The following is a 112,936-nucleotide window of genomic DNA, read 5'->3' as shown; positions in this document are numbered from 1 at the left end:
CCCGGCGCCGTTCACCGTGTCAGGGCTGCTGCTCAATGAGCCTGCCCAGGGGAACAAGGGACCAGGTCCCCCGCTTTTATCAGCGGCGGTTGTCGCCGTCGGTGTCGATGTGTTCCTTGCGGACTTCCTCGTTCACCGTGACGTCGTCGCGGACGGTTTCCTTGTCCAGCCGGACGCGCTCCACGGGGACGGCTTCCTTCTCCACCACCGGGCGCTCCTCGTGGAGGACCACTTCGTGCTCTTCTTCGCTGATGGCAGGGCCGTCGAGGGCGGCACCCCGGTTGGCGTCCGTGATGGGCTCACGCTCGATCCGGACCTCTTCGCGCTCCACCGGGATGGTCTTGGTGACGTTCTCGGTGGTGACGTACTTCCGCAGCCGTGCCCGGCCCGTGGCTTCACGTTCCGTGCCCACGTGCAGCTGTTCCTCGGACCGCGTCATGGCGTCGTCCGTTGTGGGGCCCGAGGTGTCGTGGCCAACGGCTCCGCGGGACTCGGTATCGCGCTCGGAGCGGATGCCTGCCGTGGGGGTGCCTGCGTTCAGGTCGGCATCGCCCTGCAGGTCGGCGTCGGTCCTGGTTCCGGAGCTGGCAACGTCGGAAGCCGAGTAACCGGAGGTTGCCTCGGTGTAGGTCCGTGCACCGTTGCGGTCGTAGTAGGTGTAGAGCCGGTCCTCTTCCTCGGGGCTGAGGTGGCCGTCGGCGTCCACGCGGGGAGCATCCTTGACGTGTTCCTTGCTGTAGGGAACCACCAGGTCCTCACCCTGTTCGTGTGCGCCCTCAACCGGCACGAAGGACTCGGACGTGCCGAAAAGGCCCGTCTTCACAGTGACCCATGTGGGCTCACCCGTGTCGTCATCTGCGTACAGCTGGCCGAGCGATCCGATTTTCGAACCGTCGGAACCGACGACGTTGCCGCCCTTAGTGAGCAGGTTTTCAAGGTTTTCCCTGTTAAGCATGACGTCTCCTTGGATTGTCGTTGCACTGGGTCTGCCAGCAGTGGATATCCCGGACCGGGGCAATCTCCCGACGTCTGGCTTCCGGCCCCGGCTGCTTGAGGCTCTGCGCTGACTGCCCCACTACCGTAAGCATGCTTAGCATCAAATGCCAAGCCTACTTAGTAATTTTTTTAGGACCCGGGTGTATCTGTTCACCCGTCCTTCTCCTCCGGGTCATGCTTTCTCCCCCGTCATTTCAAGGGAGGAGCCCACGGTTGAGGGGTGAGGATCGCAATCGTCGCCGAATCATTTTTGCCGTTGATGAACGGTGTCACGCACTCAATTTTGCGGGTCCTGGACCATCTGCAGGAGCGGGGTGACGATGTCCTGGTCATCGCCCCGTCCGCCCATGACGGTGGGGCAGCCAGCCATGTCAATGGTGCTGAGGTGCACAGGCTTCCGGCGGTTCCGCTGGCCGGCTACACGAATGTCAGGGTGGCGTTGGGTGGTGTGTACCGGGTCAAGCGAATCCTTGCCGAGTACGCGCCTGACGTTGTGCATCTTGCCTCTCCCTTCGTGCTGGGATGGCGTGCGGCACAGGCTGCGAGCCAGTTGGGGATTCCCACTGTGGCCGTGTACCAGACAGAGGTCCCCGGCTACGCCGCGCGCTACGGCGTCCCCTTCCTCGAGAACTGGGCCTGGGCCAGGGTGGAGCACATCCACCTGCTGGCCACGCGCACCCTGGCGCCCTCCACGTTCGCGCTGAACCAGTTGCGCGGGCGGGGCATCCCGCGGGTGCGGATGTGGCGCCGTGGTGTGGATACCGCGCGGTTCTCGCCCGAAAAGCGCGACGACGGCTGGCGGGCTTCGGTGGCCCCCAACGGTGAACGGATCATCGGGTACGTGGGCAGGCTTGCCGCGGAAAAGCAGGTGGAAGACCTCGCGGCCCTCGCCGGCATGTCCAATACACGGCTGGTGATTGTAGGGGACGGACCCCAGCGCAACGCTCTTGAAGCGGCACTGCCCGACGCACTGTTCACCGGCTTCCTGGGCGGTGAGGAACTGGCCCGGGCGGTGGCATCCTTCGACCTGTTCGTCCATCCGGGCGAGTTTGAGACCTTCTGCCAGACCATCCAGGAGGCCATGGCATCGGGCGTGCCGGTGGTGGCCACGGGCCGGGGCGGCCCGCTGGACCTGGTGGAAAATTCCCGGACAGGGTGGCTCTATGAACCGGGTGACCTCTCAGGCATGCGCGCCCGGGTGCAGGACCTGGTGGGCGATGACGCCAAGCGCCGGGCCTTTGCCACAGCCGCACACGCCTCAGTGCAGGACAGGACCTGGCCGGCCCTGTGCTCAGAACTGATCCACCACTACGAAGAGGCCATCGCTGCCGTTCCAATGGCGGCAAGCTCGATCAACTCCAAGGGAGCCAACTGGTGAAGATATCTGTGATCGGCTGCGGCTACCTGGGCGCGGTCCACGCGGCAACACTGGCATCCATGGGCCACACTGTGGTGGGCATCGACGTGGATCCCGGCAAAGTGCGCCAGCTGGCGCAGGGCAGCGCGCCGTTCCACGAGCCCGGGCTGGACGAACTCCTCGAGGACGGCCGCACCACCGGGAGGCTGCGGTTCTCCACCGACCCGGCGGACGCCAAGGATGCACAGGTGCACTTCCTCTGCGTGGGGACGCCGCAGGAAAAGACGTCCGACGCCGCCGACCTCACCTTCCTGGTCTCCGCAACGGAAGCACTGCTGCCGCACCTGGCCGCGGGCGCCGTCGTCGTGGGCAAATCCACTGTCCCCGTTGGCACGGTGGGCCTGCTGGGCGCCATCCTGGCGCCGCGGCCGGACGTGCTGCTCGGGTGGAACCCGGAATTCCTGCGGCAGGGCACGGCCGTGAAGGACTCGTTGGTGCCGGACCGGCTGGTGTACGGCGTCGAGGGCGGCCGGTCCGGCGCCTTCAATCCCGCCACCGGTAGCCCGATGGGGGTGACGGCTGTACTGGATGCCGTCTACGAACCGCTGCTGGCCGCCGGAATCCCCCGCCTGGTGTGCAGTTCCGCCACGGCCGAACTCATCAAGTCCGCCGCCAACGCGTACCTGGCCACCAAAGTCAGCTTCATCAACGCGGTGGCGGAACTGTGCGATGCCGTCGGCGCGGACGTGGGCGAACTCAGCGCAGCTATGGGGCTGGACCCCAGGATCGGGGGCCGGTACCTGCATGCCGGCCTGGGCTTCGGCGGTGGCTGCCTGCCCAAGGACATCCGCAGCTTCCGCACACAGGCGGCAACGCTGGGCGTATCCGCCGTGGAGGAGTGGATGCGCCTGGTGGACAACGTGAACCTTGGCCAGCGGGAGCGGACGGTCAGGCTCGCGGCGGAGCTGTGCGGCGGAGCGTTATCTGGCCGCTCAGTCACCGTCCTGGGCGCCTCCTTCAAGCCCGACACCGATGACATCCGCGACTCCCCCGCCCTGGACGTGGCGGACCGGCTGGCCGCTGCCGGGGCCCACGTGACGGTCACGGACCCCAAAGCGGTGAACCTTGCATGGCGGCGCTACCCGCGCCTCCGTTTCGAGGCCTCCACCGAGAAGGCGCTCCAGGACGCCGAGTTGGTGCTGCTGCTCACCGAATGGGACGAATACCGGCGGCTGAGCCCCGCCCTCGCCGGGCAGCTGGTACGACGGCGGGTGGTCCTGGACGCGCGGAACGTGCTGGATGCAGGGGCGTGGCAGGAGGAGGGCTGGATGGTGCGCGGCCTGGGCACCTCCGTTGGAGCCCTGGGCACTGTGGCCACGGGCGCCCTGGGCGCGGGCACTGTGGGCACCGGTACGTTGAACTCCGCGCCCGGGGGACGCTGAGGGCTAGCCCAGGAGCCCCAACTCCGCGAAGGCCAGCGCCACACCGTTGCCGGCAGGCGGCGCGGTGACCCTGTCCGCCACTGCCAGAACGGCCGGGTGGCCGCCCTCCACGGCAATGCCCACGCCCGCGTATTCCAGCATTTCGATGTCGTTGGCGCTGTCGCCGATGGCAACGATGTCCGCTCGGTCCAACCTGAGCCGGGCCTGCACTACCTGGATGCCTACGGCCTTGTGCGTGCCGGCCATGAAGATCTCCCCCGCCCGCTCGCCCAGTGCCGATAGGGAGCTGGGAATCAGCCCCACTTCCGGGCCAAAGGTTTCCAGCAGGCGGGTCAGCGGGACCGGTGAGTCGAAGCACGAAATTTTGGCGTAGGACGTGGCCCGGAGATCGTCGCTGTACCGCATCGGGCCCAGGATGTCCTCAAGTGGATCCACGTCGGTACTGAGGACCCCGTCGTGCTGTGGACGTCCGGCGAAGATGGGGCCGAGCACCTCCCGCAGCCGCCGGTCCACTCCCGTGCGGCCGTGCAGGGCCTCTGGAGCTTCCAGGATGTACGCGGCGTTGTGGGAGTCCAGAATTTCCACAATGCGCGCGGCGAGATCCGGCTCGAACCGCGCGTCCTTGAGGACTTCACCGTTGACCTCCACCCTGGCGCCGGCACCAGTGATGGTGCCGTCAAAGCCGGCATCCAGGATGTGGCCCGGGACCATCGACAAGGGGCGCCCGGTGCAGACAAAGACCAGATGGCCCAGTTTCCGCGCCGCCCGCACGGCGTCCACATGCGCTTCCGGCGCGAGACCGTGGTCTGCATAGGTGCCGTCGATGTCGAGGAAAATGGCACGGGGCCTGGCGGTGGGGCTGGACATGCCTGCGCTCCTTGGTCTGTTGCGGGACTTGCCATCTTATCGGCGGCTACAGAGCAGGCAGCACGTCCCACCATCGCCGGACGGCAACGGAAATGTGCGTCTCATGGGCCTCGGCGGCAGGCCCGGGGAGTGCAGGAGCAGGACCTGCACGGGCGTCTCCGCAGGTAAGGTGCGCATTTCCGCCGGAAACTGACAGCCATCCTGTGATATTCAAAGCCTTGCAGAATAGTAAGCCTGCTGATTGAATGTTCACACCGGAAATGGGGGCCCGGCACAATTCACTGACAAGGAGTGGCAACATGGGCATTATCGGTTTTCTCATTTTGGGCCTGATTGCTGGAGCCATTGCAAAGGCCATCCTGCCGGGCCGCCAAGGTGGCGGCTGGCTTGTGACCATGGTTCTGGGCGTTGTCGGGGCCATCCTGGGCGGCTGGATCGGCTCGCTGATCTTTGGCGGCGGCCTGGCGGAATTCTTCGACATCAGGACCTGGCTGCTGGCCATTCTCGGCTCGATCATCGTGCTGCTGATCTACGGCGCCGTCACCAACCGCAGCGGCCGCCGGGCGTAGCCGCTTCACCAGAATCCATTAGAAAAGAAGCGCCGGACTCCTAAAGGGAGTCCGGCGCGTCTCACGTCCCCCGCCGGGCCGGGTGCAGAACCAATTTTGCGCAGCGCCAATTTGCAGTCCCGCTTTCACGCCTCATTTCCGCCTTGGCCTTTATGATGGCGAAGGGGTGGTGTAATGGCCGGTTTTCCAAACCGTGGCAACAATGTGGCATTACAAACTTTCGGCGTGGTCATGGACGCGAGTCCGGACGCGCTGCTGGCTTTGAGCGCGGACGGCACTGTCCTGGCGGCCAACGTTGCGGCAGCAAGGCTGTTTGGCCTTCAGCAGGAATCCTTCACGGGCCTGGACCACCGGATGCTTTTCGCGGCCGGCTCCCGGGACCAGGTTGCCCACCTTTTGCACCAGATCCTCACACAGCCAGGGGAACAAGCACCGCCCAGGGAAATCGCCGGGCTGCGCGGAGACGGGACAGAATTTCCCCTGGAACTGGCCGCGGCACTCCTTCCCGGACAGGAAACGACTGCCGCCGATGCCAACCCAGGCGGGGCAGATGCCGGACGGGCGCAGTGCACACGACTCCTGCTGTCAGCACGCGGAACAGCACACCGCAAAGCAGCGGATGCAAACCTGCGCGATGCGATGTCGCTGCTGACCGCCACCCTTGAGTCAACCGCCGACGGCATCCTGGTTATGGGCATCGACGGGCGGGTGGCCGGCTTCAACGAGCAGTTCCTGTCCATGTGGAGCCTTCCGCCGGAAATTATGGAAGCGGACAGCGAGGCGCCTGCGCTGCGGCTGGTCATGGAGCAGGTGGCAGATCCCGTGCCGTTCACCGCGCGGCTGGGCGAACTCCAGGACAATCCGGCCGCTGAGAGCCACGACGTGGTGGAACTGCGTGACGGGCGTACCTTCGAACGCTATTCCCGCCCTCAGCGGGTGGGCGAAAAGATCGTGGGCCGGGTGTGGAGCTTCCGCGATGTGACGCCTCGCCGGAAAGCGCAGGAGCAGGCACACCGGGCCATGATGGACCTCGCAGTCCAGGCCGAGAAGCTCCGGGCCATGGCGTTCCAGGATCCGCTGACGGGGCTCGCGAACAGGGCTGTGTTCAACGACGCCCTGGCCGAGGCGCTGCAGGAACCCCGGTTGAAAACAGTGGATGTCCTGCTCCTTGACCTGGACGATTTCAAGGAAGTCAATGACATCCTTGGCCACCAGGCCGGCGACGACATGCTTATCGAAGTGGCCCGCCGGCTCCGCGGCTGCGTCCCCACAGCGGATGTGGTGGCCAGGCTGGGCGGCGACGAATTCGTGGTGCTCCTGACCGCCTGTCCCGATGCGGATGCGATCGCCGCCTGCATCGTGCGCTGCCTGCATGTCCCCGTTACGATCGGCGGCACCGTCCTCCGGCCCAGCCTCAGTTTGGGGATCGCCTCGCTGGGGCAGGACAGCGTGGGGCCCTCTGAACTGCTGCGGCACGCCGACATTGCCATGTACGCGGCCAAAGCTGCAGGCAAGAACCGGTTCCTGCGCTTCCATCCGGACATGATGCAGGCGCTGGTGCAGCGCACGCACATGGAGAGCGGGCTGCAGCTCGCCGTGCCGCGCGGCGAGATCACTGTGGACTTCCAGCCGATCGTTTCCCCTCGCATGGGGCAGGTGGTCCAGCTGGAGGCCCTGGCCAGGTGGGACCGCGGCGGCGAGCGGGTGCCGCCGTCGATCTTCATTCCACTGGCCGAGCGCGCCGGGCTGATCGGGGAGATCGGGGCCGAAGTGATGGCAACCGGCATGGTGCAACTGGCACGGTGGCTCAGCGAAGATCCCTCGCGCTCCCTTGCCGGCAACGTATCAGGCGTCCAGTTGCAGGAACAGGACTTCGCCGAAACTGTGCTGCGGCTGGCGGAGGCGAGCGGCGTGGCGCCGTACCAGCTGGTCATGGAAGTCACCGAGAGTGTCTTTTTCGACGCCGACTGCAACCTGATCCAGCAGCTGAGCACCCTGCGGGACGCCGGCGCCCGGGTGGCGCTGGACGATTTCGGCACCGGCTATTCCTCCCTGGGCCGGCTGCAGGACCTGCCCGTGGACACGGTCAAGATCGACAAGACGTTCGTGTCCATGGTCCGGACGGGCAACGAACGGCTGCCCATCCTCAGCTCCATGATCAACATGGCGCACAGCCTGGGCTTGACCGTCACCGCCGAAGGAATAGAGACGCCGGTGCAGGCTGACTACCTGACGGCGCTGGAATGCGATTCGCTGCAGGGCTACCTGTTTTCCCTACCGGAACCGGGCGAACGGCTGGGCCAGGCGCTCCATCATGCCGAAGAGGCCCTCAACGCCCTGAAGGGGCGGTAAAGCAGGACTGCTCCGGGGACTGCTGGGGAGTTAGGCTGCTTCCTTGCGGCCGGGCCGCCGCTTGGTGGGCGCAGGTGCGGAAGCCTTGGGCTGTGCCGGTTCAACGGGTTCGGGAGCACCGGAAGTGACAGGGTCCGATGGCAGCGCGTCGTCAAGGTGGTCCGCGGCAGGTTCGGTGCTGCCTGCCGCATAAGCCACGGGCACCGTGGCGGCGGCGCGGTTCCGGCGCCAGCGGCGGATGAGGTCGGCGGCGGCGAACAGCCCCGCGAGAGGGGTCAGCACGGCGGACGCGTAGACGAAGAGCATCCAGGTCAGCGTGGTCAGCGGCGGCTGGTTGTTGTTGAGCAGGGACAGTCCGCCAAGCAGACCGACGATCCAGAACAGCAGGACCGCTGTCAGTACGGCACCGGCGGGGAAATACTGGTTGGTCACGACTTTTTTCAGGGTTTCCATGCACTTCCTCCTGCCTGGCCGGGGGGATCGGCAAAAGCCGCTCAAAAACAAGTATGGGGCCCAGCCGGCGCGAAACCGGGTAAGACGACACGGCGAGTGATGAACCTAACGCAGCCACCCGCCGTCGTGCTGATCCCTGGTCCGAAAAGGCGGGCCGGAACCCCTTCCCCGGGACGAAACCGCCGAATACCGTAATGCCTGTCAACTCAATTTTTGGAGGCTTCATGCGCAATGTCACTGCCGGCCTGTTCCACTCAGTGGACGGTGTGGTGTCCGAACCGTTCAAGTTCCAGTTCGACAGCTTCGATGACGAGCTGGGCGAAGGATTGACCCGGATGATGAACAACGTGGACACCGTGGTGCTGGGCCGCGTCAGCTACCAGGAGTGGGCCGAGTACTGGCCGAACGCCTCAGTGGACCAGGACTTTGCGGCGTTCATCAACCCCGTGGAGAAGTTCGTTGCGTCGCGCACCCTAACGGAACCGCTGGAGTGGCAGAACTCCCGGCTGATGGATGCTCCGCTTGAGGAGTTCGTGGCTGGTTTGAAGGAGCGCGACGGCGGGGAAATCGCCGTGTGCGGAAGCATCTCCGTGGTGCGGCAGCTGCTGTTCGCCGGGCTGTTGGACTCGCTGCAGCTAATGACCCACCCGGTCATCGCCGGCAGCGGCCGCCGGCTTTTCGAGGACGGCGACCCGCTCACCCGCCTGGTGCTGCAGGACCAGAAGACCACCAGCAAGGGCAACGTGCTCAGCACCTACGGCGTACGCGGCGACTAGCCGGGCAGGCCTAGGCGGCCAGCGGCGACCCGAACAGTTCCTCGGCGAGCCGGGCCAGGTGCTCCGGGATGTCCGCTTCCGCCCCGTGTTCACCACGGCCAAGGAAGACGGCGGTGCCGCGGATGCCGTCAAGGTCCAGGCCGCATTCATGCATCAATTGCCCGGCGCGGAAGTTGACCGGCAGGAGCATGGTGACGCTTTCGGCGTTCAGGTAAACGTGCCAGTCGCCGCGGATCACCGACTCCAGCGGCCCGCCCACCAGGGCTTCCAGGGCCTGCAGGTCCGCTGCCACCTGCTCGATGCGCATGGGTTCTGAATTGCCGGCCGGTACTACAAGTGCTGTGTAAGTTCTGTTGTCCATCGTTCTGTCTCCAATGGGTTTAACACTTGACGGGACGGCGGTGTTCCCGGACGGTCCGGCACCCCTCAGTAAGGTACGACGACGGCGCTCCCCCGGCACCGTCGTCGTACCTTCACCGTGGGGCGCGTAAAATGGACCAGTCATGCACTGTTCCTACTTTGATGCCGGTACCTGCCGCTCCTGCACCCAGATGGGCAGGCCCTACGGCGAACAGCTGGCCGGCAAGCAGCTGCACTGCCAAACCCTGCTCTCCGACCACACCGGACTTGAATGGCTCCCGCCCGTCGCCAGCCAGGAGTCAGGCTTCCGCAACAAGGCCAAGATGGTGATCGGCGGGACCGCGCAGAACCCCACCATCGGGATCCTGGACGCCGACGGGCACGGCGTGGACCTGCGCAAATGCGGCGTCTGCTCCCCCGGCCTGCGGGCCGTGTTCCCGGTCCTTGCCGGCTTCATCCGCCGGCTGCGCCTCACCCCTTATGACGTTCCGAAGCGCACCGGCGAGCTCAAGCACGTCATCCTCACCGAATCCCCGGACGGCGGGGTCATGCTCCGGCTGGTGCTGCGCTCCGAACAGGTGGTGCCACGGATCCGGAAGCACCTCCCGGAGCTGCTGGAAGCCCTGCCACAGGTGAAGGTGGTCTCGGTCAATCTGCTCCCCGAGCACAAGGCAGTCCTGGAGGGCGAACGCGAAATCCTGCTGACGGAGCAGTCCACCCTGAACATGCGGGTCAACGACATCAACCTGCATCTCCGCCCGCAAAGCTTCTTCCAGACCAACACGGAGATGGCCGGAGCGCTGTACCGGCAGGGGCGTGAATGGGTCAACGAACTGGCACCAGCCTCGGTATGGGACCTCTACTGCGGCGTGGGCGGTTTCGCCCTGCACAGCGCCGCTCCGTCCCGTACGGTCACCGGGATTGAGGCCAGCAGCGAGGCGATAGTTTCCGCCCGGCTCAGCAGCGGTGAAGCCGGGCTGGAGGGAATGGAGTTCCAGGCCGGTGATGCCACCGCGTTCGCCCTCGCGGCGGAGCAGTCGCCGGAGCTGGTGATCGTGAACCCGCCCCGGCGCGGCATCGGCAAGGAGCTGTGCGGCTGGCTGGAATCATCGGACGTGCAGCACGTGGTGTACTCCAGCTGCAACGCCCAGTCCCTGGCCCGCGACCTGGCCGCCCTCCCTTCCTTTACCGCCCGGAGGGCCCGGGTGCTGGACATGTTCCCGCAGACCAAGCACTACGAGGTGATGGTGCTGCTGGAACGGACAGCTTAGGCAGCGTCAGGGTCACCGGCCGGCTCAGGGGCGGACGCGTTCGACGGCGCTGGCTTCCCGCCCGGCGGCACGGAGCCCGGCCGCCACCCCTTCAGCGTCGGCGGCCGAGCGGTTTTGGCTCAGTTTCTCCTTCGCGTCGATCCGGGTAATAACCAGCTCCACGCCCACAATGGCCCGCAGCTGCCCGGCGATGTACTTCTCAGGGGCATCGTCCACAGCCCACGGATCCTCCCGCCCGCCCTCGTGCAGCCCGGTCAGGTGCCGGACGTGCCGTCCCAGCCAGGCGGCGTCGTCATGGACCACCAGTTCGCCGTACACGTGCGCGGTGCTGTAGTTCCAGGTGGGCACCACCCGGCCGTGCCCGGCCTTCGAGGCGTACCAGGACGGCGAGATGTAGTCGTCCGCCCCCTGGATGATGGCGAGCGCCTCGCCCACTGGCGCGAGGGACCATTGCGGGTTGTTCCGCGCCATGTGGGCCTGCAGCGCCCCGCACTTCCCTACCGCGGGGTTGAAGACAACGGGCAGCAGCGTTGCGAGCAGGCCCTGGTCCGTCATGGTCACCAGGTTGGCTGCGCCGGGACTTGCCAGGAGGTTCTGGACGGTTTGCGGGCTTGCGGCAAAGTGGGCAGGAATGTACACGTCTAAGTCCTTTCGGTGGTCAGGAGATCGGTTTGAGCCGGACGCGGACGGCTGCGGCCGCGCAGAGGATGACGGCAAGGGCGCCGATGACAGTGGTCCAGGTAAGGGCCTCGCCCAGCAGGAGGGCCGCCCAGCAGATGCTCATCACGGGCTGGAGCAGCTGGATCTGGCTCACCTGCGCCATGGGGCCGATGGCCAGTCCGCGGTACCACGCGAAGAAGCCCAGGAACATGCTCACCACGGCCAGATAGCCGAAGGCGGCCCACTGCACGGGAGTGGCCGATGGCGGCTGGTCCAGGGCCGAGACCACGGCCAGCACGATCATGGCCGGCGCGGCGAGGACCAGCGCCCACGCGATGGTCTGCCATGATCCCAGTTCGCGGGCCAGCAAGCCGCCTTCCGCATACCCCAGCGCCGCACAGGCCACGGCGCCGAGCAGCAGGAGATCGGCCCAGTGCAGGTGCCCCACACCGCCGGACTGCAGGAACGCGAAGGACACCGCTGCCAGCGAGCCGAGCAGCATCACCGCCCAGAAGGCCGGTCGCGGTCGCTCACCGGTGCGCAGAATGGCCGCCGTTGCAGTGGCGGCCGGCAAGAGGGCGATGACCACCGCCCCGTGACCCGCAGGGACGGCGGTAAGTGCATAGGAGGTGAGCAGCGGGAAGCCGACGACGACGCCCGCGGCCACGAGCGCGAGGCGCAGCCAGGTGCGGGGTTGCGGCAGCCGTTGGCGGGTGATGGCCAGGGCTGCGGCGGCGAGGATTGCGGCCACCACGGCACGGCCGGAACCGATGAACAGCGGCGGGATTCCGGCGACCGCTACCCGTGTGAAGGGAATGGTGAAGGAGAAGGCCGCAACACCCAGGAGGCCCCACCAGATTCCGGGGGCTCTGCGGACTGCAGCGGAACTGTTGAGTCCACCGCTGTCGAGCGGCAGTACCACTGGGTCATTCAGGGCAGTAGCGCTACTATGTTCTTTCATGAATAACGATAGCAGCTCGCGGATCGTTGCGGCACTCCGTGGCTGGATCTCGAACGCCGCCCCGGGAGCCCGGCTGCCGTCCACGCGGCAACTGGTGGCCGAGTACCAGGTCAGCCCCGTAACGGTGCAAAAGGCGCTCCAAGCGCTGACCACGCAGGGGCTGATCGACAGTCGGCCGGGGGTGGGAACGTTCGTCCGGGCCGTGCGCACCGCAAGGCCGTCGGACTATGGCTGGCAAACCGCTGCGCTGCGGCCGCCGTCGGCCCCGCTGCCGTCGTCGTCAAGCACCATGCGCAACGTTCCCGGCGACGCCATCTGGTTCCACTCCGGCTACCCGGACCGCGAACTGCTGCCGGAACGGCTGGTCCGCTCCGCCCTGGCCCGGGCCGCGCGCGGCGACGCTGCCCTGTCCAGGCCTCCTGCCGCCGGCATGCCCGAACTGCAGCAATGGTTCGCCCAGGAACTGGGATCGGCAACCCCGGTGGGCATCACTCCCCCGACACCGAATGACGTCATTGTGCTGCCGGGAAGCCAAAGCGGGCTCAGTTCCATCTTCCGCGCGCTGGTGGGTGCCGGCCAGCCGCTGCTCATCGAGTCACCGTCCTACTGGGGTGCCATCCTGGCTGCGGCCCAGACCGGGGTGCGGCTGGTTCCGGTGCCCAGCGGACCGGAGGGGCCGGACCCGGCGGACGTGGAGCGCGCCTTTGCCGAGACCGGAGCGCGGGCCTTCTACGTGCAGCCCAACTATTCGAATCCCGCCGGTACCCAGTGGTCCCGGGGCCGTGGCGACGAGGTGCTGGAGGTGGCACGCCGGCACGGCGCGTTCCTGGTGGAGGACGACTGGGCGCACGACTTCGGCATTACCTCGGACCCGATGCCGCTGGCCATCAGGGATGATGCCGGCCATGTGGTGTACATCCGGTCCCTGACCAAGAGCGTTTCCCCGGCCATCCGCGTTGCTGCGGTGATCGCGCGCGGACCGGCCCGGGAACGGATCCTGGGCCACCGGGCCGCAGAGTCAATGTACGTGAGCGGGTTGCTGCAGGCGGCGGCGTTGGATGTGGTGACCCAGCCCGGCTGGCAAACACACCTGCGCAGCCTCCGCCAGCAGCTCCAGTCGCGCCGGGACCTGCTGGCCACCAGCCTCCGCGAGCACGTGCCGCAGGCCCACATCGACAACCTGCCCAAGGGTGGGCTCAATCTGTGGGTGCGCCTGCCGGACGGCACGGATCTTCCCCGGCTGGTGCGGGACTGCGACGACGCGGGGGTGATTATCGCCGCCGGCACTGAGTGGTTCCCTGCCGAACCGGCGGGAGCCTTCATCCGGCTCAACTACTCTGGCCCGAACCCTGGCGCCTACCCGGAGGGAGCCCGGATCATCGGCGAGGCACTGGCACGGCAGGGCTGAGTTGGTGCGTTTCGGCCCGGTGCATCCATGGCCGGTGCATCCATGGCGGAAGGGACTACTGTCTTTGGTAAAGGTACCCGGGGGAAGGCGTGCGGCTCCAGCCTGTCTTAGGAAGACAGCGGCCAACACATGCGGCAGCCCCGCTACCGGGAACAGCAAAGGTGACTGACGATGGACAACTCCCAACCGCTGGCCAGTGAGCTGGCCAGATTAACTGGGCAGGCGGCCGGCGGCTTTCTCACTGAGGAGAATGCCTCCGTGCCTGAGTGCATGGGCCGAACAGCGCGCCATCATCATCCAGGACACCAGGCAGGAGACCCGCTGGCCCAAATGGATAGCAGCCATCGCGGACCTCCCGCTGCGGTCGGTCCTCAGCGTCCCGCTGACGACAGAGGGAAGGCGCATCGGCGCCATCAAGGTGTATTCGCCGTCGCCGCTGGTGTTCGACGACCATTCGGTTTTCCTGATCGAACGGCTCGCAAACCCGGCCGCCGTCCTGCTCGGAAATGTGCGTGACCGTGAAGCAACGCAGCGGCTGGGTTTGCAGCTCGGCGAGGCCCTGGCGAACAGGGACATGATCTCCCAAGCACAGGGAATCCTGATCGAACGGATGCACCTGGGCTCCCGCGCAGCCCTGGACGTGATGCTGGCTTCGTCCCGCGAAGAGGGCAAGCCGTTGCAGGAGGTAGCACGCGGCATCGTTAACGGGCTGGCCGACGGGTAGGAGCCTTTTGTGGACGAATTCGCTCAGCCCCTGGAACAGGCGCAGGCGACGCGGGAAGCAATGGAAGAAGCCGGGATTACGCTCAGTGCCGTGTGGATGCGCTACTTCAGCTTCACCGGTGCCGCCGGTGAGTACGAGATTGACGCCTACCTGAATGGTTCACTCGAACTGCCGACCCACGAACGGGACCTCGTGTCACACGCGGTCAACGAGCTCATCAAAGAGCTCCCTCCGCGGCGGATGGACCCCTACAGCCCCAACGGCAAGAGCCGCGGGTCTGTCCCGAACCCGAGGCATGACGGGGCGCGCGGCGGGTCGCAGGACGGCAAGTGACCTTGACGTCCCTCCCTAGGGTTCCCCAAGGAATAAATCAAGATTTGCGCTTAACCCGTTCTCCCCCGGCGGACGAGGCTACGCTGGCCGTGCCAACGCATCCAGCACACGCATTTGGGGGACAACTATGCCCGGCTTCCACAACTTTTCCCTGCCATATTCCCGCCGTCACCCACACCGATTCGTAGCCGGCTCCTCGCTGCGGAAGGTCCCCAACAAGGCGCTGGGCGCCGGGGCTGCTGCCGCCGTCGTGCTTCTCCTGGCTGGCTGCGGCGCACCCCAGGCCTCGCTGACCTCCGCTGCCGGGCCGGCCAGCGACGCTGCCTCCGCAACTCCCACGGCAACACCCACCCATACCCCCGTTGCCAATACACCGTGCACGGCTGTCAATGCCCAGCAGGTCAGTGCAAGCACCAGCTATGTGTGCACAAGGGACGAGACCGGCGTGCTCGTGTGGCTTGAGGCCGAGGAGTCGAAGCGCATCACCGACAAAATCGCCGCTGCGGAGGCGGCGAAGAAGGCCGCAGCGGAGAAGGCCGCGGCAGACAAAGCGGCCGCCGACAAAGCTGCCGCTGATAAAGCCGCGGCGGACAAGGCCGCTGCCGACGCCGCAGCTGCAGCAGCCCAGCAGGCCGCCGAGGCGAAGGCGGCCCAGGAGACGGCAGCAAAGGCAGCCGCGGAGGCGGCTGCGAAGGCCGCCACCCCTCCGGCTCCCGTGGCACCAGCCGTTCCGGGGACCAATCCGGGCTGCGACCCGAACTATTCAGGTTGCGTCCCCATTGCCTCGGACGTGGACTGCGCCGGCGGAGGCGGCAACGGACCAGCCTACGTCCGCGGTCCGGTCCAGGTCATCGGCCAGGATATCTACGGGCTGGACAGGGACCACGACGGTGTGGGCTGCGAATAAAAGCCTGCTCAGGCGAACGCCTTGACCAGTTCCTCGCTCTTCTCCCACAGCCCGCGCGCCAGCACGGCGTCGTACGCCTGGGGGTTGGCCTTGGCCAGGGCACGCTTGGCGTAGTAGGCGCCGGAGATCCAGTCGGTTCCGGCGGTGCCGTTGATGAGCCACAGCATCGTGTCGGCACCCTGGTCAGGGCTGAGCATGAAGCGGTTCAGGAGCGTGGTGTACACGTGCCGGAAGGGGCTTGAAGACTCCGCCGCGAAGTTGGTGCGGACCACGCCGGGGTGGAACGCCGCCGTCGTTATCCCCTCTTCGTGGAAGCGGCGGTGCAGCTCGGAGGTGAACAGGATGTTGGCCAGCTTGCCGGTGCCGTAGGCCCGGTTGGTGCTGTAGCCGTGTTCGGCCGTGAGGTCGAAGAGGTCCAGCTTACCGAAGTTGTTGGCGGCGCTGGAGGTGTTGATCACCTTCGCGTTGCTGGCAGTGAGCGTGTCCATGAGGAGGCTGGTGAGCAGGAACGGCGCCAGGTGGTTGACCTGGAACGTGGACTCGTTGCCGTCCACGGTGAGGGTCCGCTTGCCCATGATGCCGCCGGCGTTGTTGGCCAGGACGTCGATGCGCGGGTAGTTGGCCTTCAGCTTCTCCGCGAGGTCGCGCACCTGTGCGAGGTCGGAAAAGTCGGCCAGGTAATGGTCCGCGCCGATGTCTCCGGCCAGGGCCCGGGTCTTCTCTGCGGAACGGCCCACGACGACCACTTGTTCCCCTGCCTTGGCCAGCGTCCGTGCGGCTGCCGCTCCGATGCCGTCGCTGGCGCCGGTGATCACGATGGTGCGAGGAGTCAAGGGGTGTCCTTTGGTCGGCGTGCGGCGCACCGGCGTGGCGCACCAACGGGCATAACGACGGCGGGGCGGCCGGTGTTCCCACCAGCCGCCCCGCCGTCGCTTTGCTTTGTCGGGGTCAGCCCGCCGCGCCGGCCACCAGGAAGATGACTGCGGCAACCGCGAAGCCCATCACGCCGATCAGGGTTTCCATCACGGTCCAGGTCTTCAGGGTGGTCTTGACGTCCATGCCGAAGAAGCGGCCCACCAGCCAGAAGCCGGAGTCGTTGACGTGGGACACCACCACGGAGCCGGCGGCCACGGCGATGACCATGGCGGCGACCTGCATTCCGTTCAGGCCACCGGCAGCAACCGCCGGGGCAATCAGGCCGGCAGTGGTGGTCAGTGCGACGGTTGCCGAGCCCTGGGCGATGCGCAGGATGGCGGAGATCAGGAAGCCGGCCAGGATCAGCGGGATGCCCACGTTGCCCAGCACGTCCGCCAGGGCCTTGCCGATGCCCGAGGTGCGCAGGACGCCGCCGAACATGCCGCCGGCGCCGGTGATCAGGATGACGGAGCAGACCGGGCCCAAAGAGGATTCGAGCAGCTTCTCCATGCTGGCGGTGTCGCGTCCGCGGCGCGTGCCCAGCACCACCAGCGCAGCGAGCACTGCGATCAGCAGCGCCACCGGGGTCTCGCCAAGGGTCCGCAGGACCTGGAACCACTGTTGCTTCTTGACGGACTCGTCCAGGACACCGGAGGAAGCAAGGGTGTTCAGGCCGGTGTTGAGGAAGATCAGCACCAGCGGCAGGAGCAGCAGGCCGATGATGGTGCGGAACTTCGGCGGGTGGGCCTCGGCCTCGGCACTGGCGTGGCCCAGGATCTCAGGGACCGGAAGGACCAGCTTCCTGCCGGTGTACAGGCCGTAGAGATAGGCGGTGACGTACCAGGTGGGGATGGCGGTGATGAGGCCGGCGATGAGGACCAGGCCGATGTTGGCGTCGAAGAAGGCAGCGGCGGAGACCGGGCCCGGATGCGGCGGCAGGAAGATGTGCATCACCGAGAAGGCGCCGGCGGCGGGCAGGCCGTACCGCAGCACTCCCCCGCCCAGGCGGTGGGCGACGGCGAAGACCACGGGCAGCATGACCACCAGGCCGGCGTCGAAGAAGATGGGGAAGCCGAAGATCAGCGAGGCCAGGCCCAGTGCGAACGGTGCACGCTTTTCGCCGAAGACGCCAATAAGGTAATCCGCCAGGACCTTGGCACCGCCGCTGGTCTCCACGATCCGGCCGAGCATCGCGCCCAGGCCCACCAGCAGCGCCACCGTCCCCAGGGTGGTGCCGAAGCCGTCCACCAGCACCGGGACCACCTTGTTGGCGGGGATCCCGGTGGCGAAGGCCGTGGCGAGGCTGATGAGGATCAGGGCGATCAGGGCGTGCATCCGCAGCCGGATGATCAGGAACAGCAGCACAAGAATCGCTGCCGCGGCGATGAGCAGCAGCGGACCTGCGCCCAGCGTCTGGGTCCATCCTTCGATGGTCATGGTTCTCCTTTGAAACAGGGTTGGGGATTGGGGGGGGTCAGGACGCCTGGGGCGCCTGGCCGGAAGGGAGATTGAGGGCGTTGACGACGGCGGCGACCAGCTCTTCGGGTGAGCGTGCGATGTCGAGGCGGAGGCTGCCTGACTCGAGCTCTTCCTGGGTGAGCGGCTCAAGGGTGGCCAGCTGGCTGGGCAGGAGCGTGGGCGGCATGAAGTGCCCTTCCCTGCCCTGCATGCGCTGGCTGATCAGGTCGGCACCGCCGTCGAGGTGGAGGAAGACAACGCGGCCTTCGGCCTGGGACAGCAGGTGCCGGTAGCTCCGTTTGAGGGCGGAGCAAGTGAGGACCGTGCTCGTGCCGGCGGCAGCCTGGGCGGACATCCAGTCGCGGATCTCCTGCAGCCAGGGCCAGCGGTCCTCGTCCTGGAGGGGAATGCCCTGCGTCATTTTGGCGATGTTCGATTCCGGGTGGAACTCGTCCGCTTCGGCGCAGGCCCAGCCCAACTGCTGGGACAGCGCTGCCGCCAGGGTGGATTTGCCGGATCCGGCAACGCCCATGACCACAAGATGCGTGGCTGGATACTGCATGTCATACCTCCGGAGAAGACGTCTTTGGCTTTCGAAGAAGCTCGCTGCTGGCCTGCTTTGAACAAGGCCAAGCGATAAGGTATCACCTTTTCTTCCAATAGATAGTATCTATTCGTGTCACAAGTCATACCTTTACTCCTTCGGCGGGTACTCTTGGAGGGCGCAGTGGCGCGTGACGAGAGCGGGGAAGAATGTCGACGGCGACAATCCAGGACGGCGATGGGATGCACGACGGCGGGCCCGTGCCTGCCGCGCAGGGCCGGGTTATCGAGGCAGTCGGTGTGGCCATCGCCTCCGGGGACCTTGCCCCCGGCAGCCGGCTTACCCTTGAGGGGCTGCAGCAGGAGTACGGGATCTCCCGGACTGTTGCACGGGACACGATGAAGGTTCTGGAATCGATAAACCTGGTCTACTCGCGGCGGCGCGTGGGCATCGTGGTGCAGGAGCCGTCGCTGTGGAATGTGTTCGATCCCAAGCTGGTCCGCTGGCGCCTGGCTTCGGACCGGCGGGACCTGCAGTACAGCAGCCTGACCGAGCTGCGCATCGCCGTCGAACCCATCGCCGCCGCCGGAGCGGCGCGCCGGGCCAGCGCGGCCGAGCGCGCCCAGCTGGTATCACTGGCGGCCGACCTCCGCCGGCTGGGTGAAGCTGGCGACCTGCAGTCCTTCCTGGCCGCCGACATCGCCTTCCATCAACTGCTGCTGCGCAGCTGTGGCAACGAGATGTTCCGCGCGCTCGAGGGCATGGTGGCCGAGGTACTGACCAGCCGTACCAAGCAGGGCCTCATGCCGTTCAAGCCACGGAGCGAAGCACTGAAGGCCCACGAGGATGTTGCCGCGGCCGTGGCAGGCGGGGACACTGCGGCGGCGGAACAGGCCATGCACCACATCCTCGACGAGGTCCGCGAGGCGATGGGGCTGCGCTGACGCGCCACTACTCCCTGGCCAAACAAATCCCTGGCTAAACAAAAAATGGCCCGCCCAGGACAACCGCCCGGGCGGGCCGCAGTAATACCAGGCGTCAGTCGACGACTTTCACCTTGCCCACCATGCCCATGTAGTCATGGAGTGCGCAGATGTACTTAAAGGTGCCCTTCGCCTGGAACTTCACGGTGAATTCACCACCGGGCGGGATGATCCCGGAGTTCAGGTCCCCACCCGTGAAATTCGCCGGGGTTCCTGAAGGCGCAAAAACATTCGCCGGTTCAGTGCCAAAGGTCACGGTATGGGGAGCTCCCATTCCTGTATTGGCGAACACGACCGTATCGCCAACGTGCACCGTCACGATGGGCCGAACAAAGCGCATGACCATGGCCACGCCGTCGTCACTGCCTGCCAGCACGCGATGGTTGCTGGCTTGGTCCGCCAGCTCCTGGTCGAGTTCGTGTCCGTCCCGGAGGATGGACCGCGCCTCCGCCCGTGAAGAGCGGTTGTAGTCAGCCTGGCTGTACGGGTACTCCGTGCCCTGTTCACGGACGTGGACGGTCCCCTTCATCACGTCGCCGTGGACCAGGCAGTAGTAGGTGAAGTCGCCTTCACGCGGGAACGCCAAGCTGTAGCTGGTGGCGTCAGGGAAGCCGGGCACGTCCACATTGGCCAGGATGCCGGAGTTGTAGTAGGAATGCCCGTCGTAGCTGTCGCCTCCGCGCTTCAGCAGCTCATTTTCGTCGAACGGGTTAAATGGTTCCAGCGGCTGTCCCGACGCAAGGAATGTCACCGTGTGGATTTCTGCGGCGTTAGCCTCCCATTTGATGGTGTCCCCCTCATTGATGAAGATCTCGGAGGGAAGGAAAGCCATGCCCTGGATCTCCTGGTCATGGGACTCAGAGCCCACCAGGACCTCCCAGGTTCTGTGCCCCCATCCGCTGGCAGACGCCGGGCCTGCGGCAGCCATCGATGCCAGCAGGGCAACGGCGAACGCGACAATAAACGCCAGTTTCTTGAATCTCGGATTGTTTCCCCGAATGTGCTTCATAGCGACGCTCTCTTGAACGGCAATCAGCCAAAGGCCGATGTGCAAGTGCAGCCGATCCAATCCATCGCATGACTGGCCGAACCGGCCACTGATTGTGAAGTGAAGGTGCCGGGTGCCAACGCCGGGGAGCGCGGGCAGCCGGTGCCGGCCGACTTTCGTGCCGGACATGCACCACCCCAACTGGTGCCGCGCAGGTTGGATTTTTCTCCGGACGCCGCGGGCGTGGGTTTGGCACGCTGCAAACGTACGCACTTACAAGATTGCTCCTTCAACTGAATTATGTCGAGAGCGTCGAAAGGGGCACCGCCTTGCCATAAGCGGCCGTCGACCGCACAACCGTTGTTGCCCAGCGCCGCTTATGCGGTCACGGGCCGGTCAGGCAGTACTGGACCGGGCAGAACTGCCACACGTGGGTTAACAAAAAGCAGGGCCTGCCGATGAACGGCAAGCCCTGCTCGGAAACCTAACGGTCCCGGATCCCTAGGAAATTAGAGAGCCTGGATGTTGGTGGCCTGGGGACCCTTGGGGCCCTGCTCGGTGTCGAAGGAAACCTTCTGGTTCTCTTCGAGGGAGCGGAAGCCGGAGGAGTTGATCGCGGAGTAGTGCGCGAACACGTCCTGCGAGGAGTCGTCCGGGGAGATGAAGCCGAAGCCCTTTTCAGCGTTAAACCATTTGACGGTACCAGTAGCCATTTATTTTGTCCTTCGTGAAGGTGGAGGGAAAGTCCCGACTTTCGGGCCCTCCGGCGTGGGGTGTTCAAAAACCGCTACTTCAGAAGAACACGGACTTTCGACCGCGCGTACTGCCTGAACTACCAACTGCATAAACACAACAACAGGTTCAACACTACAGGAATTTGGGCCCATACCTAATCGCTCCCCTGTTCAGGCCCGGATTACGCCTGCTCGCCGCCCTCCAGGGCAGTGCTGTAACGGGTGAACCCCGGACGGAGGCGGACGGAGCGGGCGCCCACCATGGCGATGTCCTCCCACAGCACCAGGAACGATCCGCGGTGCCGCCACCGAAGGATCCGGGCAATGGTGCGCGGCTGGGTGAGGCCGTTGCGTTCGTACCCCAGGAAGGAAGCCGCGCTGTGCGGGCCGACCACCAGCCCCAGCAGCCGCGGTTCGGCCATCAGCTGGTGCGGCGTCCCGTCCAGCACGAACCGGACGTCGGCCACCCGGCCCAGCCGCCCGCCGTCGGCGTCCAGGACGGGCGTGCCCAGCAGGTCACCGAGGATCATGGCGGCCTCCCGGGATGCGCGCGATGATCTTGTCCCGCACCCACCGTTCCACCCAGCTGGCGTCCAGCGGCTCACCCTTGACGCCAAGCCGCACCACCACGCCGACTTCAGCCACGTCCTTCCACGGGATGCGGACCAGGCGGGACGACGGCGGCCTGCCGCCAAAGATGCGCGTCCCCAGCACCGACCCCGTCAGCAGCGCAGTGATGACCGGCGCCGGGGTCCCCGCCGGGATGTCCTCGTCCAAAGCAGGCCCGCTCACCTCGAGGTCATCGACGGTGGTGACCGGGACGCCGTCGTAGTCCAGCACCTGCCGGTCCATGAGGTGCAGCTGGGCATCCAGGATGCGCCCGGCGACCTGGGGGGCGGGAGTCAGCGGGCCGGGAGTGGATGTCATGAGCCGGCTCCTGTGGCGATCATGAGGGGAATGGCGGCAATGGAGGCGACCAGGATAATCACCAGGTAGACCATGCCCAGCGCGTTCACCACCCGCCCGTTCACATGCTCGTGCATGTACTGGGGGTCATTGGCCACGATGAGGATGGGCAGGTACGTCAGGGGCAGGGCAATCGCGGAGAACACCACCGAGTATTCGGTCACCAGCACGGGGTCCACGCCGGTGGCCAGCACGGCCATCCCCACCAGCAGGCACACAATCATGGCCAGGTGGAAGCGGGCGGCCTCGGCCGGGCGGCGGAACTTGCCCCAGGACCAGCCGAAGAACTGCGCCAGTGTGTACCCACTGGAAAGGGTGGTTTCCAGGGCGGCACCGAAGGTTGCCGCGACGATCCCCACCAGGACGAACGCCAGTCCAAGCTTCCCGGCCCCTTCGGCGACGGGCAGGATGACCTGGGACAGCGACGTCACCGAGATGCCGGCCGGAAGGAGGACCACAGTGGCGCACGCGGCGATGGCCACGGACAGCAAACCACCCAGCGGGAACCCCACCAGGACGTTGATCCGCTCCTGCATCAGATCCTTAACCGTCCATCCTTCCTCCACGGCACCGGAGGAGAAGAAAAAGACCTCGTACGGGGTCATGGCCGCACCGAAGAGGGCGATGGCGTAGTAGCTGTACGTCCACACCGTTTCCTGCTGCGGCACGGCCGGCGCCAGCTGCCCGGCAAGGGACGCCCAGTCGGGCTTGAGCAGGAACAGTGCCACCGCGAACACCATCAGGGTCAGCCCCAGCAGGCCTGTGACGTTTTCCATGATGGAGAACCGGACCCGCCAGATCACCAGCCACACCGCCACGGCGGCCACGGGAATCCACAGCAGGTAGTAGACGCTGCTGGCCAGCTGCAGGGCCAGGGCCACGCCGCCGATCTCCGCGGTGACGGTCATCAGGTTGATCAGGAACGACGCCGAGAGATTGGCCAGCCCGGCCCGTGGCCCCAGCCGCTCGCGGATCACCTCGAAGGTGGCCCGGCCTGACACCGCTGCAACCCTGCCGGACATGTTCGCGAACAGGATGATTCCCACGACGCCCACAGCCACCACCCACACCAGGGACAGGCCAAAGCGGGAACCGACGACGGCGTTGGTCACCAGGTCCCCGATGTCCACGAACCCGCCAATGGCGGTCAGGATCCCGAGCGCGACGCCGAGCAGCCGTTTCACTTGTCCCCCACCTTGCCTTCGAGCTGCTTGAGGGCGTCCTGCGCGTCCGCAAGCGCCTTGTCACCGTCGGGGAGGGAGGGGGTGCCGCCGTCGTTTGCTGCCAATGCGGCGCGGGCGGTGGCGAACCCCGCCGCGCACTTGTCCAGCACCTCCAATGCCTGCTTCTGCGTTTCGCGGTCTCCCTGGGTGGCCGGGGAGAGCTTCAGGATTGCGCTCCGGCTGGTCTGGATCTCCTTGAGCTCATCGTCAAGGGTGGTCGATGCTGCTGCGCGGGTCAGTTTGCCGTCCATGTCCTGCCGCAGGGCGATCCCGGCGGTGGCAACGGCGGAGGAGCTGTCCTTCACTGCGCCGGAGACCGTCTGGCTGGTGCCGCCGCTGCAGCCGGCGACGAAAGCGAGGCTGAGGACGGCGAGCGCGGCGAGGGCCAGGAGCCCAGGCTTTTCGCCGCGCCGGACCGGAATGTCTGCGGCCGGGGCCCGGGCCGGCGTGTTCAGCACTCTTGCCTCCAGCCCCCCGGGGACGTCCCGGATCCTAGCCAATCCGCCCTGCGCAGGCAGCCAAAAGATTTAGTTGCCTACGGTCAGGTATAGCACTCGCTGGGGAAGTTTGACCTGCTCAAAGGCCGATCAATTACCGACTGCGCCCTGGCACCGGCCGACCCTATCCCCCGCCGGCAAACAGGCATATCCTGCATCGAGATCCTGCGGAACAGACCCCTGCCACCGGAAGGTGAAGCCATGGAAATGCCCAAGGCAACAGAGGAAGAGAAAGAGCGGTTCCGGCGCGTGGTCCCCGACCACCCGGGCGTGGTGGTGAAGCCGATGTTCGGCAACCTGGGGGCGTTCGTCAACGGCAACATGTTCGCCGGGCTGTTCGGCGCCACCATCGGGGTCAAGCTCTCCCGGGAGGACAAGGAGCTGCTGGAGTCCTCTGAGCGGACCGTGCCGTTCGGCCCTGCGGACCGGCCGATGGGCGGGTACACCGGGCTGCCGGAAGTGTGGAATGAAGAGGGCGACGGCGACGAGACCCGGGCGCGGGCATGGGCTGAGAAGGCACTGGCCTACGTCGCGTCCCTGCCGCCAAAAGAGCCCAAGGAGCCCAGGGGGCGCAAGGTCCTGCCGTGACGCCATTCCGCGTGATCCTGCTACCGGGTGGCATTACCCGCGCAAGGACCTTCTCCTCTTTTTCCGCACCTGCCCCCGGGACTGGACTGGAAGGCAGGGCAGGACCCAGGCTCCTGCCGGAAAAGGAGACAGGACATGACCAGGAACGTTATTCGGAGCACCAGGATCAACGCCCCGGTGGACAGGGTGTTCTCATTTCTCAGTGACCCTACGAACTGGATGAAGGCTTTCCCCGGGGACAGCGACGTCACCCAACTGGACCTCAAACCCGGGGGCGAAGGCACCTCCGCGCGCTGGTCGCCAAGACATGGGGCATTCCCATGCACGTGACCCACCAGTACCGGGAAGTGGTTCCCAACAAGCGCATTGTTTCCGGCACATCGGTAGGGCCCACGCTCACCTTCACGCTGGAGCCGGTGGAGGCCGGGACCGAGTTGACCGTCGAGGAAACCCTGGACATCCCCGCACCCCTGGTCCGGGTACCCGCTCAGGCCCTGTTCGCACGGTGGGCGGAAACGGATATCCAAGGCATGGTTGCCAACGTCAAGAGCCTGGTGGAGGCCGGGATGAAGGCGTCACCCGAAAGCGAAGCGAAGTTTACGCAGAACCTGACATGGTCCGGCTCCGTCACCATCGACGCCCCGCTGCCGCAGGTCTTCGACCTGGTCAGGGATCCCCGCGTCTGGCTGGGCCCGGACGTGCAGATCTCGGAGTTGAAGACCACCCCCGAAGGTGTGGGCACCACCTTTCAGGCCGCGTGGAAAGTCCTGGGGATCCCGCTGAAGACAACGCACGAGTACACCGAGTTCACCCGAAATGAGCGCTTCACCTCCAAGGCGGCCCTTGGCCCGGTGTTCACGGTGGAAGTGGCACCGGCGAACGGCTGGACCAGGCTGAGCATGCGCTCGGACGTCGTACCCCGGAACATGGCAGAGGCCGCGGTTGACGCGCTGGTCATGAAAATCTCCGAGCGCAGCCAGACCGAGCTCCTGGCCAGCATCAAGGCGACAGCGGAGGCACAGGCCCGCTGAGGGCCCGCTCGCGAGAGGGCATGTGAGGGCAATGCCCCACCGGCGAACTGCCGGGAAGTGCCATCTCGCGGCGGTGGTTCGGAGTGCCGGTCCTAAGCTTGGTCCATGGACACCGCCAGCCACGCCCGGCATTCCTTCGGCTCACGGGCCCTGGAGGCGGTGCGGACGCTCACCCCTGGCTACTTCGCCATCACCATGGCCAGCGGCATCATCTCCGTGGGGCTTGAGCTGGAAGGATTCCATGCACTGTCGCTGGCCCTGCTGGTGGTGTGTGCGCTCTCCTACCTGGTGATCCTTGGGCTCAGCCTGCTCCGCCTGGCCAGATTCGCCGCCGACATCCGGGGCGACTTCCTGGATCCCGCCCGGGCCTTCGGTTTCTTCACGTTCATCGCCGGAACCAACGTGCTGGGCACCCGCCTTGGGATGGCCGGGTGGCAAGGCACGACGGCGGCACTCCTGGCGGTTGCGGTGCTCGCCTGGGTGGTGCTCGGCTACGTCGTGCCATGGACGGCAGTGCTGGGCAGGTCCGAGCGGCCGGTGGTCAAGGATGCCAACGGCTCGTGGTTCATCTGGTGCGTTGCCAGCCAGTCCGTGGCAGTAGCTGCGGCCTCGATCGAGCCCCTCGCCGCACCGGACTGGCGCGCCGCCCTGGCACTCGTCGCCGTCGTGGCCTGGTCGGTGGGGCTCATCCTGTATGCCGCAGTGGGAATCTTCGTCTCACTCCGGCTGATGACCTACCCCATCCGGCCGCAGGACCTGCGCCCACAGTACTTCGTTGCCATGGGCGCCATGGCCATCAGCGTCCTGGCGGGGGCCCGGATCGTTGAGATGGCCGGCGCACCGATGGTGGATGCAACCCGCGGGCTGGTGGCCGGAGCCTCCGTGGTGTTCTGGTCCTTCGCCTCATGGCTCTTCCCCGTGCTGCTCGCCGCCGGCTGGTGGCGGCACGTGGTCCACCGGGTGCCGCTGTCCTACGAGCCGGGCCTGTGGAGCGTCATCTTTCCGCTTGGCATGTATGCCGTGGCCGGGATCTACCTTGGCCGCGCCGACGGGCTGCCGCTGGTGGCCGCGATTGGCCGGGCCGAACTGTGGCTGGCGTTTGCGGCGTTCCTGGCCACGCTCGCCGGCATGCTCTGGCACTTGTGGGCGACGCTGCTCGCTCCATCTGGGCCGCGAACTGGCACTTAACGGCAATACCTCCGCCGGGCATTGCCGTTATCTGCCACTTCGCGGGAGGTGAGGGCTAGCCTGCCCGGGGTCCGGGCCCGTGCGTCTTTTGCCGCCCGTCGCGGTGGGCGAGGTAGGCGTACACCACCAGGGCCGCGCCAGCGACGATCATCACGGCCGGGAAGGCGAAGTCCGCCGGGATCAGGAGGGCCGTGGCCTGGAGAACGAAGATCAGTCCCATCACGGTCAGGATCGCGGCCGGGATTAAGGGCCACTTCATCCGTTCCGTGTGGTCGCTGGCCTCATCGATGCGGACGGGGATCAGGGATAGCACCCCAAAGGTGGCCGCCAGGCCCAGGAAGAGGATGGCAGCGGTGGGCGTGCCCTGAAGCTCCGGCGGGAGGGCGACGATGACCGTCAGGGTGAACATGACACCGGACGGGATCAGGGCCCACCAGTTACCCGGCTCCCGCAGGTAGACAGCGGCAAATCCAGCGCCCATGAAGAGGAACAGGAAGGCTGCCCCCCAGGCGCCGCCCGTGAGCTGCGTGGTAGTGATGACTGCCGCCAGGCCCAGGAACACGGACCCGGGGATGGCCGCCCACCAGTTCTCCCGGCGCCGGACATAAAGGGACAGGAACAAAACCCCGACGGCCGCGAAGATCAGCGGCGCCACGAAGGCCGCAGTATCCATGACGCCAAGTCTGTCCAGCAGCAACAGCACGCCCAACGCAATGAGGACGATGCCTGCGGTGATGCTAGCGTTTGCCGATTTCACCCTGTGCCTCCCGGGTCCGGCACGCGGCCGTACGCCGCGCTCTCCTGTTCAGGCTAGGACGGGGGTCCGGACCGGAAACAGGGCCCAAAGCCCCCGCCTCTCCATAGGCTACGCAGGGCCTGGTTCGAGGACAGGACTTTCAGCCCTATAGCCGGCCCCGGGGCGCTTGGCATTCTGTTAAAGGCGCCGTCCGGGTCCTCACATTGCGAGGCCGGAGCGGCATTCCCCATGAACCCAGTGACATTGCGCCGGAGGCACCGTCAAGGATGCCGCCGGCGTGCAGGCGCACCCTGCAGACTGGCTGGATTTTGAAAGGACCGGCATGTCCGCTGATATCCTCACGCTTCGCCCCGCCCAAGTATCGCAGGCGGAAGCGGCGCGCCGAAGGGCGATGCTGCTTCATCCTTCCAACTTCACCCCGACACCGTCAGCCGCGGGTGAAACGGATGAAACAGCGAAAAAAGTCGAAGAGCTTGCGAACCGGTTTGGCTGCCTCCAGAAGGAACTCATGGAGGGCGGAATGCCTGCCGACCAGGCACGGACCGAGGTGGCGCGGTCGGCGGCCCGGGACATTTGGGACGGGTTCGCGTCCCAGCTCCGCCGGCACCGGGCCGCCGGGCAGCAGATGGATGCCAACGTCCTGGCAGTCGCGCTGGCCTCGATCCAGTGCATGACCCAGGCCCTGCCCCGGCATCCGGGTGACCTGGGCTACGCCTTCCGCACGGTCAGCACCGCCCGGCGCCGCCTCCAGTACAACGGCGGGCTGCTGCACCGCCTGCACCCGCACCGCAATCCGGCCTTCCACGACGCCGTCGTCACCCTTCAGTCCCTGGAGCTCTTCCTCACCGGCCCGCAGCAGAAGGCTGCCTGAACGGGCGGGGAGATGACGACCATGGCCACAGCCGATGAGTACAAGGCAGTACACGGCGGTGATGAGCCGCCGGGCTGGCAGGACAGGGATCACGAGCTGGGGGACGGCGGGTGCAATGTCATCTCGAAGGACAAAGGCGGGGTGGTCGGCCGCTGGAGTTCGTGGGAAACTGCCAGCGTGGCGCTGAACCGGCTGCAGGAGCTTGGCGGGCGGTATGAGTACCGGCTGGAAGAGTCCCACCAGTGGGTGAAGGGACCGGACCACAGCACCACGTGTTCGGTTTGCGGCATTACGCGGGATCTTCCCGCTTCGGCCGGCACGGCGCTTGGAATCGAGTGGCCGTGAGTGCCGGATGGCTCACTGACGTTCCTTTCGGAGGGGCGGTTGCGCGAAGAGTGCAGCCGGGGAGGACATCGGTCCTACGAGAGCGTCTTGATGGATACACCAGCAGCACCCCATGAGCATGCCCAGTCCCCTGCGCCAATTCGGGTTTTCATCCTGAATGACCACAGGATGGTCCGGCAGGGACTTGGCGACATGCTCGAACATCTCGGCTTCGAAGTGGTCGGCGACAGCGGATCAGCAGCAGAGGCCATCCGGCTCATCCACATCCTGCAGCCGGACATCGCGGTCCTGGACGACAGGCTTCCGGACGGCACGGGCATTGAGGTTTGCCGTGACCTCCGCTCCGCCGCCCCCGGGGTGAAATGCCTGATCCTCACCAGCTGGGATCAACAGCATGCTGTTCGCGCAACGGTCCTGGCGGGCGCGTCAGGGTATGTCCTCAAGCGGATCGGCGACCACGACGCCCTGGTCAACAGCATCCGCGGCACTGCCGCAGGCACCCCGGTTATCCGGCCGGCTGTCAGGGAACGGGTGGCCGAAAGCCTTTACGCCACGGCATCCGCTCCCTGGCTGACAGGCATGACGGAAACGGAGCGGAACGTACTTGCCCTCATGGCCCGGGGACTGACAAACCGGCAGATCGGGCAGGACTTGATGCTGCCCGATGCCACCGTCGCCGGCCATGTGTCGTCGGTACTCCAGAAGCTGGGTTTCAGGCGGCGCGGCCAGCTGATCCCGGCGCCAATTCCCCGCGCGTGGGATCTCATGCCGCGTGGGATCTAACACACTGACACCTCGCCTCCCGAACGCCATGCCATACGCCGCCGTGGCGCACTGCACGGCCGGCCCTCACCCGGCGGCCGGCGCCGTCCACGTCACGCTGGTGCCCTCTCCGGGTGCGCTGTCGATGACGAAACTGCCGCCCAAACGCTCAGCGCGCCTTTTCATATTGTTCAATCCGCTGACCCGTTCGGGATCCTTGAAGCCGCGGCCGTGGTCGCGCACTGTGAGGACCACTTCATCCTCCTGAGCGGCAAGCAGGATGGAGATGTCCTCCGACCCCGAGTGCCGCACCGCGTTGCTGACACTTTCATGAAGTACGCGCAGGAGCTGTTCTGCAACGTCATCGCCCACAACGTCATCAACCGGCCCCGAGAGCTGGATCCTGGGGAGGAAGCCGGCAGCGTTGGCGGCTTCCTGGACTGCGCGCAGCACCCGGCCGCTGAGGAGTTCCTTGTCTGACTCCCGTGCCTGCAGGGAGTAGATGGTGTCACGAAGCTGGTGGATGCAGTCGTCCAGCTCCGCGGTGATACCGGCGATGCGGCGCTCATGCGCAGCCGGGTCGGAGGTGTAGCGGCGCAGGCCCTGGATGCTCAGCCCTGCTGCAAAGAGCCGTTGGATCACCAGGTCGTGCAGGTCCGCGGCAATGCGTTCCCGGTCAATGAACAACGCATGCTCTTCACGCAGTTGGTTTGCCTTGAGAAGGTCCAGCGTCAGGCCGATGCGTGACGCGAACACCGCGCTTTGTTCAACATCAACATCCGCGTACCGGGCTCCCCCAGGCCCCCTGGCCAGGATCAACACGCTGTCCCGGTGACCGTCACTGTTGCTGCCCAGGGCGGCCACCAGCACCGGCCCGAGCTTCTCTGCCGACGCCGGATCGAACACCTGGAGCGGATCGCCCAAGGCCTTGGACTCACCTGACTCCAGCACTTCGGACAGGACGGCGGCCGCGGGCAGGTCCTGTCCGCCCGGGACTGACTGGGCGCCCACCGAGGTGCGGCACTTGATGGTTCCATCCGGACCGACCGAAGCGATCACCCCCAGCACCGAGGAGGAGGCATTCAGCGCCCGCTCCGCGATCATGTCCAGGTTCTCGGTATCGGACCGCGGCTGGTCCTTGAGTCGGTCGCTGACTTCCATTCCCGCTTCAAGCCACCGCTGGCGGCGCCTGCTGTCATCGAACAGTTTCGCGTTTTGGATGGCCACACCGGCGGCGGCGGCCAGGGCAACAGCCAGGTCTTCGTCCTCCCCGGTGAATTCCTGGCCGCTGTTCTTTTCCGTCAGGTACAGGTTTCCAAAGACCTCGTTCCGCACCCGCACCGGGACGCCCAGGAAGGTGCCCATGGGCGGGTGGTTGGGAGGAAAGCCCACCGCGATGGGATGTTCGCCCAGGTCATGGAGCCGCAGCGGTTTGGGTTCGCGGATCAGCTCGCCAAGCACGCCGTGACCTGTGGGCAGATCGCCGATCACCCGTGCGCCGTCTTCATCAATACCCACCGTGATGAAGTGGCTGAGCTGCTGATCGTCTCCAATGACGCCCAGGGCCCCGTAGCGGGCCCCCACAAGTTCGCATGCAGACTGGACCAAGCGGTCCAGAACTGCTTCCAGGCTCAGGTCCTCGGTCATGGAGACCACCGCGCCGAGCAGGCCCTCGATGTGTTCCTGGGCCCGTACTAAATCATCCGCCCGCTCCACGAATTCCCGCAGGAGTTCCCGGGTACGCCGCCTGATGGGTTCACGCCACATGAAAAACGCTCCAAACTGAACGCATTCACGGCGGACTGCATCACCTTCGAATACATAAAGACGAGCCCCAGCGTCTCTTCCACCATGCTAACAACCCAGAGCCCTGCATGGGCTAAAGATTACGGAGGGGCCACCTCCGCCGGACTCTCCGCCCGGTGGCGGGCGCCCTGAGCGGAGGCACCCTGACGGGAATGCTGAACCGGAACGCCCGCCGGGAGATGTGGTGGGTGGCGCGCCGGCGCTGCACGGGCGGCGGCGGGGCGGGCAGCTGCTGCGCGCCGCGGGAGAAGAACCACTGCTTGGCGAATTCCACCAGCACCAGGTACACCACCACCATGCCCAGCAGGGCCAGGAAGAACGGCACCGGCAACGGGTCGAAGCCAAGAACCCCCGCCAGGGGTGACAGCGGCAGGAACACACCAAGGGCCACCACACCCAGGGACGCGGCGATCAGCCCGTTGGACGGCCGGCTGCGCAGGAACGGAACGCGCCGGGTGCGGATGGCAAAAATGATTAGGGTCTGGGTGGCGATGGATTCGATGAACCAACCGGCCCGGAACTCTCCCGGCGCTGCGTCGAAGACGAACAACATCAGGGCGAACGTGGCGAAGTCGAACAGCGAGCTGATGGGCCCAAAGAGCAGCATGAACCGCCGGATGAACGCGATGTTCCAATGGGAGGGCGCGCGCAGCTGCTCCTTGTCCACGCGGTCGCCGGGGATGGCCAGCTGGCCCGAGTCGTAGAGCAGGTTGTTCAGCAGGATCTGGCCGGGCAGCATGGGCAGGAAACTCAGCACCACGGAGGCCACGGCGGCGCTGAACATGTTGCCGAAGTTACTGGACGTGCCCATCAGCACGTACTTGATGGTGTTGGCGAAGATCCGCCGGCCCTCCATGACGCCGTCCGCCAGGACGCCCAGATCCTTGTCCAGGAGGACGACGTCGGCCGCGTCCTTGGCAACGTCCGTTGCGGTGTCGACGGAAATGCCGATGTCCGCCTTGTGCAGTGCCAGGGCATCGTTGACGCCGTCTCCCATGAAGCCCACCGCGCCGCCGCTTTGCCGCAGGAGGGTGATGATGCGCGCCTTCTGCTCCGGCGAGACGCGGGCGAAGATGGTGGCCGTGCGCGCGGCGGCGGCAAGGTCGGCGTCGGACATCCCCTCCACCTGGGCGCCCGTAAGCGTGCCGCCGGAAATGACGTCCAGGTCCGCGCAAACCTTCTCCGCCACCTTGGCGTTGTCCCCGGTGGCCAGCTTCACTGAGATGCCCAGGGCCTCCAGCCGGTCCAGCGACTGGCGGGCGTTGGCCTTGGGACGGTCCAGAAACACCAGGAAGCCGGCCAGGGTGAGGCCGGTTTCGTCGGCCGGGGTGAGCTTTGCCAGCCCCGCGGCAGGTCGGGTGGCCACCGCCACCACCCGGGCGCCGGCGTCGAACTGTTCATCCAGCATGGCCCGCACGGCCGCCGTCGTGGGGCCGCACAGGGCCAGCACATCCTCCGGCGCGCCCTTGGTCACGAGCTGCGCGGGGCCGTCCGCCTCACGGACCAGCACTGTGGTGCGGCGGCGCTGGTGGTCGAAACCGATCAGGTCCAGGCGCTCGAACCGCCCCGGCTGGAACGCGGCTGCGCCTGGGCTCTCCCACAGCGCCGCGTCCAGCGGGTTCTGGCCCGCGGAGGAAACCCGGGCGCCGGCGTAGTCCGCCTCGGTGGCCAGCAGGCCCAAAGTGAGCAGGCCGGCGTCAGACGTTCCAGCACTGGCGGGAAGCGCGTGCGTGAAGCTGATCTTCCCTTCGGTGAGGGTGCCGGTCTTGTCCGTGACCAGAATGTCCATGTCCCCCAGGTCCTCGATGCACACCAGCCGCTTGACCAGCACCTTCCGCTTTGCCAGCTGGCGGGTGCCGGTGGCCAGGCTGGTGCTGACGACGGCGGGAAGCAGCTGGGGCGTGATGCCCACCGCGATGGCCAGGGAAAACAGCAGCGATTCCAGCAGCGGGCGGTCCAGCAGCAGGTTGGCCACGAAAATCAGCGAGGTCAGGACCACGGCAACCTGCAGCAGGAGGAAGGAGAACCGCTTAAGGCCCAACTGGAACTCGGTCTGCGGCTGCCGTTCACCCAGGCCCAGCGCGATGCGGCCGAACTCCGCGCGGCCGCCGGTGGCAACCACCACGCCACTGCAGCCGCCGGACTGGACCACTGTGCCCATGAACACGCAGGAGGCGAGGTCCGCCAGGGAGGCACCGCCCGGAACCGGTGCGGGGTCCTTGGCCGCCGGCTGGGACTCGCCCGTGAGGATGCTTTCGTCGCAGTGCAGGTTGTTGGTGGTGAGGAGGCGGAGGTCCGCCGGAATAATGGCGCCCAGGGAGAGGTGCACGACGTCGCCCGGCACCAGGGCGGTCACGTCCACTTCCCGGGTGGTTCCGCCGCGCTGGACGGCAGCCTTGTGGGTGACGCGGGAGTGCAGCGCCTCGGAGGCGCGCTCGGCCCGGTATTCGTTGGCGAAGCCCAGCCCCACACTGGCCAGCAGGATTACCCCGATAACGATGGAGTTGGTGGCATCACCCAGAAACAGGGACAGGCCGGCGGTGACGATCAGGAGGATAAGGATGGGGCTGGCGAACTGCCGGCCCAGGACCGCCCAGGCATTGGCGCGGTGCGTACGGACGGCGTTGGGGCCCAGCTGCTCCAACCGGGCGGCCGCTTCCTCCTCGGTGAGGCCGCCCGGCCCGGAGCCCAGGCGTGCCAGCGCCTCTTCCGCGGTCAAGCCCGCGGCCTCGGTGATGGGCAGCTGGAGGGGGCTGCGCTCCCGGACGTTCAGGTCTGTCATGCCGGATCCGCTTTATTCCCGGGCGGCCCGGGGCTGTAGGCCGTTCCCAGGATGTGGGCCAGGGGCGGGTTGAACCGCCCTACAGCGAAGCCGAAGCGCTGGTTGTCGCGGACGCTGAACCCAGCCGCGGTGATAGCGGCGAGGGTGTCCCGGTTGAGGTGGCAGCCGCCCATGAACCGGCCCCACAGCGGGGTCAGCGCATCTTCGGCCCTGGCCAGGAACGGGTGCTCTGAGCGGACGTGCTCGTAGTAGGCCAGCGTCCCGCCGGGCTTCAGGACGCGCTGGATCTCCGCGAGCACGGTGGCCTGGTCCTTGACGCTGCAGAGAACCAGGCTGGCCACCACTGCGTCGGCGCTGCCGGTCTCCGCGGGGATGTGCTCGGCGGCCGCAGCGACCACGGTCACCGGAACGCTGGCGTCGGCTGCCGCCTGCTGCGCCACCCGGCGCAGATAGTCATCAGGTTCCAGGGCCAGGACGTGGGTGACGCTGGAGGGGTAGAGCGGGAAGGACGATCCCGCCCCCGCTCCAATCTCGATCACGGATCCGTGCAGCCCGGCGAGGATGCGGCGGCGGTGCTCCCCTGCCCCGCGGCGGTCCAGGCCGGCCACGGCGCGGGCGAACGCGCGGGCGAACAGCGGGTGTTGCAAGCGTTCCCGCCCGTCGTTGCTCGTCACCCTGCCCCGCCAAGCCCGCCGGAAAAAAACTGCCGTCACTGCTGAAGGCTGCTTGCAGCGACTTCGAATTCCTCCACCGACACAATCTCCGTCCTGTCCGCCTCACTGCTTTCTTCGCGGATCCTCGTGGCGTCCTGCCTGCTGGCCACCATCGCTTCTTCCGTGTCCCACAAGGTGATGGAGAGGGCTTTGTCCGTGCCTGTCCCGTTCAAGTAGTAGACACCTTTGCAACCCGGGATTTGCAGCACCCTGTCCACCACATTCCCCGTGTTGTCGGGCCGCGTTTCCGGTCCGGTCCTGTAAGTGCTGATTCTGGCGAACATGGCGGCTTCCTTCCTGGTTGCTGAATCGGTTTCATTTCAGGCTGAGCACCTCGTCAATCGGCCGGCCGTTGACGTACACCTGGGCGCTGGTGGCTCCGGACGCGGCCATGGCGGTGTACTCGAGCTGCGCCTTGGCCCGCGGGATGTCGCAGACGCCGCCGAGCATGAAGTTCCCGGAGAGCCAGATGCTGATGGTGCTGCCGTTAAGCTCCCCGCCCAGATACGTCAGGTTGGACTGGTACAGCACGTTGATCAGTCCGGACATACCCACATCGCGCTTCTTGTTGGCCAGCAGGGTCTCCACGCTTGGCCGCACCTGATCCGTGAACCTAACCGGGCCCGTGGTGGTGGCCACCAGGCTGTCACCGCAGCCTATCCGTGGGCCTGACACTCCGTTGTCATCCACCGCCACGTAGTAAATCGTCAGAGGGGCGGTTTGTTCGGGCAGGCCGGTGGGTTGGGGTTCCTGGGTGGGTTGGGGCTGGGGAGCAGGCGGCGGACCGGCGGGAGCGGACGACGGCGGCGGGGCAGCCGGGCTGGTGGGCGCGGCTGACGTGCTGGGCGGGGACGTCGGGCTCGCCGTCGTGCTGCCACCCGCCGTCGTGCTTGGACTGGTGCTGGGGCTCGCGCTGCCGGTGGGGCTCGCCGATGGGGCCGCGGAGCTGCTGGTCGGGGACGGGCTGGGCGGGCCAAAGCAGCCTGTGAGGAGCATCAGGCCGCTGAGTCCGAGAACGCCGAGTGCGGTAAGCCTGGGCTTTGTCATGATGCCCCCTTGAATGTGGGCCCCGCGGTTGCGGGACCCACATTCAAGCTACGCCTGAGGGTTACGGGGAAACAGGGACTTAAGTCCGAGCACCGCCGGCTAGGGATGCACCAGCACCTTCACCGCGGTGTCCTTGTGGTTGATCAGGGTGTCAAAGCCCTGCTCCACCAGGTCCTCCAGCGCGATGCGGCCGGTAATGAACGGTTTGAGGTCCACCTTGCCCTCCTGCACCATCTTGATCACGGCCGGGTGGTCGCGGACGTAGGCGATGTGCCGCGCAGGTCGATCTCCTTGAGCACGATCTTCTGCATGTCCACGGTGGCCGGGGCGCCCCAGATGGACACGTTGACCACCACGGCGCCGGGCCGGACGGCATCGAGCATGGTGTCCAGCACCGCGTTCACCCCGGCGCATTCGAACGCGACGTCGGCCCCCGTCCCGCCGGTCAATTCGCGCACCCGCGCCGGAACGTCCTCCTGGCTGGGATCCAGGACGTGGTCGGCCACGCCGCTGGAGGTGGCCTTCTCCTTCCGGGCCTGGGTGAGTTCGCTGATGATGGTGGTCACGCCCATGCCCTTCAGGACGGCAGCGGTCAGCAGCCCGATGGGCCCGGACCCGCCCACCAGGGCAACATCGCCTTCCTTGACGCCGCTCCGGGCCACCGCGTGGTGGGCCACGGACAGCGGCTCGATCAGGGCGGCCTCATCCAGCGGGATGCCCCCAATCGGATGTACCCAGCGCTGGTCCACCACGATCTTTTCACTCAGCCCTCCCCCGCCGCCGGAAAGCCCGATGAACCCCATCTGCCGGCACAGGTGGTAGCTGCCCGCCTGGCACATGTCGCAGTCCCCGTCCACAAAGTAGGGTTCGACGACGACGTTGTCACCCACTGCCAGCCCCTCCACACCTTCGCCGATCCCAGAGACGGTCCCGGAGAACTCGTGCCCCAGGGTCACCGGGGATTCCTCGTGGGACAGCGGGTGCGGATGCCCCGGCGCCGGACAGAAGATGGGCCCCTCCAGGTACTCGTGCAGGTCTGTTCCGCAGATGCCGCACCAGGCGACGTCGATCTTCACTGCCCCCGCCCGCAGCTCCGGCTCCGGGATGTCCTCGATCCGGATGTCCTTGCGGGCGTGGAATCGTGCTGCCTTCATGATGGTCCTCCAATTGGGTTTCGACGGGCACAACCACCGGCTCAGCGGGTGTGGTGGCTGGGCTGCAGTTCGTAGACGGGTGTTTCCAGTCCTTCCATCCGTGCCTTGAGCTGCAGCGCGAGGTAGGCGGAGTAGTGCCGGCTCTGGTGCAGGTTGCCGCCGTGGATCCAGAGGTTGGGCACGTTGGTGGGCTTCCACATATTGCGCAGTTCCCCTTCCCACGGACCAGGGTCTTTTGGCGTGTCTGACCCGTATCCCCAGCACTTGCCCACCTGATCGGCGACTTCGGGCGAGACCAGGTCGGCCAGCCATCCGTTCATGGAACCGTAGCCGGTGGCATAGACAATCAGGTCCGCCTCCAGCTCGGTGCCGTCGTCCATGACCACGGCGTTGCCCGTGATCTTGGCGACCTGCCCGGACTTGAGCTTCACCCGGCCGTCGATGATCAGCTGGGAGGCGCCTACGTCGATGTAGTAGCCGGAGCCCCGCCGCAGGTACTTCACAAACAGGCCGGATCCGTCCACGCCGAAGTCCAGGTCGAACCCTGCTGCTTCCAACTGGGAGTAGAACTCCGCATCCCGCGACGCCATCTCCTGGTACACCGGCACCTGCGCATCGGGGAGGATGCGCATGGGCAGCGAGGCGAACAGCAGGTCCGCCTTCTCCGTGGTGACGCCGGCCGCGAGCGCCCGCTCCGAGTACAGGTCCCCCAGCGCCAGGTCCATGAGGGATTCACTGCGGGCGATGTGGGTGGAGGAGCGCTGGACCATGGTGACGTCGGCGCCGTGCTCCCACAGGTCGGCGCAGATATCGTGGGCCGAATTGTTGGAGCCGATCACCACGGCCTTCTTCCCGGTCCAGTCCCCGCCGCCGGGGTGCTGGGAGGAGTGCCGCTGCTCGCCCAGGAAGGTCTCCGCGCCGTCGAACGTGGGGATGTTCGGGTAACCGGAGACGCCCAGGGCGAAGATGAGCTGCTTGGGCCGGAGCGTCACCGGTTCGCCGTTGCGAAGGACGCTGACCTCCCATTCCTGCGTGCCGTCGTCGTACGCTGCCTTGACGCACTCGGTGCCGGACCAGTAGTTCAGCTCCATGATGCGGGTGTAGTGCTCCAGCCAGTCGCCGATCTTGTCCTTGGCGGCGAAGACGGGCCAGTCATCCGGGAACTTCAGGTAGGGCAGGTGGTCGTACCAGACGGGGTCGTGCAGGTGCAGGGACTTGTAGCGGTTGCGCCAGGAGTCGCCGGGGTTCTGGTTCTTCTCGATGATGATGGTGGGCACCCCCAGCCGCTTCAGCCGGGCAGCAAGCCCAATCCCGCCCTGGCCGCCGCCGATGATTACGCAGTACGGCTGCTCCTCGTAGCCCAGCCGGGCCTCCTGCTCCTCCTTGAGCTCTTTCCAGGATTTGCGCCCGCGGACGATCTGGTGCGCCACGCCCTGCTCGCGCCGAGGGCCCTTCTTCTCCTCGAAGCCCTTGAGCTCCTGCATGGTGGTCAGCAGGGTCCAGCACCTGCCGTTCCGGAGCCGGAGGTGGCCGTAGCCGCGGGCCGCGCCCGTCTCGAACGTGATCCAGGCTTCCACGTTCTCCGCGTCACCCGTGGCGTCCTCTGAGAGCGCCCAGTTGGACGGCTGGACCCGGTATAGCGTGGCCTCGAGCATCCGGCGGATATCCGCCTTGCCTTCCAGGGTTTTCAGGTTCCACGTGAATGCCACGAAGTCCCGCCAGTAGGTGTCGTCCTCGAAGAGTTCCAGCGCGGCGTCCACGTCGCGCCGCTGCAGCGCGTCATCCAGGCCGGATAGCCATGCCTGCGCGGCAGCGGTGGGTGTTTGGGTCATCTCCACTCCTTTGTGCTGTTCCTTGGGCTCCGCCTGCCCTGCGATATGCTGGACCGGGCGTGAGCTGCATCACTAGTGGAACTCGGCGGGGGTAACAGCGGCGTTACACGGATCCGGCAAGGGCGCCGGCTGTGAGGAGGAAACAGTGGACCACGGCCTGAGGTTTTCGGACCCGGCAACGTATGCACGGACGCTGCGCCGCGCGCATGAGCTGGTCATTTCCGGCGTCCCGCGGCCGGAGATTCCCACCAGCCTGGTCGATTCCTGGCACCGGTCCATGGCCTTGGGCATCAGCCCGGACCAGCACAGTCCGCGGCACCTGCATGAGGTGGCCGAGGTGTTGGAGCTGCGCCGGGAGCACCGGCTGCAACAGGTGATGCCCGCGCTGCACGACCTGCTGGCCGATGATTCCCGCACCGGCCGCCACCTCCTGGTGCTCACCGATGCCAGCGGCGAGATCCTCTGGCGTGTGGGCAGCCCAACCGTCCTCCGCCGGGCCGACCACCTGGAATTCCTTGAGGGCGCCGACTGGTCCGAGGCCGGTATCGGCACCAACGCCATCAGCGAGGCCTTGGTCACCGGCGGTCCGGTGCAGCTGTTCTCCGCCGAACACCTGGTCCGGACGCACCACGAGTGGGCCTGCACTGCCGCGCCCATCACGGACCCGGGCACGGGGCGGGTCCTGGGGGTACTGGACGTGTCCGGACCCTTGGACACCCTCAGCGCGGACACGCTGCGGATGGTGCGGTGCGCCGTGCGCGTGGCGGAGGCTTTGCTGGGAACGTCCGACGCCGGCACCTCCTTGGGAACTTCGTCTCCCCAGGGTGCGTCCCGGCGGACGCCGGTCCCTGTTGTCCGGCCGGCTGCCGCCGTCGAGTCGCTGGAACTGCTCGGTGACAAGCCGGCGGCGGTGTTTGACGATGGGAGCCGGACTCCCCTGACGCTGCGCCGGGCGGAGATCCTGGCGCTGCTGGACTCCCGGTCGCACGGCTGGTCAGCGGAGGAGCTGGCCTACGAGCTCTATGGCGACGCCGGAACGCCCCAAGCCATCCGGACCGAAATGTTCCGGGTGCGCTCGATGCTCGGCGGGGCCGTGGAGTCGAACCCCTACCGGCTGGCTCCCGGGCTGGCCGGACGTTCCGATGCGGGGCACGTGCTGCGGCTGCTGCGCGAAGGCCGGGTTGCCGAGGCGCTGGCGCAGTACCGCGCTCCCCTGCTCAGCCGCTCCGTCGCCCTCGCTGTCCAGCTGCTCCGGGACCAGCTGGACATGGCGGTGGGATCTGCGGTGCGGGCCAGCCAGGACGCCGGGCTGGTGGTGCGCTGGCTGTCCACGGACATGGGTTCAGCCGATCCGCTGGCCGTCAAGGCACTGGGCCGGCTGGTGGGCCGCAGCGATCCCCGGTACCTGACGTTCCACGCCCGGGCCGCGTGTTAAGCCCAGTCTTACTGCCGCCCCGGCTTGGTGGCGGCCGCGCTACTTCTTCTTGGTGACCTTGATATCGATGCTCAAGCCGTGGTTCCAACTGATGTGGATCGAAACGCTCGTGGTGCGCGCGATGGCCTGGTCCGTAACCTGCCCTTCGTCCGGCCCCGGCCCCACTTCCACGGCCAGGTCGGTGTGCACTTCCCGGAGGGCGGCCCGCACCAGCTCATTGTTCTGCGTGTGGATGCCTTCGGCGAATTTGGCAGCCGCGGCGGGATTTGCCGCAAGGGATGACATGGCGCTGATCATGGGCAGCAGGATGCGGCGGGCATCCTCGGCTCCGGCCAGTTCCTTCGCCGAAACGTGCGCTGCCCCGGTCGATGCCGCCGGCGTTTGGTGCCCTGCTTCTTCGGATTCCATGGCTTCCTTCCTTTGAACACAGCCTCCGCCACCGTGGCGGATGGTGGGTGCATTCTGGACCCGGCCCCTGCCCGGACTCAACAATCACTTATTGCAGACGGCCGATTCAGCACGACAGTTCTTGTCATGCCATTAACGCGTTGTTCATATCCTCCTCAAAGCCTGTACAGAAGCTGGAAATAGCTTGGGAGCCATGGACACCATCTCCCGTAGAACCCTCATCTCCGCCGGCCTCGGCACCGGCCTGGTCGCCGCACTGCCGGGTGCCGCCGTCGCCGTTTCCACCGCTGACGACGCCGGCCTCCGCGCCGATCCCTTCATGCTCGGCATCGCGTCCGGCGAGCCGTGGCCGGACGGCTTCGTGCTGTGGACCCGCCTGGCCCTGAACCCGGTGGCGGAGGACGGGCTGGGCGGCATGCCGGCCCGGCCCGTGGCCGTGCAGTGGGAGGTGGCCGAGGACCAGGGCATGCGGAAGGTGGTGGCCCGCGGCGTTGAGCAGGCGCGTCCCGAGTCCGCACACTCGGTGCACGTGGAGCTGCGCGGATTGAAGGCGGGCCGCGAGTACTTCTACCGGTTCCGCGCCGGCAAGCACCTCAGCGCGGTGGGCCGCACCCTGACCAGCCCGGCACTCCATGAGACGCCCGCGGCCCTGGCCATGGCGTTCGCCAGCTGCGCGCAGTACGAGCACGGCTACTTCACCGCGTACCGGCGCCTGGCCGAGGACCACCCTGACCTGGTGCTGCATCTGGGCGACTACCTGTACGAATACAAGAAGGACAGCTACGTGATCGGCGGCGGCAACCCGCGCGACCACGAGGGCCCGGAGACCGTCACGCTGGAGACCTACCGGCAGCGGCACGCCCAGTACAAGGCCGACGCCGACCTGCAGGCTGCGCACGCAATGGCACCCTGGGCAGTGGTGTGGGATGACCACGAGGTGGACAACAACTGGGCGGACGACGTCCCGGAGAACCAGGACGCCGGCCAGCTCAACGACAGCGTGGAGCACTTCCGGCAGCGCCGCGCGGCCGCGTTCCAGGCGTACTACGAGAACATGCCGCTGCGACCTTCATCCCTGCCCGCCGGCCCGGACATGAAGATCTACCGGAAGATCCAGTGGGGCCAGCTGGCCAACTTCCACATGATGGATACGCGGCAATACCGGGACGACCAGTTGGCCGGCGACGGCTGGAAGAAGAACGTCACCGAACGGCTCGCGGAGGACCGGACCATCACCGGCACGGAGCAGGAAAAGTGGCTGCTGGATGGCTTCAGGAACTCCACCCAGCGCTGGGACATCCTGGGCCAGCAGGTCTTCTTCGCCGAGCGGGACCGGAACAAGGCGCCGGAGATCGACGACGTCTCCATGGACGGCTGGGACGGCTACGCGGCCTCCCGCCGCCGCATCACCCAGGGCTGGGTGGACGCAAACGTCCGCAACGCCGTCGTGCTCACCGGTGATGTGCACCGCCACTGGGCCAACGACGTCAAGGTGGATTACAAGGACCCGGCCGCCCCAGTGGTCGGCGCGGAGCTGGTCTGCACCTCCATCACCTCCACGGGTGACGGCAGCGGCTCCACCACGGACGCCACCATGGCCTGGAACCCGCACCTGAAGTTCTACAACGACAACCGCGGCTACGTGAACACCCGCATTACCCGCGACGCGATGACGGCCGACTTCCGGGTGCTGGACCACGTCACGACGCCGGGCGCCGCGGTTTCGACCAAGGCCTCCTTCGAGATCCGCGACGGCGTTCCCGGGCTTCAGGCGCGCGCCTGACCTTTCGCGAGTCCCGGCGGGACCTTCGGCACTTTTGGTGCCGGGGGTCCCGTGGCATTTTGGCGGCTATGGCTGGACGGCTACTTTCCAGGCGGGCAGGCCGCGGAACGGGGCGCCAGAGGCGGTGGCAGTTCCTGGCGGTATCGCTCTGCGCCCAGATGATGGCTTATCTCCTGTGGCGCCCGGCCATGCTGCGCTGGGGAACCGAGGGGACGGAAGCGGTGGAGCCCCTGCCCGGCGACAACCTCCAGCCCCGCCCTGCATTCCAGAGCACCCGTGCCATCAGCATCGACGCACCGCCGGAACGCGTGTGGCCCTGGATCGTGCAGATGGGAATTTACCGGGCGGGGTTCTACACGCATGACCGGGTTGAGCGGGCCCTGTTCCACGCCCGGTACGTCGAGGGGAAGCATTCGGCGACGCGGATCCACCCGGAGCTGCAGGACCTTAAAGTGGGCGACAAGGTCCCGTACGGCGCCGGCGTCTACTCCACCGTCTCCGAGCTTGAACCCAACAAACATCTGGTGGCGGGAGAGCAGTTCATCCTGCGGCCGCTGCCGGGTGACCGCACCCGCTTCATCATCCGGTACCGCGGCCCGGGATACCTCAGTGCCGCAGTCCGCGGCGCCGGTCCGGATGCTCCTGCGGTGACCCGGGCCCTGGCGTTCGCCCTCGAAAAGGTGCCCGGCGCGATGCTGCTGGCCCGCGCCGTCGACCTTTTCATCGGTGACCCCCTGCACCACTACATGGAGGTCGGCGTGCTCCGCGGGGTCAAGCAGCGGGCGGAGTCCTGAGGAACTCCAGGGCCTTGCCGGCCAGGACGTCGGGCCGGGGGTCGGCGATGAAGTGCCCCTCCCGCGCACCTGATCTACTACTTAGGCGGTGGCGACGTCTGCACTACTGCACCGCCTTTTGCGCGTTCACCCGGCCATAGGCCCAATACGTTCCGGTGCCTGCAACCTTGTCCGCCGTGGTTTCCAGGTCTGCCCTGATGGAGGTGTTCGAGGCCCCGGGATGCGAGCTCCACGCGAGCGCCGCCGCTCCTGAGACGATGGCCGAGGACATCGAGCTTCCGTTGCCCACGTCGTAACCCTGGGACCGGTTGTTCTGCGTGCCCAGCACGAAGGGATGGTTGGGGAAGGTGGAGTAGACATTGACGCCGGGAGCGGCGATATCCACCCAGCTGGCGCCGTACGTGGAGAACGACGCTTTGGCGTCGTTGTTGTCAGTGGCTCCCACCGCGATGACATGGGTGTACGCGCCCGGGTAGATCTTGGTCTGGTTCCCGCCGTTGCCGGCGGCCGCCACCAGCACCGCGCCCTTGTTCCAGGCGTTGTTGACCGCGGTTTCCAGTGTCCGTGATGCCCGCACACCCAGGCTCATGTTGATCACCTTGGCGCCGTTGCTGACCGCCCAGTTGATGCCGTTCGCCAGGCCGGAGCTGGAGCCGACCCCGTTGTCGTCCAGGACCTTGCCGGCCAGGATGGTGCAGCCCGGGCAGACCCCGGCCACGCCGATGGTGTTGTTGACAGTGGCCGCGACGTTGCCGGCCACGTGCGTGCCGTGCCCGTAGTAGTCCTCGGCCACGGGGTCCCCCGCTTTTGTGGCCGAGCCGCTGAAGTTGGCGCGGGCCACCACTTTGGGGGCGATGTCCGGGTTGTCGCTGGCCACCCCGGAATCCAGCACCGCGACCTTGATGCCGGTGCCGGTGGTCACGTTCCACGCTTCGACGGCGTCCACGTCCGCGTCCGGTGTGCCGGCGGGGATGGTGATGTCGCCTGCAGTGTTGGTGAATGACTGCCCGGTGTTCTGCAGCGCGTACTGGCGCGGGAAGTACTGGTCGGAGGTGAAGGCGGCCACCGGCTGGTCCGCTTCGGCGTACTCGACGGCGGGATCCCGGCTGAGCGCGTCGATGAGCCGGCCTTCGCTGCCGGCAGGCACACTGACCAGCCTGGCGCCCGTACTGCCGACGTCCGCGCCGGCCTCCAGGCCGCGCCGGTGCAGGGCGCCGGCGGCAGCACCGTCGTCGTGGAACTTTACGAGGATGTGCCCGGGCTGAGTGGACGTGCCTCCCGCAGCATTGGCGGGAAGGGCAAACGGGACGGGGCCAAGCATCATCAGTGCTGCCGTGAGGCCGGCGGTGAAGAGTTTTCTCATGCGGGCCATCTTGGCCCCACATGCTCGAACCCGGTAGGGGCGGGAGCCTCGAAAGTGCTCCGTTTCCTGCCAATGACGGCTCTGGCCCACGGTCCCGGCCGAACCTACACTGGCGGGATGGAAGCGGTGGTGAGGGGTGTGCCCGTCCATTTCGTTGAACACGGCAGCGGAACGCCCGTCCTTGCGCTGCACGGCGCCGGCGTGGACCACCGGGAGATTGCCGGCGGCCTGGAACCGATGTTCGGCAACATCCCCGGGTTCCGGCGCCTGTATCCGGACCTCCCGGGGATGGGCCGTACCCCGGCTCACCGCTCGCTCAACAGCAACGACGATGTGCTGGACCTCCTGCTGCACTTCATCGACAGCACGATCGGTGATGAACCGTTCCTCATCATTGGCCAGTCGTACGGCGGGTACCTGGCGCGCGCGGTTGCCCATTTGCGGCCCCAGGCGGCCGGGCTTGCCCTGATCTGCCCGGTCGGCGCGCATGCCGGCAGCGTGCCCAAGCACCAGGTCCTGGTGTCGTCGGCCCATCCCGCCGGCCTCGACGCGGAGATCGAAGCCTCTTTCCGCAGCTATTAAGTGGTCCAGACGGACGGGACGCTGAACCGGTTCCGGCAGCTTGTGGCTCCTGCGGCATCGCTCGTCGACGAGCCGGGGTTGGCCCGTATCTTCTCGCGCTGGGAGTTGCGGGATCGTCCGGAGTCGGCAGCGCGGTATCCGCATCCCGTGCTGGTTCTGGTGGGGCGGCAGGACGCCACCGCCGGATACGCCGATGGGTGGGCACTGGCGCGGGACTACCCGCGGGGCACCTTTGCCGTGCTAAACCGCGCCGGCCACGCCCTGCTGCACGAGCAGCCCGCGCTCGTCCAGGCCTTCCTCGCCGAATGGATTGAGCGGGTGCGCGAAGACGAGGCCGTGGTGCAGGGCGTCGCCCGTTTCCCCTGGCCAGGACGACGTCGGGCACCTCGGTGAGTGCCGCCGTCGTACTTACGCAAAGCCGTTGTGCGCCGTGGTGGCCGGGGCTACGATGCTCGCGGGGAGAGGTCCTTCGTCTCAGTGACAGACAAAAATAGGGGCCCACAATGACTGACTTCTTCACCATGCAACCAGGCGAGACCGCGCCTCCGCTCCCATCAGGACCTGTCCTGTGCGCAGGGACGGCCGGGATGCGGCGCATCCACCGCTTTTTCCTCTGGGCCTACGGTGAGGCCCCGGGGCTGGTGAGTTCCGTCCGTGCCGGTGACACTGCCCGGGCCGCCTATGTGGGGGAAGTGCTGGGGAACTTCGACAAGGTGCTCCACATCCACCACGAAGGCGAGGACCTGCTCATGTATCCGCAGCTGAAGGAGCGGGCGCCGGCCTGTGCGCTGCATGTGGGGCAGATGCTGGAGCAGCATCGGCAGGTGACGCAGCGGCTTGGGGCGATTGAGCCGGTGCGGCTGCGCTGGATGGACCGGGCGGATGAGGAGTCAGCGTCGGAGCTGGCCGCGCTGTATGAGGACCTGTCCCGTGTCCTCAACGTGCATCTGCGCCGCGAGGTAACTGAGATGATGCCCGTGGCGGACCGGGTGATGACCGAGAAGGAAATGAACGAGACGGGGCAGCACGGCATCCGGCAACTCGACAAGAAATTCCTGGTGGGCTACCTCGGGATGGTGCTGGCCACGAACCCGCCGGCGGACCGGAAGGAGCTGTTCAAGGAGATCCCTCCCCCGGTCCGGCTCGGCTACAAGCTGGTGGGGCGCCGGATGTACCGGAAGCAGTACGCCACCCTGTTCCCGGGGCGGCCGGTGCCGGAGACGCTTTAGCGAAGGAATATTACTCCGCTTGATGCCCATGCAGCCAGAGCAACACGGATCTAGTAAAATCTTTGGGTGCCTTCTCCAAGAAACCTCCCCTTTGGGCGCCGGCGCTTTTTGGAGTGGATAGGGGCAGCGGCCGTAACTGCCGGCCTGCCCAGCATGATTGCCCGTGCAACTGATCCGTTCCCCGCCGCCGCACCTGCCCCCGAGCCTTCCCCTGCCTACGCGAACTCCCGCTTCGTGAGCAGCAGCGGTAATGACGCCAGCCCGGGCACCCAGGACGCGCCCTGGCAATCGCTCGCGCGCGTTCGGTCGGCGCTTGAGGCCGGCGAAGTGGGCCGCGGCGACGCGGTCCTGCTCCGGCGCGGCGACGTGTTCCCGGGCTCGCTCCAAATGCCTGCCGTGAAAGGTCCCGCCGGGGTCTTCACGCTCAGCTCATACGGCACCGGGGCGCTGCCGCAGATCAACGGCTACAAGGTGAGCAGCGACGCCTGGACGCTGCACAGCCCCCAGGTGTGGAAGCTCAACCTGCGGCCAGGGTCCGGGCAGTTCAGCGGCAACACTGACGGAGCCTCCACCAACGTCGGCTTCCTGAAGGCCGGCGGTGAGATCCGCGGCTGGAAACGGTGGAGCCTGTCCGGGTTGGTGCAGGACTGGGACTTCTACAGCGACGACACCTTCGTGTACGTGAAGCTACCGGCATCTCCGGGTGCCGGGGTGGAGATCGCTGTCAAGCAGGAGGGGTTGCGGCCGGCCTCCAACACCGTCACCTCCGGGGTACACATCCTTGGCCACGGCGGCCACGGCGTCAGGACTTACGGCATCCAGGACGCAGAGATCAGCGGCTGCCTGATTGAGGAAATCGGCGGGTCGCGGCTCAAGGACACAACGCGTTACGGGAATGGCGTTGAGGTCTGGATTGGCTGCTCGAACGTGCTGGTCCAGGGCAACACCATCCGGCAGACGTACGACACGGCCACCACGATGCAGGGCAATATCGAGGGGCCCAGGGTTGCCTGGACGGACTGCCGGTTTGTGGGCAACACCATTGAGAACTGCAACCAGAGCTTTGAGATCTGGTCCCACGGAACGCCGGCTGCGGGCACCGGACACATCCGGTGCGCCTTCACCGACAACCAGTGCCGCGACGCCGGGTACTCCTGGGCGGCCAATATCCGTCCGGACCAGGCGGGGATGGGCACCCACCTGCTGACCTACGACGTGCAGCTGCCCTGCGACGTCGAGATCGCCCGGAACCAGTTCATCGGCGCCAAGGACAACTTCGTGCGCTCCAGCGGCAGCGGCCGGCAGATCCCGGCGGGCATCAGGATTCACGGCAACACCATTGCGCTGGCCAGCGGCCAGAAGATTGCGTACCAGAACCCTGAAACCATCGAGCAGCTCGATGCGTGGCGCTCGCGCACCGGCAACAGCCAGTCCTGACACCCGCCGGTACCTATTGAAGACGCGGCAGGCTCAGGGCGCTGTGCACCCCACTGCTTTGCAGGCGTTCACCCGGCCGTGGGCCCAGTAGGAACCGGTACCGGAGATGGGATCGGCCGTGGATTCCACCTTGGTACGGACGGATGCATTGGACGTGCCCGACGGCGTACTCCACACGAGTGCGGCAGTGGCGGCAACGATGGGCGAGGCCATGGAAGTGCCGCTGAGGATGTCATAGCCGGGTGACAGGTTGTTCTGCGTGCCCAGGACCGACGCATAGTTCGGCAGGGTGGAGTAGACCCTGACCCCCGGGGCGGCGACATCCACCCACCTGCCGTAGGTGGAGAAGGATGCCTTGGTGTCGTTGTTGTCAGTTGCTGCCACGGCTATGACGTTCGGATATGCACCTGGGTAGACCTGCGCCTGGGTATCGGCGTTGCCCGCCGCGGCGACGATTACCACGCCTTGGTTCCAGGCGTTGTTGACGGCAGCTTCGAGGGTTCGTGATGACACGTTCTGTCCAAGGCTCATGTTGATGACCTTGGCGCCCTTGCCGACAGCCCAGTCGATGCCCTTGGCAATGCCAGAGGAGGAGCCGGAGCCGCTGCTGTTCAGGACCTTGGCATCGAGGATGGAGCAGTCGGGGCATACACCTGCCACCCCAAGGGAGTTGTCCGCGGTGGCGGCCACGATGCCGGCGACGTGGGTGCCATGGCCGTACTGGTCGTAGTCCTCCGGGGTGAGGATTTGGGTGTCGCTGAAGTTTGCCCGGTCCACCACCTTGGACGAGATGTCCTCGTGGTTGATGGCCACGCCTGAATCGACGATGGCAACCCTGACACCGGCCCCCTTGGTGACGCCCCATGCTTCAACCGCATCCACATCCGCATCGTTCTTGCCAGCGGGCACCGTTACCGTGCCGGCGGTGTTCGTAAAGGACTGCCCCACGTTCTGGAGCGCGTACTGGCGGTCAAAGTACGGGTCTGCCGTAGTGGCGGTGACCAATTCGTCCGGTTCGGCGTATTCGACGGCGGGGTTGCGGCTTAGTACGGCGACGAGTTGGAGTTCCCTGCCGGCCGGGACCTTGATGAGGTGCGCGCCGGTGCTGCCGATCGGCGGGCCGTCGCTCAGCCCATGCTGGCCGAGCACCCCGGCCGCCGCGCTGTTGTCCCGGAATTTGACCATGATTTGTCCTGCTATGGGCGAGGACGGCACGGACACGTTGCCGGGAACGGCAGCGTTGCCCGGAACGGCGATCGTGATGGCGCTGAGCACCATCACGATCGCTGCGAGACCGGCTATGAGTACTTTTTTCATGCCGTCATCATGCGCCCCATGCGTAACAGCTGCATAGGGGGCAGCCCAAGACGGCTACTGCTGCGCCTTAGAGGCAGACGGGCTGGTAGGCCGGGTCCGCGGGGCCGGACGGCTGGGCCAGGGCGTTGCCGACGAGCTGGTGCACCACGGGATCGTTGGGCGTCTGGTCGTGCTCGATCACGTCCGCCGGGCACTTGTCCTGGATGGTGATGTTGGTGACCTGCCGCGTGGAGCCGTTCAGGAACTGGCTGTTGTACGGGATCACCACCTCGTCGTGGATGGTGGAGATGACGGTGTAGGCGGGGCCGGCGACCGTATCGCCGATGGAGTTCAGCTCCTGCATGAACGGCGATCCCGCCTGCTGGTCTGCACAAGCGGCACACCCGGCGGCGGTGTAGTCCGGCGTGGGCACCAGATCCGGAGGCGGAAGGATCACGCCCTCAGTGCCGTGGTTGGATGGGGCGATGCCGACGAGTTGATGGACGTACTTCGCCCCGCCCAGGAAGCCCATGTAGTACCGGGGCATCATGCCGCCCTGGCTGTGGCCCACCAGGTCCACCTGCTTGGCACCCGTGGCGGAGCGGACGGCGTCCACGAACGGTGCAAGTTCCTTGGCGGAATCTTTGACGGGAGCCGTGGCGTAGACGCCGTTGGTCTGGCCATAGTTCAGGGCGAAGACGCAGTACCCCTGGCTCTTGAGGTACGGAGACATGGTGGACCAGTTCTTCTCCATGCTCTCGAACGTGCCCGGCACCAGGACCACGGGATACGGATGTGCTGCTGACGGTTTACAGGACCAGTCGTTGGCTCCCGGCGGCGAGACGTCAACGGCATGGGCGGGAGCGGTTACCAGGGACGTGGCGAGGAGTGTACCGGCCGCGATGGAAAGGGCCCGGGTAAGGAGTGACATGGAAACCTCTTTGTTCGTCTGTCTTCGGGGACGGCCGGAGCTGATGGTTTTGGGGGTGTCCATCAGTTCCGGCCCGGGTTTTCCATGCTGGCAGCGCTGCGGCTCCTCTGCAGCGGAAGTGCACGAACGTGCGGCGGAAAAGGTCTGGTGCTGCAGCGGCTGTCACGACTCGTTTGTGACTCGGAACACAGCGTTGTTACTGGTGAGTAGGTAGTTTGGGTAAGGCCCTGCGTTGGTCACCCTCCCACAGGCGCTTTGCACAAACGTGCACTCCGTGGCCGGCCGGACGATACCTCAACCGCGAGGCAGGAGAGCTTGGCACCGGCGAAGTCGCCGGATCGGTGCCAATCCGCCGGAACGTTCCGGCGAGCCGGTACCGTTCCGGCGATTCGAGTCCCGGCGAACCCACCTTGAGGTGTGAGAATCAACCCGTAGTTTCCGCGGCGTGACCATCCGACGGCGCTGCTGGCGTTGCGGGTGGTGGGTCCTTTTCCTTGAACCGGCTCAGGTAGCCGGACCTGGACCCGTGGACGTGGGCTGCCATCCCCTGTTCAGCGGCCTCCGCGTTGCCGGCATCGATCGCTGCCATGATGCCCCGGTGCTCGGCCCAGGACCGGATGCCGCGGGAGTCCACATCGGAGGCGTAGAGCCACTCGATCTTGCCCGAAATCTGGCGGAGCAGCGCCGTGAGGGACGCGCTGCGGCTCAGTTCAGCGACCCCCAGATGAAAACGGATGTTCAGCTCGGGCAGCAGCTCAACCTGCCCGTTTGCCACCGCTTGATCGCCCTCGTCCAGGATCGCGGCCAGTGCGCGCCGCGTCTCCCACCACTGCGTATCCGGGCCGCCCGCGGAGAACTGGGCGGCCGCCCGCCGGGCCGCCCGGCGGGCGGTGGCAGCTTCCAGGGCCTCGCGCACCGCGAAGAGGTCATCGGCGTCGTCCACCGGTATCTCTGACACCGTGGACCCGGCGAAGGGCTTCGACTCAACGAAGCCCTCCACCTCAAGGGCCCGCAGCGCTTCCCGCACCGGAACCCGGGAAATCCCGTATTTCGCGGCCAGGGAGGACTCGGTGATCCGTGTCCCGGCGGGGAGCTTTCCGAAGATGATGTCCCGCCGGATCTCGTCCTGGACGCGGGCCCGTGGGGTGGGATCACCGCTAGCTAGCGAAGGCTGCACCGGGTATCGCTCCAAGTAGTTCCCTGGTGTAGTCGGCCGAGGGTGCCATGAAGACCTGCTCCACGCTGCCGGTTTCCACCACTTTTCCTGTTTTCATGACCACCACGTTGTGCGCGATCTGGCGGACAACGGCCAGGTCGTGCGTGATGAAGAGGTAGGTCAGGCCCAGCCTATCCTGCAGGTCCCCCAGCAAAGTGAGAATCTGCTCCTGGACCAGCACATCCAGGGCTGAGACGGCCTCGTCCAGGATCAGCAGTTCCGGTTCCAGCGCCAGGGCCCGGGCGATGGCCACCCGCTGGCGCTGCCCGCCCGAAAGTTCATGGGGCCGGCGCTGGGCCACAATCCGCGGCAGCGCCACCTGGTCCAGGAGTTCGGCCACGCGTTCACGCCGGCTCTCCCGCGTCCCCACCTTGAAGATCCGCAGGGGCTCGTCGATCAGCCGCTCAATGCTGAAGGTCGGGTCCAGGGATCCGTACGGGTCCTGGAAGACGGGCTGCGCGATGCGGCGCAGGGCACGGCGCGTCTGGGGATTGCTGGTGGCGATGCTCTCCCCCTTGATCAATGCCGACCCGGAAGTGGGTGTCTCCAGGCCGAGGATGATCCGGGCAACCGTTGACTTCCCGGATCCGGATTCACCGACCACCGCCGTGGTGGTTCCCCTGTGCACGTCGAAGGAGACGTCGTCCACGGCCTGGATCCTGCGCCCGCCCTGGCCACGGAGCTTGAATTCCTTGGCCAGGTTCCTGACCGACAGCACGGGAGCCGGCCGGTCCTCTTCAGCAACAATTGGACCGGAAGCCGCGTCGGCGGAAAGGCTGGCCGACGGCGCCGCGGCCACCAGGCGCCGAGTGTAGTCCTCCTGGGGATTCAGCAGCACCTCCCATGGCGTGCCGGTCTCCACAATCCGCCCGTCGGCCATGACGATGATCCGGTCCGTGCGGTCCCCCGCGAGCCCCAGGTCATGGGTGACGAACAGCAGCGAGGTGCCCCGCGCATCCACCAGCGTCTGGAGGTGGTTCAGGATCTGCCGCTGGACAGTGACGTCCAGGGCCGACGTCGGCTCATCCGCGATCAGCAGGTCCGGCTCACCCGCAAGGGAGATGGCGATCAGGACGCGCTGGCGCATGCCGCCGGAGAACTCGTGCGGGTACTGGTTGTAGCGGCGTTCGGCGTCCCGGATGCCGGCTTCCGTCATGAGTTCCACGGCGCGCTGCTTGATGGCGTCGCGGCCGCGCATGCCGTTGCTTGCCAGTGCGTCGGCGATCTGCGCGCCGACCTTCATCGAGGGGTTGAGGTTGGACATGGGATCCTGCGGGACCAGGCCGATCTTCTTGCCCCTGATGCCGCGCAGCTCCTTTTGGGTCGCGTCCGCGAGGTCTGCCCCGTCGAGCAGGATGGATCCGTGGGTGATCCGGCCGGAGCCGGACAGCAGGCCCAGGATGGCGCCCACCACGGTGGACTTGCCCGATCCCGACTGGCCCACGATCGCCACCCGCTCGCCCTTCTTCAGGTCGAAGGACACTCTGTCCAGGACCGGGGTGCCGCCGTAGCTGACCTCCAGTTCGCGGACGGACAGCAGAATGTTTCCGTCGTTCCTAGCGTCCTGCTGCATAGCCCTGCGCTCCCCTCGGGTTGGCGGCGGCCTTGAGGACACCGGTTTCGGGGTCACTGACCACCGATGACAGGCGGCCGAGTGCCCAGTCCCCGGCCCGGGTCACCACGTGGCCTCGCTCCTCCAGTTCAGCGATCACGTCCTCGCCCAGGCGGTCTTCAACAACCGCGCCGCCCGGCGTCCAGGTGCGGGGCCAGAAGGATCCCGGGATGGAGGTGGTGTGGAGCGAGGGCGCGTCAACGGCCTGCTGGGGCTCGTAGCCGCCCACGATGGTGCGCAGCAGGTACAGCAGCTGCCACTGGTCCTGCTGGTCGCCGCCCGGGGAACCGAGGGCGGTCACCGCTTTGCCGTCCTTCAGCACCAGGGTGGGCGTCAACGTGGTCCGGGGGCGCTTGCCGGGGGTGAGCGTGGACGGCGCGCCGTCCTCCAGCCAGGTCATCTGCAGTCTGGAACCCAGGCAGAAGCCGAGTTCGGGAATGGCCGGGGAGGACTGGAGCCAGCCGCCGGAGGGCGTTGCGGAAACCATGTTTCCCCATTGGTCCACGACGTCGATGTGGCAGGTATCCCCGCGGGTTTCCCCCGTGGGCATGACGGTGGGTTCGCCCACGCCGGCAAAGGCAAGCTGGCCGTTTTCCGCGAGCGACGGCGGGAGGTACTCCGTGCGCAGCGGCGGAACGAAGGGGTCGTGGCCGGGGACGTTGCCGGGCCGGAATTCGTGCGAGGCCTTTTCGCCGATCAGCTTCCGGCGCTCCGCTGCGTACTCGGGGCTGAGCAGGTAATCCATCGGCACCTCGGCGTCGCCGTAGTAGGCCTCGCGGTCCGCGATGGCGAGCTTCTGCGCCTCAAGAATGGTGTGCGCGCCGATGGCCGTGGACGGGTCCAGCCGCTCGTCGTCGAACCCTTCAAGGATGGCGAGGGTCTGCAGCAGTGCCGGCCCCTGCCCCCAGGGCCCGGTCTTGGCGATGGTGTGGCCGCGAAACTCGATGGTGGTGGCGGGTTCGTAGCCGGCCGAGAATCCGACGAAGTCAGCTTCGGTCATGACGCCAGCATGATCGGCGCCGGACGAGTGGCGGTGGGGCGTGGCGAGGAATTTGACCGCTGCCTTGGCCACAAATCCCTCGCCCCATTCCCGGCGGGCGGCGTCGATGCGTGCTTCCCGCGACGCTGCCGCGTCCGTTTCTCCGGCGGCGACGAGCCGGTCCAGGACGCTCGCGTACGCCGGGTTCTTGATGATGTCTCCGGCGGCGGGAATCTTCCCGTCCGGCATCCACAGGGCGGCCGACGTCGGCCAGTGCTCGGTGAAGAGGTCGGCGACGGTTTCGATGGTGCTCCCCACGCGGCCCACCACCGGGTGCCCGTTGCGGGCGTAGCCGATGGCGAAGGCCAGCACGTCCGCCAGCTCCCAGGTGCCGTGGTCCCGGAGGAGCAGCAGCCAGGCGTCGACGGCGGCCGGCACCGCGGCGGCGAGCGCGCCGGCGCCGGGCACCAGTTCCAGCCCTTCGGCCAGGTAGTGCTCGCGGGTCGCGGCGGCGGGGGCAGGGCCCTGTCCCATAAGCACAACCGGTTCGGACGGGTTCTCCGCCGTGACGAACACGCCGGTCATGTCCCCGCCGGGGCCGTTCAGGTGGGGTTCGACGACGTGCAGGACGAAGGCGCCGGCGACGGCGGCGTCGAAGGCGTTGCCGCCGCGTTCCAGCACGGCCTGCGCGGAGGCGGTGGCGAGCCAGTGGGTGGAGGCGGTCATGCCGAAGGTGCCCTGGAGGGTGGGGCGGGTGGTGAAGCTGTCTGCGGGGGTGTAAGTCATGGCTATTTCTTTCGGGTGGTGGCGGCGGGGTCCAGGGCGTCGCGCAGGGCGTCGCCGAACAGGTTGAAGGCCAGGCAGATCGCGGCGATGCCCAGGCCGGGGACGATGGCCGCTGTGGGTGAGCGGAAGAGGTACTGCTGGGCGTCGGAGAGCATGATGCCCAGGCTGGGTGCGGGCGGTTGGATGCCCAGGCCCAGGAAGGACAGCACCGCTTCGCCGATGACGGCCGCGGGCATGATCACCGTGGCCTGCACTATGAGGGAGGAGGCGGTGTTGGGCAGGATGTGCTGGAAGATGATCCGCCCGCCGGAGGCATCCATGGTCTTGGCGCCAATGACGAAGTCGCTTTCCTTGATCCGCAGGGTTTCGCCGCGGATGATCCGGATCATGGCGGGGATGTGTGCGATGCCGATGGCCACTGCGGCGTTGCCCAGGCTGGGGCCGGTGATGGCCACGAGGCCCACCGCGATGATCAGGAAGGGGAAGGCCAGGGTCACGTCGTTGAGCCGCGAAATGATGGCGTCCAGCCACCGCCAGTAGCCGGCGAGCAGCCCCAGCGGGGTTCCGATGACCACCGAGAGCAGGACCGCGAGCACCCCGACCTCGAGGGAGGAACGGATACCGAAGACCAGCCGGGAGAAGATGTCCCGGCCCAGGTCGTCGGTGCCCAGCAGGAAGCCCACCGTGCCGGGCTTCTGGAACGGGGTGGCGAAGTGGACCTGCGCCGGATCGTACGGCGCCAGGAGCGGTGCCAGCAGTGCGACCAGGACCACGAGGGCCAGCAGGATACCGCCGGCCAGGCCAAGGGGGTTCCGCCGGAGCGACTTCCAGATGCGTCCGCGGTCGGAGCCCAGGCTGGTTGCCCCCGCGGCTGCAGGGCGGATATCGGTGACGGCCATCAGTTGCTTCCTACTCGGATTCGCGGGTTGATCACGGAGTACAGGATGTCCACCGCAAGGTTAATCAGGATGTACCCAACGGTGATGACCAGCACCACGGCCTGGATCACGGGATAGTCGCGGGTGAAGACGGAGTCCAGGGTGAGCTTGCCGAAGCCGGGCAGGGCGAAGATGCGCTCCGTGACCACAGCTCCGGAGATCAGTCCGCCCAGCTGCAGGCCCACGATGGTGACCACCACGATCAGGGAGTTCCGGAGCCCGTAGCGGAACAGGATCCGGCCGCCGCCCAGGCCCTTGGCGCGGGCGGTTCGGACGTAGTCCGTGCTCATGGTTTCGATCATGGAGGCCCGCGTCTGGCGCAGGATGACGGCGGCGAGGCCGGTGCCCAGGATCACCGCCGGCAGCGTCAGGTAGTACAGGCCGCGCACGGGGTTCGTAGCGACGTCGACATAGCCTGACGCGGGGAACCAGCCAAGGTTGACGGCCAGGTAGAGGATGGCCAGCAGGCCAAGCCAGAAGCTGGGAACGGACAGGCCGATGAGGGCAAAGCCGTTGGAGAGCCATTCCGGCCAGCGGCCGCGGTACCGCTCGGCCACCACGCCGAGCAGGACGCCGACGACGACGGCCACCACGATTGCGTAGGCGGCAAGCCACAGCGTCACGGGCAAGGTGCCGGCGAGCAGGTCCGTGACGGGTGTTCCGGTGCGGGTGGACTTTCCCAGGTCTCCCTGCAGCAGCCGGCCGATGAAGGAGAAGTACTGGACGGGGAGGGGCTGGTCCAGGCCGAGCTGGGAGCGGATGGCGTCGAGCTGTTCAGGACTGGCCTCCTCCCCCGCCATGGCAATGGCCGGGTCACCGGGGAGTTGGCGGATGCCAATAAAGATGACCACGGAGGCGAGCACCAGGGTGATGGCTGAGTGCCAGAGACGGGTCGAGAGGTATCGGATCATGGTGGAGTCCTTATTTCTTCACGAAGGCCGCGTTGCTGAGGTGGACCACACCGTCCGCGAACGTTTCCACTCCGGCCACTTTGTTGGAGTAGGCCGTGAGGCTGTGGATCCGGTAGAGGTAGATGATCGGGTCGTCGGCCTGCACCTGCTGGACGGCTTTCCCGTAGAGGGCCGCGCGGGCTGCCTGGTCTGTGGTGGTGGAGGCGTCGGTGAGGAGCTTGTCCACGGCAGGGTTGCTGTAGCCGGAGTAGTTGTTGCCGCCGCCGGTGGCCAGGAAGTTGTACATGTTCCCGTGCGGGTCCACGCGTCCGGACCAGCCCAGCAGCAGGGCTTCGAAGCTGCCGTGGCTCTGGACGTCCAGGAGCGTGGAGTACTCAACGGGCGCGATGGTCAGGGCGAATCCGCCGTCCGCCGCGGACGCCTGGAGCGCCTGCGCATACCGCAGCGAGTCCGGCGAGTTGGTGACCTGGACCTTGATGGGGAAGGGCACCGGAACCCCGGCGTCCTTCAGCATCTGCTTGGCCTTCGCCGGATCGTAGGCCGGGCAGCCTTGGGCGGCGTCCGAAGAGAAGGGGCTGGAGGGTGCCACGGGGGAACAGGCAGGCTCGTACCAGTTGTTGAAGAGCGTGCTCACCAGGGCTTTGCGGTCGATCGACATGGACAGCGCCTGGCGGATGGTGGCGTTCTTGGCCAGTGGCGTGTTGAGGTCCCCCACCGGTTTGCCCACGCCGTTGGTGTTGCCCAGGTTGATGGTCAGGCCCTGGTAGCCCAGGGATCCCACCTGGAGCACGCCGACGCCGCGTTCCTTGGCGAGCGCGTCCACGTCCTGGGGTGCGATGGAGTCCGCCACCTGGACGTCGCCGGAGCGCAGGTTGGCGGTCCTGATATTGGAGTCGGTCATGATCCGGTACGTCACCGTGTCCAGGTGGACGTTTTTGGCGTCGTAGTAGAGCGGGTCCCGTTCCACCTGGATGGAGGTTTGCGGGATGCGCTGCTTGAACTTGAACGGTCCCACGCACACGGGGTGGTCTCCAAAGGTATCCCCTGCCGCAGCAACCGCCGTGGGCGAGAGGATCATGCCGGCCCGGTCCGCGAGCGCCGCGGTGAGGGGGGCGAACGGCTTCTTGTAGCTGATCTGGACGGTGGTGGGGTTCAGGGCCGTGATGCCGCTGATAGGGCCAAGTTCGCTCTTGCGGGCGGAACCTTTCATGGTCAGGTCCCGGTCCAGGGTGGCGCGGACGGCTTCGGCGTCGAACTTGGTGCCGTCGGCAAACACGGCGTCGTCCCGCACCTGGATGGTCACCGTCTGCCCGTTGTTGCTCACCTCGGGAAGCTTGGTGGCAAGCTGCGGAACGATCTTGCCCTCGGCGTTGATGTCGTACAGCTTCTGGCACATCGTCTGCATGACATACCGGGTGTAGAGGGACGACGACGTTGTGGGGTCCAGGCGGTCGGGTTCAGCCGAGAGGGCCATCACCAGGTCGCCGCCTTCCACCACTTTCTGGTTGCCGATGGGGGCGGAGGTCACGTCGTTATGCACTACCGCCTCGGGCAGGGGCTGGATGGGTGCGCAGGCGGTCATCGCCAGTGCCAAGGCGGCCACGCCGCCGCCCAAGGCAGCGCTTCTCGCCCTGAATGGAGTGCCGTCCGGAAGGGCCCGGGGGCGGAACGGGAGTCTCATACAAGTCCTATGATCGAGCACGGAATGTGAGATTGAATACAATCGCTGAACGAACATATCCTTGGTATACGTTTCGATTCAAGGGTGTATTGGAGAATTTACGGTGAGGAAACATTTTTTCGGCTCAGCTGAGCGACTGCATCTGGTGCTGATGCTGGCCCTGACGTTTTCCACCGGCGTGGTGGACGCGATGGGATACCTTGGCCTGGACCGCGTGTTCACCGGGAACATGACCGGCAACGTGGTGCTGCTGGGCATGGCCATGGCGGGCGGAACAAGCCTCCCCGTGCTGCGGCCGGCGTTGGCGCTGGCCTTCTTCATGCTTGGCGCGGCCCTGGCAGGGCGGCTTCTTCGGCGCAATGGCGAAGGCTGGTCGCCGCAGACCTCCGCGGCCCTGCTCGCGGTGTCGCTGGGCCTGTGGGCACTGACGGTCTTCGTGCTCCTGGCCCCCGTGCAGGCGGACCCCACGCTTGGCAGCATCGTCACCAGCGCACTCGCCCTACTCATGGGCACCCAGGCCGCGACGGCGAAACGCCTGAAGGTCGCGGAGATCACCACCGTGGTGGTCACCTCCACCATCACCGGCCTCGCGTCGGATTCGCGGCTGGCCGGCGGCAAGGGAACGTTCTGGCAGCGGCGCGCCCTGGCCATTGCCCTGATCATGCTGGGAGCCCTGGCCGGAGCGGCTGCGCTGCATGTGCACCTGGCGCTTGCACTGTCCATGGCTGCGGTGATCGCTACGGCAGTCACGGTGACAGGGCACGCCGCACATCGCCGCGCTGCCGCAGAGGCAAAGGCAGACTCGGAGAGTCCCTCGCTGGCCCGGGACTGAGGCGGCGCTGACCGGAGACTAAACCGGTCAGTGGGGCGGGACGGCGGGCACGTCTGTAACGGCCGCCGTCGGAGGGCTGCGCGATTCGCGCATCAAGCCTTGCGCTAATCGCGCATCAGTAGCTATGATCTACATCATGCTTCGGGCCCGCAGCCCGACCTCCCTCTCCCCCACACAACAATGAGGTTGCACATGTCTGTCCCCATCAAGGCCACCATGGAAAAGGTTCCTGGCGGCATGATGCTGATCCCCCTGCTCATCGGCGCCTTGCTCGGCACCTTCGCCCCGGATTCCGCAAAGTTCTTCGGGTCCTTCACCGGCGCCCTCTTCACCGGCGGCACCACGATCCTCGCGGTGTTCTACGTCTGCATGGGCGCCAGCATCGACATCAAGGCCACCCCGTACATTTTGAAAAAGGGCGGAGTCCTCTTCGGCAGCAAGGTCCTGTTCGCCATCATCATCGGCGTCATCGCAGGCCGGTTCATGGGTGAACTTCCCATCGACGGCGGTTTGCTGTCCGGCCTTTCCGTGCTGGCGATCCTGGCCGCCCTCAATGACACCAACGGCGGCATGTACATGGCACTCATGGGCCAGTACGGCAAGCCCAAGGACGTTGCTGCCTACTCCGTGATGACGCTGGAATCCGGCCCCTTCCTGACCATGGTGACCCTCGGCGTCGCCGGTTTGTCCGCCTTCCCGTGGCAGGCCTTGGTGGGTGCCATCATTCCCCTGCTCCTCGGCGCCATCCTGGGCGCCCTGGACCCGGCCATGCGCAAGTTCCTGTCCTCCGCGGCACCTGTCCTGATCCCGTTCTTCGCCCTGGCACTGGGCTTCGGCCTGAACCTGGGCCAGGTCCTGAACGCCGGGCTGCTCGGCGTGGCCCTGGGCCTGTTCGTCCTCATTGCCGGCGGCGCCGTGCTCTTCTTCGCGGACAAGCTCACCGGCGGCTCGGGCATCGCCGGCCTCGCAGCAGCCACCACCGCAGGCAACGCAGCCACCGTTCCCATGCTGGTGGCCGCCGCCAACCCGGCCTATGCCCCGGCAGCGGGCCCGGCAACCGTGCTGGTGGCCGCGTCCGTAGTGGTGACCGCCATCGGCTGCCCGCTCATGGTCGCTTGGTACGCTAAGCGCCTGAAAGCCAAGCAGCCCGTGGAAACCCCCGAGGTGGCCCCAGCAGTATGAGCACCCCCGCAGCCAAGCGCTGGGCAATCATCGCCGACGACCTGACGGGGGCGGCCGATGCCGCCGCAGCCTACGGACCCACCCACAGCAGCTCCGTCATCCTGGACCTGGACTCCATGTGGCCCGAAGCGGACATCCTGTCGGTCAACACCGAGAGCCGCTACCTTTCAGCGGAAGATGCAGCGGCTGCCGTCACCGCGGCTGTGGCACGCGCCCTGGAACAGGACCGGCAGGTTTTCAAGAAGATCGACTCGCTGCTTCGCGGCAACGTCGGTGCCGAGGTTGCCGCAGCGCTGGGCCGCGTCAGTGAAGGCCGCAGCAGGGGCCTGGCCCTTGTGGCCCCCGCCTTCCCGGCTACGGGAAGGACCACCGTACGCGGGTTGGTCCACGTCAACGGTGCGCACAACGCGCAGGGAAGCTTCGACGGCGACGTCGCGGCGGCGCTTGCCGCCGGCGGTCTTTCGACTGAACTCGTGGAGCGGGAAACGCACCCCACCCCGGAGGAACTGGCCGCGCGCCTGCGCAACGTGCAGGAACGCGGGCGTGACGCCGTCGTACTTGACGCTGTTTCCGACGACGACCTGAAACGCGTGGCTGCCGCGGCAGCCCTGCTGGACTTCCCCGCACTCCTGGTGGGCTCCGGCGGACTGGCCGGGCACGTTGCCCCTCGTGGAGAAGGGCAGGATGTTCTTCAGGAGCACGCGAGGTGCGTGACACGGACGCTGACCGTGATTGGCAGCTATTCCGGCCTCGCCCGGCAGCAGACGGACGCGCTGGTCGCCGCAGGTGCCCGGCACATCACGCTGGACCACCAGACGCTCGAGGATCCGGCAGTCGCGCGCGAAGTTGCGGCGGCGATGCTGCGGACGGACGTGGTGTTGACGCCGGATCCCATGGGCGCCGTGGATAAATCGCAGGCGCTGGTGGTGGCGGAGGCGCTGGCACGGGCCACTGCGGCCGGCGTCGAGCACTGCGAGGCGCTGGTCCTGACGGGCGGGGAAACCGCCACGGCCGTCCTAAAGGCCCTCGGCGCCGGCAGCTTCACCGTCATCGGGGAGATTGAGCCCGGAGTGGTCATGAGCCTGCTTCCGGAGCCCCTCCCCCTGCTGGTCACCAAGGCCGGTGCATTCGGGGACGCCGGCACGCTGGCCAGGACCAAACAGTTTTTCACTAGCACTACGACTGAAATGAGTAGCAAATAATGGGACGCCCGATTGTAGCCATCACCATGGGCGACGCGGCCGGCATTGGCCCGGAGATCATCGTCAAGGCCCTGGCGGACAGCGAACTCCGGTCCAAGGCGCGGATGCTGGTCATCGGCGATCTTCGCCGGATGCAGCTCGCCGCGGACATCGTGTCCAGCCCGCTGACCCTGCGCAAGGTCACCGAACCGTCGGAGGCACTGTTCCAGGAAGGCACCATCGATGTGCTGGACATCGACTGCATTCCGGAGGACCTGGCCTGGGGCGAGCTGTCCGCCGCCGCCGGACACGGCTCGTACCTCTTCATCGAGAAGGCCGTGCAGCTGGCAATGGACCGCCAGGTGGATGCCATCTGCACGGGACCGCTCAACAAGGCGGCCCTGCACGCGGCCGGACACAAGTTCCCGGGCCACACGGAACTCCTCGCCGAACTGACCGGCACCGAGGAAGTGTCCATGATGCTGACCGCGCCCAAGATGCGCGTCATCCACGTGACCACGCACATCGGCCTCATCGACGCCATCGCCAAGATCAACGGCGACCTGGTCTACCGGACCATCAAGCGCGGGTATGAGCTGCTGCGCACCTCCGGGATCGAGAACCCGCGGATCGCCGTGTGCGCCATTAACCCGCACGCGGGCGAGAACGGTCTGTTCGGCTACGGCGAAGAGGCGGAGAAGATCCAGCCGGGCATCGAGAAGGCCCAGGCGGACGGCATCAACGCGTTCGGCCCGCTCCCGGCGGACACCCTGTTCTTCCTGGCCGGCCGCGGCGACTTCGACCTGGTGGTGGCCCAGTACCACGACCAGGGCCACGGACCCGTCAAGGTCCTGGGCCTGGAGAACGGCGTCAACATCACCGTGGGCCTCCCCGTGGTGCGGACGTCAGTTGACCATGGCACGGCCTTCGACATCGCCGGCAAGAACATTGCCGACCACGAGTCGCTGCTCGAGGCGCTGCGGCAGGCAGTGGACCTGGCACCAGCGCGCGACGAGGCCTGAGCACTACCAGAAGCGAAACGGCCGGTCAGCGTAGAATTGCTGGCCGGCCGTTGCCGTCCCTGATTCGTTAGAGCCGGAACTAGCATGGGTAGCACTGCCACCGCCATACCCACGGGAAGGAGACCGGGAATGCTCAGCGCAAACGCGCGGCGCGAGGAGATCTACCACCTTGCCGTGACCACCGGCCTGGCCTCCGTGGAGGAACTTTCGGCCCGCTTCGAGGTGACCGCGTCCACCATCCGCAGGGACCTCGCGCTGCTGAATTCACAGGGCCGGCTGGCCCGTACGTACGGCGGGGCGATGGCGCTGGGCGCGCACCCGGAGGCGTCGCTGCGGCAGCGCACGGGTGAGGCGTTCGAGCAAAAGCATGCCATTGCCCGGTGGGCGGCGTCGGTGATCCAGCCCGGGGAAAACATCCTGCTCGACGCCGGCTCCACGGCGGGTGCCCTGGCGCACGAACTGCGCGGGTTTGATCGGCTGTCCGTGACGACGCCGGGTCTGAATACTTTGCAGGAGTTGGCCGATTCCGAGGGCATCGAGGTGGACTGCCTGGGCGGCCGGCTCCGGGGCGTCTCGCAGAGTTTCGTGGGCCCGCTGGCCGAGGCGGCTCTGGAGCGGATGAGCTTTGACCGGGTGTTCCTGGGCGCCGACGCCGTCACCGCCGAGGACGGCATCTGCGAAGCCGACCACGCCCAGACCCGGCTCAAGGAGCTCATGGCCCGGCGGGGGCGTTTGGTTTATGTTTTGGCCGACTCCTCCAAGCTCGGGCTGCGGCCGTTCCACGCCTGGGCGCGGCTGGCACTCCCCTGGACCCTGGTGACGGACGACGGCGCCGATCCCGAGCAGGTGCAGAATTTCCGGGACGCGGGGGTACAGGTTGAGGTGGCCTCCGTTTCCGGGTAAGTCCCGGTGGGTAGGCTATTTCTACAACGAACGAAACCCCTGAACGATATGGAGACGCGCATGCACGCCGTGCTGGAATACACCTACGCAGACGACTACCTCGAAAGCCGCGAACAGTACCGCGCAGACCACCTCCGGGCGGGGTGGGAGGCAGTCGAACGCGGCGAGCTCCTGCTGGGCGGCGCCGTTGGCGAAGTCCCCTTTAAAGGCTTGTTGATCTTCACCGGCGAAAACGCAGTGGAAGCCGCCAAAGCTTTTGCAGCCGCCGACCCCTACGTCCTCAACGGCGTGGTCACGGAGTGGACCGCCAACCCGTGGACAACGGTGCTCGGAAACGAAGCGGCCACACCAGTCCGCCCCTAAGCCGCGTAACCCTGCCTTACTGCACGGATGGCGCACATGCGCCTACGTCGAAGTTCCCAACGCGCCGGACTCCTCAAGCACCTGCTGCAGCCCGGCGACGGGAATGTCGGGAAACTCGGAGCGCGCCTGGCCAAACTCGAAAGCAGCCGTCCCCGATTCCTCCCAGATACCGGCCCCTGCCACCCTGGCCAGGAACGGTGAAAACGGCTTGGCCGCCACCGACAGCACCCGCAGGGCGGCCGCCGGAACGCGCTGAACCTTTCCATGGCCTGCCCGGGCAAGCACAGCCTCCGCAAGCTGGTTGCCGGTCAGCGTGTGCGAGCCCCACTCGATGACGCGGTTCCGAAGCGCCGGGTCGCGGAGGGCACGGACCACGACGGCGGCGGCGTCCCGGACCGAGGTATAGGTCACGGGGGCGGATCCCGAGCCGAACACCGGCACCTTGCCCTTCGATTCAAGCGGGGCCGTCATGGTCTCAAGCCGCTGTTCCAGGAGGGCCCCGATCCGGACAATCGTCCAGTGCACGCCGGACGAGCGCACCGCATCCTCGGCCGCAGCCTTGCAGCGCAGGAAGTCGATAGGCCCGTCGGCGGCAGCACCATGCATGGACATCATCACCACATGTTTCACTTCGGCCGCGGCCGCCGCGCGGACCAGCCGGATGGCGCCGTCGCGGTCCACCGTCCGCGGGTTCGAGTCCTTGACCCCGAATCCTGAAGCCGCGAACACCAGCCCATCGCAGCCAGCCACCGCTTGCTGGCAGTCCGCGTCTGAGCCGAGGTCCCCGCGGAGGAGCTCGACGCCGTCGCTCATCTTTCGGGGGAAGGGCTGGGACTTGCCCCGGGCCATGATGCGGACCTGCTGCCCGGCGGCAAGGAGCAGGGAAACCACGGCGCGGCCGAGGCGGCCGGTGCCGCCGACCACCAGGATCATGACCGGTCACCTCCAACTGCCCCATGGACTGCCTCGCTGATGGCAACGTTCACGTCGCCGGAATCCTGGTCCACGGGTTCAAGGTAAAACTGGGCTGCGGCGATTTTGTCGCCGCGGACGGTGAGGATGGAGACCCCGGCAGCACGCTGTACGGACCCGTCCGGCCGGGTGCCGCGGTTGCTCCATTCCATCCAGACTTTGCCATCCGGCCCTGTGGCCACGTCGTGGACGGTGAGGGTGAGATCCGGCAGACCGGCAAAGAGCGCCGTCCAGTTCTTCCGGACCTGCGCGGAGCCGGTAAAGCTGCGGGCGGGGTGGACGGGGGTGGTGTTCCTGTAGTCCTCCGCGAATTCAGACACCATGGCCTCAAGGTCATGGCGGTTGGCCGCGGCCAGCATACGCCGCACTGGGCCTTCGGGGACGCGCTCGATTCCTGAAGCGTCCATGATCTGCTCCTTAGTTTCCGTCGCGGGAGGCGGAGAGGCTGGATCGCTGAATTTGATACAGTTAGCTGTATCTAACTGATACAAGGAGCATAAGCCCGATGGGACCCGCAGTCAACGGTGCGCCGCCCCGCCCCCGCAGCTACGATGCCCGCCGCCGGCAGGAGGCGGCCGAGGAGTCCAGGAAGCGGGTGCTGGCCCAATCGCGCGAGCTGTTCCTGGCCCACGGGTACGGCCGGACCACTATCGCGGCCATCGCCCACGCCGCCGGCGTCTCCAAGGAATCCGTGTACAAGGGGTTCGGCGGAAAGCCGGGGCTTGTCCGGGCCATCTACGCACAGAGTCTGCTGGGAGCAGGCGGTCCCCCGGCTGAGGAACGGTCGGACCGCGCCCAGGCCACGGTCACCGATCCCCGCGAACTCATGGAGCAGTTCGGCCGGTTCATCGCCGAGGTCAGCCCGTTGGGCTCCCCCGTCTACCTGCTCATCAGGGACGCCGCGGCGAGCGGGGACCAGGATATGGCCGCACTCCTGCGCGATGTGGACGACGAGCGGTACCAGCGCATGCTGCACAACGCGCACCAGGTGCTCGGAAGGGGGTTCCTGCGCCCGGGCCTGACCGCGGAGGAGGTGGCCGACGTCTTCTTCATGAGCACCTCGGCTGAGCTCTACGAGACCCTTGTCCTCAAGCGCGGCTGGACCGCGGAGCGCTTCGGGGTGTTCATGGCCAGGACCCTGGGGGCCAACCTCCTGCCGGACGGGAACGCTGCGTCTGCCAAAGAACGAAACCCCTAAACGACATGGGCAGACACGCGTGCACGCAGCGTGGGCGAACGGCAGCCACTGCCCTGAGGCAGTCCGTCGATCGGGCTTGCGATCAGGCTGGCTTAACCTTCGCAAGCGTGAATATCCCGTAGCGCATCGTGCCGGTGCGGTAGGCCAGGATCATGCGGGGAATGCTCCAAAAGGAGTCACGGTTCCGGGCGCCAAGGGCGAGTCGACGGATCTTCGGATCGACGAGCAAGGCCTTCATCAGCCGGGCGGCACAGATTACCCAGGTGCGGGCAACGCGGCGGCTGACATCCTCGTAGTCCCTGACCGCAAAGCCCGCCGCCAATGCCATCGCCTCGTACTCCTCGCGCGTGCCCATCGAGGGCAGGCGCCCTTCCCGGCAGATCGGCGCAAGCAGGTGCCGGACCTTCCAGCCCCTGGCATCGGTCCCAGCGAGCCAGGCACAAACGACCAACCGGCCGCCGGGCGCCAGCACTCGGTGCGCTTCTGCGAAGAAGCCGGGCTTATCGACCATGTGCTCGCTTGACTCAATCGCCCATGCCGCACCGGCCGAGGCATCGGGCAGCCCGTTGAAGAGCCAGTCACGCACCTGGATGTCCACACCCGGCGCGGGATGGGCGGCGGCATAGGTGCCCTGCTCAGCGGACAGCGTGAAGCCGGTAACGCGGACCTTGCGGGTCATGGCGAGCCGCCGTGCGGTGGCACCGTAGCCGCAGCCGATATCCACGCTCTCCTGGCCCGGCTCCAGGTTCAGCCGGTCGGCGACGGCGTCGACCAGCGCCTCGACGGCCTCTTCGGCTGTCTCGCGGCCCGTCGCCCACAACCCGTGATGAACATGGTCCCCCCACACCTGGCGGTAAATGGGATCGAGCTCGTCGTAGTGGTCCGCGACCGCCGCGGCATCCTGGGACGTATCTGGGACGATCACGGCACGACACTACAACGGCGCTCCACAGCGAAGGAAGGGGAAGGACGACGGCGGCACTTACGTCCCGCCGTCGTCCTCCCCCACGTTGGCGGGTATCAGACCAGGGGCGTAATCGGAGATACGGAGAAGGGTACGGCCAGCAGGGACTGCACCCCGTCCACGAAGTCCTTAACATGGACTTCCTCGTTGTGGGCTTCCAGGTCCCCGCGGCGGGCCCATCCCTCAATGAGGAAGTACGTACCTGGCCTTTGATCGTCTGCGAAGACCGTATATTCCAGGCAGCCGGTGTCCTTTCGGCTCAGCGACTGCAGTCCGAGGAGTGCTTCCTGCAGCGTGGCTTCGTGCCCTGCTTTTGCGGTGAACACCGGCATTAACCAGACTTGCGTTTCGTCGTGGCTGACTGTTGTGTGTGGCATTTTTCGTCCTCGGGTGGTCCTGGGCTTGCGGGAGGGGCGGATTCGTCGCCGCCCCTCCCCTTACGTCATGCGTTGATCTGCGGAACGTCGACCCAGGATTCTTTTGCCGCCGACTCGACAATTGCATCGTCGATGAGGGCTACCTGATATCCGTCGGCAAAGTTCGGGCTTACGCTGCCGCCTTCCGCGATGGCCTTGAAGAAGTCGTAGGCCTCGATGATCTTGGTTTCGCCGTATCCAATGCCGAGCGCAGGGATGGGCCAGAGTGCATCTCCGTGGGGGTGTGCGGGCCCGGTGTAGACGGTGCGGAATCCGCGGCGGTCGGCCTGGTCGGACGCGAAGCAGACCTGCAGTTCGTCGCGCCGCTCATAGTTGAAGACGATGCTGCCCTCGGTTCCGTGGATTTCGAAGGTGATGTAGTTGTTCCTGCCGTGGGCGTTGCGGGTTGCTTCCACGGAACCCACGGCACCGTTGGCGAAGCGGATCATGGTCATGACTTCGTCGTCCACGTCGACCTGGCCACGGGGGCCTTCTCCGCCGCGTACCGTGCCGAGCGCGTCAGCACCTCCGGCTTGGAGCGGCCGCTCGGGGATCCAGGTGGACAGCAGGGCGTTGACGGCGCTGAACTCCCCGACAAGGTAGCGGGCCATGTCAATGACGTGCGTTGCGATGTCGCCGAGGGCGCCGGAGCCTGCGATGGATTTCTGGAAACGCCAGGAGAGCGGGGAGTTGGGGTCGGCGCTCCAGTCCTGCAGGTAGGTGCCCCGGAAGTTGAGGACCTGTCCGATGGCCCCTTCCTCGATGTATTTCTTTGCCAGTGCAACGGCCGGAGTCCGCCGGTAGTTGAAGGCGACCATGTGGACGAGGTTCTTGTCTTTGACTGCGTCGTACATCGCCTTGGATTCTTCGCCCGTACGCGCCAGGGGCTTTTCGCAGATGATGTGCTTGCCTGCTTCGGCGGCGGCAATGGCAATCTCGGCGTGGAGGTGGTTTGGCGTGGCGATGTCGACGACGTGGATGTCCGGATCATCGATGATGCTGCGCCAGTCTGAGGTGGAGTTTTCGAAGCCGAAGCGGCGGGCCGCTTCCGAGGCCAGGTCATCATCGGCTTCGGCAATGACTTTTCGGACCGGCATGGCTGGTGCGGGCCAGAAAAACATGGGCATGGCGGCGTAAGCCAGCGAGTGGGCCTTGCCCATGAAGCCGCCTCCGATGAGGCCGACGTTGAGGTTCTGCATGTGAATCGTGTTCCTTCCGGAAGGCGGGGCAGTTGCCGTCTGTGGCAGTCCCCGCGGTTGAAAAATTAGTGAGAGAGGAGCTTTTCGAGGTACTTCTTGCTGAGGGCCGCGGCTTCCCGGGGGTCACCGTCGTAGTTGTCGAGTTCGACCATGAGCCAGCTGTCATAGCCGCTCTCGCGGATGGCTGCGATGATGTCGGGGAAGTCGAGCCCGCCCTGTCCAAGCGGCAGGAAATTGAAAGGGTCCTTCTGGAAGTCCTTGAGGTGGACGTGCCGGATCCTGTCGGGGTACTTCCGGATCACTGCGGCCGGGTCCGCTCCGCCGGCTGCAAGGTGTGCGGTGTCCGGGCAGAAGCCGATCCGGGTGAGCGGCATGAGCCTGTCCAGTTCCTCCGGGCTTTCGACAATGGTGCTTAGGTGCGGGTGATAGCTTGCCGACAGGCCGAAGCTTTCCGCGATGTCCGTCACGCTGTCCAGAGCCTCGCCGAGGCGGTGGTAGTCCTCGTCAGTGGTTCCGGCGGCGCGGCGTGCCCCGCCTCCCACTACCAGCCGTTCTGCTCCAAAGTTGGCAGCCAGTTCGGCGGCACGGTGGATCCGGTGCAGTTCGTCGGGAAGGATGTCAGCGTAGATGAAGTTCGCGCCGGTATAGACACTGGTCAGCTCGACGTTGTTGCTGCTGAGGATCTCTCTAAGTTCTTCGGGCTTGTCGGCGTATTCGGCCAGGTTGCCGTCGAACATCTCCACGCCCTGATAGCCAACGGAGGCGATGTCCTGGACCGCTTGCTGCATGGACCCGTGGGTCATGTAGAAAAGGTCCTTCACGCTCGTCACACCTTGCGGGTGGCCGACGACGCCGCCCCAGGTGATGGAACAGTAACCGAGTTTCATTGCTTCTGCCTTTCAGCTGCGGGGGAAGAGGTGAGTGATCCGGTGAGGTTGTCCGTTTGCGGAACCTCGACCCAGGTCTGGTGCGCGGCCGAGGTTACGACTGCATCCGTAAGGAGGGCTGCCCGTAGGCCGTCCCGGAAGGTGGGCATGCCGTCCGGTTCCTGGCCGTGGACGGCCGCATACACGTCCGCGACGAACGCGTTGAAGCTGTCCTGGTAACCCTGGGGGTGGCCCGGGGGAAGTTTGGCGTAGCGCCGGCCGCCCGGCGTCGTGAGTGTTTGCGGGCCGACCGGGATCTCGGAACTTGAGTCGCTGCGGCCGACGTGCAGGGTGTCGGGCCGTTCCTGGTTGAAGCTGAATGACGCTTCGGTTCCGTCGAAGGAGAACCAGAGTCGGTTCTTCCTGCCGGGACTGACTTGGCTGACCACCACGGAGCCGGTGGCACCCTTGTCCGTCTCGAACAGGAGCGTGGCGCCGTCCTCGGTAGCGACGGAGGACAACCGGCCGCCGGTTTCGCGTTCGTCGTATGCCCTGCTGGTCTGGGCCACAAGCCTGGTGATTCTGTGTCCGGTGGTGAACTCCATCAGGTCACACCAGTGGACGCCGATGTCGCCGAACGCCCTGGACGCTCCGCCGATCGTTGAATCGACCCGCCAGTTCGTGGCTTCCGCGCCGGCCAGCCAGTCCTGCAGGTAGGAGCCGTGCAGGAGCCAAAGCCGGCCGGCGTCGCCGCGCTGGATGCGGTCGCGGGCCTCGCGGACGGCCGGATAGAACCGGTAGACGAAGGGCACGCCGGTGACGACCCCGGCCTGCGCCGCCAGGGTTGTCAGTTCCAACGCGTCCCCAACGTTCGTGGCCAGTGGCTTTTCGCAGATGACTGCTTTTCCTGCCGCAATGGCCTTGCGGGCAAGGTCGGCGTGGGTGGCGTTCGGGGTGCAGATATGGATGACATCTACATCTGCCCGTGCGATCAGTGCTTCGGGCGATTCGGCTGCGGTTCGGGCGCCGAGAGCGGGTGCTGCGGCTTCGGCGGAAGCCTGGCTGCTCCCGGCGACTGCGACAACCTCACCGCCTGCTGCGCGGACCGCATGGGCGTGGACAGAGCCCATGAATCCTGTTCCGATGATTCCGGCCCGTAGCTGGGAAGTCACGGGTGCTACTTCTTCCGGGCGAGGGCGACGGCCAGGATGATGATCGCGCCGCGGACCACCTGCTGCTGGCTGCTGTCGAGTCCGGCGAGGATCAGCCCGTTGTTGATCAGGCCGATCAGAAGGGCACCGAAGAGTGTGCCGATGATGGAGCCGAACCCGCCGAAGAGGCTGGTTCCACCCAGGATGACGGCGGCGATGGCGGAGAGTTCGTCTCCGGCTCCCCACTGGAACCGTCCGGACTGCAGCCGGCCCGCGTAGAGCATGCCGGCGACGCTTGCCACCATGCCCGAGATGAGGAGCACCTGGAACTTAATGCGCTTGGTATTGATGCCGGTGAACTCCGCGGCGTTGCGGTTGCCTCCTGTGGCCAGGACCTGGCGGCCGAACCTGGTGCGGTTCAGCACGACGGCGCCGATGGCCACGAAGATGGCGCTCCAAACCACCAGGCCCGGAACAGGACCGAAGTTGCCGGATCCAAACACGATGTTGAACGTGTCGTTGAGGATGGGCTGGGGCGCCGACGCCGTGATCCACTGGGCAACGCCGACGGCTATGCCCAGCATGCCCAGTGTCACCAGGAAGGACGGGATGCCCAGGAGGCTGACCAGGGCGCCGTTGATCGATCCGACGACGAGACCGACAGCGAGGCCGGCGAGGATGCCGGGCACCAGGCCCCACTGGGAGAGCGCCATCGCAGTGCACACACTGGACAGGCCCGCCACGGATCCGACGCTCAGGTCGATTTCTGCGCACGCGATCACGTACGTCATACCGACGGCGATGACGGTGATGGTGGCGGTCTGCCGGAAGATGTTCAGCAGGTTGTTCGGCGACAGGAAGCCCTGGTCGCGGAGCAGAACGGCGAAGAAGAGGAAGACAACGACGAAGCCGATGTAGATGACGTAGCGCCGCCAGTCCAGTTCCTTGAGGATAGTGCCGAAATTACGGGGTGCCGCGGTATCCCGCGGCGCGATGGTGTTTGCCTTGCTCACTTTTCAGACTCCCTGCACTGCAAGTTGGAGATACTCCTCGTCAGCAATCTCGCTGCGGGGGATATCGCGGATGATGGAGCCGTCCTTAAGGACGAGGACGCGGTCGCTGACCGCGAGTAGTTCGGGGTACTCGGAGGAGATGACAATGACGGCCTTGCCCGCACTTGCCAGCTCACGGATCATGTCGAGGATTTCGCTTTTGGTGCCGATGTCGACGCCGGCCGTGGGCTCGTCAAGGATCAGGATGTCCGGATCGGTGCCCAGCCACTTGGCGATGACCACTTTCTGCTGGTTGCCGCCCGAGAGAAGCCGCACCGGGCGGTGGGGATGGGCTACCTTCACAGCGAACCTCTTGATCAGTGACGAGGACAATTCCTTCCCCTTCGCGCCGTCCAGGAGGGGTCCCCGCTGGATCTGGCCGAGGAGGGGAAGCAGCAGGTTGTCCTGGACGGAGTGCTCCAACACCAGGCCCTGGGCCCTGCGGTCTTCCGGGATAAGGGCAACTCCAGCGTTGATGGCCTGCTGCGGAGACCCAAGGTTGACCTTTTTGCCCCGCAGGAGGACTTCACCGCTGTCCAGCTTGTCAATGCCAAAGAGAGCACGGGCGAGCTCGGTTCGTCCGCTGCCCATCAGCCCTGCCAGGCCGAGGATTTCGCCAGGCCGGAGCGCGAACGAAACGTCCCGCACCCGCTGCCCCGCGTTAAGCCCCCGGACTTCCAGCAGCGGCGCCCCGTCGTGGGCCACATGGTCACGCGCACGATAGGAAAGCTGGCCCTCGATCTTCTTGCCGACGATGCCTTCCACGATCTGTTCGGGGGTGACGTCCGTCAGCGGCGCGGTAAGGAGGTGGCGGCCGTCGCGGAGGATGGTGATCCGATCCGCGAGCCTGTACACCTCGTCCATGCGGTGGGAAATGTAGATGATTGAGATGCCACGCTCTTTGAGGCGGTCGATCAGTTCGAAGAGCGCTTCGGACTCATGCCGGGCAAGGCTGGCGGTGGGCTCATCCATAATGAGCACCTGGGCATTCTGGGCGAGTGCCTTGGCGATCTCCGTCAGTTGCCAGTATGCGGTGCCTAAGCGTGCGACCCCGGCGCGCGGGTCGACGTCGACTTCCATCTCACTGAAAACTTCCTTGGCACGGCGCACCGCAGCACGATCGTCGATGAGCCCGCCCTTGCCGAGCGGTTCGGCGGCGAGGAAAATGTTCTGCGCAACGGTCAGGCTCGGTACCAGGCTGAACTCCTGGAAGACCATTCCGATCCCGGCGGCCTTCGCGTCCTGGATCGAGTTGATGGCGGTCGGCTTGCCTCCAATAAGGATTGTGCCGGCGTCTGCCTGGTACACGCCCTGGAGGATCTTCATGAGCGTGGACTTCCCGGCGCCGTTGCCGCCCGCCAGCGCGTGGACCTCACCCTTGCGGACATCGAAACTGACGTCTTTCAATACGGGAACGCCGTTGAAGCTCTTTGATATTGAGCGCATCTCGACGACATTGTCTGCGGTATTCATCGTTGCCCTTTCGGCGCGGTGCGGGGGCGGACCCCCGCACCGCCGGTTCTTGCCTACTTCTTGTAGGAGTCCTGGATGTCCTTCGGGGCGTCCTCGTGGTAGACCTGCTTCCACGCATCCAGGACGTTGGAGTGGTCAACCGGAAGGGCGCTCAGCGCCACATAAGCGGGTGCTTTCTTGCCGATGAGCGCCCCGGCGGCCAGCCGCGCTTCCGTGACACCCTGGTCGAACGGAACCTGCGCTCCAAGGCCGACGACGAGTTCGTCCTTGGCAAGGGCAATGGCCACGTTCTTGCCAAGGTCTTCCGTGGCAATCTTCAGGTCAGGCCGGCCGGCGGCCCGGGCGGCAGCCATGACACCTTCTGCAGGAACGTCCCAGACCGCCCAGATTCCGGACAGGTCGGCGTACTTGCTGAGCATGGCGTTCGCAGCTGCCTGGGCATCTCCAGCGAAGTCAGGGCCGGCGATTCCCTTTTCCTCGACGATCTTGATGTCCGGGTATTCCTTCGTAATCGTTTCTTTGAATCCCTGGTAGCGCTGCTTGGTAACGAAGAAGTCGGCCTGGTGGAAGACAAGCCCGATCTTCCCCTTGCCACCGAGCGCCTTAGCCATTTGGTGGGCGGAGACGACGCCGTTGCCGTAGTTGTCGGCAGAAACAACAGAGACATAGTCCTGGCCGGCGGTCAGTCCCTGGGGGACGTTGTCCATGAAGACGAGCTTGGTGCCGGCAGCCGCGGCTTTCTTGTAGGCGGAGGCCGTAGCCACGGGATCCGTGGGGATCGAGACGATGACGTTCGGGTTCTGCGACATGACCGTCTCGATGTCCGAGACCTGCTTGTCCGGCTTGAAGTTCGCGTCGGTGGTGGCGATGACTTTGATGCCGAGCTTTTCAAACTCGGACTTTAGGCCGTTGATCTGGGCGTTGGCCCAGTCGTTGCCGCCGTAGTGCATCACAATGGCTGCCTTGGCGTTGAGCGCCTTGACCTTTTGGATCTCGTCCGGAGTGAGGTCTGCTGCGGACGCCGGCGAGGGCGTCTCGCCGTTGGGCCCCTTGCTCAGGACCTGTCCCTTGATCTGGTCAAGGGCCTGCTGGGCCTTGCTGGACACACCGGCGTCGGGAGCGTTGGACGTGGCCGTGGTCGAACTGCTGCAGGACGCGACCGAAAGGGACAGGACTGCGGCAAGGGCCACGAGGGGAAGCCTGCGGATCATCATTGTTCTCCAGTGCTTGGGGTGGGTGGGGGTGGATGCCTGGGATGGTTCAGGCGAGGGCTATAGCCAGGGCCGGCGGAACCGGGGACAGGACGAGCCCGCCGGAGGCCGAGGCTGTGCGGACGGCAGTGGCCTTGTCTGAAGCTGCCAGCAGCGCCTCTGCGTGTATTTTGTCGACGAAGAAGCCCAGGGAACACGGTCCGTGGTGGGCTTGAACCCACTTCACCGCTTCGTTGGCCGCCTTCGTCATGTCTTCGCCCGCTTCCCGGACCGGGCCGGGGATGGTGGACGCGGACGCGGGTTTGCCCGAATTATCGACGGAGACCACCAGGCTTGCCCAAAGGCGATCCTCATCGAAGACTCCGACGACTGCCGAAGATCCGGCAGAGACAAAGGTGCGGACAGCAGCTGCCAGATCGCCGGGCGCCGCATCCTCCAGGAGCACTTCGAGATTTGCCCACTGGGTTTGGTCGACATCCCGAAGTCCGGCGTTCGGATCGAGCGCGAGTGCGTGGACGATCTGGTCGGGCATCGCGCTCCCTTTCTTCATTGAAATGTGTTCTGCGTAAACGTTCACGAAGCCTTCGTAAACGTTTACGGACATCATCGTAAACGTTTACGGCGATAGGTGTCAACGGTCACATGGACAGTTACTTCAACGGATACGGGGGTACGGACCGACGTAAGATCGAAAGGCACGGAATCCGGATGGTTCCACCAAGGTGCAAGACAGGAGCGGGCATGGCAGGCACAACTGTTCCCCGTGAGGCGAACGGGAGAATGCCGGAAGCCTCACGGCGCCGGAAGCCCACCATCAACGACGTGGCGAGCATGGCCGGCGTCTCCTTCGGCACGGTCTCGCGGGTCCTCAACGACGCACCGGACGTGAGTGCGGCAACGCGGCAACGGGTCCTGCAGGTGATCAAGGACATCGGGTACCGCAGGAACCGGGCAGCCACGGCGCTCGTCACCAGCCGGTCCACCTCCATCGGCATACTTTCCGACGGCTCCCCGCGGTTCGGCCCGGTGGGGACGCTCATGGCCCTCGAGAACATTGCACGCAGGAAGGGTTACGCCACAACCGTCATCAGCGTTGAGCGGCCCTACGGAGAGTCGGTCCAGGCCGCCCTGGACACCCTGGACGACACCGGCGTGGGGGGAATCATCGTCATCGCCCCCGTGGTGGAGATGGCCGCAGCCGTATGGAATGCCTCGTGCCGTGTACCGGTGGAGATGATCGCGGCAGGAGCATCATCGACTCCCAACGTCTTCTCATACTCAGAGAACCAGGAGTTGGGCGCACGGCTGGCCACCCAGCACCTGATAGACCTGGGCCACACCGACATCGCGCACTTCGCCGGCTCCATGGACTGGTTCGACGGCCGGGTCCGCAAACGCGGGTGGGAAGCCGCGCTGCGCGACGCCGGGCTTACACCAGGGCTGTGCCTCGAAGGCGATTGGAGCCCCCGGTGGGCTTACGAGACCGCGCTCCAACTCGTGCGGGAACAGAAGGTGCCCCAGGCGATCTTCGCCGCCAGCGACCACACGGCTCTCGGGCTGATACGGGCCTTCGCGGAAAATGGGATCAAGGTCCCGGACGACGTGAGCGTGGTGGGTTTCGACGACATCGAAGGTTCAGACTATTTCCTGCCTCCCCTGACCACTGTTCGCCAGGACTTCACGGCGTTAGCGCTCATGAGCATGGAAGTGCTCCTTGGTGCCATGGAAGGGCGGGAGGTGGACCGCACCCCGATCGCGCCCACCCTTGTTGTCCGCGACAGCGCCCGCCAGGCCACCTCCCCCAAGTAGGAGGGGGACGACGGCGGCACCCGCCTCCCGCCGTCGTCCTCCACACGCACTGGTACCAGCAGCGCTAAGACCTGCGGACGCCGCTTGTCCAACAAACGCATCAGACGCTGAAGTAGGCTGGAATCCCAGAAGAAACCAACCAAAAGCGAGGCTAAACGTGCACCAGGACGCCGTCCGGTTCCTGTCCCAGCCGGTGGCCGCCCAGCCCGGCGCGCCGCTGCGCGTGGCGGTGTACTCGCGCATCGCCGAAGCCATCCGCAACGGCCTCCTCACGCCCGGCTCCATGATCCCCACCGAAACCGAACTCGGCACGGACATGAAGGTCAGCCGCACCGTGGTCCGCGAAGCCCTCATGCTGCTCGAGGAGGACGGCCTGATCAGGGCCAGGCGCGGCGTCGGACGCTTCGTCTCGGACACTCTCCCCCGGATCGGCATCGAACGCATCCAGCCGTTCGAGGACGTCCTCGCCAGCCCCGGCCAGAAGGTGGAGGTCAAGGGCATCCAGGTGGTCCGGCAGGCGGCCTCCGAATTTGTCGCCCCGGGCATCGGCGTCGAGCCGGGCACCGACTGCTGGCTCTGGGAATCCGTCCTGATCCGTGACGGCGAGGCCATCGCCCACCTGCAGGAAAACGTCACCGCCCAGCCGGTCAGCGTCGGCAAGGGTGCCGCCGCGCCCCTTGAGATAGAGGACGACGGCGGCGCCACCCTGCTTGCCGCGCTCACCAAGCAGCTGGGCAGGCTGGCCGGGCCGGGCGAGTGCCAGATCAGCCTCAGCCAGGTGGGCCCCAGCGGGGCGAAGCTGCTGGATCTGCGCCCGTCGGACCCGGTGCTGGTCCTGACGCAGTACGTCCGGAACGCCAACCGGCCCTTCTACCTGGCCAAGTGCCTGGTTTCGGCCCGGGCCGGGCACCTCTCGGTGATGCAGCAGTTCCAGTCCTAGGTGGTCACCCGGCGGCTTGACTGCTGTCGTACCCCAATGCACGGCTGGCCTCCAGTCCCGCCCGGGCCACCACCGGCCCCAGCCGTTCAACGTCGGCAGGCCCGATCCGCTGGGTAGGGAACCCCAGGCCCACGGCACATGCAAGCCGCCCAGTATGGTCGAAAACGGGCGCGCTGATGGAGCCCACGTCCTGGTTGCGTTCCCCGAAGGCCGCAAAGAAACCCTGCTCGCGTGCAACGGCCGCCTGCTGCCTGAGCGTCTCCATTGACACCGGCGTATCGGCCGTAAAGCCCTCGAGCCCCTGCTGGTCCAAGGCGTCCCAGGCTCCGGGGTCGAATGCCAGGAACACCTTGCCCGGGGCGCCTGCGTGCAACGGCATGACCATGCCCACCATGAACGGCCGCATCACAACGTGCCGCGTCTCGGCCACGGCAACGATGGTCCGGAAGGCCCCGTCCCGGACGTACAGGCAGGCAGTTTCGCCGGTTTCGTCGCGCAGCTGCTGCAGGACCGGCTTCACCAGCCGGACCACGTCCAGCCCGAACGTCCCGGGGGTAGCCCAGCGGACCAGGCCGATGCCGATCCGGTACCGGTCGCCGTCGCGGTCCAGGAATCCCTCGCGGAGCATGTTCTGGACCAACCGCTGGCACGTGCTGGACGGCAGCCCGGTTTTGCGGATGATCTGCTGCAGCGTCGGCTCGGGCTCCTCCACGGAAAAGCAGTCCAGAATCTCCGCCACCTTGTGCAGGACCAACAGGGGCGAGGCCCCAGCTCCCGGTTCCTTCGCCACTGTCCGAACACCCTTTCAATCTGTTTCCGCCAGCCTCCAGCTTAGTGAGCAGGGAGCCGTCCCAGCATGTGATCCATTTGACATCCCATCAAAGTGACCCACATCATGGGATTAGAACCCACTTTATGGGTTTACTCGCAAATCCCCAACACAACGACGTGGAGAATCCATGAGCACCCCCGCAATCACCTGTGAAACAGCCCCCGAGCCCAAGCGCCCCGGGATGAGCCGGGTTGGACTGATCGTCCCCAGCTCCAACACCACCATGGAGACCGAACTGCCGGAACTGTTCCGGCGCCAGGCCGAGGCCACCGGCCACAAGTACACCTTCCACTCCGCCCGCGCCGGCATGAAGAAGGTCACCAGGGAAGAACTGCTGGCCATGGTGGGCAAGGCAGCGCAGTGCGCCGAAGCGGTCTCCGACGCCGACGTGGACGTCATCGCCTACGCCTGCCTGGTGGCCGTCATGGCCCAGGGCCCCGAAGCCCACGAGGGCTCCGAAAAGGTCATCGCCGACGCCGCCGCCGGCAACGGACACCCGGCCCCGGTCACCAGCAGCGCCGGCGCCCTGGTCCGGACCCTGCACGAAATCGGTGCCCAGAAGGTCGCCATGATCACCCCCTACATGAAGCCGCTGACCAAGATGGTGGTGGACTACATCGAGGGCTCGGGCATCACGGTGCTGGACGCCATCAGCCTCGAAGTTGCGGACAACCTCGAGGTTGGCTGCCTTGACCCGCAGAACCTGCCCGCACTGGCCCGCAGCCTGCAGCGCGAAGGCGCAGACGCCGTCGTCCTTTCCGCCTGTGTCCAGATGCCTTCGCTCGCCGCGGTCCAGGCAGTGGAGGACGAGCTGGGGCTCCCCGTCATCACGGCGGCCACGGCCACCACGTACGAGATCCTCAAGGCGCTGGGCCACCAGCCCGCCATCACCGGAGCGGGCAGCCTGCTGTCCGGCGCCGGCGTCCCCGCCCCGGCGAACGCATAGGCGGCGGGCACCATGTCGCTCTCACTCATAGCGTTCCTGGTGCTGGTGGCGGCCTTCGCCGTCGGTTCCTTCACCAAGATCAACGCCGGGCTGCTGGCCACGGTCGCCGCGTTCGGCGTGGGCACCCTCCTGGCCGGGATGTCCATCAAGGATGTCATCGGACAGTTCCCCGCCGGACTGTTCTTCATCCTGGTGGGCGCCACCCTGCTCTTCGCTATCGTGCGGATCAACGGCACCATCGACCTGCTCGCGTATTGGGCGGAACGGCTCGCCGGCGACCGGAAAATCCTGGTCCCTATCCTGATGTTCCTGCTGACCGCAGCCCTGGCTTCCGCCGGCGCCTTCACGCCGGCCGCCATCGCCATCGTCGCCCCGGTGGGCCTGGCACTGGGCGCGCGGTTCGGCATCAGCACCCTGGCTATGGGCCTGGTCATCGTCCAGGGCGCGAACGCCGGCGCGTTCTCTCCCGTTAACCCCTTCGGCGTCCTGGGCAACAAAATGCTGGACGGTGCCGGCGCTTCTGGCGATTCCTTCAAGCTCTATGCGTACTGCTTTATCTTCAACGCCATCCTGGCCGTGATCGCCTACGCCCTGGTGCAGGCCATCATGAAGCGCCGGGCAGCCAGGGCGGAGGCGCGTCAGGCGGACGGCGGCAATGCCATGAAGAACGACGACGGCGCTGACGCCCCCTCAGGTGGCAGTGTTTCGGGTCCCGGCGGCGCCGGAACGGCCGTCCTCACCGCACCGGCACAGACCATTGCGGCCACCGGAACCAAAACCGGCCCGGTGAAGGTGGCCGCAACCCCCATGCGTATCCTCACGCTGGCGGGCATCGCTTCCCTGCTGGTGCTCACCACCGTCCTGGGACTTGATGTGGGAGTGGCCTCGCTGGTGATCGCCGCGGTCCTGATCGTCCTGGACTCCAACGTGCAGAAGCCGGCGGTGGAAAGCATGCCGTGGTCGGCCATCATCCTGGTCACCGGCATCGTCACCTACGTGGGCATGCTGGAGAAGATGGGTGCGCTGAAGGAGCTCCAGGAAGGCATCGCAGGCCTGGGCAACAGCTCCCTCGCTGCGCTGATCGCCAGCTACGTGGTGGCCATCGTGTCAGCGTTCGCCTCCACCACCGGAACCCTCGGTGTCATCAGCCCCGTGGTCGTGCCCATCGCCATGGACCCGCTGCTCACCCCCGTGGGAGTGGTGACGGCCATCGCCATCAGCTCCTCCGTGGTTGACGTCAGCCCCATGTCCACCAGCGGGGCCCTGCTGATGGCGAGCGCCCAGCCCAAGGACGAGCGGATGTTCTTCCGTGCCCTGCTGCTATGGGCCATCGCGATGATCGGTGTGGTGCCGCTCCTCGTCTGGTTCGTCTTCGTCCAGCTCGGCCTCGGCTAAGAGCCCCGGGCGGACAAGGGAAAGGGACGTCCTCGCCGGGCGTCCCTTTCCTTTGTCTTTCCCCTTGCACGGGCAGGGCGGGCCGGCCGGCCCTAGTCCTTGGGCCGGAAGTCGCCCGGCCAGTCCTTCAGCCGGATCCGGCCGAGGTCCTGGATTTCGCCGAGGGTACCCCACTCATCCAGGCCCAGCCGGGCCAGTGGCTCCAGCAGATCGATGCGCGGGTGGCTGCCGTCCAGCACTTCTTCGCTCACGGCGGCATGGGTGACTTCGCCGAAAACCAGGGTCGAGTCCCCTATCGGCAGCACGGAGTGGAGACGGCATTCAAGCACCGCCGGTGATTCCTTGACCCGGGGCGCGGCCACGGTGAGGCTCGGCTCCCGGGTCAGGCCGGCGGCGTCGAACTCGCTGGTCTCCGGCGGGAAGTTGGTGCCGGTGGCGTTGACCTCTTCCAGGAGTGCGGCCGGGGCCAGGTTGACCACGAATTCGCCGGACGCGGTGATGTTGCGGAGCGAATCCTTCTCCCCCACCGACGTGAACTGCACGATGGGCGGATTGGTTGACGCTACGGTGAAGAAGGAGTGCGGGGCCACGTTGTCGATGCCTTCCGGGGAGACACTCGAAACCCACGCGATGGGCCGGGGCACCACCACAGCGGTGAGCAGCCGGTAGAAATCACGGGCGGACGTCGCTGAGGGACTGAAATCAGTTCGCATGCTGCCAGACTAACCGGCGCCGCAGACAGGAAGGACACGCACATGAGTTTCCAGCCGTACCGTTCACCCTCAACCGGGCGCCAGGTGCACGCCGTCCTCTTCGACACCTTCGGGACCGTGGTGGACTGGCGCACGGGTGTGGCAAGGGAGGTGGCAGCTTTCGCGGCAGCACACGCGCATACGCTCGACGCCGAGGCCTTCGCCGACCACTGGCGGGCCCTCTACCAGCCAGCCATGGAAGCCATCCGCTCCGGAAAGCGCAGCTTCACCAAGCTGGACACCCTCCACCGCGAAAACCTTGACGAGGCACTCCGCCGGCACGGCATCGAACCGGCACCGGTGCCCAGGGAAAACCTGGAGGAGCTGAACAAATCCTGGCACCGGCTGCCGGCGTGGCCGGACAGCGTGGAGGGCCTCGCTGCAATCCGCCGCCACTACATCGTGGGCCCGCTATCCAATGGCAACACCTCACTGTTGCTGGACATGGCCAGGAACGCCGGCCTGCCGTGGGATGTGATCATCGGTTCGGACATGACGGGCACCTACAAGCCGTTGCCCCAGGCCTACCTCCGGACAACGGAGTTCCTGGACCTTGAGCCGGGTGAGGTAATGCTGGCGGCGGCCCATAACAATGACCTGCGGGCGGCGCGCGCCGCCGGGCTGGCCACGGCGTTCATCGCCCGCCCCACCGAACACGGCCCCGGCCAGACGGCGGACCTGGCCCCTCAAGGTGACTGGGACCTCGTAGCGTCGAGCATTACGGAACTGGCGGAGCTGCTCGGGGCCTGAACGCGCCTTGGCAAGGGGCCCCGGATCAGGCCTACTTCGGCGCGGTAATTCCGAGGCGGGCCATCCGGCGGTAAATGGTGGCCCTGCTCAGTCCCAGTTCGTTGGCGGCCGCGGCCACCGTGATGCCGGGCCGGGAAAGGCACCGGATGATCTCGTCCCTCTCGACGGCCTCGATCCGGGTGAGGTGTGGCCCGGCACGTCCCACGAGCCGGGAGGGCAGATGCCGCACATCGATGATTTCCGTCCGCATGGCCGCGTCATTGACCATGGTGAAAAGTTCGTCCACGTTGCCTGGCCACCCGTAGCCGGTCAGGGCGTGTTCGGCAGCGGCCGTGAAATCCACTTCACGCATACGCGTTTGCCGGGCGGCGTACCTGGCCAGGGGCATTACATCGGCAGGTCGCTCGCGCAGGGCAGGCACCGGCACCACGGTTTCCACCGAGGCGGCCAGCGGCTGCGGGACGGCGCCCAGGTCCTCCGCGGTCATGGCCCAGGTGATGGAGGCTGGGCTTCCGGCCGGTGCAGGCAGTGTTTGAACCGCGGCGGCAGCCCGGGTGCTCAACTCCTGCGCTGCCCAGGCGGGCAGGAGGTCAACGTTTTCGACGATCACGGCGGTATCGGGCTTGGCCAGCTCGGGCGTCCAGAGCGACAACCACGCCTCCACGTCCTCAGGCTCCGGAGCTGCTGCACACAGGATGCGGCTCCCGGGGCGCGCCTGTCGGATAGCCTGCCCCAGCAAGGTGGCGCGCCCGGAGCCTGGTTCTCCGACGGCGGCCACGACTCTGTTTGTCGCAAGGGCCAAGGCCGCACGGTCCAGTGCCTCCGTCCAGTCCGGGGACATGGCGCGCAGCGTTCCCGCACCCGGCTCAACCCGGCCCCGCTGGACCCGGAAGACGCCGCCCTTGGGTCCCGCTTTCGGCCTGTGGCCACCCGACTTTGCGAGCATGAGGGCAGCGGTATTGCTCGCTGCCGACTGGGCCAGAGCCAAGAGCAACTCGGGAGACGACTTGGACCAGGTGGTGATGTTCACGCTGCCCTCGAGGCGTCCACTGAGGGGATCGATCACCGGCACGGCAGCGCAGGTGTACGTCCGGAGGCTTGCGCTGAAGTGTTCCTCGGCACGAACCAGGCTCGGCGTCCGGTCCGCAAGCGCCATACCCAGCCCGCTGGTTCCCGCTTCCCGCTCGGAAAACGCGAAACCGGGAGCCAGATGGACCTTGTCGAGCGCCCGCAGCAGTGAGGTGTCGCCGCTGAACCGGTTGAGGACCAGCCCGTTGGCGTCGGTGAGCATCAGGCTCAGTGGCTCGTTGGCCAGCGTTTGATGCAGGCTGGTGAGCACCTCCTGGCCGCACTGGTAGAACAGCGAGTCACCGGCCACGGACCCGGCCCAGACGGGATCGATGGCCTCGGCCGAGACGCCGTATTCTTCACTGCGCTGCCATGAGGCGAGAAGGCGTCTTGAGACAGTAGTCATCATGCCTTCCGGCCCGCCGGCCTGTGGCCGCGGGACGGGAACGTTCTGGTCCGGCACCATCGCCGCCCTCCTTGTCCTGGTCATTCGAGATTACGGCGTGGTGCTTCGAAAGGCGATGCCACCCTGTCTCAAAATGAGACACCGGCCACAGGTTGACAGGTGCCTTTTGGCCATAGCGTCGTCTCTGTCGCGACTATGGCAGTCGCGGGGAGGAGAACGATATGTACAGCAAAGACGGCGAGAACTACTTCATCGTCGACGCGCACGTCGCGTTGTGGGACGCCCGCCCGGAGAACCAGCGGAATATCCAGGGTAAGCAGTTCATTGATTGCTTCTACGACTACCACCGCAACCTCGGTCCCGAGGAGGAACACTGGTCCTACGAGGAATTCCTTTACCAGGGCGGCGAACGCCTCATGAAGGACCTGTTCCAGGACGGCTACGTGGACCACGCGATCTTCCAGCCGGCCTACCTTGGCGCGTTCTACAAGAACGGCTTCGCGCAGGTGGAGGAAGCCTATGGACTCGCCGCCGCGCACCCGGACAAGCTCACGTACAACCACTGCTATGACCCCCGTGAGGGTGAGGCAGGCCTTGACCGGCTCCGCGCCGACCACGAGAAGATGAAGTTCAAGGGGGTCAAGCTCTACACCGCCGAATGGCGCGGCGAATCCCGTGGGTACAAGCTCTCCGATCCCTGGTCCTACCGGTATTTCGAGGAGTGCCGCAAGCTCGGCATCAAGAACATCCACATCCACAAGGGCCCCACCGTCCGCCCGCTGGACCGGGACGCATTCGACGTTGCCGACGTCGACCATGCCGCCTCCGACTTCACCGACCTGAACTTTGTGGTGGAGCACGTCGGCCTGCCCCGGCTGGAAGACTTTTGCTGGATCGCCACCCAGGAACCCAACGTCCACGGCGGCCTCGCCGTCGCGATCCCGTTCATGCACACCCGGCCGCGGTACTTCGCCCAGATCATGGGCGAGCTCATCTACTGGATTGGCGAGGACCGCATCCAGTTCTCCAGCGACTACGCCATCTGGTCACCCCGCTGGCTGATCGAGCGGTTCGTTGACTTCCAGATCCCCGAAGACATGACCGAATACGCCCCGCTCACCGTGAACCAGAAGAAGAAGATCCTGGGACTGAACGCGGCCAAAATGTACGACATCCCGGTGCCCGCAGAGCTCCAGCTCCCCAACGCGGACGAGACCAAGACGGGACCGCGGCAGCCGGAACGGGCGGACCTGGCAGGCGCGGCATGACGGCGGCACTGACGGAGCGTACGCTCCGGTACCGGGACACGTCGGTGACAGCAGAGGACGTCCGGCAGGCGCTGGCGGCCGTCCTGGATCCCGAACTGGACGAGCCCATCACGGATCTGGGCTTCGTCCGTTCCCTCCAGATCACCGGCTCCCCGGCGGGCGCGACAGTGGTGCTGCACCTGCGGCTGCCCACATCTTTCTGCTCGCCGAACTTCGCCTACCTGATGGCGTCCGACAGCAAGGACGTGGTCTCGGCGCTCCCCGGGGTGGCGGCGGTGATGGTTGAGCTCGATGACCACCACGACTCCGCACTGATCAACGCGGGCCTTGCAGCTGATGCCGGATACCGCGGCACCTTCGGCCATGAAGCCGAGCACAGTCTGGAGGAGCTGCGGTGGACGTTCCGCCGCAAGGCGCACACCGCCGCGATGGAGCGCTGCCTCACGGAGCTGTTGCGGGCAGATCCCACGCTGGCGGAAGAGAGCGTGGGGACGGTGCGGCTGGGTGACCTGCCGGCCGGCCGGACCAAGGACGCTTTAGTACGACGGCGGACGGCGCTTGGGCTGCCGACGGAACCTGCCGCCGTCGTCCTCGTAGACCATGACGGCACGCCCTACGCGCCCGGCAACGTGCCGATGGCGCTGCGGCGGGCGCGCTCCACCCGCATTTCCATCGACGGCAATGCGCACTTCTGCCGCGGCCTGCTGCGGACACGCTACGCCGGCTCCGGCGTCGACCAGACAGACCGGCCCGAGGGAGCCGAGCCTGCCGACCAACACCACCTGCTTCCGTTCACAGTCAAGGAGATCCACCCATGAACACCATGCGAGCCGTCCAGGTGGTCGGCTACCACGAAGGCCTGAAGATGACCGAGGCGCCCATTCCGGAAGTGGCCGGGGCTTGGGACGTCGTGGTCAGGATCGGCGGAGCCGGCGTGTGCCGGACGGACCTGCACATCCTCGAGGGCCAGTGGGCCGAAAAGTCCCAGGTGCAGCTGCCCTACACCATCGGCCACGAGAACGCGGGGTGGGTGCACGCCGTGGGCAGCGCGGTCACCAACGTCAAGGAGGGCGACAAGGTGATCCTGCACCCGCTGATCACCTGCGGCCTGTGCCGCGCCTGCCGCTCCGGCGACGACGTGCACTGCGAGAGCAGCAAGTTCCCGGGCATCGACACGCACGGCGGGTACGCCGAATACCTCCTCACCTCTGCCCGGTCCGTGGTGAAGATCGACGATTCATTGGAACCTGCGGACGTGGCGGCCCTGGCGGACGCTGGGCTGACGGCCTACCACGCCGCGGCGAAGGCGGCCAAGCGGCTGACGCCGCGGGACAACTGCGTGGTGATCGGCGCCGGCGGGCTGGGCCATATCGGGATCCAAGTGCTGAAGGCCCTCACCCCGAGCCGCATCATCGTGGTGGACCGCAACCCGGCCGCCCTGGAGCTGGCGAAGTCGATCGGGGCCGATGAAGGGGTCCTCGCGGACGGCTCGCAGGTGGAACAGGTGCGGGCCCTCACGGGCGGCAACGGCGCCGAGGTGCTGATCGACTTCGTGGGCGAAGGCGGCGCGACGTCGGAGGGCATTGCGATGCTGCGGGAGGCCGGCGACTACTTCGTGGTGGGCTACGGCGAGGACATCAGCGTGCCCACCATCGACATCATCTCCTCGGAGATCAACATCATCGGCAACCTGGTGGGTTCCTACAACGACCTGCAGGACCTCATGTCGCTCGCCGCCCGCGGGGCCGTCACGCTGCACACCCAGAAGTACAAGCTGGACGATTTCCAGCAGGCCATCAGCGACCTGGACGCCGGCAAGGTCCGGGGCCGCGCCATCCTGGTGCCCTGATACCCGTCTCGGACCAGCCCGCACGAAGCTTTCTGTAGAGGACAACCGATGATCTTCATTACCGCCAAATTCCCGGTGAAGCCGGAGCACGCCGACGCGTGGCCGGAGATTTCCGGGGACTTCACTGAGAACACGAACGCCGAGGAGGGCTGCCTGTTCTTCGAATGGGCCCGCTGCCTGGCCGACCCCAACACCTACGTCCTGATCGAGGCGTTCCGCGACGACGAGGCCGGCGGCAAGCACGTGCAGTCGGAGCACTTCAAGCGGGCGACCGCGGAACTGCCGGCGTACCTGGCCCGGACTCCGGACATCGTCAACGTCACGGTGGACGGCTGGTCAAAGCTCGGCGAGCTCGCGGTCGAGTAGCCCGCGCCCCGCCGGCAGCGCAGGCTGCCGGCGGGGCACCCCCCCAGTTGGTCCGGTCCTAGGACCCGGCTTCCTGGTGTGCAGGGATGGACTCGGCGATCCGCTTGATTGCCGCGAGCGTTTTCGGGATGCCGTCCAGCGCCTGCCCGGTGCGGTCGGCGATCTGGGCGTCAGCCTCATCACCGAACTTCTCCTTGAACATGGCTATTCCCTCCGGCAGGAATTCCCAGGACTCGGTCAGGATGGTTCCGTCCTCCGCCGGGGTGAGGGTGAAGCCCCAGCGGACAAACCTGCCGCCCACCAGCCAGGCGAACTCGCGGCCGGGCTCGGCGGCAACCACCTGCGACCGGGTCTCCCAGGTCCGGTGCGGGAGTTCGTTCCGGCCGGTGAACCAGGCGCCGGGCTGGCCGGCGCTGTCCTCGTCGTCCCACCAGCACGAGGTGCACACCGGGCTCCACTCGCCCGTGCGGGTAACGTCGGAGACCAGGTTGTAGAGTGCCTCGGCTGGTGCCTTGACCGTGACCGACTCCTGGTATTGGCGGATGCTGTTCTCAGTCATAAGTCCATCCTTCCAGTCAGTTACTTCTTCTGCCGCCGGCTGCCGCCGTGCCAGTCCTCCTGCTGGCCGACCGCACCGGCGGTCACCCCGAGGGCTGGAAGCTGCGGCCGCTCGCGCAGGCTGCGCTTGAGCTCCGCGAACCCGGGGAACCGCGCCAGCCCCACCACGTGGTCCCACAGCTCGGCGGCCGACTCTTCGTCCGGCAGCCGGCTGATCACAGGCCCGAAGAAGGCCACGCCCGCGGGAGGTTCGAAGTGGATGATGGGCGTGCCCACATCCTTGCCCGCCAGCGCCAGCGCCTCATCCGTTTCCTGCCGGATCTCCCGGTCCCAGGAGTCGTCGTCGAGGGTTTCGGCGAGCGCCAGGGGCAGGCCGGCCTGGGCGAGGATCGGCTCCACGAAGTCACGCGTCCCCCGCCGCTCGCGCACTTCGCCCTCGGATTGCCCGCTGCTTGCGTCCGGGGCGGCTTCGAAGATGTGGGTGCCGAACGCCTCGTACAGCCGGCCGATCGACTCGCGGCCATGCTCCGCACGTGCCCTGGCCGCTACCCGCAGCAGCCGGAGCCCGGCGGTGTGTCCGGCCTCGTACTCCGGCGGAAAATGCGCGTCATAGTCCACCGCCGCGTTGACCTGGCGCAGCGAGATAAACCGCCAGTCCACGGTGTACCCGCGCTGAGCCTGGACTTGCCGCACCCATTTGCTGGTCATCCAGGCGAAGGGGCAGACCGGGTCGAAATAGAAGTTGATGTCGGCATTCACGCGTCCACCCTTGCACCTGCAAGTGACCTGCGTCTAATCAACAAGCCCGGCCCGGACAGGCGGACGCTCACCTCCGCGCACATACAAAGGAAGGACGACGCCGGCACTCGCCTCCCGCCGTCGTCCTTCCTGCTGTGCTGCCCCCGGCCCTACGGGTGGACCAGCACCTTCACCGCGGTGTCCTTGTGGTTGATGAGGGTGTCGAAGCCCTGCTCCACCAGGTCCTCCAGCGCGATCCGGCCGGTTATGAACGGCTTGAGGTCCACCTTGCCCTCCTGCACCATCTTGATCACGGCGGGGTGGTCGCGGACGTAGGCGATGGTGCCGCGCAGGTCGATCTCCTTGAGGACCAGTTTCTGCATGTCCACGGTGGCGGGCGCGCCCCAGATGGACACGTTGACCACCACGGCGCCGGGCCGGACGGCGTCGAGCATGGTGTCCAGCACCGCGTTCACGCCGGCGCATTCGAACGCGACGTCGGCCCCCGTCCCGCCGGTCAGTTCGCGCACCCGGGCCGGGACGTCCTCCTTGCTCGGGTCCAAAACATGGTCCGCAACGCCGCTGGAGGTGGCTTTCTCCTTGCGCGCCTGGGTGAGTTCGCTGATGATCGTGGTCACCCCCATGCCCTTCAGCACGGCCGCAGTAAGGAGCCCGATGGGCCCGGACCCGCCCACCAGCGCCGTGTCGCCGGCCTTCACGCCGCTGCGTGCCACCGCATGGTGGGCCACGGACAGCGGCTCGATCAGGGCCGCCTCGTCCAGCGGGATGTCCCCGATGGGGTGCACCCACCGCTGGTCCACCACGATCTTCTCGCTCAGCCCTCCCCCGCCGCCGGACAGCCCGATGAAGCCCATCTGCCGGCACAGGTGGTAACTGCCGGCCTGGCACATGTCGCAGTCGCCGTCCACAAAATAGGGTTCGACGACGACGTTGTCCCCCTTCGCCAGGCCCGTCACCCCTTCGCCGACTTCGGAGACAGTCCCGGAGAATTCGTGCCCGAGGGTCACCGGGGATTCCTCGTGCGAGAGCGGGTGCGGATGGCCGGGAGGCGGACAGAAGATGGGCCCTTCCAGGTACTCGTGCAGGTCCGTGCCGCAGATGCCGCACCAGGCGACGTCGATCTTCACCGCCCCGGCGCGGAGTTCCGGCTCCGGGATGTCCTCGATGCGGATGTCCTTCCGGGCGTGGAAGCGGGCTGCCTTCATGACGGGCTCTCCTTAGCGGGTGTGGTGGCTGGGCTGCAGTTCGTACACCGGCGTCTCGAGTCCTTCCATCCGGGCTTTGAGCTGCAGGGCCAGGTAAGAGGAGTAGTGCCGGCTCTGGTGCAGGTTGCCGCCGTGGATCCAGAGGTTGGGGACGTTGGTTGGTTTCCACATATTGCGCAGCTCCCCCTCCCACGGACCAGGGTCTTTAGGCGTGTCTGAGCCGTAGCCCCAGCATTTGCCCACCCGGTCCGCGATTTCCGGCGAGACCAGGTCCGCCAGCCAGCCGTTCATGGACCCGTACCCGGTGGCGTAGACAATCAGGTCGGCCTCCAGCTCGGTGCCGTCGTCCATCACCACGGCGTTGCCGGTGATCTTGGAAACCTGCCCTGACTTCAGCTTCACCCGGCCATCGATGATCAGCTGGGAGGCGCCCACGTCGATGTAGTAGCCGGAGCCGCGCCGCAGGTACTTCAGGAACAGGCCGGACCCGTCCACGCCGAAGTCCAGGTCAAACCCGGCGGCCTCCAGCTGCGAGTAGAACTCCGCATCCCGCTTCGCCATCTCCTCGTAGACCGGCACCTGGGCTTCGGGCAGGATCCGGTACGGCAAGGACGCGAACAGCAGGTCCGCCTTCTCCGTGGTGACGCCGTTGGCGAGCGCCTTCTCCGAGTACAGGTCCCCCAGGGCCAGGTCCATCAGCGATTCGCTGCGGGCGATGTGGGTGGAGGAGCGCTGCACCATGGTGACCTCGGCGCCGTGCTCCCACAGGTCCGCGCAGATGTCATGCGCGGAGTTGTTGGAGCCGATCACCACTGCCTTCTTCCCGGTCCAGTCCCCGCCGCCGGGGTGCTGGGAGGAGTGCCGCTGCTCCCCCAGGAAACTTTCGGCGCCGTCGAACGCGGGGATGTTCGGGTAGCCGGAGACGCCCAGGGCGAAGACCAGCTGCTTGGGCCGCAACGTCACCGGTTCGCCGTTGCGGAGGACGCTGACCGCCCATTCCTCGGTGCCGTCGTCGTACTCCGCGCCCACGCATTCCGTGCCGGACCAGTAGTTCAGCTCCATGATCCGGGAGTAGTGCTCCAGCCAGTCGCCGATCTTGTCCTTGGCGGCGAAGACGGGCCAGTCCTCCGGGAACTTCAGGTAGGGCAGGTGGTCGTACCAGACGGGGTCGTGCAGGTGCAGGGACTTGTAGCGGTTCCGCCAGGAGTCACCCGGGTTCTGGTTCTTCTCGATCACGAGGGTGGGCACGCCCAATCGCTTGAGCCGCGCGGCAAGGCCGATGCCGCCCTGCCCGCCGCCGATGATCACGCAGTAGGGCTGCTCCTCGTAGCCCAGCCGCGCCTCCTGTTCCTCCTTGAGTTCCTTCCAGGAGCGCCGGCCGCGGACGATTTCGTGCGCCACGCCCTGCTCGCGGCGCGGGCCCTTCTTCTCCTCGAAGCCCTTCAGCTCCTGCATGGTGGTGAGCAGCGTCCAGCATTTGCCGTTCCGCAGCCGGAGGTGGCCGTAGCCGCGGGCAGCGCCGGTTTCGAACGTGATCCAGGCTTCAACGGTGCCGTCGGCGGCGGTACCGCCGGTGGCGTCCTCGGCGAGCGCCCAGTTGGCTGGCTGGACGCGGTCCAGCGTGGCCTGGAGCATGCGGCGGATGTCCGCCTTGCCTTCCAGTGTTTTCAGGTTCCAGGTGAACGCCACGAAGTCGCGCCAGTAACTGTCGTCCTCGAAGAGGTCCAGCGCGGCGTCCACGTCGCGCCGCTGCAGCGCCTGGTCCAGGCTGGCCAGCCAGGCCTGGGCGGCGGCGGTGGGTGTTTCGGTCATCTCCACTCCTTTGTGTCAGTCCCACGGGTGTCCGGGCGGCCCCCTCCCGCCGGGGTCCCTGCGGTATGCTGGGGCGGGCGTGAGCTGCATCACTATTCGAACGCGGCGGGGGTAACAAGTGCGTTACACGGGTGCTGCCGGCAAGGACGCCGGCGGTGAGGAGGAGACGGTGGACTACGGCCTGAGGTTCTCGGACCCGGCGAAGTACGCGCGTGCCCTGCGTCGCGCCCATGAACTGGTGATCTCCGGTGTCGCTCGCCCGGAGATCCCCACACCGCTGGCGGAGTCGTGGCGCCGGTCCATGGCACTGGGGATCAGCCCGGACCAGCACAGCCCGCGGCATCTGCACGATCCGTCCGAGGTGGTTCAGCTGCGGCGGGCGCACCGGCTGCAGCGGGTGATGCCGGCGCTGCAGGACCTGCTGGCCGATGATTCCAGTTCCGGCCGGCACCTGCTGGTGCTCACCGATGCCGGCGGCGAGATCCTGTGGCGGGTGGGCAGCCGGGAGGTGCTGCGGCGGGCGGACCGGCTGGAGTTCTCCGAAGGGGCGGACTGGTCCGAGGCCGGGATCGGTACCAACGCCATCAGCGAGGCGCTCGTCACCGGCGGGCCCGTGCAGCTGTTCTCCGCCGAACACCTGGTCCGCACCCACCACGACTGGGCCTGCACGGCGGCGCCCATCACGGACCCTTTGACGGGTGCGTTGCTGGGCGTGCTCGATGTTTCCGGGCCGCTGGACACCATCAGCGCGGACACGCTGCGGATGGTGCGGTGCGCGGTCCGGGTGGCGGAGTCGCTGCTGGGAAGGCCCGGCGGCGGCACGTCCCTGGGTGCGTCGTCCTCCGTGCGCCCGTCCCGGCAGCCCGTCCTGCCCCGTGTTGCGGTGCAGCGGCTGGAGCTCCTGGGCGACCGGCCCGCCGCCGTTTTTCCCGACGGGTCCCGGGTACCGCTGACGCTGCGCCGGGCGGAGATCCTGGCGCTGCTGGATTCACGGTCGCAGGGATGGAGCGCCGACGAGCTGGCCTATGAGCTGCACGGGGATACGGGCACGCCGCAGGCCATCCGGACCGAGATGTTCCGGGTCCGGTCGCTGCTGGGCGACGCCGTGGAGTCCAACCCGTACCGGCTGGCTGCCGGGCTGGCCGGTTGCACGGACTCGGGGCGGGTGCTGCGGCTGCTGCGCGAAGGCCATGTGGCTCAGGCGCTGGAGGCGTACACCGCTCCCCTCCTTAGCCGGTCCGGGGTGATGGCCGTGCAGCTGCTGCGGGACCAGCTGGACCTGGCCGTCGGTTCGGCGGTGCGGGCCAGCGGGGATGCCGGGCTGCTGATGCGGTGGCTGTCCACGGACATGGGGGCTGCAGACACGGAGGGTGTGAAAGCACTGGGACAGCTGGTGGGACGTGATGATCCCCGGTATTCGGCGTTCCGCGCGTCCTCTGCGTCCTGTGGCTGAGCCTGCCAGAACGCCGTAGTTCACCTTGGCAAGAGCCCCGTGGTTGTCATCGAACCGGCTCTCCTTGTCCAACAAACGCGTCGGACGTTGAAGTAGGCTGGAATCCCCCGGATCACCACACAAAGCGAGGCACAACGTGCACCAGGACGCCGCCCGGTTCCTATCCCAACCGGTGGCCGCCCAGCCCGGCGCGCCCCTCCGCGTCGCGGTGTACTCGCGGATCGCCGAAGCCATCCGCAACGGCCTCCTAACCCCCGGCTCCATGATTCCCACCGAAACCGAGCTCGGCACGGACATGAAAGTCAGCCGCACCGTGGTCCGCGAAGCCCTCATGCTGCTCGAGGAGGACGGCCTCATCAGGGCGCGGCGCGGCGTCGGACGCTTCGTCTCGACACCCTCCCCCGTATCGGCATCGAACGCATCCAACCGTTCGAGGAGGTCCTCGCCGGCCCCGGCCAGACGCTGGAGGTCAAGCGAACCCAGGCGGTCCTGCAGGCCGCGTCAGAATTCGTCGCCCCCGGCATCGGCGTCGAGCCCGGCACCGACGGCTGGCTCTGGGAATCGGTCCTGATCCGCGACGGCGAGGCCATCGCCCACCTGCAGGAGAACGTCACCGCCCAGCCGGTCAGCTTCGGCAAGGGCCCCGCAGCGCCCCTTGAGATAGAGGACGACGGCGGCAGCACCCTGCTTGCCGCGGTCAACAAGCAGCTGGGCAGGTTGGCCGGGCCAGGCGAGTGCCAGATCAGCCTCAGCCAGGTGGGACCCAGCCGGGCGAAGCTGCTGGACCTGCGCCCGTCGGACCCTGTTTTGGTCCTCACCCAGTACGTGCGGCAGGGCAACCGGCCGTTCTACCTGGCCAAGTGCCTGGTGTCCGCCAAGGCAGGCCATCTTTCGGTGATGCAGTCGCTGCAGTTTTAAGACCATCCGCTGTCGGCGTCGTTTTACACGGGCTCCTCCCCGTTCATACAGCAGAAGGATGCACACCATCGGGCCCGTATTACACGAACCCGATGTACAGTCTTGTTATTTAGCTTCGTGGAGTCCCCAAAACCATACCTGTCATGCGTGAGCCTGACCGTGGTGCTGTTTGGCCTTCCTACTCCATACGCTGAGCCCTCACCGTGCGCCCGAATGGATCACAAAAATCGATTCCCAACTGTGGTCTCGTTGCATGTGTCGTCTTTCCGGCACTAAAGATTGATGCGGACTAACGGCAGTGTCGTCAGTCCAAATCAGGGTCAGAGCCTGCCCTCTCGACCAAGCCTCCACAGGGGCCTAAGCACTCATCGCAGTCGAGAACTCCGGCTTCCGCATACGGCTGATATTGCGCCGGGACCTCACGTGTCATTTTGTTTATACGAGCTAGGGGATAACGGGGCCGAGGTACCATTGAAACTTCATGGGCTGCGATTTCGCGACCGATACCGCTTGCGGTAACCGGATAGGTTTCACCTTCTTCGTGCCCACAATTCAGGAGACCACATACACTGCATCTTCCGTCATCATCTTTCTTAGCTATGACAGAGTATGCGCTCCCCATAACATGGTCGCAGTCTTCCATTTTTTTATCGCAGATAGAGCAGTAAAAGTCGCTGGTAATCCCAGCGGACATGCCCATCCGGAGATGCGACATGCTAACTGTACAGTCCCACCAGAATTGACCGTCCTTGTAGGTTATAGGGCAACCGAATAACCCACTACGAATGAAGGCGGTACGATGAATCGCTTCGTGTGCTTCCTGTGCACTCTCGGTATCCTCCAGATAGTTGAGTGCGTTGACGGCTGCCTTCTCAGAGGTACGAATGAGCGGTTCAACCAGTTGGAGGGTTTCTTTCGGGATCTGCTTGCTGAGATTTCTCCACGCCACACGTGATGCCTGCTGAATCTGGTGGCGTACGCTGTCGTCACTGGACTCGATCGGAGCAAATAAGGGAGGTATCAAAGCAGCCCAATCACCTAAGAGCTTGACCACTTCCGCATACTCATTATTAGCGGTTGCGAGTTCAGCTTTTCCATGTGTCTCCAAATAAGTCTCACGAGCAGGTCCTCCCGCTGGAGGTATGGGCCCAACTTCGATGATACGAGCCTCAAACTGAGTTTTAAATGTGTTGCTACTTGCCACTCTTTTTCAGCTCCTTTAGTGACTCTATAACACCACTACTGGGACCTTCGATCTCCAAGCCTTCCACCGCGCCCGTGTTCGGATCCAGCTTAGCTATAGATACTCGCAGCGGAATAGAACTAACCTCTTCCTGTGTGTATCCAGCTTTCTTTGCTCGGCTTTCAACAAAAATCCCGACAGCTGTGATTAGCCAGTCGTTGATGACAGTTACGCAGGCGAGAGCAATAGATAACGTTACCGGATCAATTGCATATTCCGAAAGGTACTTACGCTTATCATCAGGAAGAGAAAATTCTATGGGTATGCCAGCGGCCCTACCCTCTTTCGGAACGTAGCGCACGGCGTCAGTGTAAAGGGGGATCTCCTGATCATCGTCGCCAGCGGCAAAGCGCGTTGGTAAGACGTAAATTTTATCGATCTCGGGAGCCGTCGGAAGGCTGCCAGGCAGTGGTGTCCATTCACGCTGGAGTACGTCGTTTATCATGGCAGAAGTCTAAATGCAGAAATCCATTCGTCCCGCATCAGCAAGCGTCAGCGGCATGTTTCATCCTTTGCGTTTTTCCATAGCGGTCACCCGAAAACGACCAGGCTGTGAATTGAACGGGTGCCGTCACTGCCGGACCTCAGCGGTCGTGACTTCGAAGATTCCCAGCAGCGTCTCCACCAGGTGCGGGGCGAAGTCCTCCTCCAGCGAGAGAACCACGCGGCACCGCGCGCCCGCCACCGGAGGGTAGCCCGCGTACAGCCCGCGCATGTCGCACACGGTCTGCCCGCGGCCGGGCCCGTCGGAGGTGTCGACGGCGGCGCGCACCACGGGTACCAAAGAAGGCTTAACGGCCCCAACAGCGATCGCCGCCGCCAGCGGATCGTGCATGGCGGAGCAGGGCCGGCCGTAGATGCCCTCGTAGAACCGAAAGTAGTAGCCGAGCATCTCCCCCAGCGCCCGCGGCACCGGCGCAGCAGAAGAAAGCAACAACTGCCGGTGCGACTCCTCCAGAACAGACGCCATGGTCACGTCCAGCGGCACCAGGGTCACGTCCCAGTCGGCGGCCAGCACCAGGGCGGCGGCCTCGGGGTCGTGCCAGATGTTCGCTTCGGCCACGGGCGTGATGTTCCCCGGCGCCAGCGCGGCCCCGCCCATCACGGTCACCGACTCCACCAGGGACGGCAGCGCAGGCTCCAGCCGCAACGCCTCGGCAATATTCGTCAGCGGCCCGATCGCCACCACCCGCAACGTACCGGGATAGGAGTGAGCCAGCCGCACCAGCATCTCCGCCGCGGACTCCGCAGCAACAGAAGCAGCAGAAGGCGCCAGCACAACCTCCCCCACACCGTTCTCCCCGTGCACCCACGGCGACCCGCCGCCAAAGGAACCAGCAAGAGGATCGTGAGCCCCAACAGCCACCGGCACTGAAGCGGCGCCGGCCAACGAAAGCAGATCCAAAGTATTCCGGGCACCGACAGCGGCACTGACGTTCCCGCTCACCGTCCCGATCCCCACCACGGAAGCAAGAGGCGAGGCGAGCAGGTAGGCCAGGGCGAGGGCGTCGTCGATGCCGGTGTCGCAGTCCAGGTAAACGGGGGCAGTCACAATAGATTCCTTCGCAACAGATAGAGGGGTTAGACCGTCTCGCCCTTGGGGGCGGCGACGAAGAGGCTGACGATGAACGCGGCGGCGGTGATGCCCACCGAGATCCAGAGGGCGGTGGCGTACCCGGCGGCCGTGGCCTGCGCGGCGAACGGCGCTACCAGCACGACGCCGAGGCTCGCCCCGATCCCGAACGACGCACCGTTGATGCCGGGCAGCGCCGCCGGGGCCTCCTTCGGCGACAAAAGCACCGAGAGCCCGTTGATGGCGGTCAGGAAGAAGCCGTTGTAGAAGATCCCCAGGCAGGCAATGGCAATAAACACCGCCACCGGGCTGGAGGAAAACAGCGCGGCAACCACGGCACACGCCAGGCTCAGCGACGTCCCCAGCCGCAAAGTCCTAACCCACCCGCGCCGGTCCGCCAGCCACCCCGCCAAAGGCGCGGCAAAGACGCCAATCAGCGCGGCGGGGGTGAGGAACAGCAACGCCGAGATGGAGGCGGAAAGCCCGAAGCCGCCGTCGGAATCCTGGCTGAGCAGCACCACGGTGAAGTTGATGACCGCGAAAATGCCGGCGAGGGTGAGGACGGTGGTGGCGATGACCGGCCACACCTGGCGGGAGCGCAGGTGGTGGACGGCGATCAGCGGGTGGCTGCGGCGCTCCTCGATCATCCAGAATCCCGCAAAGGACGCGGCGGTGCCGGCCAGCAGGGCCAGGGCGGTGGGCGACGTCCGGCCGGCGGCCGAACCGTCGGACACGAAGTACGTCAGGAACACCAGGAACAGCGAGAGGGAGCCGGCGCCCCACCAGTCCATGGCGCCGCGGACTCCGGAAGGCCGTCCGGCGGGCACCAGGCGGAAAATGCAGACGGCGGCGATGGCGGTGAGGATGAGGACGACGACGAAGATGGACCGGAAGCCGAGGGTCTCGGCCATGAGCCCGCCCACGTAGCCGTCCACGCCGCCCACTCCCCGTTGATGGCGGCGATGATGCCCACGGAGGTGCCGAAGACCTTGGCCTGCAGGTTTTCGCTGAGCACGATGTAGGCGAGCGCGAACACGGCGCTGGAGACGCCCTGCAGGAACCGGCCGGTGACCAGCAGCGGCAGGGTGGGCGCGGCGATGCAGAGGATGGTGCCGGCGCCCATGATGCCCAGGACCAGCAGCAGCGCGGCGCGGCGGCCGATGAAGTCGCTCCACCGGCCGATCACGGGCCCGGCGATGGCGCCGGCCAGGAAGAACATGGACTGGACGGGGGGCGGCGCTGTCCGCGCTTTCGCCGAAATCCGCGGCAATCTGCGGCAGCGCGGGGGTGACCATACTGGCGTTCAGCTGGAAGGACAGCACGCCCAGCAGCAGGGTGGAGATCAGCAGGGCGGCGCGGCGGCCGGAGAGCCTGGCCGCGTCGTCGTCGGGAATGACGACGGCGGCGCCTCCTTCCGCGGGCGGCGCGGCTGCGGCGGGGTCGGGGTGTTCACATCAAACTCCTTTGTTCGAGCACAGAGGATCGTCTTTCGCGGCGATTCGAGTTGTTATACAACCATGTATGACTCACAAGTACAACTATGCGCTACACTTTTTCGAAAGCCTGGCCGCTTCCGACCCTCCCCCTGAGAGAGTTTTCCCATGAACACAACACGTCCTGCCGTCACCGTCCTCGGCAGCATCAACCTGGACCTGATCGCCACCGCCGAACGGCTTCCTACGGCGGGCGAAACCATCGGCGGCGCCGTACTGTCCGAGCAGCCCGGCGGCAAGGGCGCCAACCAGGCCGCGGCCGCCGCGCGCCTGGGCGGCAGCGCCCGGATGGTCGGCGCCGTGGGCAAGGACGCGTCCGGGCAGCGCATGCTGGATGCCTTGTCTGCCGCCGGCGTTGACACCTCCGATGTCGCCGTCCTGCCTCAGCCGACCGGGACGGCGCTGATCGTGGTGGACCGCCACGGCGAGAACCAGATTGTGGTGTGCCCGGGCGCCAACGCGCACCTGTCGCTGGACGGGGTGGAATTCGGCCCGGAGGAAACGGTGCTGTGCCAACTGGAGGTCGGCCTGGATGTGGTGCTGGAGGCTGCCCGGAAGGCGCAGGGTTTCTTTGTGCTGAATGCAGCCCCGGCCATGGACCTGTCGGCGGAGCTGCTGGAGCGGTGTGACCTGGTGATCGTCAATGAGAGCGAGTACGCCCTGATCCCGGCCCTCACCGAGGCGAAGCTGGTGGCGGTGACGTACGGCAAGAACGGCTCGGCGATGTTCGAGCACGGCCGGAAGGTGGCCGAGGCTCCTTCCGTTTCTGTTTCCGTGGCGAACACTGTGGGCGCCGGGGATGCATTCTGCGCCGCCTTGGTCCTGGCGCTGCGGAGCGGACTGGACTACACCCGGGCGCTGGCGGTGGCGAACGCCGTGGGCGCGGATGCCGTGGGCGATCCGTCGTCACAGCCGGATTTGGCACAGCTGGGCCACTACGTCGACCGGACTGCTGCTGCTTCGGGTGCTTCCTCGTGAGCCTGGTGTTCCGGCGGGCTCTGCCGTCGGACTTCCCGGAGGTCCGGCGCATCACCCCCGACGCCTACCTCCGGGCAGGGTACTTCGCCGCCGACCACCCGTACGTGGGTGTGCTGGAGGACGTGGAGCACCGTGCCAAGCACGCCCAGGTGTGGGTGGCGGAAGCCGCCGGAAAGATGGTGGCAGCGGTGACGCTGACGTTCGCCGGCCAGCCGTACAGCGAGATCGCGCAGGACGGGGAGCTGGAGTTCCGGATGCTCGCCGTGGACCCGGCGGCGGGGTGGGCCGTGCCGACGTCAGGGAGATCGTGGAGCACGCCCGGCAGCTTCCCGATATCGAGGCGATCAGCATCACCAGCGCCACGTTCATGGAACGCGCCCACGGTTTGTATAAGTCGCTGGGCTTCGGCCGGGTGCCCGAGCGGGACTGGTACGTGCCGGGCGAGGACGTGCTGCTGTTGGTGTTTAGGCTGAAGCTGGAGTCTGCCGAAACGACAGAAATGATGACGGTGGTTCAGTTGCCTCCCCGAAGATGAGGCTGTAGAAGCAGCAAAGGAACTAAAGACTAGTCTCAGCGATGCCCGACCTGGTGCCCGCGGGAGATGCCTTCTAATCCAAAGTACAGTCGGCTAAGTTACGCCTTCGGCCACAGGAGCAGAAACGGTCGCACCAACTCGATATTCTAAGTGTCCGACGACCAACCCGGCAGTACGAGCGGAGAGAATTATGACCAGCACCTATCAAATGGTTGAAGACCCAGCAGGCCCCGTGGCGGGGTCCCCCGCTGCTGACGGGTCTTGGTTGGATGAAGCTTCACTTGAATCCGACGAAGTGGAGGTGCAGGACTACGATATAGTCTCGTCGCCTAACGACTGGAACTTTTCCACAATCGTTAGCTTTATCGGATCAGGCGCGATGGTAATCCCCAGTTTCCAACGAAACTATATCTGGGATCGTAAACGTGCCTCAAAGCTGATCGAGTCGTTGCTTATCGGCTTGCCCGTCCCGCAGGTATTTCTTTACGAGGAAGAACGAAATAGCTTCCTAGTCATCGACGGACAACAGCGACTTCTCACCCTCTATTTCTTTTCTAAAGGCCGTTTTCCAAAACCCAAAATTCGCGGCGAGCTCCGCGCCCGCCTTCAGCAGGGTTTCATCGATGAAGATTTCCTCGAGGACGATGAGTTTTTTGAGACCTTCAGGCTTTCTTTACCGAAATCGCCAACAGGTAAGCCCAATAGGTTCCATGGCCTAACTTATAAGGGGCTAAAAGAAGACAAAACGTCCCTCGATTTACGTACCCTCCGAAATATTGTTGTTAAGCAAACAAGCCCCGAGGGGAACTCTGCTGTCTTCGAGCTCTTCAACAGGCTGAACACCGGTGGTGTAAACCTAACGCAACAAGAGATTCGCGCGAGTCTCTATCACTCCGAATTCTTCATCGAGGTGATTAACCTCAACTCTGATCCTGCCTGGCGTCACATTGTCGGCACTGAGAAACCGGACGCCCGAATGCGCGATACCGAATTCCTTTTACGTGCACTCGCCCTTGCCAGCTCCTCCGACGGATTCAGTGGCTCCATGGCAAACTTCATCAATAACTACTGCCTGAAGGCAAGGAAATTCTCAGAGCAGGATGCGCGGACCGCCCACGACGGACTCACGGGGTTCTTCACACTGTTTAGTGATACGCCGTCACCTTTTATGCGTGCGGGAAAGTTTAGCGGGGTTTTGTTTGAAAGCGCGTATGCTGCCTGGCAGCAATGTGGGCAACCCGCGATGGAACACAAAAAGATTTCTGAAGCAATTAGCGAGGCTAAACAAACGGAAGAGTTTGCCGATACACTTCAGGAAGGATCAACAAAGCCGGTCAATATACGTAAACGCATTGGAATACTTCGCAGCCACATTGAGCGCGCAGCACGTTAAATGGCAGAAATAAATGACGCGGTTGGCCTATTATATCAAGATTACGTAGACCTAGCCTCCGATCTAAGCAGAAGCCCATCTGGCCTTTCTTCTCTAAACCGTAGTTATCATAAGCATCTGCTGGTTGCTGCTGCCAGTAGCCTGGAGGGCAAGGTCAAAGCCCTCGTTCCAGAAATATTCAGTCGGCACGGAACTGACCGATTGGCAGAGTTTGTTGCAAAGCAGGTCATGGCTCGCGGCTTTCACACCTTGTTCGAGTGGAAGTCCGGAACTGCTCAGGGGTTTTTTACCAGCTTCGGAGATGTATGTGGTCGGACATTTAAGGCTGCGTTGAAGACCAATGAACAACTCAAGGCCCAACATGCTGCATTTATGCAGCTCGGGCACCTTCGTAACCAGGTTGTCCACAACGATTATGCAAGCGCTCTCATAGACCTAACGCCGGAGGAAATTATTGATAGATATAATCTTGCTCTCGAGTTCGTAGATCAGATCGAGATATTCGTTTTAGCGGAGGCGTGAACAACGAATTATGTCCCCGAGCTGCAAAGTCCTGGTCAAGGGCAGTCTTAGGCTGCCGGTCGATTGGCTCTGAGGTCGAACGATTGCCTTCGCCCTGGGGGCATCAGACAAATATCAAGGGGGCGTTAACTGATCTTCGAGCGAAGTCGCTCAGTGGCAAATGCAGCGTGGCGCACATGATCTTCCTGCCCGCGGAAAGCGCGCCAGGCACCCAGCCGGAATGTAACGGTCGTGCCGCGACGACGCTCCTCGACCTCAAAGTCCCGACGGATGAATGCAATTCGGCGCTCGATCTCGCTCTCAGTGAAAGCCCCTCCAAGCGTCCTGCGCAGTCCAGCTAGCGAGATGAACCCGGTCTGGTCGCGAAGCGCCCGGTACACCTCGTCGCGGTACTGACTACCCGCACCATGGTTCCCAAGAGGCTGACCATCTTTCCGGAGCGCGGAGGCGATCGAGAGTCCGATGGCGCGCGCCACTGGCGGCGGAAATGCATTGCCGATCTGCCGGTAGGTAGCTGTCTTCCGCCCCTTGCGATCGCCGAAGTCCCATTCGTAACCGGGTCCAGACCAGCCCTGGATGCGCGCAACCATCTCGTTCGTCAGCTTCGGTACGAAGTTGACGGGGACATCAGGGCCGGGCGCAGCATCCGCTATCCCCAAGCCGTCGACGCCCAGGGAACGCCACTCACGCTTCGCACGCGTCGGGCCCAAGTCGGGCCCGCCGTGCTTCTTGGAGCCGCCGACGATGGTCGGGGCCACACGGTGCGCATTTCGCGCCCAAGCCTCGGCACCGGGCCATCCATTGGCCGCCATCAGGTCATAAATGGCAGAGCCCACCGTCTGAACGGCGGGGGTCGGTTCAGGCCAGGAGAAGTACGGCGCGAACTCATCGCGCAGGGCCACGAGGATGAATCGCGGGCGAAGCTGAGGGACCCCGAAGTCCTTGGCCTCTAGCAGACGCCAGTCGGCGCGGTAGCCGAGCTCGGCGAAGCGATCCAGCACTGCCTGACGGTAGCCCGCAAAGCGCGGCATCGACAGGCCACGCACGTTCTCGAGCAACACGGCGTCAGGCTGCATGCGGCCGGCTGCCTCAACGGCCCACGCGAAGAGATCGCGCTCGTCGGACGACCCCAGCTGCTTGCCGGCGAGGGAGAACGGCGGGCAAGGAACGCCACCTGCGAGCAGCGAAACGCCTCGGTGGTCTTCGGGCTTCCAGACCGCGTCGTCCGCTACGTCGCCGACGGCTATGAGCGGCTGAGGTTGACCGTCTGCAGATGCAACGCGGAACAAGTTGCGCTCGAGCGTAGCGGCCGCGTCGCGGTCGAGCTCGACGGCCAACGTATGCCGAAAGCCTGCGAGGTGCAGTCCGAGACTCTGGCCACCAGCTCCGGCGCAGATCTCCACTGCAGTTAAATCAGAAAGACTCGTTTTCGCTTCGTTCACCCCTATATTCTGACAGGAGCCACCGACGATTCTGGGACGCGCGGCTCGATGACTCTGGTCGGCACCAACTACGAGCCTGAACTTTTGCTGCAACCCGGCACGGCCAGGTCCGTTTCGGGCATTATCGGGGCAGAAGGGTAGATTCGCTCGTCCAGGGCCGTGAAATGCCGTCTCTCGCCGTCGATGCCGACAGCTTCCTCCGCGGCGCTGGCGTAACACGTACGCTGACCAGGTCTCCGGGTTCGGAAATAAGGATCAGCAACTCTAGACGGCAGGTCTAGCAGGCTCATTCGATCCACAGTACGCGGTGCAAGCGCCAACAGATTTGGTTCCCGGACCAGTGGTCCTCCTCCGCAGCGGAGTATGGAAACCGTACCTATGTGACACTTTGCTCGTGCTAGTCGACTCTGATGACGGGGCTACGGGTTTTGCAGTGACCCCAGCCAAGCCGACCGGGCTCGATGAACCGAAGTCTTGAGATTCCTCGGCCCACAGTCCAGGAAGCTGCGCTCGTTGATGCGAACGGCAGGTCCTCGAGGGATCCGGCGGAGGCAGTAGTGGTCGAACCGGACGTCGGCTACAGCGTAGTGCGACGAGAACGGCGGGGCGCCACGTTGTTGCGCGCGATCTTTCGATTTCGTTCCTATATGCCGTCCTACTGGTCTCCTTCGTGTCGCGCGTAAGCCTCTTTTGCTGGGCCTACACCACGGCAGGCAGTAGTCTTCAGACATCTGTCACCTTCAGCAAGAGAAGTCATTCTGTCCTCTCGGACGGATGACACTGCTAGCTGGCTGCATGTTCCTTGGGGTTGTCCCCGAATGCAGTGTGATGTGATTGGACGGTTGAGTATTGAGGGGGACTGGACCATGGGGGTCACGACCGACGAATCGCCTGGTCCTGGTGCTTCTGGCCTTGAGTTGAAAGGCCCTACCGCCCGTCCCGTCGTCTCGAGCATGGACACGTACGAGCAGTGGCAGAAATTGCTCGCCGACGCGTTCCTGCATCCGCATCACGGCCCGACGGTATTTTTTGTAGATGACAGCGAACTTGGACGCTTGAACCCCGGTGAGGACAGCGCCCGTAACCTCTCCGCGGCCGTCCGATGCCGCCTCCGCCTGGCGGCTGGCCGATCGATGTTTAACCCTTTGCTCATGGCCTACCGGCGATGGCAACGTGGTCCAAAGATCGAGCCACCGCCCGTGCTTCCGGTGATTGCTATCTCCGTCTTGGCAGCTACGAGGATGCGCTCAGACAAGGCGGCGAGGTCGACGAACTACTACCTTCGCCTCGCCCAGACCATCCTCCCGGATGGCACGGATTCCGAACTTGAAGCGCTACGGAGAGACCTCGAAGAACGCGGGGCCTTCCTCCAAGTCGTGGATATGTGGGTTGGCTTACATCACTGGATCGAGAGTCAGCAAGGCGCCGTCGGTACCTCAACGATCCCGGAAGTCCCCCACCCATCACGAATCGGCTACCCCCTCTCGCAAGCTCTTGTCCGTCTGAGCGATCGCGCATCGTTGACGCGCCTTTTTCAAGCACTCAATGTCTCTCCAGACGACTCGCCCAGCCCCGAGACCCTGCTGCGTGCGTTGGACATCTGGGCAGAGGACGGGCGGAACAGGCTTAGCGAAGCGTTCATGGGCGCTCTGGCAGACTCCCAGATGCGCTCCTTGTTGGGGTCGGTCGTCGCGGCCCACGCCCGCGCCTGGGACGGCAGGGTAGTGACAAGCGAGGGAAAGCAGAATATCGCGGTCAAACTCAGCATCGATTTAGACACGTGGCAGACTCGTTGGCTATTCCCTGTGCCGAAGGGAGGACCCGGAACGCTTGTCCTCGCCGGGCAGGAGGAGCCTCATGGGGTTACCCTAAGCGCTGTCGAGGGCCGTGAGTACTACACGGATCACAACGCTCCAGCCGTGACCTTTTCCCGTGTCTACTCCGGGTTCCAGCTTCGGGGCGGGGAATTCGCGGCCGTGTTCCCGCCCTCAGGGGTAGTATTCTTCTCTCCCGACCCCCAGACCGGCGCCTGGTCATCGGTTCCCGGCATGGTGCCCTACGAGGAGCATGTCATCGCTGTCATCTCTCAGCATGCCGTTGATTTCCGGCGCCTGCTGGAAGAAGCTGCCGCGGAGGGCTGGCGCCGGGTCCCGCAGCGGCGCTCCTTCCTTCTCGAGGGCTACGAGCTTTTCCAAAGAGTGCGCTTCTTTGATGGGCAGGGGCTCAGGGATGTGCTCTCACGCTTGCCCGGCCTCCGCGCCATAGGTGCCGTCCCAGAAGTAGTTCCGCGTGCCAAGCTAGTCCATGGCTTGCCTGTCGCCTCGTCGATCTCGGCCCACCACTACCTCTCCGGGGGTGCACCGGACCTCCTCCTGCCGTTCGGCAGGGAACATCGCATCGCAACTGTCACCCTCGACGGGAGAAGGGATAGAGTCCCTGCGAACGGTTTTCCTCTGCCGATTCGTCGCTTCGTCGACGAAACGGGCCGCCATGTTGTGCAAGCCGACGGGCAGGAGCTTGTGTTCACCACCGTGGACGAGGGCCCTGATCCCGCTCCGCCTGCTGGTACTGGGGGCCTCGGCTGGACCAGCAGCGGACAGCTGAGCGTATCGAACCAGGATGACGCCGCAGTAATGGGCGCACATGTCCCCGGGATGACTGCCACAGGCACCGTGCTCGGGCTCCGCGGTAGAGACGAATCTTGGCTCCTGCACGAGGACGGGCACGGCGAGAAGGTGGCGGAACCTCCACCGCCCCGCTTCATTTCCAGCATTAACATCGAGTTCTATTCGCCAGTCTTTGAAATTGGCGCAGCCTCAACCGCCCGGTGGCTCGCCCAGCGCCGTGGCCGTCTCTGGCGCCTGACGGAGATTGGCCCCGCAAGCCCGAAACAATACGAAGTCGAGATCGACCTTTTGGACGCCTGGAAGCGGGCATGCACTGACGCGAACGGGGGCAAGCTCTGGAAGATGCGGCTGCAGATTGCAGGGGGTGCGGCATGACAGGCGACCTCCTCCTATCCTGGATCAGCGAAAACGGCGGCGGCACGATCGCTGACTTCAGCACACGCGCACTTTGGCTCGCCCGTACCGAAGACCTCACTGTGTCTGACAATGTCGGCGGGAATTGGCTGCGAGACATAGCATCTCTCGGGCACGGTGAAGTGGACTGGAAGCAAGGCAAATGGTCCGTTGCTCCGCCAGTGATCACTAGACTTCCGCTTGCCGACGGCATTGCTGTCCTTGTAGGTGCACGTAGGCCGCGGCTGATGCGTGCTATCGAAAATGCGGGACTTTATTTCGAGCAAGCAAGACGGCCCAGTCGCGAGGGAACACTCCCGTCGCCGACCACGATAATGATCCCCTACAAGCAGGCCCGGGACCTCGAAAACGCTGCTAACGACATCGGTGTCAAGTATGTCGGCTGCGCGGCGGCAGGCATAGCTGGGAAGCTGCAGGCGTCCCTCCCCTTGGACCCTAGCGCACCGCCGGCCTATGATTCTCCGTTTGAGCAGCTCGTCGGCTTCAGTCCCCGGCGTTGGTCACCAGCGTCTCCCAGGGACCTCGCACTGCCCGACGGCCTCTATCGCGAGCATGTCCACGGCCGCTGGCGGTACACGCTGCGCCGTGACGGCTCCTGGTACGCGGCCGAGCTCTCTCGCGGCATTTTCGCCGAGCTTGCACGACGAGGCAGCAGCATCATTCACTGGCAGCCGGACTACGAGGATTGCAGCAGAGCGGGAACGCTGGTCCTCGATCAGGCTGTCCCCCTCCCTGCGCTTCACTCGAGGGTGCTCGTCCTCTGCAGCGGCTTCACACCTCGATTCGACAGCGCGGCTAAAGCCGCGCTCTACGACAACGTCCCTCGCGAGATCGCCGAGCTCGTCGCGTCTTCGCTGGGACAGACCCTCCATGTAAGTAGCTGAACAGGAAGACCCGGCACAATGACCAACGCCAGCACGCACCTTGACGCAATTCAAACGTTCGAGCACCTGCGGGACGCCTACTTCCGCTACTACGACACCCCCTTTGGTCTCGCGGACGCCCGTCTGCAGGCGGAACGTCGGGCCCTCCTCGACCGCGACGGCGGTGTCTACCGCAAGCCCTTGATCGAGCTTCGGCCCGAATACGAAAGCGCCGGCCACACCCTCGCCGCATCTGTCGCAGCAGCAGGAGCGGACCCCGATCTCGCCGAGTTCGCCGGTATCGGCCTGCTCCAGGGTGTCCCCTCGCTGTACCGGCATCAAGAGGAAGCCCTCGCCGCGGGTGTACAGCAGGGAGGGCATATGGTGATCACCGCCGGCACAGGGTCAGGCAAGACTGAATCGTTCCTCCTGCCGGTCCTGTCGTCGCTGCTCAACGAATCGCGTTCTTGGACGGGACGCGGCGCAGTGCCGACTGACTGGTGGACCAGCGACAGCAACCCGTTCAGCGCCCAACGGGACGGCGAAACGGGGCGCACAGCCGCCGTCCGAGCCCTCGTCCTCTACCCGATGAACGCGCTGGTTGACGATCAGCTCATCCGCCTGCGCCGCGCTCTCGACAGCGACAGTATCCGTGCATGGCTTGATGAGAACCGCAACGGGCACCGCTTCTACTTCGGCCGCTACACGGGCGCCACACCGGTCACCGGAACCCGAGGCAACAACCTTGCGGTCGGGGAACTACGCCGTTACCTGCGCGAGACCAGTCGGCGCGGAGCCCGGGCGTGGGAAATCGCAGCGCAGAAGGCCGACGACGACCTCCGCTACTTCGTGCCGCGCCTGGATGGCGCGGAGATGCGCTCACGATGGGACATGCTCGACTACCCGCCGGATATCCTCATCACGAACTACTCCATGCTCAACGTGATGCTCCTGCGCGAGCGGGACGGGCACTTCTTCGACTCCACGCGCCAATGGCTCGAAGACCCGGCCAACGTGTTCACTCTCGTGGTCGACGAGCTCCACACCTACCGCGGAACCGCGGGCACTGAAGTGGCCTACCTCCTGCGTACCCTCAAGCACCGCCTGGGCTTGGATTCACGCCCCGAGCAGTTCCGCGTCCTCGCCGCGTCCGCCTCGCTGGACTCCGGACGCGACAGCAACTATCTGCACCAGTTCTTCGACGTCGCCCCCGGAACGTTCGACTTCATCGGGGGCTCCGGCATCACGCCGTCGGCCTACCACACACCGCCCGAGGCCGACCCTGCCGCCTTGGCCCATGCAGATCCGTCAAACGCAGCCGCTCAGGGTCGAACGGACGGAGTCGTCGACGCTCTCCGAGGGGTCCTCCACGGCGACGGAACCGGCGCAGCTAAGACCCTCAGCCGGGTCGCCCAAGATGTCTTCCCCGGCACGCCAGCGGACGTCTCGGAACGGGCGATCTCAAGAGTCCTCGCTGGCCTCGCCCAAGACCCGCACCCCGGGGACCCAAAGTTCCGCGCCCACCTGTTCTTCCGCAACGTCGTCGGCATGTGGGCATGCTGCGACCCCGCCTGCGCTGCTGTCTCCGAAGCGCAGCCCGACCGGACCATTGGAAAGCTGTTCTCCGAGCCCGCAACCCGGTGCGAATGTGGTGGGCGGGTGCTAGAGCTGCTGTACTGCCAGAACTGCGGTGATGTAATGCTCGGTGGCTTTGCCCCCGAAGGCGAACTCCAAAAACCAGCTGTGACGACAATGCTGCTTGCCGACGTCCCCGAACTAGCAAAACTGCCCGATCAGGTCTCCCTTCAGCGCACCGCCGACAACTACCTTGTCTACTGGCCTCGCCCTCAAGCCACTCTGACGAACCTCGACTCACCATCCTGGAACCGCGACAGGGACGCCGTCGCCTACGCCTTCCGGCAAAGCAAGCTCAACCCCGCCTCAGGCGAGCTCACCAACCGTGCTGAAGGGTTCACCGGATGGAGCTTCCACGCCCGTATCGCCCGGAACAAGGCCACCGGGGAACTGCAGCGTCCGGTCGATACCGTCAGCCCCTTCCCGACGCAGTGCCCCAACTGTGGCGACGACTGGGAGATCGAGTTTGGCCGCAACGGGCGCCTCAAGCCAACCGATCCGGCCACACAACGTTCACCGATCCGGCAGATGCGCACCGGTTTCGAGAAGATCAATCAGGTACTCACCACCGAACTCGCCAACGACCTCGGAGACGCAGAGCGCAAGCTCATAGTCTTCACCGACAGCCGCCAAGACGCCGCGAAGCTCTCGGCTGGCCTCGGCCTCCGGCACTACCAGGACCTGCTTCGCCAGCTGCTCTATGCTCGGCTCTCCGCCTCAGGAGGCACCGCTCAGGACGTCCAATTGGCCGAAGCCCACGTGCTCCAAAATGAGAAATCCCCAGAATCCTTCGCCGCTCTCGACAGACTGAAGCAGCGCGATGCTGCCGCACTCGCCGAGCTCCGCGAGGTGTGGGACGGCAAGCCCGGAACTGGCCCAGCCGACGCCGAGCGCCTGAAAGGCAAGCTGGCAGCGCCTCCATCGTTGCGAGAACTTGCCGCCGAAGTATCTTCCGATCTCCTCAAGCTTGGGATGAACCCGGGCGGCCCCCATGCCCGCCTCCGAGAGACTTCCGAAGATCCCGCAGTTCCATGGTCGCAGCTCTACAACTGGCAGGTCAGCCCACCGTCGCCCAAGGCCGGCCTCACTGATCCTCAAACAGCACTGCTCAATGACATCAGCAGCTCTCTCGAAGAGGAACTGCTCCAAGGACTGTTCTCAGGAGGAGGCCGCGACTTCGAGTCGCTCGGACTCGGTTGGCTGACTCTGGCCTCCGACACTGCCCCCGCCGGCGGGCCGACCGATCACGCCACTGGGCAGGCACGTGCGGCACTGCGCATCCTCGCCGACCAGCGCCGGTTCTTCCGCCTCCGCACACCGCGCGCAAACCCGACACCCACACTTCGTAAGTTCTGGATGGCCGTGGCTGCCGCGGAGGGAACCAGTCCCGATAGCGTCCACGACGAGGTTCGCACGAGAGCGGGCACGGCTCTCGTGGATTATCTGATCGATCCCTCCGCGGTAGTGCTGCGGACGGGTGAGGGACACGCTTGGGTCTGCACCAAATGCAGCCGCCGCCACCTGACGACCGGCAATGGCTACTGCACGAAATGTGCAGCCCCTTTGCCCAATACCGCCAACCCCATCGACGCTGATCAGGACTACTACGCTTGGAAGGCCACCCGGGGCGACGGCATGTTCCGGATCAACACCGCAGAGTTAACCGGGCAGACCGACCGAATTGATGCGCAGTCCCGTCAAGCACGATTTCAGAACGTATTCCTCGGCTCCGGTGAAAACGAGCTGACCGACGCCGTCGACCTTCTCTCCGTCACCACGACGATGGAAGCCGGAGTGGACATCGGCGCCCTCTCCGCCGTCGTCCTAGGTAACATGCCCCCTACTCGATTCAACTACCAGCAGCGCGTGGGCCGCGCCGGGCGCCGCAACTCGCCCGTTGCGATCGCCCTCACTGTATGCCGCGGCCGCAGCCACGACGAGTACTACTTCGAACGACCTGATCGGATCACCAACGAACCCACCCCCAAGCCGTACCTTGCCTTGAACCGGCCAGAAATCTTGGCTCGCTCGCTGCGCAGCGAAATCCTGCGGCAAGCGTCCGTTGACATCATTTCCGTCACCGACGGGGACGATCCCAGCGTCAACGTGCATGGCGCGTTTGGGAAGACCGCCGACTGGCTGACGGTGCTCCGGCCCCGTTTCGAACAGTGGCTCCAGGAACACCCAGACAGAATCCGGGATGCGGCTCGCTCCCTTGCGCGGAGCACGGTATTCCACGACACCGCCGACGATGAAGCGTCAAGATGTGCCTCAACGTTCGTCGCGGAGATCGACGCGGCAGCCGCTACCCAGAAACACGAGGACCTCAGCCAGTTGCTCGCGGAATGCGGTCTCCTGCCCATGTTCGGCTTCCCCACCTCAGTCCGCTACCTCCACCTCAGCCGACCGAGGCGTTCCTATCCGTGGCCGCCCACCGGAGTCATCGACCGCGACTTGAGCATGGCCGTGAGCCAATTCGCCCCGATGAGCGAAGTGGTCCGCGATGGCATCGTCTACCCGGTCGTTGGGATCACCGCATTCAAGCCCGTGGGCACTCGTCCTCAGCCGCTGCCGGATCCACTCGGACCGGAGTCACCGCTGTCGATCTGCCGTGCCTGCTCGTATCTCGGCGAGCAGGAGGCCGGAGGGCAACCAACGAATACCTGTCCCAGATGCGGGGCTGGGCCCAGCTTCTACGCCACTGTCCCGATGCGCGAACCGCTCGGGTTCCGCAGCGCGCGCGGAACTGATTTCGATGGCAACTTCTCCTGGAGCCCCCGCGCCATGGCCGCTAGAGCCATGACCGACATGGATGCCCTCACCCCACAGACTCCAGGCCAAGCCATCTTCCTCGCCGGCCCCGGCTCCCGCTATGTCATCAACGACAACGGCGGCCAGTGCTTCACCCTCCGCAGGGCAGCTCCTGGAGGCCCGGAGTGGGGCGGCTATGTCTCCACACGCGCCATCGAAGCAGAGCTACTCCATCCCTCCTCCGCCGCCGGAGACCCGATCAGCGTTGCCCTCGGCGCCGTACAGCACACCGACTTCCTCTTCGCCGGGGCTGCCGCTCCCACGATTCCCAGTTCTGGGCTCCGTCTCAATCTCGTCTCAGGCGTCCGCCAGCCATACGGCGCTCAGGAAGTCGCGGACAGCCGCCGCGCCGCGTGGTATTCATTCGCCTTCCTGCTGCGCACCGTCGCTTCTGCAGCGCTCGACATCCAGCCCCTTGAACTCGCCGCAGGTATCTATTCCGGCACGACGAGCGGGGCTCCGGCCACCTATGCCTTCCTGGCCGACACCCTCGAGAATGGAGCCGGGTTCAGCACCCACCTCGGCTCATCGGGTTTCCTACCCGAGTTCCTCGACTCGATCGCCGACTACCTCACGGAATTGGAGGATCCATCTCACTCAGCTACCTGCAGCTCCTCTTGCTACCGCTGCTTGCGTGACTACGGCAACATGCCGTATCACGCACTGCTCGACTGGCGGCTTGCCAGAGACCTGTTTGGGCTCCTTCAAGGCAAGCCCTTGGGCATCGATACTGCGGCGGAGGCTGCTGCTATCGACAGGTGGGCGCGGGCATACAATGCGGCGCCCATCAGCAGCACGGTCGCCGCTGCACGCTTCGACAGCCCCAGTGAAGGATCGTTCGCTGTGGTCGCCCGTCATCCATTCGAAGCGTCCGAGGAAACCCTCATCGCTCCCCGCCTTGCCGAGGCGATGGCTGAGATCGAAGCATCCGAAGGGGGTCTGGACGGGGTTGTCTTCGTCGACTCCTTCACTCTTGACCGGGACCCCCGCCGGGTGCTCAAGCTCATCTCTGACTCTGACCTGGTAGGCGCCTGAAAGGGGCAGACGAGTTGCAGCAATGGTGGTCATCCACAGCCGCCTGGCGTCTGTTAAGCTGCCCTCTTTCGGCGGTGCCCGCAAACGAGCCCGCTCGACCCTCGGCGCAGGATCTTGGCAATGCTGGCTCCGTTGCTCACCTCGCACTCCAGCAATGGATTGAGAACGTGGAATGGGCGCGTGAGGATCCGGGCATGCGGCTGCAGGGACGCTTCGATGAGATCGTTGCTAGCCGCGGGATCGACATTGCCCGCATGCCGCAGGCCGTCATCACGCGGGCACGGCTGCGGTCACGCGGGAAGGAGCTCAGCGCCATCCTCGCGGGCGCAGGGACTGGTATTCGCACTGAATTGCTGCTGACTGACGAAGCCAACCATCTTTTCGGCATCCTCGACGTTGCAGCTGGCGGTGCCCAGGGCCTCATCATTGACCTCAAGACCGGACGCTACGACTCCGGGCAGCCCTCCCAAGCGGTCAAGCACCAGATGACGTTCTACGCTCATCTCTTCAAGGTCACCTTCGGTATTCCTCCGAAGCACGTGATCGTCTTCAACCTGCAGCAGGGCCCCGCAGAGATTGAGGTCAGCCCCTCTGCGATCACCAATCTCCTAGGGGACGTCCGCATGGCGCAGTCCAAGGGGCGAACCCTGGCGCGACCGCAGCCAGATGTATGCCGGTTCTGCACAAAGCGGATTATTTGTGAACCACATTGGAAAGCCGTGGCCGCCTGGGATCCCCCGGACGCAATTGAGGGGACAATCGTCAGCATTGAACGCTCCAGCTCGGGCATGGTCGCAGTGTCGATCGACGGACATTGGCTCACCGGCATAGTCGGCAGCCAGCTTCCCGATGACGCCAAGCCTGGCCAATTTGCTCGGGCGGTGCGGGTCCGGCGGCGCAGTCCCGGCACGGAGCCGCCGGAATGGGCTGCGAGTAGCATCACCGAGATCCGAGTTCTGCCTGCATCGTAGGCTCGTTGCCGATACCTTTCGGAATTTGGATGTGCTTGTCCCCGGCGCGCCGTCACCGCTTCGCGAAGCCGCGCCCCAACAGCCGCCCAAAGACCCCAGAATGAGCCGCCAGCCCCTGTGACGACTCAATCCACGGTTAAGCCCTCGCAGGTCTTATTCATGTTGGTTGGAGAGACGTTATAGGTGCAGCTAAGAACGGAGCTTTGGCGGCTCTTCGTGGTTGATGGTGAAACAGGTTCGTGTCTTGAAAGCTGAAGGGCTCGTAGCCCTGCTGTGATGGATGTTCTCTACGCATTCATCAAGTCAGGAGCTACGAGCCTTGATCGAGC

At 65.8% G+C, this 112,936-nt stretch carries 103 protein-coding genes and 4 pseudogenes; 51 read left to right on the top strand and 56 right to left on the bottom strand.

All coding sequences use genetic code 11. The features are described 5' to 3' along the window. Positions 1-79 precede the first annotated feature (79 nt). Positions 80-955 (bottom strand): YsnF/AvaK domain-containing protein, encoded by an 876-nt coding sequence (locus ACETK3_RS13330; protein ID WP_236801483.1) that lies wholly within the window; start codon positions 953-955, stop codon positions 80-82. Positions 956-1,216: 261 nt separating this feature from the next. Between ACETK3_RS13330 and ACETK3_RS13325 the strand changes: the two genes are divergently transcribed. After that, on the top strand, positions 1,217-2,374 hold the full coding sequence (locus tag ACETK3_RS13325; RefSeq protein WP_236801482.1) for a glycosyltransferase family 1 protein: 1,158 nt from the start codon (positions 1,217-1,219) through the stop codon (positions 2,372-2,374). After that, positions 2,371-3,795 carry a UDP-glucose/GDP-mannose dehydrogenase family protein gene (locus ACETK3_RS13320; RefSeq protein WP_236801479.1) on the top strand — a complete coding sequence of 475 codons (1,425 nt, stop codon included), beginning with the start codon at positions 2,371-2,373 and terminating at the stop codon, positions 3,793-3,795. The genes ACETK3_RS13325 and ACETK3_RS13320 overlap by 4 nt, the downstream gene beginning before the upstream one ends. A gap of 3 nt (positions 3,796-3,798) precedes the next feature. On the opposite strand, the gene ACETK3_RS13315 is transcribed toward ACETK3_RS13320, so the two are convergent. Beyond that, positions 3,799-4,662 (bottom strand): HAD hydrolase family protein, encoded by an 864-nt coding sequence (locus ACETK3_RS13315; RefSeq protein WP_236801478.1) that lies wholly within the window; start codon positions 4,660-4,662, stop codon positions 3,799-3,801. A gap of 299 nt (positions 4,663-4,961) precedes the next feature. On the opposite strand from ACETK3_RS13315, the gene ACETK3_RS13310 reads away from it, so the two are divergent. Continuing rightward, a complete protein-coding gene (locus ACETK3_RS13310; protein ID WP_236801477.1) occupies positions 4,962-5,231 on the top strand; it encodes a GlsB/YeaQ/YmgE family stress response membrane protein in 270 nt (89 codons plus the stop codon). Between the two features lie 231 nt (positions 5,232-5,462). Then, a complete protein-coding gene (locus ACETK3_RS13305) occupies positions 5,463-7,583 on the top strand; it encodes a putative bifunctional diguanylate cyclase/phosphodiesterase (protein WP_373993040.1) in 2,121 nt (706 codons plus the stop codon). 30 nt (positions 7,584-7,613) lie between these two features. On the opposite strand, the gene ACETK3_RS13300 is transcribed toward ACETK3_RS13305, so the two are convergent. Then, positions 7,614-8,036, bottom strand: coding sequence for a hypothetical protein (locus ACETK3_RS13300; RefSeq protein ID WP_236801475.1), 423 nt, complete (start codon positions 8,034-8,036; stop codon positions 7,614-7,616). Positions 8,037-8,260: 224 nt separating this feature from the next. Here ACETK3_RS13300 and ACETK3_RS13295 point away from each other — a divergent pair, with 224 nt between their 5' ends. After that, positions 8,261-8,812, top strand: coding sequence for a dihydrofolate reductase family protein (locus tag ACETK3_RS13295; protein WP_236801473.1), 552 nt, complete (start codon positions 8,261-8,263; stop codon positions 8,810-8,812). A 10-nt stretch (positions 8,813-8,822) separates the two neighbouring features. Here the strand turns inward: ACETK3_RS13295 and ACETK3_RS13290 are convergent, their stop codons facing one another. After that, positions 8,823-9,173: a hypothetical protein gene (locus ACETK3_RS13290; RefSeq protein ID WP_236821560.1), complete on the bottom strand. Its 351-nt coding sequence runs from the start codon at positions 9,171-9,173 to the stop codon at positions 8,823-8,825. A gap of 142 nt (positions 9,174-9,315) precedes the next feature. On the opposite strand from ACETK3_RS13290, the gene rlmC reads away from it, so the two are divergent. Next, positions 9,316-10,443: a 23S rRNA (uracil(747)-C(5))-methyltransferase RlmC gene (gene rlmC, locus ACETK3_RS13285; protein ID WP_237430088.1), complete on the top strand. Its 1,128-nt coding sequence runs from the start codon at positions 9,316-9,318 to the stop codon at positions 10,441-10,443. 24 nt (positions 10,444-10,467) lie between these two features. Here the strand turns inward: rlmC and ACETK3_RS13280 are convergent, their stop codons facing one another. Together ACETK3_RS13280 and ACETK3_RS13275 are read right to left on the bottom strand one after the other, a co-directional pair. Then, complete coding sequence (locus tag ACETK3_RS13280) at positions 10,468-11,082, bottom strand: FMN-binding negative transcriptional regulator (RefSeq protein WP_237430087.1); 615 nt, start codon at positions 11,080-11,082, stop codon at positions 10,468-10,470. A 19-nt stretch (positions 11,083-11,101) separates the two neighbouring features. Further along, positions 11,102-12,064, bottom strand: a complete 963-nt coding sequence (locus tag ACETK3_RS13275) for a DMT family transporter (protein WP_237430086.1) — start codon at positions 12,062-12,064, stop codon at positions 11,102-11,104. On the opposite strand from ACETK3_RS13275, the gene ACETK3_RS13270 reads away from it, so the two are divergent. From ACETK3_RS13270 to ACETK3_RS13255, 4 genes are all read left to right on the top strand, one after another. Beyond that, positions 12,063-13,472 (top strand): PLP-dependent aminotransferase family protein, encoded by a 1,410-nt coding sequence (locus ACETK3_RS13270; protein WP_236801465.1) that lies wholly within the window; start codon positions 12,063-12,065, stop codon positions 13,470-13,472. The genes ACETK3_RS13275 and ACETK3_RS13270 overlap by 2 nt on opposite strands. A gap of 250 nt (positions 13,473-13,722) precedes the next feature. After that, positions 13,723-14,196, top strand: a complete 474-nt coding sequence (locus ACETK3_RS13265; RefSeq protein WP_237430085.1) for a GAF and ANTAR domain-containing protein — start codon at positions 13,723-13,725, stop codon at positions 14,194-14,196. A gap of 9 nt (positions 14,197-14,205) precedes the next feature. Further along, positions 14,206-14,529, top strand: a complete 324-nt coding sequence (locus ACETK3_RS13260; protein ID WP_236801461.1) for a hypothetical protein — start codon at positions 14,206-14,208, stop codon at positions 14,527-14,529. Between the two features lie 127 nt (positions 14,530-14,656). Next, on the top strand, positions 14,657-15,436 hold the full coding sequence (locus tag ACETK3_RS13255) for a hypothetical protein (protein WP_237430084.1): 780 nt from the start codon (positions 14,657-14,659) through the stop codon (positions 15,434-15,436). An 8-nt stretch (positions 15,437-15,444) separates the two neighbouring features. Here ACETK3_RS13255 and ACETK3_RS13250 read toward each other — a convergent pair whose 3' ends face one another. The 3 genes from ACETK3_RS13250 to ACETK3_RS13240 form a co-directional block, all read right to left on the bottom strand. Beyond that, positions 15,445-16,269: an SDR family NAD(P)-dependent oxidoreductase gene (locus tag ACETK3_RS13250; RefSeq protein ID WP_236801459.1), complete on the bottom strand. Its 825-nt coding sequence runs from the start codon at positions 16,267-16,269 to the stop codon at positions 15,445-15,447. Positions 16,270-16,384: 115 nt separating this feature from the next. Next, a complete protein-coding gene (locus ACETK3_RS13245; RefSeq protein ID WP_236801458.1) occupies positions 16,385-17,788 on the bottom strand; it encodes a GntP family permease in 1,404 nt (467 codons plus the stop codon). A 37-nt stretch (positions 17,789-17,825) separates the two neighbouring features. Further along, positions 17,826-18,371, bottom strand: coding sequence for a gluconokinase (locus ACETK3_RS13240; protein ID WP_236801457.1), 546 nt, complete (start codon positions 18,369-18,371; stop codon positions 17,826-17,828). A 191-nt stretch (positions 18,372-18,562) separates the two neighbouring features. Between ACETK3_RS13240 and ACETK3_RS13235 the strand changes: the two genes are divergently transcribed. Then, positions 18,563-19,297, top strand: a complete 735-nt coding sequence (locus tag ACETK3_RS13235) for a FadR/GntR family transcriptional regulator (protein ID WP_236801456.1) — start codon at positions 18,563-18,565, stop codon at positions 19,295-19,297. Between the two features lie 94 nt (positions 19,298-19,391). Here the strand turns inward: ACETK3_RS13235 and ACETK3_RS13230 are convergent, their stop codons facing one another. From ACETK3_RS13230 to ACETK3_RS13205, 6 genes are all read right to left on the bottom strand, one after another. Next, positions 19,392-20,345 (bottom strand): plastocyanin/azurin family copper-binding protein, encoded by a 954-nt coding sequence (locus ACETK3_RS13230; protein ID WP_236801455.1) that lies wholly within the window; start codon positions 20,343-20,345, stop codon positions 19,392-19,394. Positions 20,346-20,833: 488 nt separating this feature from the next. After that, positions 20,834-21,037, bottom strand: coding sequence for a cold-shock protein (locus tag ACETK3_RS13225; protein ID WP_015936345.1), 204 nt, complete (start codon positions 21,035-21,037; stop codon positions 20,834-20,836). 203 nt (positions 21,038-21,240) lie between these two features. Next, positions 21,241-21,588 (bottom strand): PRC-barrel domain-containing protein, encoded by a 348-nt coding sequence (locus ACETK3_RS13220; RefSeq protein WP_236801452.1) that lies wholly within the window; start codon positions 21,586-21,588, stop codon positions 21,241-21,243. Beyond that, on the bottom strand, positions 21,575-21,985 hold the full coding sequence (locus ACETK3_RS13215) for a hypothetical protein (protein ID WP_236801450.1): 411 nt from the start codon (positions 21,983-21,985) through the stop codon (positions 21,575-21,577). Before ACETK3_RS13215 ends, ACETK3_RS13220 begins: the two co-directional genes overlap by 14 nt. Continuing rightward, complete coding sequence (locus ACETK3_RS13210; RefSeq protein ID WP_236801449.1) at positions 21,982-23,208, bottom strand: Nramp family divalent metal transporter; 1,227 nt, start codon at positions 23,206-23,208, stop codon at positions 21,982-21,984. The genes ACETK3_RS13215 and ACETK3_RS13210 overlap by 4 nt, the downstream gene beginning before the upstream one ends. Next, entirely contained in the window at positions 23,205-23,705 is a 501-nt protein-coding gene (locus ACETK3_RS13205; protein ID WP_236801448.1) for a hypothetical protein, read from the bottom strand. Before ACETK3_RS13205 ends, ACETK3_RS13210 begins: the two co-directional genes overlap by 4 nt. A 240-nt stretch (positions 23,706-23,945) precedes the next feature. On the opposite strand from ACETK3_RS13205, the gene ACETK3_RS13200 reads away from it, so the two are divergent. The 3 genes from ACETK3_RS13200 (at position 23,946) to ACETK3_RS13190 (ending at position 26,551) form a co-directional block, all read left to right on the top strand. Beyond that, positions 23,946-24,332: a TfoX/Sxy family protein gene (locus tag ACETK3_RS13200; RefSeq protein WP_236801447.1), complete on the top strand. Its 387-nt coding sequence runs from the start codon at positions 23,946-23,948 to the stop codon at positions 24,330-24,332. Positions 24,333-24,652: 320 nt separating this feature from the next. Then, positions 24,653-25,363, top strand: a complete 711-nt coding sequence (locus tag ACETK3_RS13195) for an SRPBCC family protein (protein WP_236801446.1) — start codon at positions 24,653-24,655, stop codon at positions 25,361-25,363. A 105-nt stretch (positions 25,364-25,468) separates the two neighbouring features. Further along, the gene (locus tag ACETK3_RS13190; protein ID WP_236801444.1) at positions 25,469-26,551 is read left to right on the top strand and encodes a tellurite resistance/C4-dicarboxylate transporter family protein; all 1,083 of its coding nucleotides are present in this window, start codon (positions 25,469-25,471) and stop codon (positions 26,549-26,551) included. A 55-nt stretch (positions 26,552-26,606) separates the two neighbouring features. Here the strand turns inward: ACETK3_RS13190 and ACETK3_RS13185 are convergent, their stop codons facing one another. Then, positions 26,607-27,308 (bottom strand): hypothetical protein, encoded by a 702-nt coding sequence (locus ACETK3_RS13185; protein WP_236801442.1) that lies wholly within the window; start codon positions 27,306-27,308, stop codon positions 26,607-26,609. A gap of 322 nt (positions 27,309-27,630) precedes the next feature. On the opposite strand from ACETK3_RS13185, the gene ACETK3_RS13180 reads away from it, so the two are divergent. The 3 genes from ACETK3_RS13180 to ACETK3_RS13170 all read left to right on the top strand — a co-directional run bounded on the left by ACETK3_RS13180 (position 27,631) and on the right by ACETK3_RS13170 (position 29,307). Further along, on the top strand, positions 27,631-28,179 hold the full coding sequence (locus tag ACETK3_RS13180) for a hypothetical protein (protein ID WP_236801441.1): 549 nt from the start codon (positions 27,631-27,633) through the stop codon (positions 28,177-28,179). Positions 28,180-28,200: 21 nt separating this feature from the next. After that, positions 28,201-28,524 (top strand): hypothetical protein, encoded by a 324-nt coding sequence (locus ACETK3_RS13175; protein WP_236801440.1) that lies wholly within the window; start codon positions 28,201-28,203, stop codon positions 28,522-28,524. A 90-nt stretch (positions 28,525-28,614) separates the two neighbouring features. Further along, positions 28,615-29,307, top strand: a complete 693-nt coding sequence (locus ACETK3_RS13170; RefSeq protein ID WP_237430083.1) for a response regulator transcription factor — start codon at positions 28,615-28,617, stop codon at positions 29,305-29,307. Between the two features lie 66 nt (positions 29,308-29,373). Here the strand turns inward: ACETK3_RS13170 and ACETK3_RS13165 are convergent, their stop codons facing one another. From ACETK3_RS13165 to ACETK3_RS13145, 5 genes are all read right to left on the bottom strand, one after another. Beyond that, positions 29,374-31,053 (bottom strand): GAF domain-containing sensor histidine kinase, encoded by a 1,680-nt coding sequence (locus ACETK3_RS13165; RefSeq protein ID WP_236801437.1) that lies wholly within the window; start codon positions 31,051-31,053, stop codon positions 29,374-29,376. 112 nt (positions 31,054-31,165) lie between these two features. Then, a complete protein-coding gene (mgtA, locus tag ACETK3_RS13160) occupies positions 31,166-33,874 on the bottom strand; it encodes a magnesium-translocating P-type ATPase (RefSeq protein WP_236801436.1) in 2,709 nt (902 codons plus the stop codon). After that, positions 33,871-34,548, bottom strand: a complete 678-nt coding sequence (locus tag ACETK3_RS13155; protein WP_237430082.1) for a class I SAM-dependent methyltransferase — start codon at positions 34,546-34,548, stop codon at positions 33,871-33,873. The genes mgtA and ACETK3_RS13155 overlap by 4 nt, the downstream gene beginning before the upstream one ends. A 35-nt stretch (positions 34,549-34,583) precedes the next feature. Continuing rightward, entirely contained in the window at positions 34,584-34,871 is a 288-nt protein-coding gene (locus tag ACETK3_RS13150) for a hypothetical protein (protein ID WP_236801434.1), read from the bottom strand. A gap of 31 nt (positions 34,872-34,902) precedes the next feature. After that, positions 34,903-35,277, bottom strand: coding sequence for a hypothetical protein (locus ACETK3_RS13145; protein WP_237430081.1), 375 nt, complete (start codon positions 35,275-35,277; stop codon positions 34,903-34,905). Positions 35,278-35,341: 64 nt separating this feature from the next. Between ACETK3_RS13145 and ACETK3_RS13140 the strand changes: the two genes are divergently transcribed. Beyond that, entirely contained in the window at positions 35,342-35,647 is a 306-nt protein-coding gene (locus ACETK3_RS13140; RefSeq protein ID WP_237430080.1) for a hypothetical protein, read from the top strand. An 86-nt stretch (positions 35,648-35,733) separates the two neighbouring features. Here ACETK3_RS13140 and ACETK3_RS13135 read toward each other — a convergent pair. Continuing rightward, positions 35,734-36,788, bottom strand: a pseudogene (locus ACETK3_RS13135) (2,3-butanediol dehydrogenase). A 41-nt stretch (positions 36,789-36,829) separates the two neighbouring features. After that, positions 36,830-38,620: an NAD(P)/FAD-dependent oxidoreductase gene (locus ACETK3_RS13130; RefSeq protein WP_236801429.1), complete on the bottom strand. Its 1,791-nt coding sequence runs from the start codon at positions 38,618-38,620 to the stop codon at positions 36,830-36,832. Positions 38,621-38,765: 145 nt separating this feature from the next. Between ACETK3_RS13130 and ACETK3_RS13125 the strand changes: the two genes are divergently transcribed. Beyond that, a complete protein-coding gene (locus ACETK3_RS13125; protein ID WP_237430078.1) occupies positions 38,766-40,055 on the top strand; it encodes a GAF domain-containing protein in 1,290 nt (429 codons plus the stop codon). Positions 40,056-40,094: 39 nt separating this feature from the next. On the opposite strand, the gene ACETK3_RS13120 is transcribed toward ACETK3_RS13125, so the two are convergent. Next, entirely contained in the window at positions 40,095-40,463 is a 369-nt protein-coding gene (locus ACETK3_RS13120; protein ID WP_236801427.1) for a hypothetical protein, read from the bottom strand. Between the two features lie 193 nt (positions 40,464-40,656). On the opposite strand from ACETK3_RS13120, the gene ACETK3_RS13115 reads away from it, so the two are divergent. Together ACETK3_RS13115 and ACETK3_RS13110 are read left to right on the top strand one after the other, a co-directional pair. Beyond that, positions 40,657-42,246, top strand: a complete 1,590-nt coding sequence (locus ACETK3_RS13115) for an alkaline phosphatase (RefSeq protein WP_306969272.1) — start codon at positions 40,657-40,659, stop codon at positions 42,244-42,246. Between the two features lie 68 nt (positions 42,247-42,314). Continuing rightward, positions 42,315-43,040, top strand: coding sequence for a hypothetical protein (locus ACETK3_RS13110; protein WP_236821543.1), 726 nt, complete (start codon positions 42,315-42,317; stop codon positions 43,038-43,040). 103 nt (positions 43,041-43,143) lie between these two features. Here ACETK3_RS13110 and ACETK3_RS13105 read toward each other — a convergent pair whose 3' ends face one another. Continuing rightward, complete coding sequence (locus ACETK3_RS13105; protein ID WP_236801422.1) at positions 43,144-44,403, bottom strand: S8 family peptidase; 1,260 nt, start codon at positions 44,401-44,403, stop codon at positions 43,144-43,146. A gap of 117 nt (positions 44,404-44,520) precedes the next feature. On the opposite strand from ACETK3_RS13105, the gene ACETK3_RS13100 reads away from it, so the two are divergent. From ACETK3_RS13100 to ACETK3_RS13085, 4 genes are all read left to right on the top strand, one after another. Beyond that, the gene (locus ACETK3_RS13100) at positions 44,521-44,985 is read left to right on the top strand and encodes an alpha/beta fold hydrolase (protein WP_236801421.1); all 465 of its coding nucleotides are present in this window, start codon (positions 44,521-44,523) and stop codon (positions 44,983-44,985) included. After that, complete coding sequence (locus tag ACETK3_RS13095) at positions 44,986-45,378, top strand: alpha/beta fold hydrolase (protein ID WP_306969265.1); 393 nt, start codon at positions 44,986-44,988, stop codon at positions 45,376-45,378. 110 nt (positions 45,379-45,488) lie between these two features. Further along, complete coding sequence (locus ACETK3_RS13090) at positions 45,489-46,214, top strand: hemerythrin domain-containing protein (RefSeq protein ID WP_237430075.1); 726 nt, start codon at positions 45,489-45,491, stop codon at positions 46,212-46,214. A gap of 66 nt (positions 46,215-46,280) precedes the next feature. After that, positions 46,281-47,651 (top strand): right-handed parallel beta-helix repeat-containing protein, encoded by a 1,371-nt coding sequence (locus ACETK3_RS13085; protein WP_237430074.1) that lies wholly within the window; start codon positions 46,281-46,283, stop codon positions 47,649-47,651. A gap of 33 nt (positions 47,652-47,684) precedes the next feature. Here ACETK3_RS13085 and ACETK3_RS13080 read toward each other — a convergent pair whose 3' ends face one another. The 8 genes from ACETK3_RS13080 to ACETK3_RS13045 form a co-directional block, all read right to left on the bottom strand. Then, complete coding sequence (locus ACETK3_RS13080; RefSeq protein WP_237430073.1) at positions 47,685-48,968, bottom strand: S8 family serine peptidase; 1,284 nt, start codon at positions 48,966-48,968, stop codon at positions 47,685-47,687. Between the two features lie 67 nt (positions 48,969-49,035). Continuing rightward, a complete protein-coding gene (locus ACETK3_RS13075) occupies positions 49,036-49,878 on the bottom strand; it encodes a triacylglycerol lipase (protein ID WP_236801416.1) in 843 nt (280 codons plus the stop codon). Between the two features lie 424 nt (positions 49,879-50,302). Then, entirely contained in the window at positions 50,303-51,055 is a 753-nt protein-coding gene (locus tag ACETK3_RS13070) for a GntR family transcriptional regulator (RefSeq protein ID WP_237430072.1), read from the bottom strand. Continuing rightward, positions 51,036-52,667 (bottom strand): ABC transporter ATP-binding protein, encoded by a 1,632-nt coding sequence (locus ACETK3_RS13065; protein ID WP_237430071.1) that lies wholly within the window; start codon positions 52,665-52,667, stop codon positions 51,036-51,038. The genes ACETK3_RS13070 and ACETK3_RS13065 overlap by 20 nt, the downstream gene beginning before the upstream one ends. Continuing rightward, positions 52,651-54,471: a gamma-glutamyltransferase family protein gene (locus ACETK3_RS13060; RefSeq protein WP_237430070.1), complete on the bottom strand. Its 1,821-nt coding sequence runs from the start codon at positions 54,469-54,471 to the stop codon at positions 52,651-52,653. The genes ACETK3_RS13065 and ACETK3_RS13060 overlap by 17 nt, the downstream gene beginning before the upstream one ends. Before the next feature lie 2 nt (positions 54,472-54,473). Next, complete coding sequence (locus tag ACETK3_RS13055; protein WP_237430069.1) at positions 54,474-55,370, bottom strand: ABC transporter permease; 897 nt, start codon at positions 55,368-55,370, stop codon at positions 54,474-54,476. Beyond that, positions 55,370-56,320 (bottom strand): ABC transporter permease, encoded by a 951-nt coding sequence (locus ACETK3_RS13050; protein ID WP_236821535.1) that lies wholly within the window; start codon positions 56,318-56,320, stop codon positions 55,370-55,372. The genes ACETK3_RS13055 and ACETK3_RS13050 overlap by 1 nt, the downstream gene beginning before the upstream one ends. 10 nt (positions 56,321-56,330) lie before the next feature. After that, the gene (locus tag ACETK3_RS13045) at positions 56,331-58,001 is read right to left on the bottom strand and encodes an ABC transporter substrate-binding protein (protein ID WP_236801408.1); all 1,671 of its coding nucleotides are present in this window, start codon (positions 57,999-58,001) and stop codon (positions 56,331-56,333) included. Positions 58,002-58,104: 103 nt separating this feature from the next. Between ACETK3_RS13045 and ACETK3_RS13040 the strand changes: the two genes are divergently transcribed. From ACETK3_RS13040 to ACETK3_RS13015, 6 genes are all read left to right on the top strand, one after another. Then, positions 58,105-58,833, top strand: coding sequence for a YoaK family protein (locus ACETK3_RS13040; protein WP_236801407.1), 729 nt, complete (start codon positions 58,105-58,107; stop codon positions 58,831-58,833). A gap of 192 nt (positions 58,834-59,025) precedes the next feature. Continuing rightward, entirely contained in the window at positions 59,026-60,015 is a 990-nt protein-coding gene (locus ACETK3_RS13035) for a 2-keto-3-deoxygluconate permease (protein WP_236801406.1), read from the top strand. Further along, a complete protein-coding gene (locus tag ACETK3_RS13030) occupies positions 60,012-61,217 on the top strand; it encodes a four-carbon acid sugar kinase family protein (protein ID WP_236801405.1) in 1,206 nt (401 codons plus the stop codon). Before ACETK3_RS13035 ends, ACETK3_RS13030 begins: the two co-directional genes overlap by 4 nt. Further along, positions 61,217-62,218: a 4-hydroxythreonine-4-phosphate dehydrogenase PdxA gene (pdxA, locus tag ACETK3_RS13025; RefSeq protein WP_236801404.1), complete on the top strand. Its 1,002-nt coding sequence runs from the start codon at positions 61,217-61,219 to the stop codon at positions 62,216-62,218. The genes ACETK3_RS13030 and pdxA overlap by 1 nt, the downstream gene beginning before the upstream one ends. A gap of 129 nt (positions 62,219-62,347) precedes the next feature. After that, positions 62,348-63,121, top strand: a complete 774-nt coding sequence (locus ACETK3_RS13020) for a DeoR/GlpR family DNA-binding transcription regulator (RefSeq protein ID WP_237430068.1) — start codon at positions 62,348-62,350, stop codon at positions 63,119-63,121. Between the two features lie 60 nt (positions 63,122-63,181). Continuing rightward, complete coding sequence (locus ACETK3_RS13015; protein WP_236821530.1) at positions 63,182-63,484, top strand: YciI-like protein; 303 nt, start codon at positions 63,182-63,184, stop codon at positions 63,482-63,484. 42 nt (positions 63,485-63,526) lie between these two features. On the opposite strand, the gene ACETK3_RS13010 is transcribed toward ACETK3_RS13015, so the two are convergent. Continuing rightward, positions 63,527-64,417 (bottom strand): SDR family oxidoreductase, encoded by an 891-nt coding sequence (locus ACETK3_RS13010; RefSeq protein WP_237430067.1) that lies wholly within the window; start codon positions 64,415-64,417, stop codon positions 63,527-63,529. Next, positions 64,414-64,863, bottom strand: a complete 450-nt coding sequence (locus ACETK3_RS13005) for a nuclear transport factor 2 family protein (protein WP_237430066.1) — start codon at positions 64,861-64,863, stop codon at positions 64,414-64,416. The genes ACETK3_RS13010 and ACETK3_RS13005 overlap by 4 nt, the downstream gene beginning before the upstream one ends. 98 nt (positions 64,864-64,961) lie before the next feature. On the opposite strand from ACETK3_RS13005, the gene ACETK3_RS13000 reads away from it, so the two are divergent. After that, complete coding sequence (locus tag ACETK3_RS13000) at positions 64,962-65,654, top strand: TetR/AcrR family transcriptional regulator (protein WP_237430065.1); 693 nt, start codon at positions 64,962-64,964, stop codon at positions 65,652-65,654. An 82-nt stretch (positions 65,655-65,736) separates the two neighbouring features. On the opposite strand, the gene ACETK3_RS12995 is transcribed toward ACETK3_RS13000, so the two are convergent. The 9 genes from ACETK3_RS12995 to ACETK3_RS12955 all read right to left on the bottom strand — a co-directional run bounded on the left by ACETK3_RS12995 (position 65,737) and on the right by ACETK3_RS12955 (position 74,518). Then, on the bottom strand, positions 65,737-66,579 hold the full coding sequence (locus tag ACETK3_RS12995) for a class I SAM-dependent methyltransferase (RefSeq protein ID WP_236821526.1): 843 nt from the start codon (positions 66,577-66,579) through the stop codon (positions 65,737-65,739). A 95-nt stretch (positions 66,580-66,674) separates the two neighbouring features. Beyond that, positions 66,675-66,995: a putative quinol monooxygenase gene (locus ACETK3_RS12990; RefSeq protein ID WP_236821525.1), complete on the bottom strand. Its 321-nt coding sequence runs from the start codon at positions 66,993-66,995 to the stop codon at positions 66,675-66,677. A 65-nt stretch (positions 66,996-67,060) separates the two neighbouring features. Beyond that, positions 67,061-68,233, bottom strand: a complete 1,173-nt coding sequence (locus ACETK3_RS12985; RefSeq protein ID WP_237430064.1) for a Gfo/Idh/MocA family protein — start codon at positions 68,231-68,233, stop codon at positions 67,061-67,063. 65 nt (positions 68,234-68,298) lie between these two features. Beyond that, entirely contained in the window at positions 68,299-69,120 is an 822-nt protein-coding gene (locus tag ACETK3_RS12980) for a sugar phosphate isomerase/epimerase (protein ID WP_237430063.1), read from the bottom strand. After that, positions 69,117-70,271 carry a Gfo/Idh/MocA family protein gene (locus ACETK3_RS12975; protein WP_236821524.1) on the bottom strand — a complete coding sequence of 385 codons (1,155 nt, stop codon included), beginning with the start codon at positions 70,269-70,271 and terminating at the stop codon, positions 69,117-69,119. Before ACETK3_RS12975 ends, ACETK3_RS12980 begins: the two co-directional genes overlap by 4 nt. A 5-nt stretch (positions 70,272-70,276) precedes the next feature. Beyond that, a complete protein-coding gene (locus ACETK3_RS12970) occupies positions 70,277-71,263 on the bottom strand; it encodes an ABC transporter permease (RefSeq protein WP_236801391.1) in 987 nt (328 codons plus the stop codon). Positions 71,264-71,266: 3 nt separating this feature from the next. Further along, positions 71,267-72,775: a sugar ABC transporter ATP-binding protein gene (locus tag ACETK3_RS12965; RefSeq protein WP_237430062.1), complete on the bottom strand. Its 1,509-nt coding sequence runs from the start codon at positions 72,773-72,775 to the stop codon at positions 71,267-71,269. 53 nt (positions 72,776-72,828) lie between these two features. Beyond that, positions 72,829-73,989, bottom strand: coding sequence for a substrate-binding domain-containing protein (locus ACETK3_RS12960; protein ID WP_236801389.1), 1,161 nt, complete (start codon positions 73,987-73,989; stop codon positions 72,829-72,831). A gap of 46 nt (positions 73,990-74,035) precedes the next feature. Continuing rightward, positions 74,036-74,518: a hypothetical protein gene (locus ACETK3_RS12955; RefSeq protein WP_373993039.1), complete on the bottom strand. Its 483-nt coding sequence runs from the start codon at positions 74,516-74,518 to the stop codon at positions 74,036-74,038. Between the two features lie 209 nt (positions 74,519-74,727). On the opposite strand from ACETK3_RS12955, the gene ACETK3_RS12950 reads away from it, so the two are divergent. Further along, on the top strand, positions 74,728-75,795 hold the full coding sequence (locus ACETK3_RS12950; RefSeq protein WP_373993038.1) for a LacI family DNA-binding transcriptional regulator: 1,068 nt from the start codon (positions 74,728-74,730) through the stop codon (positions 75,793-75,795). 157 nt (positions 75,796-75,952) lie between these two features. Further along, on the top strand, positions 75,953-76,735 hold the full coding sequence (locus ACETK3_RS12945) for a GntR family transcriptional regulator (RefSeq protein WP_373993037.1): 783 nt from the start codon (positions 75,953-75,955) through the stop codon (positions 76,733-76,735). Between the two features lie 4 nt (positions 76,736-76,739). Here the strand turns inward: ACETK3_RS12945 and ACETK3_RS12940 are convergent, their stop codons facing one another. Then, positions 76,740-77,525, bottom strand: a complete 786-nt coding sequence (locus ACETK3_RS12940) for an IclR family transcriptional regulator (protein WP_373993036.1) — start codon at positions 77,523-77,525, stop codon at positions 76,740-76,742. A 169-nt stretch (positions 77,526-77,694) separates the two neighbouring features. Here ACETK3_RS12940 and ACETK3_RS12935 point away from each other — a divergent pair, with 169 nt between their 5' ends. After that, positions 77,695-78,513 (top strand): Asp/Glu racemase, encoded by an 819-nt coding sequence (locus tag ACETK3_RS12935; RefSeq protein ID WP_373993035.1) that lies wholly within the window; start codon positions 77,695-77,697, stop codon positions 78,511-78,513. A 12-nt stretch (positions 78,514-78,525) separates the two neighbouring features. After that, a complete protein-coding gene (locus tag ACETK3_RS12930; RefSeq protein ID WP_373993034.1) occupies positions 78,526-79,908 on the top strand; it encodes an SLC13 family permease in 1,383 nt (460 codons plus the stop codon). A gap of 92 nt (positions 79,909-80,000) precedes the next feature. On the opposite strand, the gene ACETK3_RS12925 is transcribed toward ACETK3_RS12930, so the two are convergent. After that, the gene (locus ACETK3_RS12925; protein WP_373993033.1) at positions 80,001-80,621 is read right to left on the bottom strand and encodes a flavin reductase family protein; all 621 of its coding nucleotides are present in this window, start codon (positions 80,619-80,621) and stop codon (positions 80,001-80,003) included. A 42-nt stretch (positions 80,622-80,663) separates the two neighbouring features. On the opposite strand from ACETK3_RS12925, the gene ACETK3_RS12920 reads away from it, so the two are divergent. Beyond that, positions 80,664-81,410 (top strand): haloacid dehalogenase type II, encoded by a 747-nt coding sequence (locus ACETK3_RS12920; protein ID WP_373993032.1) that lies wholly within the window; start codon positions 80,664-80,666, stop codon positions 81,408-81,410. A 31-nt stretch (positions 81,411-81,441) separates the two neighbouring features. Here ACETK3_RS12920 and ACETK3_RS12915 read toward each other — a convergent pair whose 3' ends face one another. Continuing rightward, positions 81,442-82,944, bottom strand: a complete 1,503-nt coding sequence (locus ACETK3_RS12915) for a helix-turn-helix domain-containing protein (RefSeq protein WP_373993031.1) — start codon at positions 82,942-82,944, stop codon at positions 81,442-81,444. Positions 82,945-83,105: 161 nt separating this feature from the next. On the opposite strand from ACETK3_RS12915, the gene ACETK3_RS12910 reads away from it, so the two are divergent. Genes ACETK3_RS12910 through ACETK3_RS12895 form a run of 4 tightly spaced genes read left to right on the top strand, consistent with a single transcriptional unit; the run spans position 83,106 to position 86,367 of the window. Continuing rightward, positions 83,106-84,152: an amidohydrolase family protein gene (locus tag ACETK3_RS12910; RefSeq protein WP_373993030.1), complete on the top strand. Its 1,047-nt coding sequence runs from the start codon at positions 83,106-83,108 to the stop codon at positions 84,150-84,152. After that, positions 84,149-84,970 carry an iron-sulfur cluster assembly protein gene (locus ACETK3_RS12905; RefSeq protein ID WP_373993029.1) on the top strand — a complete coding sequence of 274 codons (822 nt, stop codon included), beginning with the start codon at positions 84,149-84,151 and terminating at the stop codon, positions 84,968-84,970. Before ACETK3_RS12910 ends, ACETK3_RS12905 begins: the two co-directional genes overlap by 4 nt. Then, positions 84,967-86,001 (top strand): NAD(P)-dependent alcohol dehydrogenase, encoded by a 1,035-nt coding sequence (locus ACETK3_RS12900; protein WP_373993028.1) that lies wholly within the window; start codon positions 84,967-84,969, stop codon positions 85,999-86,001. The genes ACETK3_RS12905 and ACETK3_RS12900 overlap by 4 nt, the downstream gene beginning before the upstream one ends. 48 nt (positions 86,002-86,049) lie before the next feature. Next, the gene (locus ACETK3_RS12895; protein ID WP_373993027.1) at positions 86,050-86,367 is read left to right on the top strand and encodes a putative quinol monooxygenase; all 318 of its coding nucleotides are present in this window, start codon (positions 86,050-86,052) and stop codon (positions 86,365-86,367) included. A 58-nt stretch (positions 86,368-86,425) separates the two neighbouring features. Here ACETK3_RS12895 and ACETK3_RS12890 read toward each other — a convergent pair whose 3' ends face one another. The 4 genes from ACETK3_RS12890 to ACETK3_RS12875 form a co-directional block, all read right to left on the bottom strand. Beyond that, on the bottom strand, positions 86,426-86,926 hold the full coding sequence (locus ACETK3_RS12890) for an SRPBCC family protein (RefSeq protein WP_373993026.1): 501 nt from the start codon (positions 86,924-86,926) through the stop codon (positions 86,426-86,428). A 20-nt stretch (positions 86,927-86,946) separates the two neighbouring features. Then, positions 86,947-87,684 carry a hypothetical protein gene (locus ACETK3_RS12885; RefSeq protein ID WP_373993025.1) on the bottom strand — a complete coding sequence of 246 codons (738 nt, stop codon included), beginning with the start codon at positions 87,682-87,684 and terminating at the stop codon, positions 86,947-86,949. Between the two features lie 149 nt (positions 87,685-87,833). Next, positions 87,834-88,889, bottom strand: a complete 1,056-nt coding sequence (locus ACETK3_RS12880) for a 2,3-butanediol dehydrogenase (RefSeq protein ID WP_373993024.1) — start codon at positions 88,887-88,889, stop codon at positions 87,834-87,836. Positions 88,890-88,901: 12 nt separating this feature from the next. After that, a complete protein-coding gene (locus ACETK3_RS12875; protein ID WP_373993023.1) occupies positions 88,902-90,701 on the bottom strand; it encodes an NAD(P)-binding domain-containing protein in 1,800 nt (599 codons plus the stop codon). A gap of 169 nt (positions 90,702-90,870) precedes the next feature. Here ACETK3_RS12875 and ACETK3_RS12870 point away from each other — a divergent pair, with 169 nt between their 5' ends. Both ACETK3_RS12870 and ACETK3_RS12865 read left to right on the top strand, forming a co-directional pair. Next, positions 90,871-92,154: a GAF domain-containing protein gene (locus ACETK3_RS12870; RefSeq protein ID WP_373993041.1), complete on the top strand. Its 1,284-nt coding sequence runs from the start codon at positions 90,871-90,873 to the stop codon at positions 92,152-92,154. Positions 92,155-92,290: 136 nt separating this feature from the next. Beyond that, positions 92,291-93,072: pseudogene (locus ACETK3_RS12865) on the top strand (GntR family transcriptional regulator). A gap of 304 nt (positions 93,073-93,376) precedes the next feature. Here the strand turns inward: ACETK3_RS12865 and ACETK3_RS12860 are convergent. From ACETK3_RS12860 to ACETK3_RS12845, 4 genes and pseudogenes are all read right to left on the bottom strand, one after another. Further along, a complete protein-coding gene (locus ACETK3_RS12860) occupies positions 93,377-94,276 on the bottom strand; it encodes a hypothetical protein (RefSeq protein WP_373993022.1) in 900 nt (299 codons plus the stop codon). Further along, positions 94,266-94,760, bottom strand: a complete 495-nt coding sequence (locus tag ACETK3_RS12855; protein ID WP_373993021.1) for a hypothetical protein — start codon at positions 94,758-94,760, stop codon at positions 94,266-94,268. Before ACETK3_RS12855 ends, ACETK3_RS12860 begins: the two co-directional genes overlap by 11 nt. A 126-nt stretch (positions 94,761-94,886) precedes the next feature. Beyond that, positions 94,887-95,867: a nucleoside hydrolase gene (locus ACETK3_RS12850; protein ID WP_373993020.1), complete on the bottom strand. Its 981-nt coding sequence runs from the start codon at positions 95,865-95,867 to the stop codon at positions 94,887-94,889. Positions 95,868-95,896: 29 nt separating this feature from the next. After that, positions 95,897-97,282, bottom strand: a pseudogene (locus tag ACETK3_RS12845) (MFS transporter). A gap of 207 nt (positions 97,283-97,489) precedes the next feature. On the opposite strand from ACETK3_RS12845, the gene ACETK3_RS12840 reads away from it, so the two are divergent. From ACETK3_RS12840 to ACETK3_RS12825, 4 genes and pseudogenes are all read left to right on the top strand, one after another. Further along, the gene (locus ACETK3_RS12840; RefSeq protein ID WP_373993019.1) at positions 97,490-98,359 is read left to right on the top strand and encodes a ribokinase; all 870 of its coding nucleotides are present in this window, start codon (positions 97,490-97,492) and stop codon (positions 98,357-98,359) included. A gap of 5 nt (positions 98,360-98,364) precedes the next feature. Continuing rightward, positions 98,365-98,894: pseudogene (locus ACETK3_RS12835) on the top strand (GNAT family N-acetyltransferase). Between the two features lie 190 nt (positions 98,895-99,084). Continuing rightward, on the top strand, positions 99,085-100,287 hold the full coding sequence (locus ACETK3_RS12830; protein ID WP_373993018.1) for a DUF262 domain-containing protein: 1,203 nt from the start codon (positions 99,085-99,087) through the stop codon (positions 100,285-100,287). Then, entirely contained in the window at positions 100,288-100,809 is a 522-nt protein-coding gene (locus ACETK3_RS12825) for a HEPN domain-containing protein (protein WP_373993017.1), read from the top strand. It begins immediately after the preceding gene. Positions 100,810-100,934: 125 nt separating this feature from the next. On the opposite strand, the gene ACETK3_RS12820 is transcribed toward ACETK3_RS12825, so the two are convergent. After that, positions 100,935-102,251 carry a DNA cytosine methyltransferase gene (locus tag ACETK3_RS12820; protein WP_373993016.1) on the bottom strand — a complete coding sequence of 439 codons (1,317 nt, stop codon included), beginning with the start codon at positions 102,249-102,251 and terminating at the stop codon, positions 100,935-100,937. 953 nt (positions 102,252-103,204) lie between these two features. Between ACETK3_RS12820 and ACETK3_RS12815 the strand changes: the two genes are divergently transcribed. Genes ACETK3_RS12815 through ACETK3_RS12800 form a run of 4 tightly spaced genes read left to right on the top strand, consistent with a single transcriptional unit; the run spans position 103,205 to position 112,607 of the window. After that, a complete protein-coding gene (locus ACETK3_RS12815; RefSeq protein WP_373993015.1) occupies positions 103,205-105,253 on the top strand; it encodes a hypothetical protein in 2,049 nt (682 codons plus the stop codon). Continuing rightward, positions 105,250-106,176, top strand: a complete 927-nt coding sequence (locus tag ACETK3_RS12810; protein WP_373993014.1) for a hypothetical protein — start codon at positions 105,250-105,252, stop codon at positions 106,174-106,176. Before ACETK3_RS12815 ends, ACETK3_RS12810 begins: the two co-directional genes overlap by 4 nt. Positions 106,177-106,194: 18 nt before the next feature. Further along, positions 106,195-111,636: a DEAD/DEAH box helicase gene (locus tag ACETK3_RS12805; protein ID WP_373993013.1), complete on the top strand. Its 5,442-nt coding sequence runs from the start codon at positions 106,195-106,197 to the stop codon at positions 111,634-111,636. Between the two features lie 14 nt (positions 111,637-111,650). After that, a complete protein-coding gene (locus ACETK3_RS12800; RefSeq protein WP_373993012.1) occupies positions 111,651-112,607 on the top strand; it encodes a PD-(D/E)XK nuclease family protein in 957 nt (318 codons plus the stop codon). Positions 112,608-112,936 lie beyond the last annotated feature (329 nt).

The organism is Arthrobacter sp. E44 (assembly GCF_041877125.1).
GTDB lineage: Bacteria > Actinomycetota > Actinomycetes > Actinomycetales > Micrococcaceae > Arthrobacter.
This window is presented reverse-complemented; position numbering and strand designations above follow the sequence as displayed.

What these genes read in the sequence shown, in the direction of transcription:
- ACETK3_RS13330 (WP_236801483.1), bottom strand. Translation starts at nt 955, where the DNA reads ATGCTTAACAGGGAAAACCTTGAAAACCTGCTCACTAAGGGCGGCAAC.
- ACETK3_RS13315 (WP_236801478.1), bottom strand. Translation starts at nt 4,662, where the DNA reads ATGTCCAGCCCCACCGCCAGGCCCCGTGCCATTTTCCTCGACATCGAC.
- ACETK3_RS13310 (WP_236801477.1), top strand. Translation starts at nt 4,962, where the DNA reads ATGGGCATTATCGGTTTTCTCATTTTGGGCCTGATTGCTGGAGCCATT.
- ACETK3_RS13305 (WP_373993040.1), top strand. Translation starts at nt 5,463, where the DNA reads ATGGACGCGAGTCCGGACGCGCTGCTGGCTTTGAGCGCGGACGGCACT.
- ACETK3_RS13300 (WP_236801475.1), bottom strand. Translation starts at nt 8,036, where the DNA reads ATGGAAACCCTGAAAAAAGTCGTGACCAACCAGTATTTCCCCGCCGGT.
- ACETK3_RS13295 (WP_236801473.1), top strand. Translation starts at nt 8,261, where the DNA reads ATGCGCAATGTCACTGCCGGCCTGTTCCACTCAGTGGACGGTGTGGTG.
- ACETK3_RS13290 (WP_236821560.1), bottom strand. Translation starts at nt 9,173, where the DNA reads ATGGACAACAGAACTTACACAGCACTTGTAGTACCGGCCGGCAATTCA.
- rlmC (WP_237430088.1), top strand. Translation starts at nt 9,316, where the DNA reads ATGCACTGTTCCTACTTTGATGCCGGTACCTGCCGCTCCTGCACCCAG.
- ACETK3_RS13270 (WP_236801465.1), top strand. Translation starts at nt 12,063, where the DNA reads ATGAATAACGATAGCAGCTCGCGGATCGTTGCGGCACTCCGTGGCTGG.
- ACETK3_RS13275 (WP_237430086.1), bottom strand. Translation starts at nt 12,064, where the DNA reads ATGAAAGAACATAGTAGCGCTACTGCCCTGAATGACCCAGTGGTACTG.
- ACETK3_RS13265 (WP_237430085.1), top strand. Translation starts at nt 13,723, where the DNA reads ATGCCTCCGTGCCTGAGTGCATGGGCCGAACAGCGCGCCATCATCATC.
- ACETK3_RS13255 (WP_237430084.1), top strand. Translation starts at nt 14,657, where the DNA reads ATGCCCGGCTTCCACAACTTTTCCCTGCCATATTCCCGCCGTCACCCA.
- ACETK3_RS13245 (WP_236801458.1), bottom strand. Translation starts at nt 17,788, where the DNA reads ATGACCATCGAAGGATGGACCCAGACGCTGGGCGCAGGTCCGCTGCTG.
- ACETK3_RS13240 (WP_236801457.1), bottom strand. Translation starts at nt 18,371, where the DNA reads ATGCAGTATCCAGCCACGCATCTTGTGGTCATGGGCGTTGCCGGATCC.
- ACETK3_RS13235 (WP_236801456.1), top strand. Translation starts at nt 18,563, where the DNA reads ATGTCGACGGCGACAATCCAGGACGGCGATGGGATGCACGACGGCGGG.
- ACETK3_RS13230 (WP_236801455.1), bottom strand. Translation starts at nt 20,345, where the DNA reads ATGAAGCACATTCGGGGAAACAATCCGAGATTCAAGAAACTGGCGTTT.
- ACETK3_RS13225 (WP_015936345.1), bottom strand. Translation starts at nt 21,037, where the DNA reads ATGGCTACTGGTACCGTCAAATGGTTTAACGCTGAAAAGGGCTTCGGC.
- ACETK3_RS13220 (WP_236801452.1), bottom strand. Translation starts at nt 21,588, where the DNA reads ATGATCCTCGGTGACCTGCTGGGCACGCCCGTCCTGGACGCCGACGGC.
- ACETK3_RS13215 (WP_236801450.1), bottom strand. Translation starts at nt 21,985, where the DNA reads ATGACATCCACTCCCGGCCCGCTGACTCCCGCCCCCCAGGTCGCCGGG.
- ACETK3_RS13200 (WP_236801447.1), top strand. Translation starts at nt 23,946, where the DNA reads ATGGAAATGCCCAAGGCAACAGAGGAAGAGAAAGAGCGGTTCCGGCGC.
- ACETK3_RS13195 (WP_236801446.1), top strand. Translation starts at nt 24,653, where the DNA reads ATGCACGTGACCCACCAGTACCGGGAAGTGGTTCCCAACAAGCGCATT.
- ACETK3_RS13190 (WP_236801444.1), top strand. Translation starts at nt 25,469, where the DNA reads ATGGACACCGCCAGCCACGCCCGGCATTCCTTCGGCTCACGGGCCCTG.
- ACETK3_RS13180 (WP_236801441.1), top strand. Translation starts at nt 27,631, where the DNA reads ATGTCCGCTGATATCCTCACGCTTCGCCCCGCCCAAGTATCGCAGGCG.
- ACETK3_RS13175 (WP_236801440.1), top strand. Translation starts at nt 28,201, where the DNA reads ATGGCCACAGCCGATGAGTACAAGGCAGTACACGGCGGTGATGAGCCG.
- ACETK3_RS13170 (WP_237430083.1), top strand. Translation starts at nt 28,615, where the DNA reads ATGGATACACCAGCAGCACCCCATGAGCATGCCCAGTCCCCTGCGCCA.
- ACETK3_RS13165 (WP_236801437.1), bottom strand. Translation starts at nt 31,053, where the DNA reads ATGTGGCGTGAACCCATCAGGCGGCGTACCCGGGAACTCCTGCGGGAA.
- mgtA (WP_236801436.1), bottom strand. Translation starts at nt 33,874, where the DNA reads ATGACAGACCTGAACGTCCGGGAGCGCAGCCCCCTCCAGCTGCCCATC.
- ACETK3_RS13150 (WP_236801434.1), bottom strand. Translation starts at nt 34,871, where the DNA reads ATGTTCGCCAGAATCAGCACTTACAGGACCGGACCGGAAACGCGGCCC.
- ACETK3_RS13130 (WP_236801429.1), bottom strand. Translation starts at nt 38,620, where the DNA reads ATGACCCAAACACCCACCGCTGCCGCGCAGGCATGGCTATCCGGCCTG.
- ACETK3_RS13120 (WP_236801427.1), bottom strand. Translation starts at nt 40,463, where the DNA reads ATGGAATCCGAAGAAGCAGGGCACCAAACGCCGGCGGCATCGACCGGG.
- ACETK3_RS13115 (WP_306969272.1), top strand. Translation starts at nt 40,657, where the DNA reads ATGGACACCATCTCCCGTAGAACCCTCATCTCCGCCGGCCTCGGCACC.
- ACETK3_RS13110 (WP_236821543.1), top strand. Translation starts at nt 42,315, where the DNA reads ATGGCTGGACGGCTACTTTCCAGGCGGGCAGGCCGCGGAACGGGGCGC.
- ACETK3_RS13105 (WP_236801422.1), bottom strand. Translation starts at nt 44,403, where the DNA reads ATGAGAAAACTCTTCACCGCCGGCCTCACGGCAGCACTGATGATGCTT.
- ACETK3_RS13100 (WP_236801421.1), top strand. Translation starts at nt 44,521, where the DNA reads ATGGAAGCGGTGGTGAGGGGTGTGCCCGTCCATTTCGTTGAACACGGC.
- ACETK3_RS13090 (WP_237430075.1), top strand. Translation starts at nt 45,489, where the DNA reads ATGACTGACTTCTTCACCATGCAACCAGGCGAGACCGCGCCTCCGCTC.
- ACETK3_RS13080 (WP_237430073.1), bottom strand. Translation starts at nt 48,968, where the DNA reads ATGAAAAAAGTACTCATAGCCGGTCTCGCAGCGATCGTGATGGTGCTC.
- ACETK3_RS13075 (WP_236801416.1), bottom strand. Translation starts at nt 49,878, where the DNA reads ATGTCACTCCTTACCCGGGCCCTTTCCATCGCGGCCGGTACACTCCTC.
- ACETK3_RS13065 (WP_237430071.1), bottom strand. Translation starts at nt 52,667, where the DNA reads ATGCAGCAGGACGCTAGGAACGACGGAAACATTCTGCTGTCCGTCCGC.
- ACETK3_RS13060 (WP_237430070.1), bottom strand. Translation starts at nt 54,471, where the DNA reads ATGACTTACACCCCCGCAGACAGCTTCACCACCCGCCCCACCCTCCAG.
- ACETK3_RS13055 (WP_237430069.1), bottom strand. Translation starts at nt 55,370, where the DNA reads ATGGCCGTCACCGATATCCGCCCTGCAGCCGCGGGGGCAACCAGCCTG.
- ACETK3_RS13050 (WP_236821535.1), bottom strand. Translation starts at nt 56,320, where the DNA reads ATGATCCGATACCTCTCGACCCGTCTCTGGCACTCAGCCATCACCCTG.
- ACETK3_RS13045 (WP_236801408.1), bottom strand. Translation starts at nt 58,001, where the DNA reads ATGAGACTCCCGTTCCGCCCCCGGGCCCTTCCGGACGGCACTCCATTC.
- ACETK3_RS13035 (WP_236801406.1), top strand. Translation starts at nt 59,026, where the DNA reads ATGTCTGTCCCCATCAAGGCCACCATGGAAAAGGTTCCTGGCGGCATG.
- ACETK3_RS13030 (WP_236801405.1), top strand. Translation starts at nt 60,012, where the DNA reads ATGAGCACCCCCGCAGCCAAGCGCTGGGCAATCATCGCCGACGACCTG.
- pdxA (WP_236801404.1), top strand. Translation starts at nt 61,217, where the DNA reads ATGGGACGCCCGATTGTAGCCATCACCATGGGCGACGCGGCCGGCATT.
- ACETK3_RS13020 (WP_237430068.1), top strand. Translation starts at nt 62,348, where the DNA reads ATGCTCAGCGCAAACGCGCGGCGCGAGGAGATCTACCACCTTGCCGTG.
- ACETK3_RS13015 (WP_236821530.1), top strand. Translation starts at nt 63,182, where the DNA reads ATGCACGCCGTGCTGGAATACACCTACGCAGACGACTACCTCGAAAGC.
- ACETK3_RS13010 (WP_237430067.1), bottom strand. Translation starts at nt 64,417, where the DNA reads ATGATCCTGGTGGTCGGCGGCACCGGCCGCCTCGGCCGCGCCGTGGTT.
- ACETK3_RS13005 (WP_237430066.1), bottom strand. Translation starts at nt 64,863, where the DNA reads ATGGACGCTTCAGGAATCGAGCGCGTCCCCGAAGGCCCAGTGCGGCGT.
- ACETK3_RS13000 (WP_237430065.1), top strand. Translation starts at nt 64,962, where the DNA reads ATGGGACCCGCAGTCAACGGTGCGCCGCCCCGCCCCCGCAGCTACGAT.
- ACETK3_RS12990 (WP_236821525.1), bottom strand. Translation starts at nt 66,995, where the DNA reads ATGCCACACACAACAGTCAGCCACGACGAAACGCAAGTCTGGTTAATG.
- ACETK3_RS12985 (WP_237430064.1), bottom strand. Translation starts at nt 68,233, where the DNA reads ATGCAGAACCTCAACGTCGGCCTCATCGGAGGCGGCTTCATGGGCAAG.
- ACETK3_RS12980 (WP_237430063.1), bottom strand. Translation starts at nt 69,120, where the DNA reads ATGAAACTCGGTTACTGTTCCATCACCTGGGGCGGCGTCGTCGGCCAC.
- ACETK3_RS12965 (WP_237430062.1), bottom strand. Translation starts at nt 72,775, where the DNA reads ATGAATACCGCAGACAATGTCGTCGAGATGCGCTCAATATCAAAGAGC.
- ACETK3_RS12960 (WP_236801389.1), bottom strand. Translation starts at nt 73,989, where the DNA reads ATGATGATCCGCAGGCTTCCCCTCGTGGCCCTTGCCGCAGTCCTGTCC.
- ACETK3_RS12955 (WP_373993039.1), bottom strand. Translation starts at nt 74,518, where the DNA reads ATGCCCGACCAGATCGTCCACGCACTCGCGCTCGATCCGAACGCCGGA.
- ACETK3_RS12950 (WP_373993038.1), top strand. Translation starts at nt 74,728, where the DNA reads ATGGCAGGCACAACTGTTCCCCGTGAGGCGAACGGGAGAATGCCGGAA.
- ACETK3_RS12935 (WP_373993035.1), top strand. Translation starts at nt 77,695, where the DNA reads ATGAGCACCCCCGCAATCACCTGTGAAACAGCCCCCGAGCCCAAGCGC.
- ACETK3_RS12930 (WP_373993034.1), top strand. Translation starts at nt 78,526, where the DNA reads ATGTCGCTCTCACTCATAGCGTTCCTGGTGCTGGTGGCGGCCTTCGCC.
- ACETK3_RS12925 (WP_373993033.1), bottom strand. Translation starts at nt 80,621, where the DNA reads ATGCGAACTGATTTCAGTCCCTCAGCGACGTCCGCCCGTGATTTCTAC.
- ACETK3_RS12920 (WP_373993032.1), top strand. Translation starts at nt 80,664, where the DNA reads ATGAGTTTCCAGCCGTACCGTTCACCCTCAACCGGGCGCCAGGTGCAC.
- ACETK3_RS12915 (WP_373993031.1), bottom strand. Translation starts at nt 82,944, where the DNA reads ATGGTGCCGGACCAGAACGTTCCCGTCCCGCGGCCACAGGCCGGCGGG.
- ACETK3_RS12910 (WP_373993030.1), top strand. Translation starts at nt 83,106, where the DNA reads ATGTACAGCAAAGACGGCGAGAACTACTTCATCGTCGACGCGCACGTC.
- ACETK3_RS12905 (WP_373993029.1), top strand. Translation starts at nt 84,149, where the DNA reads ATGACGGCGGCACTGACGGAGCGTACGCTCCGGTACCGGGACACGTCG.
- ACETK3_RS12900 (WP_373993028.1), top strand. Translation starts at nt 84,967, where the DNA reads ATGAACACCATGCGAGCCGTCCAGGTGGTCGGCTACCACGAAGGCCTG.
- ACETK3_RS12895 (WP_373993027.1), top strand. Translation starts at nt 86,050, where the DNA reads ATGATCTTCATTACCGCCAAATTCCCGGTGAAGCCGGAGCACGCCGAC.
- ACETK3_RS12890 (WP_373993026.1), bottom strand. Translation starts at nt 86,926, where the DNA reads ATGACTGAGAACAGCATCCGCCAATACCAGGAGTCGGTCACGGTCAAG.
- ACETK3_RS12880 (WP_373993024.1), bottom strand. Translation starts at nt 88,889, where the DNA reads ATGAAGGCAGCCCGCTTCCACGCCCGGAAGGACATCCGCATCGAGGAC.
- ACETK3_RS12875 (WP_373993023.1), bottom strand. Translation starts at nt 90,701, where the DNA reads ATGACCGAAACACCCACCGCCGCCGCCCAGGCCTGGCTGGCCAGCCTG.
- ACETK3_RS12855 (WP_373993021.1), bottom strand. Translation starts at nt 94,760, where the DNA reads ATGATAAACGACGTACTCCAGCGTGAATGGACACCACTGCCTGGCAGC.
- ACETK3_RS12840 (WP_373993019.1), top strand. Translation starts at nt 97,490, where the DNA reads ATGAACACAACACGTCCTGCCGTCACCGTCCTCGGCAGCATCAACCTG.
- ACETK3_RS12830 (WP_373993018.1), top strand. Translation starts at nt 99,085, where the DNA reads ATGACCAGCACCTATCAAATGGTTGAAGACCCAGCAGGCCCCGTGGCG.
- ACETK3_RS12825 (WP_373993017.1), top strand. Translation starts at nt 100,288, where the DNA reads ATGGCAGAAATAAATGACGCGGTTGGCCTATTATATCAAGATTACGTA.
- ACETK3_RS12815 (WP_373993015.1), top strand. Translation starts at nt 103,205, where the DNA reads ATGGACACGTACGAGCAGTGGCAGAAATTGCTCGCCGACGCGTTCCTG.
- ACETK3_RS12810 (WP_373993014.1), top strand. Translation starts at nt 105,250, where the DNA reads ATGACAGGCGACCTCCTCCTATCCTGGATCAGCGAAAACGGCGGCGGC.
- ACETK3_RS12805 (WP_373993013.1), top strand. Translation starts at nt 106,195, where the DNA reads ATGACCAACGCCAGCACGCACCTTGACGCAATTCAAACGTTCGAGCAC.